Consider the following 89,441-nt stretch of genomic DNA (forward strand, 5'->3'; position numbering starts at 1 on the left):
TATTATCTAAAAAAATGAGACCTCTGTCTACGCATCCACTATTGAGCGTTTACGTAATATCAAAGCTAAGCTTAAGACTATTAACACCCTGCATTATATGCTCATAGTTAACTGAAAAAGAAGAATTTTTATAATCATCCTTTTCATCACTTAATATTGGATAAGTAAACAGTCTATTAGTTATGTTCATATACGTTTACCTCCATCGCATAATCATGTAAATCCGCAAGCGTTACCATCAATTTCACTTTTCCAGACGATGTCATACTTGTAGTTTCTATGAAATCTCCATTTAATTTTGCAGTTTCACATCCTAGCGTAGGCTTAACCGCTACGATACGGAGTCTATTTGACTTTCCATTTTCTCCTACAGTAACTAGTTCAATTCTTCCGCTTTTTACATTATGTGGTATTTCAAAACTGAGCAAATACATTCCTATATTCTTTTTTATAATCCTCACATTTTTTAGTGGACAACTACTCTCTCCACCTAATTTTCTTTGCGCAACTATATCTTTTCCGTCTGGATTTGGAATTCCTCTATGTGTATCTAGCTTTTTTCGTCTCCTTTTTCCTTTTAAAATACGCAGTCCCAATTCACCAGTTTTGCCCAGTGTTCCATTTGTATCTGAGGCTTGACTGCTACCTTCATTTCCTTCCTTTCCATAAAAAAATCCTTTTGACGGTGTTTTAACTGGACGTTCCAATATATCAATATTTCCTAGATGATCATTAAGATTTTCACGTTTATTATCTGGGTCTCCTATTTCGACTACTTCTTGCTCTCTCTGAAGAACACCACTTAACCCTTTTACATCCATTTCATCAGTACTGGCATGTTCAGCAAGCTTTGCCACGATATCTCTAATCCATTCTTTAATTTCCTCATAGTATTCTTTTGCCTGTTTTGGATTAGAATGTCTTCCCGGTTCCCAATTATCATGAGCAACCGTTTCCATAGCACGAAAATAGCTATTCAAATTCTTTCCTTTTAACTCAAGAATTCCTGTAAAAGGAATTAATCTAGATATATTTCCAAGCCGAAATAATTTCATTCCAGCTTTTCTAACAATCAAGATCTTCCTGTCCAATTTTTCATTTGGATCAACTAGCAATCTTAATTCCAATGTTCCCATGCCATGAAACTCTTTCGAATAGGTATGAACTCCCTCTGTTCGTGTCAATGCCAGATAATTACCATAGGTTCCTTTTGTCGCACCTAAACATTCTTTATGAACACGTTCCATAAAACTTGGTAATGTTTTTTTATTAATTTCATTTTCTTGCACCCTCACTCGAAGCTGTCCATTATAAAATGACATAAGAAAATTTTCCAATAAAGCTACAATAATTTCTTTTTCCCATTCCTTTATTGACTTAAACCCATAAATAAAAACATCCGTTCCTATTTCAGTCCTTCTATGTATCTCATCAAGTTCGGGTATTACCTCTACTGGATTATTGCCTTCTGCTTCTCCATAATAGCCAATACCGCTAGTTGTCAATATTTCATCTCGATATGATACTAATCTTGAAATACCCTGTGCCGCACGCTCATGTTTTTGATTATATGTTCTATAAAATACCAATCTATAGTGCGAATTACTAAATGGTGCACTTTTTCCAATGCCAAATGCACCAGCTTTATCATCACCTTTATTAGCACCACCATCAATTTTTATCAATGCATTCCATCCTTCAAAGCTGAATTTAAAAGGATCTGTTGGCTGCGGATAAGGATCTGCGAGACCTGTTGTATTATAATCACTAATTCTAAGCACATAATTTTTTTTCTTTTGTTATTTCACTAACTGCAGCTTTCAAAAATTCTTTTGCTTTTTCACTATTAGATTTTTTCCAAAAAGCTTCGCACTTTTTTAAAACATCTCGATATTCCTCAATCCCCGGAATTTGACTCGTAGGTATATAATATCTTTCAAACTCAACCATAACATTGGAATCATTATCATTCACTGCAGCATCTAAAGAATTTTGGCAATTTTCTCTTGCTAAGGAAGAAAGCTGTGTTCCATTAAAGTTTTCAATCCCCGCATCAGCAACCCCTTTTATTTGACCATCCTGATTACCAGGAAACTTCCATCTAACCATATTAGAGTTCACCCCTTTTGTAATTCATATAAAGATTTTTATTTCTTCTCAGCCTTTAAGATCCCACTGATCAAATGTATTTCAGTCAATCCTCTATTAACCCTTTTTGACTTGCTACCATACAGATCTGATCTCATTGATTTTATCAGCTTTGTAAACGCTTTTGTATATTGAGTTTCATAATCAACAATACTATTCCCCTTTAAATATTTGACCATTAAGTCTAAAAATTCATAGAGAGATAATAGCACTTCAGGACTTGCAATAATCGTCAAATTATTAAAAGCATGGTTATATCTTATAACTGCCTCATCAGAATCCGAATTATTCATGTTCTCGCTCAGCGCATGAACAAATTCCAAATAATATTGCTCTTTTAATTTTCTTTCTTCAAATTTCAACTTACTGCGCTTATTTAAGAAATCAGTAATGATAGCCGTGATAATCGCAGTAAATGTCGCTATAAGTGCAACGATTATTGTCGTATTCATATTCCCTCACTGCTCCCTCTCTGAACTTGGCACCACCAAATTGAAGTTCTCTACCAAATTGTTAACCTCTGCCTCATCAAATGTATATCCCAATCCACTCCAATCTCTCGGGGACTCTACCATCTCCCCATTTTCATTTTCTGTATAGATTGGATAATAATCTCGGTAATAGCGATCATATGAGCACAAACCATATGGCGAATTCCAAACAATCGCACACCATGCCCCACTACACGGAAGACCTACTGCATCTCCCAATGCTTGATCCACGATATCCTTTGCATTGCTATATGCTATATTGCAATAGAGATTGCCATCTGCATCATAGCATTGATAAATCGTTTTCCCTTCATCTGGCACGAGATAATACATTTCTTTTATTCCCTGTCCATAATCATATGACACATACAAATAATCAGATCTGCTAACAATTGCGTTTTTCTGATCTTGTTCCACTTCTTGCTGTTGCTGCTTCTGTACAATCAGCTGAGGTATCTGCTGCTGTCCCCATGTTCGATTAACTATATCAGACGGCAGCCAACAATAGCTTTTAATATATGCACCACCGATTACATACGCTTCTGTACTTTCTGCATTCCACCACTGCATGTAAGAATCTGCATCATACTCCAACAACTTATTTGTGATCTCTACAAATAAGTTACTGCTAGAAAGATATTGACACCCAGTTGTCTCACCATTCAATAGATCAACCTCATTGACATTATGAATACCAAGACGTTCATAGTTTCCCTTAATGTCCACATCATCTCCAATTGAAGAGCCACTCACACTATATCCATCCTGTTTCGCCAATGACATCCCATCATATTGAAAAAGCTCTGTTAAAATTGTAGTTCCATCTGCGACATACCCAACATAACTCCATATATCAAATCCAATCGTTCTCTGATTCTGATCATTTAAAAATGAATAGCATCGCACGATTCCCTCTTCAGGTAAAACTGCAGATCCATCTACAACAATCTCTGACTGCAATGAAACAATTCCATTCTCAGCTTCATACATTTGCAGTTTAAGGCCACTTTCTTCGCCTTCCTGACTGGCAATCAAAAGTTCCATTTGATTATCTTGATCAAAATCCTCTATCTGATAGCCCAAAACAGACTGTGGAAAATTGGATTGCGACTTTGTTATTCCTTGTTCATCATGGACAAGCCATATATCATATGGGCCTTCCTGTGGATATTGTAAACTCCAAGCAAACTCATACAATTGATTCATATTTTTTAAATAGTCAGATGTACTGCTCGTTTGCTCTGCCCATACCGAAGAACTACTTCCCAGTAAAAGTCCTACTGCCATAACCCATATTCTTTTCATAGGAACACCTTCCCTTTCACCGCTCTACGCACTAAAAAACAACTCCCTACTTCTAATATCAGTATATCATAACTACAAACAAAGTCAAATCATTTTACGACCTCGGCCCCTTATTTCTTCCTCCCCACCACATTTAACCATTTCTCTCCTCCTCTTCCTTCTCTGACATCTCCTGTCACAAAGCACTCTACCGTCTCTAACCTACTTCCCTTCATCTCTTCCTCTGCCTCTTCCAGTACCTTCTTCCATCCATCTTCCCTCAGATCTGTAAAATACCGGCCTCCTGCCTCTCTTTCTTCTTCTCCATACTTAAAAGAAGCATACAGCACACCACCATCTACTAGCGCAGTTATCAATCTCGCAATTACTTTCGGCAATAGTTCATGCGGCACATGTAAAAGCGATGCACATGCCCAAATCCCATCATACACTTCTTTTTCTTCTATCTTCTCAAACCGTCTGCACTGTACTTCCTGCCCCAAATACTTACTTGCCAGTCTGCATATCTTTTCAGATCCATCTATTGCGACAACTCGATAACCACTTTCCATAAAAGCCTTGCTGTCGCGTCCGCTACCGCAGCCTGCATCTAAAATCAGAGCTCCTGGCTTCAAATACCGCAGGAAACGTCCTCTCATTTCACTCATATCTGCATTTCGTGTTCCTTCACAAAATGCAGAGGCATTCTCATCGTAATAAGAAAGTGTCCTTTTCTCTTTCTCTCTGCTTTCTATTTCCAATTTCAACTTTCTCCCTTCTCATGCCTTGTCGCGATATCGCTTCCAGTAGTACTCTAACACGCGGTACTGCACAATATCTCTTATTTCATCTGCAAATCTTGTGCCGCCTTCCTGCAGCACAGCCTGCATCTCGTCCTTTAGCGCAATTAGATAACCTTCCTTATCTACAAAGAAGCCTTTTCCTGATTGCTTTAGGAAATTGACCGGATTTTTTGTGATATTCTGTAAATGATCCTTATCTGTCATATTTTCAAAATCAGCCTTAGTTTTACACTTATTTACATCCTTCCAGTTTGTGCCTGTCTGATAAAACTTCTTCCATGACCGCAACACGTCACTTTCCGTCACAGCCATTTTCAAACCATTCACACTACCACCATCTGCTTCGCAAAAAGCACTCAGCACTGGCATCTTGTAGGACTTCTGCATATTTGTCTGCTCTATTAACTCCAGAAAATCTCCAGCGTCTGTTCCAATCCATGCACACTTTTCTTTCTCTAAATCACCTAGCGCACTTCTAAACATAACATAATGGCGAAATGGATTTTCCTTTGCCTCTTTCAGACAATACTGATAGACAGCTTCATCCATATGTGTAAATAATTCTACTCTCGTTGGCACATGCTGCAGCAGCTCCTTCACACGATGATATTCGTGAACAACTGCATCATGACCTTTTTGCTTTCCTTCCTCCATCTTTCTAAACAAATCAATCAGCTTCAGATCAAAATCCACAATGCAATCCTGAGGATATGGAAGTGTCAATGCCACATCAGCTGTTGACGCATAAAAATTAGCTGTTTCTCCACTTAATAAATATGGCGCCAGATTTGCCTGTCTATAATTTCCTGCAAAATCAAGTACAGTCAGATACTCTTTTCCCGGCGCTTTTCTTAAGCCACGCCCTAATTGTTGTAAAAAGATGATTGGTGACTCTGTAGGACGCAAAAACATTACAAGATCGACTACCGGAATATCAACACCTTCGTTAAACATGTCTACACAAAACAGAGCTTGAATCTCTCCGCTTTCCAGCTTCTTGACAGCTTCTATTCTGTCAAGCCAATATGCTTTTTCATCACCCTCATTTTCTGTATTATCTTCCCGGCTATACACTGCCCCCGCAGCAACACCGCTTTCTGAGAAAAATCTTGCCATATGCGATGCATGCTGTCTTGAACAGCAAAAACCTAATGCATGTTTGGGATGATATTTACGAAAGTACCCCAAAATCAGCTGATCTCTTTTCGTATTTTCCAGATAAGCGGCTGTTAACTCACTTTCTTCATAATGGCCTCTTACAAAATGTAATGTACTATAATCAACTGTGTCATCCATGATTCCATAATAATGAAATGGAACTAGCACACCTCTGTTCACTGCTTCTTTAAGCGTTATTTCATAAGGTACTTCAAAATCATACAGCTCATACACGCTTCTGCCGTCCATCCGCTCTGGTGTTGCTGTCAATCCAAGCAAATATGCTGGGTGAAAGAAATCTAAAATCTTTTGATACTGATCTGCCGTGCTGTGGTGACATTCATCCATTACGATATATTCAAATGAATCCGATGAAAATTTTCTCTTTAATACTTCTTCTTTTCCAAGTGAAGCAACTGATGCAAACAATAAATCAGCATCCGCATTCTTTTTATCTCCTGTAAAAAAGCCATATGAATCATCTGGCCTTACATTATGAAATGCCTCTGCTGCCTGTCGTAAAATTTCCTCTCGATGCGCAACAAATAAAACACGCTTATATGGCAGTGAATCAAAAGCAGCAAGGTATGTTTTTCCAATACCTGTCGCTGCATGAACAATTCCTTTTTCAGCGCCTTCCTTTCTGCTTTTCTCCAATTCGTACAGTGCTTCTATCTGCACACCTCTAGGCTGATACTCCTGTTTTAATCCACTCTGTTTTTCTTCTTCACTCTGCTTTTCATATCTGGCAAGATCTTTAGCCACAGCAGGACGCACCCAGCTTTTTGCATATTTTTTTAGCACAGTGTCCGTAATCTCAACAGATTTATTATAAAACAGATCCTCGAAGCTTGCATAAAACTGATCAAATGCCTGTTTATCAACTACGCTGCTCAGACAATAGTTCCACTCTATGCCGCTTGTTAACGCACTTCTTGAAATATTTGATGAACCAATAAACACGCGGCTTTCTTTATCTGCGTGGAAGAAATATGCCTTTGGGTGAAAAGAACGATGGCTGTCTGCATAAAAGCGAAGATCTATCTGATCACCAAGCTCGCTTCTTAGCAAATATAAGGCTGAGGGCTGCGTGATTCCAAGATAATTTCCTGTCAGAATGCGGATTGGAACGCCTCTTTTTTGTGCCTGCTTTAATTGGGGAAGAAGCATTTTTACACCTGATTCCATCAAAAAAGATACTATCAAGTCTATTCGTTTTGCATGTGCCATGCTAATTTCCAGCTGCCAGAACAAATATTTTTCTTTTTTCTCGCCTGTGACTGCGGCAAGCGAAGCGATATCTTCCATTACTTCTAACTCTTTCACATCTGTATTCATCTTTTTATCTGCCTTTCCCCGAATTTTCGTCTTTTTTTACCAACAATTTTATCATGTTTATAGTGGATCTTCAAGTTTTTCCGCCTTGCTTTTTTCTCCCCCAAATGCTACACTATTCATTACTACCCCAAACTAATGAGAAAGGATTCTCCTATGACCCTTATTACCACCCTTGAGGGCTTTGTACTAAGCATTCCTGCTTTTTTCTCAAATGCCCTTCAAGCTTTTACTACTTTTATACAAAAAACGACTGGTATCTCGCCGGCCGATCTGCACCATATCTTACGCTGGACTGGTATATTCCTGCTTGCGTTTTTTCTTTTTTTGATTTTAAAGCGTCTTTATCATCTATGGCTTCCTGGTCATTTTGCCCGCCGTTATGGTATTAGCCGTCTGCCGAAGCATACTATTATTAAGCGTCGTTTTCGTCTGCCGCTTACGCGAAATTCTTATGTTCTTCGCTTTCCGTCCTGGCGCTATGCCAATCAAGATAAGACACGTGATCAGAGGCGTAAGGGCAATAAAATCAATTGGAAAAACAGCTGTCTTATGATTGACTCTTATAAGATTTTCATGAAAAACCCTATGCAGATGGTTCGTCTTGTGCGTCATTTGCGTGAGGAGGGCTATGAGATTTTGCCTTGTGCTATTGAGATTGAAAAGAAAAGGCTGCTGCGTAAGAGTGATGACACTTACAGAAGCGGCTCTTCCCACGAGCTTCACAAACGCTTTCAGGAGGATCCGTTTGCGTTTGAAGAATATTGTGCCGCTCTTTTTCGCGCAATGGGCAAACGAGCGCATACAACGCCTCGCACTAATGACGGCGGCTATGATGTTATCGTAAGCGATGATAATGGTCTAAACGGCATTGTTGAATGCAAGTGCTATGCGCCTGACTCTAAGGTTGGACGTCCGCTTCTTCAAAAGCTTGTCGGTGCCTGCATGGCTTATCCGATTCGCCTTGACTATCTTATTTTTGTAACGACTAGTGATTTTTCTGAGGAGGCACGGACATTTGCTCAGGATTTTCAAAAGCGTGAAAAGATAAGCTTTTCACTTATCAATGGTCAGACCTTATCTGATCTTTCTGAGAAATATTTATCTGAGTCTTCTTCTAGGAAAAAGATGAAGCGCCCTATTGATGACTGGAAGCAGTGGCAATTGACTACGGCTGACCTAAAAGAATATGTTCCGCCTGATCTTTATGATCGCTTGTAAAGAAACAGCCCGGCTTTTTGATTTAGCCGGACTGTTTTTTATTTGTTTGCTCCTGATTGCTGTCTTATTTTTGCATATTCTAGCAGCGGCATCTGTTCTTCTAGTGTACCTTCTACGATAAGATCAAGGTAACGATAATTTTTTACGCCGTCGTCTCGGCCGCATGTAATGATATAGCATTTATCGCTTCCTATACTAAAGTTGTCTACGTAGTTTCTTGTTGCTTCGTCTCTTGATACGGCAAATACGTTTGTTACACGGTATGTATAGCGTCCTGATTCTGCCGTTAGATAAAAGGCATCGCCAACTTCTACATCCTTTAGGCGGTTAAATGACAGATCTTGTGCCGTATGGTTATGACCATAGATGCACATATGAGTCTCGCCTAGTGTATAATCTGGTCGTGCTGCTGTTACCATCCAGATATCCAGGTCGTAGTTTATCTCTTCCCATGTTCCTGTGTAGACACCTCTTCTTATGCCTGCCGTCGGAACCTCAAGCACACACTGGATCGTGCCTTTTGCGTAGTCTGGCGTATAGACAATGCCGTCTCTCATATAATAATTGGCATCCTCATAGTCAAGGTCTGAAAAATCGTATGTTGGTGCTGATTCATCCTCTCCGGCACTTTCATTGCTCTCTTCTATATCATCCCAGCCTTTTGCATTTTCCTGCTGCTTACGTCTTGCCATGCGTTCTGCCTTTTCCTTTGCTTCTTCCTGAACCTTTTTTTCGTATGCTTCTGGATCTGTAAGCTTTAAAATCAGATCATCTATATACGTATCGGCAAGATCGCGTTCCTCTGCCTGGCGCTCGTAGGCATCACGATTTTTAAAGAACATCAGATACACACCTGATGCAATCAAACCAATTGATGCTGTAAATAAAAGTGCAAACAGAAATTTCATGCCTGCCGTCATTGTTTTCTTTCTTTTTTTCTTCACAAAGACTGCTCCTTTCCCTGATTTTCTTTTTTTCAGCTTATCATCTTTTTTTGTTCTACACAACCCTTTTTCCTGATTCTTATGCTGCCGTCAAAAATCGTAAGAAATTCGTCAGATTAAAAAAGAGACAGACATATTTCATGCCTGCCTCTTTTATATTACTATTCAGAACCCCATTCGCAAAATCGCATCTTCGATGCTTCTATTTTGCTCATGTGGTTACCTCGCCATATAAAATTGCTATTCTGTCTGAATGCAAGCATTCACAGAAAGCAATTTTGCATGGCTCTGAATAGTTACAAATAGTTGTTACTTATTAGAAAGATACTCGTGAATACCCTTTGCACCAGCTTTTCCAGCTTCCATTGCAAGGATTACGGTAGCTGCACCTGTTACGGCATCTCCACCTGCGAATACACCATTCTTGGAAGTCTGGCCGTTTGTTTCTTCTGCTACGATACACTTCCACTTATTTATCTCAAGTCCCTCAGTTGTAGAGGAGATCAGTGGGTTCGGTGAAGTACCAAGTGCCATGATAACGGTATCTACGTCAAGTGTGAACTCTGAATCCGGTATTACAACAGGGCGGCGTCTTCCAGATGCATCTGGCTCACCTAATTCCATACGAACACACTTCATGCCCTTTACCCAACCCTTCTCGTCCTCAAGGATCTCAGTCGGGTTTGTCAGAAGATGGAAAATGATTCCCTCTTCTTTTGCATGATGTACTTCCTCTACTCTTGCAGGAAGCTCTGCCTCACTACGGCGATATACGATATATGTGGTTGCACCAAGACGAAGTGCTGTTCTTGCTGCGTCCATTGCAACGTTTCCACCGCCGACAACTGCTACCTTTGTTCCTCTAAAGATCGGGGTATCATAGTCATCACGGAATGCCTTCATTAAGTTGTTTCTTGTTAAGAACTCATTTGCAGAGAATACACCAACTGCGTTCTCACCTGGAATACCCATAAACTTTGGAAGACCTGCTCCAGAACCGATAAATACAGCCTCAAAGCCTTCCTCTTCCATCAGCTGGTCAATGGTAACAGACTTTCCGATAACAACATTACACTCGATCTTAACGCCAAGCTTGCGGACATTATCGATCTCTTTCTGTACAACCTCATCCTTCGGAAGACGAAACTCCGGAATACCATATGTTAATACACCGCCTGGCTCGTGAAGTGCCTCGAAGATAGTAACTTCGTAGCCAAGCTTTGCTAAATCACCTGCGCATGTAAGACCTGCCGGGCCGGAACCGATGATGGCAACCTTCTTGCCGTTTGTGGTCTCTGGCTTCTTCGGAACATAGCCATGCTCTCTGGAGTAATCAGCAACGAAACGCTCCAGCTTTCCGATGGAAATAGGATCACCCTTGATACCACGAATACACTTGCCTTCGCACTGTGTCTCCTGCGGACATACACGTCCACAGATTGCCGGAAGTGCAGATGATTCTGCAATGATATCAGCAGCTTCTGTGATCTTTCCTTCCTTTACCGCTTTTACAAATGCCGGAATATTGATAGATACTGGACATCCCTGAATACACTTTGCATTCTTACAATTAATGCAGCGTGATGCCTCTTCCATTGCCTCTTCCATGTTATATCCAAGACAGACTTCGTCAAAATTAGTAGCTCTTACCTTTGGATCCTGCTCTCTGACTGGAACTCTGTTTAAAACGCTCATATTCAACCTCATTTCTGCGTATTTTGCGTATTTTTACTTTTCTATATCTTGTTTTATCAGCCTTCGCAGTGTCCGCAGCCGCCGTGATGGGTCTCGCCCTCAAGCTCCTTTAACATTGCTCTGCCTTCTGCTGTCTTATAGGTCTGCTGACGCATCATTGCCTCGTCCCAGTTTACCAGATGACCATCAAACTCTGGTCCATCTACGCAGGCAAACTTGATTTCTCCGCCTACAGATACACGACATCCGCCGCACATACCTGTTCCGTCTACCATGATCGGGTTTAAGCTGACGATTGTTGGAATACCAAGCTCCTTTGTCAGCTTGCATACGAATTTCATCATGATCATCGGTCCGATTGCAACACATACATCATACTGCTTACCCTGATCGTGCAGTTCCTGGATTACCTGAGTAACCATTCCCTTACGCTCATAGCTGCCGTCATCTGTTGTGATATAAACGTTTCCAACAGCTTTCATCTCTTCTTCAAGAAGGATTAAGGACTGTGTCTTTGCACCGACAATTACATCTGCCTGAATGCCATGCTCATGCAGCCACTTTACCTGTGGGTAAACAGGTGCTGCACCAACACCACCGGCAACGAATAAGAACTTCTTGTTCTTTAAAGCTTCTGGATCTTCCTTTGTGAACTCAGATGCCACACCAAGCGGTCCTACAAAATCTGTAAAGCTGTCTCCTGCGACAAGCTTTGACATTTTCTCGGTTGATGCACCTACGATCTGGAACACGATGGTGATAGTTCCATTTTCTCTGTCATAATCGCAGATTGTAAGCGGAATACGCTCACCTTCCTTGTCTACCTTTGCAATAATGAACTGTCCCGGAAGGCAGTTTGCTGCCACTCTCGGTGCCACAACATCCATCAGATAGATCTTATCTGCCAGCTTTTTTGCCTTTGTGATCTGATACATAATAACCTCCATTTGTTGATATATTCACTGCACTAAAGTGTATTCTACTATAATCAGAGCAAAACTTCAATACCATTACTTGGAAATCGTCAAAAAAATCACAAAGAGGGATGCATCAATACTCTCTTCCCAGATCTTTTATCCACGTGATTGACAGACCCATCCAGGACTGTACTTTTGGAAGCTCGCCGTCTTTGTCACATTTTGTTTCTTCGTTTGCGAGGGAGAGGCCATGCCAGCCGTGCGCATACATATGAAATTCTACTGGTACTTTTGCTTTTCTAAGGGCTGCTGTGTAGAGGAAGGAGTTTTCTACTGGTACTGCCTGGTCTTCGTTTGTGTGCCAGATGAAGGTTGGCGGATTTTGTGTGCCTGCCTGTTTTTCCAGTGAGGTGAGCTTAAGATATTTTTCCTGATCAAGTCCTCTGCACAGCTCGTTGAAGGAGCCTCTGTGGGCGAACTCGCCTGATGTGATGACTGGATAGCAAAGGATATTTCCATTTGGGCGAATGTCTTCTGCCAAAAGACCTAGTGGTTCGTAGACAAAGCTTTGATTCCAGAAGCATCCTAAGCTGGCTGCCAGGTGGCCTCCTGCTGAGAAGCCTGCGACTAAAATCTTTTCTGGATCTATATTCCACTCTGTGGCATGACTTCTTACTATGCTTACTGATTTTGCTAACTCTAACAGTGCACATGGGAATACTGCCGGTGCACAATTATAATATAAAACAAATGCCTGCATTCCGGCTGCTAAGTACTGCATTGCTATGGACTCTGACTCTCTTGATGAGGTATAACGATAACCGCCGCCTGGACAGATAACAACTGCCGGACGCGGTACTGGCATGTTCTGAGGCTGCTGCAAATAACATACAAGCTGTGCTGCTGATTCTGGCTTTTCTGCGCCTGCCTTTTCATATGGGATCTCTAAATTCAGCTTTATCAGTTCCATCTTATTTTGTCTCCTTATTCTCTTCGTCAATATCAATGCGTCGTCCTGCCGGAACTAGAAAACGACTCTCAAAAATACCTGCTGCATTTGCGCGCAGCTTATATGGCTCTTGTCTTTGCACATGAATTATAAACTCTGCATGTGGATCTAATGCTGTCAATGTCAGCTTTAATGCTGCATCCTCCTGTGAGGAATTGCAGTAATCAGCGTGAATTAGTCCATCTGACTGCTTTTTTACCGCGTAGTAACGTCCTTTTTCAAGGATATCTCCCGGTTCGCCCTGCATCATATTCAGGACAATTGATTTTTCCTTCATAAATCGATTCCATCTCTTTCCACTATATTTAACTATTAACCCCTGGAAATTTTGGTAATGCAAAAGAGGGATCACCTGACGGCAACCCCTCTTACTTACCATACACGTAAACATCATTGTCATCGACAACTATCAGTGACAATTAGTTGTACTTACGCTTTCTAGCCGCTTCAGACTTCTTCTTACGTCTTACGCTTGGCTTCTCATAATGCTCTCTCTTACGGATTTCCTGCTGGATACCTGCCTTAGCGCAGTTTCTCTTGAATCTGCGTAATGCACTGTCCAGGCTCTCGTTCTCTTTAACGATTACATTAGACATAGACTCTCACTCAACCTCCCTCCAGTTGTGTATTGTGCAAATACAACTGTTTGGGTATTTTTAGCACATGTTTTATTATAACAGATTTTTTTCTTTTGTCAATCAGATTTTTTCTTTTTTTATCAAACTTTTAATGCCATATCGCCTTCTCTGATCCAGCCTTTTTTGCGCATGAACTCGGATACGCCAAGTGTCAGAAGCGCCGGAAGGATGAAGTGCATAATGGCAATCTGAAGAAGTGCCATCCATGTTGACATGCCTGCCTCGGTCATTGCACCGAATGCTGCAATCTGTCCGACAAAACCGGCTGATCCCATGCCTGAACCAACTGGTGTACTTACCATATGAAGTACAGCAGATGCAACTGGTCCTAAAATGGCACTTGATACAATAGCCGGAATCCATATGATTGGACGGCGCACGATATTTGGAATCTGAAGCATAGAAGTTCCAACGCCCTGTGCAATCAGACCTCCTACCTTGTTCTCGCGGTAGCTGGCAACTGCAAATCCAACCATCTGACAGCAGCATCCGATAGTTGCGGCACCTGCTGCAAGTCCGGTAAGACCCATGGAAATTCCAATTGCAGCGGAGCTAATCGGAAGTGTTAAAATCATACCCATTAAGACAGAAACGATGATTCCACCAAATATTGGAGACTGCTCTACGTTTACATTAACAAGTCCGCCAAGCCACTTCATAAAGTCAGTGATGTACGGTCCTACAAATAAACCAATCGCAGCACCTGCGCAGATAGAAATAAGCGGTGTTACAAGAATATCAACCTTTGTCTTTCCTGCAACAAGATGACCAACCTCAATTGCTACGTAAGCAGCTACGAATGCGCCAAGCGGCTCGCCAGGTGCGCCAAGTGTGATTGCCTCTGGTGCAGCCGGGAATGCGCCGATCATACCAGCAACAGCAGCTGATACAGTTACAAGCGGTCCCTCTTTGAATTTACAGGCTACGCCAACACCGATGCCGGCACCTGTAAGTGTCTTTGCCACATTGCTGATAGCCTTTAAATAGCTGCCAACCGGTCCGCCAATCAGTGTTCCGATCTGTGCAATGATAGTTCCGATAATCAGAGTGGAAAATAAGCCCAGTGCCATTCCGCTCAGTCCGTCAATAAAAATGCGGTTTAATATTTTCTTTGTTTTTTCCATGCAAACAACCTTGCCTTTCCCCTCCCGTTTTCCACGGGTGTATTTTATCTGACTGACGAAACAGTGAAGTGTAAAGACATGTCTTGTCCACTGTCTTGTCAGTTGACTTGTCAAACAGGTGCAAGTGTATCACATTCTGACAAAGAAATCAAGTGTCTTTTTTAAATTGTTTCCTGTAAATAGCCTAGAAGCCGCAGTTTTTGCTCGATACGGTCAATAATTTCCTCACGGTCTGCTTCTACAGTATGATAATGCTTTCCGTTTGTGAGGATGCTTAACGGGCGTGCCGTGCTTTTTGAGATTTTGTCAAGAAAATCCTGAACGTCACATCTGTTTTCAAGAATCAAATCTACTGTTATCTGTCCGTAGATCTCATGCTCGACTACAACGTCCCTTAAGCGGCCGCCATTGTCTACAATGGCAAATAGTTCTTCTGCCATCTGCTCATCCGTATGGCATACAAAAAAGGTACGGCGAACTACTTTTTTCTCGTCTGCCCTGTCGTATAGATATCCCTTATTCGTCGAGAGAATATTTCGGTTTGATGCTCGAAGCAGTGCAATGTCCTGCACGATCACCTGACGGCTTACCTTCATCTGTTTGGCAAGCTCTGTTCCTGAAATCGGCTTTTTTGTCTGCGTCAAAAGCTGAATAATATATTCTCTTCTCTCTTCTCCTTCTGTCATAATCTCTCCTTTATAAAAGGGGACTGCCAAATAGCAGCCCCCTTATTTTTTTACAGCATTATTTGTTTAACTGATCCTTAAGAACCTCTGCTGCTTTTTTAAGTGCAGCCTGGATTCCGTCTGGATTCTTTCCGCCGGCCTGAGCCATATTTGGACGGCCGCCGCCGCCACCGCCTACAAGTGCAGCAATTCCCTTGATAAGATTTCCTGCATGTGCGCCGGCCTTTATAGCCTCGTCTGTTGCAGTTGCCATAAGGTTTACCTTGCCGTCTGCTGCAGATGCGATTACTACGACACCGTTTCCAAGCTTCTCCTTGAACTGATCGCCTAAGTTGCGAAGCTCATTCATTCCAGTATCCTTAAGTGCTACAGCCAGAAGCTTAACACCATTAATCTCTACTACCTGATCCATTACGTTGCCGACAGCATCCTTTGCCATCTGGTTCTTTAACTTCTCATTCTCAGACTGAAGTGCCTTGATCTCGCCCTGCATAGTCTCGATACGCTCTGTCAGCTTGTCCGGAGTAGTCTTTGCTGCTGCGCTTGCCTCTGCAAGATCAGCTGAAAGCTTCTCGTAGTAGTGAATAAGACCCTCAGATGTAAGTGCCTCGATACGGCGAACACCTGCTGCAATACCAGACTCAGAAATGATCTTGAAGCAATTTATTGCTGCGGTATTTGATACATGTGTACCACCGCAAAGCTCTAATGAGAAGTCTCCCATGCAAACGACACGTACTGTAGAACCATACTTCTCACCAAACAGTGCCATTGCACCCATCTTCTTTGCCTCATCGATTGTTGTTTCCTTTGTAACAACTGGAAGTGCTGCTGCGATCTGATCATTTACGATCTCCTCTACCTTTGCAAGCTCTTCCTTTGTCATTGCCTGGAAATGAGTGAAGTCAAAACGCAGACGATCCTTTGATACATAGGAACCTGCCTGCTCAACATGGCTTCCAAGTACCATACGCAGTGCCTTCTGAAGAACATGTGTTGCGCTGTGGTTCTTGCTTGTCAGCTGACGGTTCTTCTCATCTACCTTTAATGTAACAGTCTCGCCCTGTGTAAGCATACCCTTTGTCATGGTTCCTACATGGCCGATCTTGCCGCCCTGAAGATGAATTGTATCCTTTACAGTGAAGCTTCCACTCTCTGTCTCGATAACACCGATATCACCCTGCTGACCACCCATGGTGCCATAGAATGGTGTCTCCTCGGTAATGATTGTTCCGTTCTGACCATCTGTAAGTGCCTCTACGATCTCATCCTCTGTTGTTAAAACAAGGATCTTTGAATCGCTTACAAGCTTGTCATATCCAACGAACTTACTTGTAACAGACGGATCGATGGACTGGTATACAGTTACATCTGCTCCCATGTAGTTTGTTGTCTTACGAGCCTTTCTTGCAGCCTGTCTCTGTGCTTCCATGTTCTCCTTGAAGCCTTCTTCATCTACATCAAAGCCCTTCTCCTCAAGGATCTCCTTTGTAAGATCAAGCGGGAAGCCGTAGGTATCATACAGCTTGAATGCATCAGCACCATCAAGTGTAGTCTTTCCTTCTTCCTTCATTGCTGCCTCAAGATCCTCTAAGATTGTCAGACCCTGATCAATTGTCCTGTTGAATTTATTTTCTTCCTCAGAGATTACCTTTAAGATCATCTCTTTCTTTTCTTCTAACTCCGGATAACCATCTTTAGATGTTGCGATTACGACCTTAGCTAACTCGCTTAAGAACAGGCCATCAATTCCAAGGATTCTTCCATGACGTGCAGCACGGCGAAGCAGACGGCGAAGAACGTAGCCTCTGCCCTCGTTAGACGGCATGATACCATCGGAGATCATAAATGTTACGGAACGGATGTGATCGGTGATGATACGAATGGAAACATCCTTCTTTTCATCCTCATGATAAACAGCATGTGCAACCTCACCAACATGGTCGGTCAGTGCGCGAAGTGTATCTACATCAAAAATAGAATCTACGTCCTGAACAGCAACTGCCAGTCTCTCAAGACCCATACCTGTATCAATGTTTTTCTGAATCAGATCTGTGTAATGACCATGTCCATCGTTATTAAACTGTGAGAATACGTTGTTCCATACTTCCATGTAACGGTCACAGTCACAGCCTACAGTACAGCCCGGCTTACCGCAGCCATACTTCTCGCCTCTGTCGTAGTAGATCTCAGAACATGGACCGCAAGGACCTGAACCGTGCTCCCAGAAGTTGTCTTCCTTTCCAAAACGGAAGATTCTCTCAGCCGGAATGCCCTGCTGCTTATTCCAGAGCTCAAATGCCTCATCATCATCCTCATATACGGACGGATACAGACGGTCTGGATCAAGACCAACAACCTGAGTTAAAAACTCCCAGCTCCATGCAATAGCTTCCTTCTTGAAGTAATCGCCAAATGAGAAGTTTCCAAGCATCTCAAAGAAAGTACCGTGACGTGCAGTCTTTCCAATGTTTTCGATATCACCTGTTCTGATACACTTCTGACAGGTGGTCACTCTGCGTCTCGGCGGGATTTCCTGTCCGGTAAAATATGGCTTTAACGGTGCCATACCGGAGTTAATAATTAAAAGGCTGTTGTCGTTGTGCGGCACCAGTGAAAAACTCTTCATCTTCAGATGTCCTTTGCTCTCCATAAAATCAAGGAACATCCGGCGTAATTCATTTACTCCATACTTTTCCACAATCGTTTCCTCCAAACTAATCTGCACCTGCGGCCGTTTTTGCAGACCACAGGCAATTTTATCGCATTTATTATAGTATAAATAGAAAAATACTGCAAGGTGTTTTTATTCTAAGCTCCACACTCCTGTATCTAAGAAGCGCTTTGCTGTTTCGTCTGCCTTTGTGATGACATTCTCGTCGTAGCCAAGAACACCTAAAAGCTTGATTGCGTTTCTTGATACGGCACGTCCCTCGTACAGACGGTAATTGAAGATGACATCGTTATCCTTGACATCTTCTTTGAAATGATAATTGCTGTACAAATGCTCTAACATATGAGTAAGCTCAATATCATGTGTTGCTGCAAAGCACATAACACCGCTGTCGGCAAAGCTCTGTAAGATACGGCTTGATGCCGCGATACGCTCTACTGTATTAGTTCCTCGAAGAACCTCATCTACAAAGCAAAGAACTGGTGTCTTGTCCTGATTTACAGCATCAAGAATACGCTTTAAGGACTTGATCTCAACAATGAAGTAGCTCTCACTGCCCTGAATATTGTCCTTTAATGCCATTGATGAGTAAATTCTAAAGAAGCATGAACGATACTCCTTTGCAAGAGCCATACCACATGTCTGTGATAAAAGTGCGTTGATTGCAACAGTCTTTAAGAAGGTTGACTTACCAGATGCATTTGAACCTGTAAGAAGCACTGGATGATGCTCGTAAATACTATTTGCAACTGGCTCTGAAAGCAGAGGGTGATACATATCCTTTGCCTCAACAAAGCCCTCTTTTGACTCCTCTAATTCACTCTCGCAGTAAAATGGCATAAGCTCGCGGAATGAGGCAATGGAGATATAGGCATCGAGACGGCCAATCTCGTCCATTAAAATAAGCATCTCTTTTTTGTGCTTCTGAACCTTTGCCAACAGACGATTAAACATGATCAAGTCAATTCTAAAGAACATGTTTAAATAGTCCATCATCATAGAGCCCATATTTCCGCTGAACTTGTCAGTGGAACCAAGAAACTTTGCATTTCCCTTTACAGATGAAAGAGCATTTACAGCCTGCTTTAAGTTCTCTGTGTAATCTTTAAGCTCTGGCACATTCAGCTTTAACAGTCCCTGTGCACAGGACACTAAATGTACAATGGCACCAACAGACACATAATATGGTTCAATCTCTGTTTTCTTTTTGTAGTAGGTGTAGATATTGTAGATCAGCACACCTATTGCAACAAGAATACCGCTTGCTGGCTGTGCGATAATCGCAAATATTACTACAACATACAAAAACAGATGCATGTAGTTGTCAAGGTTGCTGTCAGGAAGAAGCTTTGTGATGTTGTTGACATAATCAATCAATGCAAACTTCTTTGAATGACCTACCTTGGAAAGCTCCATCTGGTAAGCTATTCTTGTCTTTTCGTTTCGCTGAAAGAAGCTTATGATGCGGTTTCTCTCCTCAAGCTCCTTCTTGCTTGTCAGCGGTGTACGCAGCAGCTTGTAAAGATAGTCGTCTCCGCTGCTGCTGCGGCACTGATTCATCATACAGAACACAGAGTCCATATCTAAGTCGTTCCATGTGATATCATCAATCGTAAACTCTTCCTTTTTTGTTGCCTGAAAATATTTGGCAATGTGCTCAAGCTCACCGTAATCATACTCTCTCTTTGGCAGATTTCCCCATGAGTTGATGATCGAGCTTAAAAAACGCTTGTTGCGGCGGCTGTTGCTGGTGACAACCTGATAGACCAGCACACCGACAACAATAACGGCAAGCCCGATATACAATAGTGTCGTTGTGTCCATAAAATTCCTTACCTTTCTGTCGGCTCATTATAAGGAGCCTTATCTTTAGTAATATACCTTTTTTTGCGCGTATCGTCAAGGTATCGTTAGATAATTATGCACACAATACCGCCATTGCTGTCGTTTATAATCTTTTTAAGCGCATCCTGAAGCTTTTGCTGGCAGCTGTCTGTCATTTGGTTTATTTTAGCGTTCATGCCGTCTTCGACGATCTGCTCAATTGATTTTCCGAAGATGTTTGTGTTCCAGATTCCATCCTGCTCTTTCTGTGCCGCAGATTCTATGTAATCGACTAGATCTTTTGCCTGCTGTTCACTTCCGACTATAGGTGCAATCTCTGTCTCTACCATGCTTTGTATCATATGAATTGACGGAGCCGTTGCCTTCATTCTGACGCCATATCTGCTTCCGTGACGCACGACTATTGGCTCTGAGATATTTATCTGTTTTCTCTCTGGCGTGACAACACCGTATCCCTTTTGGGCAACTGATTCCATTGCTGACTGTACCTTCTGATACTGAGAGCGAAGTCTGGCATATTCGGCAAGAGCATCAAAAAGCTGCTTTTGTGATGTAAGCAAAAAGCCTGCACATTCACTGGCCAGTGAAAAATAAAGTTCTTCCTTTAAGCTTATCTCATAGACGATCTTTCCCTGTGCAAGATTTGTCTCTTCTAACACAAAGCGGCTAATCTGCTGCGGAAGGTTTTCTTTTTCTGGTACCTTTGCATCGCGCATACAGCTGATCTGATTCATGACTTTCTGCGCAAATTCGATGACTGCTTTTTTGACAGGACTAGAAAGCTCAAGCACATCAAACCAACCCGGCGTTTCAAAATCGACCTGACACACTGGAAATTCAAACAAGATTTTTTTCATCAGCTGACTTATATCCTCAAGATCCATCGATGCGCAGTCCATTGGCACTACTGTAACCTTATACATTTCCTGCAACTTTTTTGTAAGCTGCTTTACAGCCAGTGTATAAGGTGTCTTTGTGTTTAAGACAACTACAAATGGTTTTTGATGCTTTTTAAGCTCTTCTATTGTTTTCTTCTCCGCTTCCTCATAGGCTGCTCTCTCGATTCCCGTCACACTGCCATCTGTCGTCACAACAATACCTACTGTGCTGTGTTCTTCAATTACCTTTCGCGTGCCAAGCTCTGCCGCCTGTGAAAATGGAATATCATAATCAAACCATGGTGTATGTACAAGACGCTCTTTTTCTTCTTCTGTGGCACCAAACGCGCCAGGAATCAGAAAGCCAACACAGTCAATGAGACGAATTTTCATCTCTGTCTTATCCTCTAAGAAGATTTTTGCCGCCTCTGTCGGAATAAATTTAGGCTCTGTTGTCATAATGTTCTTGCCTGATGCTGCCTGCGGAAGCTCATCTTTAGAGCGCGTTTTCGCCGGACCATCCTCCATATGTGGGATGACCATCTCATCCATAAAACGGCGGATAAAGGTGGACTTGCCGGTACGCACCGGGCCTACAACCCCTAAGTAGATCTCTCCGTTTGTTCGCTGTCTGATATCCTTATAAATGTGAAATTCCTTCATACACGCCTCCTGACAATCATCCCCGGACAGTCCGGGCTGTTACTGTCAGTCTATGCGCATATGAAGGAATTTATTCGTTAGGAATTTATTCGTTAGGATATTATTGTTACTTATTTTCCCACAGCAAATTTTCACTCTCAATTGTTCTGTCTCTAAGCATCAGATCCTTTAATGCTTCTGCTGCTGTTTTTCCATCGAACAAAACCTGATTAGTTTCCTGCACGAGTGGCATGGAAACATTATATTTTTTGCTGAGTGCAAGGGCTGCCTTCGCAGAGTACACACCTTCTACCACCATCTGAACTTCGTCCATGGCTTCCTGCATTGTCTTTCCCTGTCCGATCAGGATGCCGGCTCTTCTGTTTCTGCTATGCATGCTTGTGCATGTGACAATCAGATCTCCGATTCCTGAAAGTCCGGAAAATGTCTCCGGCTTTCCGCCCATTGCTACACCAAGTCTTGTGATCTCTGCGATTCCTCTTGTCATAAGAGCTGCCTTTGTGTTATCACCGCAGCCAAGACCATCGCTGACACCTGCTGCAAGGGCAATGACATTTTTAAGTGCACCGCCAAGCTCAATACCTAAGATATCAGGGCTTGTATATACACGAAAGACAGATGACATAAACAAGTTTTGGATGTGCTCAGCTGTCTGTCTGTCCTTTGCTCCAGCAACAACAGTTGTCGGAATGCCGCGACTTACTTCCTCTGCATGGCTTGGGCCAGAAAGAACTGCAACATTTGCCATCGGAAGTTCTTCTTCAATCTGCTGGGACATTGTCATTAATGTTTTTTCCTCAATGCCCTTTGCTACGCTTACAATCAGCTGTCCCTCCTTTACGAAAGGATTCATCTGTTTTGCTACTCCTCTGGTAAATACCGAAGGAACTGACAAAACAAGCATCTCCTTATCAGTACATGCCTCCTGTAAGTCTGCTGTAAATACAATGCTTCTCGGGATCTCAACTCCCGGAAGATTTTTGCATGTATAGCTTTCCCTTAGTGCCTCAATTTCCTTCGGCAGCGCAGACCACGCCGTTACTTCATGGCCATTCTGCGCCAGCACCATGCCAAGGGCAATGCCCCATGTTCCCGTTCCTATAATGCTGACTTTTGCCATAACACAAACCTTCCTTATATTTATTTCTTAGCACCTATTTTATTTTCAGTGCCGCTTAACAGACGCTTGATATTTGCTCTGTGGCGAATATATGCCTGAATTGTAATTAGAGCAAGCAATATAATAAACTCTGCCATATTTGCCGGCTCTACACTAAGCATACCGTTTACGCCGAAAATCACACCCATCACGAAGCAGATTGAAACAACTGTCAGTGAGCCTAATGATACGTAGCGTGTCGTTCCAACAATTACACTGAATGCTGCCAGACACACAGCGGCGATACGAAGATCAAATGCTAAAATAAAGCCTGATGTACTGGAGATTCCTTTTCCGCCCTTAAAATTTAAATAGCATGGATAATTGTGTCCCAAAATAACACCAAACGCCAGATACAGCATATAGATATCTTCCATATGCTGCTGTCCGCTTGAAACAGCCCATGCCTTTACGATCAAACATGGAATAAAACATTTGCACAAGTCGACAGCAAAGACGATAAGACCAGCCTTTTTGCCAAGTACTCGAAGTGAATTTGTCGCACCGGAGTTTCCACTTCCCGCCTTGCGGATATCAATTCCCTTCATTCTTCCATAAAGATAACCTGTCTGGATCATTCCCAGACAATATCCGATCACCAGCAATAATACGCGTATCATTACTTATCTTCCTTTCTCTCGCGGATAATAAAGCGAAGCGGTGTTCCTCTAAAGCCAAATGCATTGCGGATCTGGTTCTCGATATATCGTGTGTAAGAATAATGCATCAGTTTCTTATCATTTACAAAGACAACAAATGTCGGCGGCTTTACTGAAATCTGAGTCATGTAGAAGATCTTTAAGCGGCGTCCTTTATCTGACGGCGGCTGCTGCATAGCTACAGCCTCTGCTAAGATTTCATTTAACACACCAGTTGCAATACGCATAGACTGATTTTCGATGATCATATCAATCAGCTCAAAGAGCTTATCTAATCTCTGTCCTGTCTTTGCAGAGATGAAGACAAATTCTGCATATGGCATATATGCAAGTGTCTGCTTGATCTTTTCTGTCATCTTGTAGATTGTCTTATCATCCTTTTCAACAGCATCCCACTTGTTTACTGCAATGATTACACCCTTACCGCGCTCGTGTGCGATACCTGCAATCTTTGCATCCTGCTCTGCAACGCCCTCTGCCGCATCAATTACCATAACGACGACATCGGCACGCTCTACTGCTGTAACAGTGCGAATGATACTATAGCGCTCAAGATCCTCGTGAATCTTGCTCTTGCGGCGAAGACCTGCTGTATCAATAAGGATATACTCGCGGCCATTTCTCTTAAGAGGCGTATCAATGGCATCACGTGTTGTTCCTGCAATGTCAGATACAATCACACGCTTCTCGCCTACAAGACGGTTTACGATAGATGATTTTCCAACATTCGGGCGGCCTACGATAGCGATGCGCGGACGATCATCATCATCTGACTCACTGCCGTCCTTCTTAAAATGATCACTGACAGCCTCAAGAAGATCACCGACACCTTGATGGTTTGATGCAGATACAGGGATCGGATCACCGATTCCAAGGTTATAAAACTCATATACATCTGCTTCCATCTTCTTAAAGGAATCCACCTTATTAACACAAAGAACAACTGGCTTTTGGCTGCGGCGAAGCATATCTGCTACCTTGCCGTCTGCATCGGTAAGTCCCTGTCTTACATCAACAAGGAAAATAATTACATCTGCAGTATCAATTGCGATCTGTGCCTGATCTCTCATCTGTGACAAAATTACATCACTTGAATCCGGCTCAATACCACCTGTATCAATCAGGGTAAAATTATAATTCAGCCAACTGCAGTCCGCATAAATACGGTCTCTTGTTACACCTGGCGTATCTTTTACGATGGCGATGGAATCGCCTGCAATTACATTAAACAACGTAGACTTTCCGACATTCGGGCGGCCTACGATAGCAACTATCGGTTTACTCATATTCTTCTCGCTTTCTTACATAAATATAAATCTTCAAAAACATTCGTAATTACAGCTCATATGGAGAATGAAGCTGCCCTGTTTCTTCACTTTCTTCCATCAGCATTGCACGAATCAGTTCCTGCCCGTCTGATTTTACAATATTTATCGGAACTTGTAAAGCTTTTTCAACATCCTGCTTTGTTAGATCGTCCAAAAATACTTCTTCATTACTTCTAAACATATTCGCTGGAAGAAGAAGAGCCTCTCCTAATGGCTTGCCTGTAAGCTGCTTAATTAAATCCTGTCCAGTGATCAAACCAGACACAGTAACACCATGTCCGAAGAAATCATTCAAAATCTCATAGACTGTAATGTTCACATTTGGGAACTTCTCATGAACCTTTGCCGCAATATCCTTTAAAAATGGGTATGCCAGCTTTCCTGTCGCAAGAGACAGTGTATGGGCACGCTCATCACCGCTTAACGCTTCCAATGCATAATCTGTTTCTTCTATTAAAAGACGCAGCATACCAACACCATTTTCAAGCTGCACGTAGCCGTCATAAACTTCTTCCGGCGGCAGAGGACGATTTGCAAGCAGATAAAACTCATCACTTGCATGAACAAAATGTGTGCCAAAACGTTCATACATTTCATTTTGAAAACGGCCAATAATATCAAGGGCATTTTCTGCATCCTCTTTTGTAAGCGGCTCTAACGGATACAAGCCTTCACGATATTTACTTAAACCAACTGGAACTACTGACATACTCTGCATCTGCGGATATAATCCTGCAAGATCGCGAATTGAACGCTCTAGCTCGGCACCGTCATTTACTCCCTTGCACAAAACGATCTGACCGTTCATCTCAATATCTGCATCACGAAGACGATTCAGCGTTTCCATGATCTTTCCTGCAAAACGATTGTGAAGCATCTTTACGCGAAGCTCCGGATTTGTCGTCTGAACTGAAATATTGATAGGTGACAGATGATATTTTATAATACGTGAAAGATCATGCTCTTTCATGTTTGTCAATGTAATATAATTTCCCTGAAGAAATGAAAGTCTTGCATCATCATCTTTAAAATAAAGCGTATCGCGCATTCCCGGCGGCATCTGGTCAATAAAGCAGAAGATGCACTTATTTGTACAGGAACGATAATCTGACATAAGACCGCTCTCAAACTCAATGCCAAGGTCTTCGTAAAAGTCCTTATCGAACTCCCACTCCACCTCTGAGCCATCCTTTTTCTGGACAACCATATCTATTTCTTCATTTTGAATATAAAAACGATAATCAAGGACATCCTCGATATCCTGACCATTAATCTGCAGGATCTTATCACCTGGCTCTAGCTCTAGCTCCTCTGCAATTGAGCCCGGCGCCACCGATTTGATCTGATGGGCATGTTTCATAAAATTAACCTCCCGGCCCGCAGGCCTGTATCTATAAGCTGTCAAGTAAAAAACAGCAGATTTCTCCATATTTTACTATCATACCAAAATTCAAAAGATCCTACAAGAGTTTTTGAAAAAAAAGAGGAGCGTCAAAATGACCACCCCTCTTTTGTAATATTTTTATCAAATCTTCTGGAACTTAGCAGCATATACCGGGAAGGTATTTGTGCCCTTGATTTCCTTATCGGCAGAGATGGTTACATTCTTATCTGTGATAACATACTCAAGATCACAGCCTTCACCAACTACAGTATCCTGCATCAGTACGCAGTTTCTTACCTTTGCGCCCTTTGCAATCTTAACACCTCTAAAGAGTACACTATTCTCTACCTCACCCTCGATGATACAGCCATCGGCAGCCATCACGTTCTTTACCTTAGAACCGTTGATGTAGCGTGTCGGGTTATCATCACGAATCTTTGTGTAGATCGGATTTGGTGCAAACAGTGCATCAAGATTTTCATCCTCAAGAAGCTTCATGTTCTCATCGAAGTAGCTCTTCATATCGGTGATTCTTGCAAGGTAGCCGTCAAAACGATATGCCTTTACATTCAGCTTATCGAGTCTATGTGCAAGAATATCACGCTCAAAGTAAACATATCCGCGAACAAATGCAGTATGTACTAAATCAATCAGAAGCTCTCTCTTTAAGATATAAATATTCATAGAAAGCTTCTGTGGACCAGACTCTTCGGAGTTTACATAAATCTTCTTTACTCTATCTCCTTCAAGTGCAAGTGTATAGAAGAAATCTTCCTTCATGATATCTAAATTCTTAAGACTGTCTGCTAATTCCTCTTCCTTATATGCAACTGTTACATCAGCACCACTCTCAATATGAGCCTGCAGCATTGCACTGAAATCAAAATTAACTGCAATATTGGCATCTGACATTACAACATACTCTTCCTTCTGGTCACGCAGAAGTTCAAGAATGCTGGCAAGTGCCTGAACACGTCCGTTATACATCTTTACAGTCTTCTCTGCAAATGGAGGAATAATTGTCAAACCACCATTTTTACGGGTAAGATCCCACTCACGTCCCGAACCAAGATGATCCATCAAGGAATGATAATTATTGCGGACAATAATGGAAATATTATCAATTCCGCTGCTTACCATGCTTGAAAGGATAAAGTCGATCATACGATAACGTCCTGCAAAGGGAATGGAAGCCATAAGACGCTCTGTTACCAGCTCCGGAACCATATTATCATAACTGTTCGGGAAGATAATTCCCAGCGCATTTACATTTGATTTTACCATTGTTCTTCACCACCCTTTACATTCTCGCTGACCATTGCGTTTGGACCAATCTTTGCATTGTCTCCAATATAAACACCTGCACCGACTGTCGCAACGCCCTTGCCGCCCTCTGAGAGCGCCTCGCCTACAACTGCATTCTCGCCAATTACAACATTCTCAGCGATAATACAATGTCTTACCTGTGCACCTGCCTTGATTACAGTGCCACCCATGACAACTGCATCCTCAACAACTGCACCCGGCTCTACAGAAACACCTGCAAATAAAATGGAGTGCTTTACTTTACCATGGATACGGCATCCATCGGTAATCATGGAGTTTTCCACTTCTGCATCTGCACCAATGCGATGACCTGTCATACCGCTGTTTCGGCTATAAATCTTCCAGTTTTCATCGAACAGATTGATACCGCTGTGCTCAGGATCAAGAACCTCCATATTTGCTTCCCACAAGGAAGAAATAGTTCCAACATCCTTCCAATATCCATCAAAACGATATGCATACATATTACGTCCGTCACGAAGAAGGTTTGGAATAATGTTGTTTCCGAAGTCATTTTGAGAATTTGGATCTGCCTCATCCTCAATAAGATACTTCTTTAAGATATCCCAGTTGAAAATGTAAATACCCATGGAAGCCAGATTTGACTTTGGATTCTTTGGCTTCTCCTGGAACTCTGTAATACGAGAATCCTCGTCAGCCACCATCAGACCGAAACGAGATGCCTCATCCCACGGAACCTCCATAACTGCCACGCTGAACTCTGCACCCTTTTCCTTATGGAAACGAAGGAAATCACTGTAGTCCTGCTTGCAAATCTGATCACCTGAAAGGATAATTACGTACTGTGGATTATAACGCTCTATAAAGGAAATATTCTGATAAATCGCATTTGCAGTTCCCTTATACCAGTCAGAGCCGGACGCCTGCTGATACGGCGGAAGAACATGAACGCCGCCATGCAGACGGTCAAGATCCCAAGGCTGTCCGTTTCCAATATATTCGTTTAATACCAACGGCTGATACTGTGTTAGAATACCGACGGTATCAATACCTGAATTCACACAATTTGATAACGGGAAATCGATAATACGATATTTTCCACCGAAAGGTACTGCTGGTTTTGCAAGCTTCTGTGTCAGTGCATACAGACGTGATCCCTGTCCACCGGCAAGCAGCATTGCAATCATTTCTTTTGCCATGATTAAAATCCCCTCTTTCACTTAGCATACATCTAAATTATACCACGCTTTTCAAAAAAAGCGATGGTTTTTTGTTCAAAAATACTCATTTTATTTTGTTACTTTTCAACAAATTTGCATTTTGTCCTATACTTTATCATATTTGCTTTTTATTTTTGTGAAAATAAGGTAGAAATTGCGCAAAAAGAAGTTGAAATTCGGTTGACAAAAATAAAAAAGCACTCACGCAAATGTTTACATGAGTGCTTTTTTGCTTATTCTATTTTCTCTGACAAATCTGGCTGCTCTTGTATTTCTTCCGATGCTGCCAGTTGCGGTTCTTCTAGTATTTCTGCCACTTCTGGCTGTGGCTCCTCTAGTATTTCTGCCACTTCTGGCTCTTTTTGTTCCCACTCTTTAGTGTTTTCTTCCTCGTCCACCACTTCCGGTTCTAATATCTCTGTCTCTGACTTAGCATGCATGAAATATTCCTGAATATCAATCTGCTTTTCTGTCAGCAAATATAACTTATAGTAATAACGATTGTTATACAAGAAGTTGATTTCGCCGCCAATAAGCACAATATTCATGCAGACATACATCCATACTAAAAACACGATAATTAACGCAAGGCTTCCATACATAAAGGCAAGATTCTTACTGTTGCGTATATATGTGGCGTAGATCGCTGAAAAGCTGTACCATCCAATAGTTGCTGCGATTGCACCAGGCATCTGCTTTCTATAAGGCAGACGCTTTTGCGGGAAAATGTTGTAAACGGCAAGAAAGAAAAGAATCATGCCGCCAATCGCAATGCCATTTTGCAAAATGGTAATCAAAACAGTCCAGTTTTCAAGTTCCGGCCATACCGAAATTAAAAACACACGAAACTTGCTTCCATATACAAGAAATGCCATTACAAGAAGCATTATCACTAGAAATATGCCCGTATATACAAGACACAATGCCCTGTGTACAAACCAATTTCGCTGTTCCTCTCTTTTATAGACGCGGTTTAGTCCCTTAACTAAAAATGAGATTCCCGTTGATGATGACCACAATGCCATGATAATTGTGATCGACAACGCTGATACGCTAAGCGATTTCTCATACAAATCAGACACAATTCCTGTTACAAGCTCAAGCATTTCTTCTGGAAGAACAGAGGATACTATCTTTAGAAGCACCTCTGGCGACAGCATCATGCGTGACATAAGCCAAAGCAAAATCATCAGCATTGGAAACAATGACATAACCATAAACAATGTAATAGTTGCAGCATTTGTCATGACCTGATCGTCATCGTACAACTTTTTTGCAAATCCGATAGGATTTAAAATAGACTGAATGATACCTGTCTTTTTCTTTACTTTAGGTGTATGTTCTTCATTTTTCTTTTTCCGAAGATGAATCACTCCTCCACCTGCTTTATCACTACTTCACCGGCGTGCTTATAGATACTTCCGGCGGGAACGATTCCTCTGACTGAGGAAAGTGGATAGATATTGCTGTTTGGTCCGATAACAGTTCCCGGATTAAGAACGCTTCCACAGCCAACCTCTACATTGTCGCCGAGCATTGCACCGAATTTCTTTAATCCTGTCTCGATCGCTTCATTTTCTGATTTTACAACAACAAGCTTTTTATCAGACTTAACATTTGATGTAATGGAGCCTGCACCCATATGAGACTTATATCCCAAAATGGAATCACCTACATAATTGTAATGAGGAACCTGTACATTATTGAACAAAATTACATTCTTTAATTCTGTTGAATTGCCAACTACACAATGCTTTCCAACGAGTGCATTTCCACGGATAAAAGCACAATGACGAACTTCTGTATCCTCGTCAATAATACATGGTCCTGTGATAGATGCCGTTTTTGCAACTACAGCTGACTTTGCTACCCATACATTCTTCTCAATCTCATCAAACTTATCCTTCGGAAGTGTCGGGCCAAGTGTTAAGATAAAATCCTTAATCTTCGGAAGGATTTCCCACGGATAGCAGTCATCCTTAAAAAGCTCCTTTGCGATTGTCTCTTCTGTGTTATAAAGTGCAGATACTTTAATTGAATCCATCTTTTTACCATACCTTTCCGTAGTCTGCGATTTTTGCAGGCTGCCTATCATCATTAGTTTACTTTATATTTTGCTTTTGTGCAACCATGTTTTTTTAAGACTTGCGCGAAGTCTCATAAAAAGCCTCAAAGCCTGCAAAGTTTCCGCGGATTGCTCCCGGATTTGTTACCTGCTTAACTCCCTGTGTTCTTCTAGCAACAAAATTTTGCAGCTTATCCATATATTCCTGTGATGTGATCGTACCCTCTGAAACATAAGTCAGTCCCTTTTCCCAGCTAGCTGTCAGCTCAGGATTTAAAAGCTGCCTGATAGACACAGCTACTACTTCATATATGGCTTCTCCAAGCTTTTGCGGCTTTATGATCTGTGTCTTTGCATTTAGAGACAAATATCCATTTGATACAAGTTTTTTTAAAATCTCTGCACGCGTAGCACTTGTTCCAATGCCGCTTCCCTTAATCTGCGCGCGAAGCTCATCATCTTCAATAAGCTGGCCTGCATTTTCCATGGCCAGAATCAGTGAACCTGAGTTATAGCGCTTAGGCGGTGATGTCTCACCCTCCTTTACAGCATATGAGGTTTCTTCAAAGAGCATACCCTTTTTTAAGCCTGACAAAATACGGCTTAAAAATGATGTTTCATCAACAGCAAATTCTTCCTCGCCTTCTTTTTGTGCTATACTTTCCTGTGGCATGCCTGTTACCTTTAAATAGCCCGGATCCTCCAGCATACGATATGATGTGAAAAAGTGCTCCGTCTTTACCTGAAATTCAAGTGCGTATTTTTTATAGACAGCCGGCCCATAAAAAATGCTGAGAAAGCGGCGGCAGATTACCTCATATACGCCCTTTGCCACGCCTGACAAACGCTCATATGCACCAAGACCTTGTCCCGTTGGAATAATGGCATAGTGATCTGTGATCTGCTTATCGTTTGTGTAGCGTGTCTTTGCGATTGTTTTCCATGCATCCTGTGACAAGATTTCCTGTGCAAAACTGCCCACAGGTGCAAAATTACTTAAGCCGCGAATATTTTTTGAAATTTCTTTTGCCACTGCAGTAGAAAGCACACGCGCATCTGTTCTTGGATATGTGACCATCTTCTTCTCATATAATTCCTGAACGATTTTAAGTGTCTCATCAGGACTTATCTTAAATCGTCTTGAACATGTATTTTGAAGCTCGGCAAGATTAAATAAAAGCGGTGGCTGCTTCTGCTCTTTTTTCTTCTCAATTTTAATTAAAGTACAGTCAGGCTTTTTTTCTTCTGGATTAAGAGGTGCCTCCAGATAACTTATAAGCTCCTGTGCCGTCTCTCTCTTTAAAAAACCATTTTCCTTATAAAGCTTTGGCGACTGAAAATACTTTGAGCCTTCCACACTTCGCCACTCAGCCTCTATAGTTCCCTTATTTTCCTCCTGTGCCACAGGAAGCGATATAATCACACGGTAAAATGGTGTCTTTACGAAGCTTCGTATTTCACGTTCTCTTCGTACAACCATGCCTAGTACACATGTCATTACACGTCCTACTGAGATGACAGACCACTTTGTATTCATAAAGGAAGCAACAGCAGGACCAAATTTCAGCGTCAGTGCTCTGGAAAAATTGATGCCCATAAGATAATCTTCCTTAGCTCTTAAATAAGCAGAATCGCTCAGATGATCATAAAAGCTCCAATCCTTTGCCTCACGTATTCCTCTTAAAATTTCTTCTTCTGTCTGAGAATCAATCCACACTCTCAGCCTCTTTTTGTTCTTGACGCCGGCCATCTGGTCTACCAGACGATAAATATATTCACCTTCACGTCCAGAGTCGGTACAAATATAAATAGTATCTACATCTGCACGGTTTAATAATCCCTTTACAATGGCAAATTGTTTTTTGACAGAGCCAATCACCTCATATTTCCATTCCTCTGGGAAAAATGGAATTGTATTAAGGCTCCACTTTTTGAGTGCAGGATCATAGATCTCTGGATAAGACATCGTGATCAAATGACCAACACACCAAGTCACCACATACTGGTCAGACTCTAAATAGCCGTCCCTTCGTCCGCCATTTACCTTAAGCGCCTTTGCAAATTCTGCTGCAACGCTCGGCTTCTCAGCGATAAACAATTGTTTCCCCATGAAAAAACCTTTCTACATTTACTTTTTTCCTTAAAACGCAAACAAGAGGCAGTAGTTTTTGCTGCTGCCTCCTCCTTGCTGTTATACCAAATATTATAATGTTTGATGGAAACGATATTCTGTAACAGTTGTAAACTTTGTATTTGCCTTTAATACACAGCTCTTGAAATTCTCATGATGAATGGAATCCGGGAAAAACTGTGTCTCAAAGCATGCACCGCAGAATGGCTTATATGAGCTTTTATTTTTTCCGCATTCAATTGTTGTTCCATTTGCAGTATATACCTGCATACCTGGCATATCGGTGTAAACATCCATCACGATACCGCTCTTTGCACCTGTCATAGATGCAACCTTTGCAAACTTGCCATCTGTCTTTAAGACATAGTTATGGTCATAGCCGCCGCCATTTTTTATCTGCTCATCATCTGCATGAATATCCTGTCCGATGGTTTTTTCTGTTCTAAAGTCAAATGGTGTTCCTGTAACATCTCTATACTCACCTGTCGGGATCAGAGTTGCATCAGAAGGTGTAAACTGATCAGCATCAATCCATACCTTCTGTGACAAAACATCACCACTGTCATGACCATCCATGTTAAAATAGCTGTGATTTGTCAGATTTGCAAGTGTGTCCTTATCGCTCTCCATATCATATTTAAGAGAAAGACCATTCTCATCACTTAGCGTATAGGTAACTGTAACTGTAAAGTTACCCGGATAATTCTGATCACCATCTGGACTATGAAGTGTAAATGCAACTGAGTTTTCTCCAATCTTTGCATCCCACAGACGCTTATAGTAGCTTCCCGGGTTGCTGTGAAGATTGTTAGGACCATTATTAGCCTCAAGCTTATAAGTAACTCCATTTAAAGTGTACGTTGCATTTGCAATACGGTTTGCATGACGGCCTACGACAGCGCCAAGACTTCCGTTATTCTCCAGATAAAGCTTTGGATCACCAAATCCTAATACAACATCTACCAGATTTCCATTTTTATCTGGTACAAGAAGACTCTCAATAACAGCACCGATATCAAGCAAAACTGCCTTCATTCCGGATTTGTTTGTGAGTGTGTAGGAAGAAATCTCCTTCTGATCGGCTGTATAGCCATAAAACTTTTTTTCAACAGACATTTTTATCCCCTTTCTGTCACTATTTATATTTTACGCTTATGCGTTCTTTGGTGTGATATAGCCCTTTGCAGTTAAAAGCTCTGCACTCAAAACTGCACCGCCTGCTGCACCACGCAGTGTATTGTGGGAAAGACCAACAAACTTATAGTCAAATGCAGTATCTTCTCTCAGACGGCCTAATGAGATGCCCATTCCATGCTCATAATCACGATCTAAGTGTACCTGCGGACGGTTGTCCTCCTCCATGTAGCGGATGAACTGCTTTGGTGCGCTTGGAAGATTTAACTTCTGCGGCTCGCCGCTGAAATTGTTCCAACGATCAATGATCTCTTCCTTTGTTGGCTTCTTCTTAAAGTTTACAAATACTGCTGCTGTATGACCATCCTCAACTGGTACACGGATGCACTGTGTTGTGATCAGCGGTCCCTCTGCCTTCTTGATCACGCCATCCTCAATCTTGCCCCAGATACGAAGCGGCTCCTGCTCACTCTTCTCTTCCTCACCTGCAATGTAAGGAATTACGTTGTCGATCATCTCAGGCCAATCCTTGAAGGTCTTTCCTGCTCCAGAAATTGCCTGATATGTAGTTGCAACAACAAGTGTTGGCTCGAACTCGCGCAGTGCGTGAAGTGCTGGTGTATAACTCTGGATTGAGCAGTTTGGCTTTACTGCGATAAATCCTCTCTTGGTGCCAAGACGCTTTCTCTGATAAGGAATGATTTCTGCATGCTCTGGATTTAACTCCGGAACCATCATCGGAACATCTGGTGTCCAACGATGTGCGCTGTTATTAGATACAACCGGAACCTCTGCCTTTGCATAAGCTTCCTCAATTGCACGGATCTCATCCTTTGACATGTCAACTGCACTAAATACAAAATCTACCTGTGCAGCAACTTCTTCTACCTGATTAACATTTAACACAACAAGCTTCTTTGCTGCCTCAGGCATCGGTGTCTTCATCTTCCAGCGTCCGCCTACTGCCTCCTCATAGGTTTTTCCTGCAGATCTTGGACTTGCTGCTACTGCAACAAGCTCAAACCACGGATGGTTCTCCAAAAGTGTTACAAAACGCTGTCCTACCATTCCTGTCGCACCAAGTACGCCTACCTTTAATTTCTGCTCCATCTGTGCACCTCTCTCTGTTTTTGTTTTTCATAACTCTTTATATGTAAGGGCTATTTGCCTACATATCGTATATTACTGCTGTGTATCTGTCGGCTCAGATTCAGTTTGCTCATCATCTTTTTCTGATGACTCCTCACTGTCAACACGAGCACCGCAATTAGTACAAAATACATCCTCCTCATCAACTGCAGCACCACACTCAGGACAAACTTTCTGTGTCGGCTGAGGTTCTGACTCTGGCTGCGGTCTTTCTATTTTTGTTCCGCAGTTAGGACAAAACAGCACATCCTTTGAAATGGTTGCGCCGCAGCTTGGACAAGTATTCTCATTTTTGATATCCCTAATCTGCTGCTCACACTTAGCAATCTTTTCCATCGCATCAGCAATGATCTGAAACTGATTTGCCATGTCATTCTCCACATCATCCTTGTGAAGCTCATAGTATCTTTCTCCAATTGCCATGTATGTATTTTTCATCTGATTTTTTGCTTCATTTACCTGAGCATTCAAACGAGAAATGGCCTGCTGCTCTTCGAGCTTGCCCTTGATATCTTTCGTCATCTCCTGGGCTTTGTTTCCAAAATCCTTTGTTACCTTTGAAAATTGATCAAAAATAGACATCGTATCCTCCTTCAACACTTTAATTTAGTATCATAAAGTATAGCACTTGCTTTTTCTTTCGTCAATGACTCATTTTTCAAAATGGTATCATATCCTATATTGGGGGTCGTGTTCACGGGTTTTCTTATACAAAATGCACTTTTTCCGTGAAGATATATGCCCTTAAGCTTCATTAAAAGGAGGCAACTATGGAACCGATGCTTGATGTTAGCAATCTTTCCTTTGATTATCTTTCTGCATCATCTTGCTTACCTGTAATCGACAATATCTCGTTTCAGGCTTTTGAAGGCGATTTCATATCGATTGTCGGACCGTCCGGCTGCGGAAAATCAACGCTTCTTGATATTATCGCCGGTCTGATGCCGTCATCTGCCGGACAGGTTTTCTTTTTAGGCGAGCCTGTCATAAAACCGAGAAAGGAAATTGGATATATGCTGCAGAGAGATCAGCTTTTTGAGTGGAGAAGCATTCTTCGCAACACACTTCTTGGTCCTGAAATACAGCATTCCTCCCATAAAGATAAAAGAAAAGCACGAAAAACTGCTTCTGAAATGCTTACTCGCTATGATCTTGGCGGCTTTTTGGGTGCAAAGCCTTCTGAATTATCCGGCGGCATGCGCCAGAGAGCTGCTCTTATTCGCACACTGATCATGGAGCCCACGCTTTTACTTCTGGATGAGCCATTTTCAGCACTTGATTACCAGACAAGGCTCACTGTCTGCAATGACATTTGTGAGATTATCCGCACGAACAAGAAAACTGCCATTTTAGTCACACACGATCTGGCAGAGGCTGTCAGTACAGGAAACAGAGTGCTTGTTTTAGGGAAGCGACCTTCAACAATTAAAATGGAGCTCGTATTTGATCCTGATTTTACTGCACTCTCACCACTCGCCCGCAGGAACCATCCATTATTCAATCCATATTTTCAAAAGCTTTGGGAGGCATTTGCCCATGAAAAATGAAGAATTGATGCGTCTGCTTGCCAGACGACAAAAAAGAAACCGCAAGCTTTTAACTGCCGGACGGTTTCTGATTGGGATTTTGTTTTTTGCCATCTGGGAGCTTTGCGCTCGATTTGGCATTATAAATGATTTTATTTTCAGCAGTCCGTCACGCGTCATACGCACAATACAAAGCTTTGCAGCCAATAATACACTGTGGCTTCATGTTTCTGTTACACTAAAAGAAACAGCACTCAGCTTTTTTATGACTATGGTCATAAGCCTTTTTACCGCTCTTTTATTCTGGCGCTTTCGCTGGATCTACAAGCTGTTTGAGCCATATCTGATTCTGTTAAACAGCCTGCCAAAATCAGCACTTGCACCACTTTTAATTGTGTGGCTTGGCAATAAGCCGCGCACCATCATTGTTGTCGCAGTTTCTCTCGCCGTATTTGGCGCAATATTAACGCTTTACCACGCATTTGAATCTGTTGACCCAGAAAAGATAAAGCTAATACAAACGCTAAACGGCACAAAAATGCACATCATCACAAAGGTCTTGCTTCCCAGCACCGTGCTAGTCTTTATCAACAACATGAAGGTCAACATTGGCCTTTGTCTTGTCGGTGTGATAATAGGTGAATTTTTAGCAGCCCGCGCAGGTCTTGGCTACCTTATCATTTATGGCAGCCAGACCTTTAAAATGGACTATGTAGTTACATCTATAGTAATTTTATGTACGGCAGCTATTGTGCTGTATGCACTTCTTACATGGGCTGAATCTGCTTACAATCGCTATTATTTAAAGAATGCCTCAGCAAACTGATCCATTGCAAGCTGACTAGAACGAGCCATAAGCTCACGGCTGGAATGCATTGCCAGAATCGGTACGCCAAGATCTACTGTCATTGCCGGAATTGAAGTACTTAAGATACTTCCAAGTGTTCCGCCGCCAACAGCATCTCCATGATTAACAAACTTTGTATGAGCGATCTTCTCTGCACGGCAGATTCCCTCTACAATTGATACTGCATTAGTATCTGTTGCATATCTCTGGTTGTAGTTCATCTTGATAACAACACCACCCTCCATTGGAATCGGATTGGTCGGATCGTTCTTCTCTGGATGATTCGGATGCATAGCATGAGCTACATCCAGTGATGCTGTCAGGCTGTGAAGCATTACATCGATGAATGCTGTGCGGCTCTTGTCTGTATCTGGTGTATTCAGATAAATCTTCTCTAAAATGGAAGACAAGATTACTGAGCCTGCACCCTGCTTTGAGCTTGAACCACACTCTTCGTTATCAAACAATACAACAAGATTACAGATATCAGAAAGTGCCTCTGTATCCATGATTGCATTTAAGCATGACTGGCAGGAGGTCAAGTTATCAAGTCTTGGCGCTGATAAAAACTCATCATCAAAACCTGTAATTGATGGCTCCTCACCATTACATAAAAACAGCTCATAATCAAGAATGCTGTCTGCCTCAATGCCAAGCTCTGCAGCGATCTTTCCAAGAAGCCATCCCTGTGTATTTTCCTTTGCTCCGATTAAAGAGACAATCGGCTCAAGATCAGTCTGAACCTTTAACTCAACACCCTTATTTACTTCTCTGTTCATATGAATTGCCAGGTTCGGGATTACGGCAACTGGCTTTTTAGAATTGTACAGCATGGTCTTCGGATTAAACGGATCATCTGTTGCCACACATACACGTCCTGCAATTGTCAGCGGACGATCCAGCCATGTATTTAAGATTGGGCCACCATAGCGCTCTACATTTAAAGTGATGCAGTCAGATTTCTTTCTTTCCGGATTTGGCTTAATCATAAAGCACGGATTGTCGATGTGGGATGTGATAATACGAAATCCCTTAAAGCCAGACTGCGGCACACGAAATGCAGCAAGTGAACGATCATAAATTGATACATAATATGCCTTTCCAGGCTCAAGCGCTGCAGACTCTGCAAGTGAAATGCGCTCAAAACCTGCCTTTTCAAGCTGACTGATGGCCTCCTTCATTGTATGATACGGTGACTGGGAGTGGCGGATCAGCTCAACCAGACGATTTGTGGATTCCTGTAATTCCATAACTTTTCCTTTCTGACAGGGCTTATAAATAGCCCTGTTCTGCAATTGCAATTAATGTCGCTATGCTTCTCGTATCATACCATAAAACAAAGAAATTGTCACTTTAAAAAATTGGTTTTACTATCTTTCTACCATAACACGACACTTTTTGCGGTAAAATGCAATTCCATATTTTAAAATTTTCTGATAGCCATCATTGCGCAATGCCTGTGTATATTGTCTGGTATCAATCTGCTCTAATGCATCACGACAATTTTGATCAAGCGATTTTTCATCATCGCTCCATTTTAATTCCATTACAATACCAAATGCATCGTCATCATATCCTGCCTCAATAATAATATCACTAAATCCATTCCCGGATTCTCGATTGGAATAAACACTCCAATCATCTGCAAATCCTAAAATTCCAATCAATAGTCCATGATAGAAATTTTCCTTAACCGTTTTTACAAAATTATCACGAATGCTAATCGTTTTTGTCATATACTCCGTCAAAATCTTTTCAACCACTGGCGCATTCGCATTTTGCAATGCAGTATAAAAATTTCTGAACATCTCACGATTTTGAGAAACTTCTCCACGAAACAATTTCAATATACGCTCAATGATAATGTTGCGAATCTCGCGATTCGGAATTGCAAGCCGATAATAGCCATCTCCTTCCTTCCCATGCTGCGTCAGATAGCCCGTCATAAACATAGTACTCCATAAATTATCAATGCTTGTATATAGCTCCTTGTAGGTAATCATCTCATCAACCCGTTTGACAACCGTTTCTCCATTTACCAGTCGCTCAAGTTCACGCTTTGCAAGCATTCCTGGCTGATTCAAACTATCTACAAAATGATTGATAATCTCATTTCCACTTGTATTCATCCAATAGTTTTTTAATTCTGCGTTTGGATTTTTGCAATGATCTCTGCAATAATTTACAACATCCCACGCGCAATAAACATCGGCATTGCCAAACCGATACCCATCATACCATTCCTTCACTTCGTCAAACCGATCACTCAATCCATAGTATTGCAGCATTTCCATTACTTCTTTATTTGTAAAACCAAAGGTTTCATCAAATTCATCATCCGTGATCGAATAGACTTTAAAATTGTTCAACCCGGTAAAGATGCTTTCCTTTGCAATTCTCAGGCATCCTGTCAGTACCGCAAAAGCAAGGCTGTCATTTGTTTTCAACACATTTCCAAAGAGATTGCGAATCAAAAGAATCATTTCATCATAGTAGCCGTTTTCATATGCTTTTGCCAATGGTACATCATATTCATCAATCAATACTACTACCTTTTGATGATAATGTTTTTCAAGAAGCAATGTTAGACCTTTTAAGCTGACCGCTAACGTATCCGGCTCCATCTTTCTGTCAATCAGCTCAAAATATCTTTTTTTGTCAATTTGCGTAAGTTCATTGCTCTCAATTAAAAACTGAAAACGCTCTATCTCATCACAGATGCTCTGAACCAATAACTTATACGCACCTTCATATGAATTTGAGTCTACCCCTTTTAGACTGATTGAAATTACAGGATATTGTCCCATATACTGTCTGCACAATTCAATATTCTGAGCAATATATAAGCCTTCAAATAAAGTGGGATCTGTTTCTTTTTCAAAAAAGCTTTTAAGCATACTCATATTAAGCGATTTTCCAAAACGGCGCGGACGAGTAAACAAAATCACCTGACTGCCATCTTCAAGTACCTGTTCAATTAGTTCCGTCTTATCTACATAATAATAATTTCTTTTCCGAAGTTCACTAAAATTTTCAATTCCAATTGGAAGCTTTAATTTTTTCTCCATGAAAACCTCCTTAAGCAATTCCTCTACCGATTTCTTTCCTATTTTTTTGTCATTGTATCATATCTCACTTCTTTTTTCAATGTAAAACGAAGGTTCTACTGACTTTTCCAGCCCCACTAGTTTCAATATTTCCTGTATTTTTCATGCAAGCTCCTTTTAGAATTTTCCCGCTTTCATTTCAACAAATTTATATCATTTTGACTTCTATATCCATTTTAATTGAACATATATAGCTCAGCAAAGATTCTACTCCAATCAAAATGACATACATTATAAACATATATTCTCCCGATAAATGCGGATAACCTGAAACGGTATTTATGTTTTCAAGACTGCTCCAATTTATCGGAGAAACATAAAGCAAACCATATTGTTTAAAATTTGTAAAATATACAGCTACTGGATCCAACATAATAAAGAACACTGCTGCTGAAATTCCTATTGTTTTTTTGCCAATTTTTAAATTTAGCAGGTACATCAGCTTACCAATGAAAACTATACTTAACCATCCAGTAATAAAAGTGTACAGAAATGCTGCTAAAGGATAATAATTTTGTATTACTCGTACTGGCATTACTAGTCCCCACGTATAAACTGGAATTAAGCTTCTTTGATTTACAACAAAATCTCCTGCAATTTCTCCCCAAAGTCGATTTGTTGAAACTGTTGGAAGAACTGCTATCAGCGAAATAAGCGAAATAAACAACATATAGAGAAATGCTGCCAGCCACAAGTACATGTTTTCACCCAGATACCAGCCTTTTCGTTTGCACCTTAAAATCATATATGGTTTTTGATTATTCAAAAAAGGGGCATTACAAAATAGCATAACACAACCTAAGTAGATTAATACTTTTAATAATCCATTACTATTTTCTGCCTCCGCAAAAACAATTGGAAGAACAAACGGCGTAATTGTTTTTCCTGTTGCCTGCCCATACTCAGATAATCCATGAAGATATCGAAAAATCAATATTGTTTCTATTGCCGCAATCATCCATATTCTATAATTTTTACGCCACTGTATAAAATTGCTTTCGCAAACATACCAACCTTTCTTCAAATTACCCATTTTCATACCTTCCTTTTAGCTTTTTCCATAATACAATTCCCGAAATCGCATTTAACACAAGTAATAAGCTAACAGAATATAAATAATTCCAAAATGAACTATCCGTCATTCTGAGCATTTTTGCTGCACTCGTAAGATTCCAAACATCCAACTCTCTCGGCAAAAAATCAGTAATTGATAATAATCCATAATAAACCAAAAAGGAAATTGCATGTGCTGCAAAGCGATCTGGCATATAAAATACAATCCATAACCCAAAAGAAGTAAAAAAGGATGCAGATAATCCAAAAATTAATCCCATCGCTGCCAAATAAAGAATGGGGCCTAGTGTTTGATAAATATCGTAGTATTCAACTATATCTTGCTGTGGATTATTACCTACTAACGGCATTAGCGGTCTTACGAAAGCCACAAAAAGCCAAATTCCACCAATCGTTGCTGTTGTTACAAGAAACATATTCGCAGCAATCTTTGAGATCACATATCGCTCTATCCTTCCTACTCGAAGTTTTTGAAACAGGAAAAAACCACTGGAGATATCTTCATAAACACTTCCCGCACACAGTAATGATAATACAGCAATCATAACTGCTTTAAAACGATCAAAATACAGCACATATAAAACATGCTGAATACTACTAAATACGATGTTAGCATTTTCTCTAAATTCTATCGCCTGCGACAGATTTTCTGTCCACCCAAGTGCAAATAGTATTGCTACCATCATCATCACATATATTATTTTCCCATGCAGTATACCACGTTTTAGTTCCGCTTTTAATTCCTTCATATGTGTCTCCTATTAATACATGATTGATCCATCAACTGCATTAATCAAAAAATATCCATTTTCCTGATGTTTCACATCTTCTGTATCACTATATGTGTCATACTCATTCAAATCTTTGTATAGCCATACGGATTCAGAATTTTTTCTTTTTTGAAAACCAAAACGCCAATATGGTGAACATTGAATTCCTTCAGATGACAGTTCATCTACTGCATACACCAATGAAATATCCGTAATCTGTATACTCTTTCCATCAATATTTGTCGCATTTATTTCCTTATCCAAATAATCTGCTGCCTGTGTCCTGTCAATCAAATTTTTCTTTTGTTCGCTGCAAATACGATAACGTGGAGGAATTTTCATATATAATAATCCCTTCACTGGATGATAAACCATCCACGCAATATCTAAATTTCCATTGTTTTCTAATATTCTTCCATTTATTAGGGGATTTTTCATTATAACTAAATATGCCTCGTCCTCTTGTGTCCACGGCTTCCCACCTGTAAATACACCTGACCAAGTACCATCATATTCATCTTCTTTATTTTCATAACCAGGACCAGATACACTATCTTCTGCATTTTTATTAATTTTCTTAATACTCTGCAAATCCATTGCATATGTTCTAACGTATGTATAGGAATATCCTATTTTTTCTGCAATCTCTCTGCAATTTTTTTCTGCATCTTCAGGCTTCATTTCACTATCAATTTTATCCTGTGGAAATGATTCCCTCAACAAAATTTCCTGCCACCGAAGTGTATTGGTTGCCATCTCTGCGATTGCAGAATAGCTTCCTGACACGCCTTTTACTTCATATTCTAAGCCAAGCATATCATACTGGCGTACTCTTCTGTCCCCATCCGTCAAATAATACATGCCATATTGATTTTGACTTTGCTCAACTTCATCTAACGATTTTTCAAATATAGCATTACAAACATCAGACAATTCATATGGTTCTATTTCTAGTGCTAATATATTCACGTTGTTTTCCTGCTTATCCTGAGATTGATTGCTTTCTTTCATACTACTTTCACTCTCTTCAACACTGCTTTCGCTTGTTGTGTTGTTCGCAGATGGCGTTGTTTTTATTGCTTCGGGAGATTTGGCTTGCGTTGCCTCTTCTGTTTCTTCTAATAGCTGTTGTGCTACTGATATTCCATTTGGCATGAACTGCTGACGATCCTGACTTGTCATACGAACTGATTTACAGCCAGTCAAAATTATTCCTGTTAATATTACTGAATATATTTTATATTTTTTTCTCATACAAGTTCCTTTCTGCCGTGCTGAGATAAAAAACATATTTTATTCAGCACGGCAAATTTCACTTACCACTTTACATACTCATTTATTCTCTCTTGATCTCATGTCCGACCATTTTTCCCTTATCAAAGCGAAAGATTTCATCACAAAGCGTTCCTATATCTTCCTTACTGTGGCTTGCCAGAACAATCAGCTTTCCGTCTTCTTTTTGTTTCAAGAAAAGCTTCCACATTTCCTGTACGCCGTCATTATCCAGACCGCTTAAAGGTTCATCTAACAGCAAAATATCTGGATTTTCCATCAATGCCTGCGCCAGTCCCAGACGTTGGCGCATACCTAGCGAATATTTTCCTACCGCCTTTTTGCTTTCTGGATCTAGCCCCACAAGACGTATCGCGTCTTTTATCTGCTCATCTTTGATTTTTCCCTGAATCATAGCAAGAAGCTTCAGATTTGTGAAGCCAGAATATTCTGGCAGAAAACCCGGATTTTCGATGATAGCACCAATATTCTCCTGCATGTCATCATTTTCTCCGACTACTTTTCCATTTATCAAAATTGTTCCCTGCGTTGCCTTTACAAACCCAAGGATATGCTTCATAAGCATAGTCTTTCCGGAACCATTTCTGCCCACAAGTCCGTAGATTTTTCCAGACTCTAGCTTCATATTAATATTACTTAATACTTCTGCCTCTCCATAACGTTTTGTCAGATTTTTTATTTCAATTGTACTCATATGCTTATCTCACTCTAATGAAATCCGTGTGTAATTCTCACACGTTTTTTCTTCGCCTGCTTTGTTAGTATATGATACCTTCAGAACATATCCCTCTCTCTCATTATTATGATTCTGAATATATACTGGATATGCTTTCGTCTCATTTCCAAGACTCTCTGCATCGATATACTCGATATCATCCTCACCATTCGCTTCGGTCCACACTGCAATTCTTACATTGCTAATTCCTTCTTCGTTTGCAGAACCATGGAATTTCACCCAAAAATTATCTTCTGCGATTGATTCCACTGTAAACCAGGCAACATCACCATCACCTTCCGGCACATCACCCGTGATCCACTCAAATGAAAAGCTGACTTCCTGCTCCTCGCTTGATGGCGTCACGTTGCTTGCTGCCGAACTGCTGGCTGGCGCTTGGCTCTGAGCTGTTGACTCTGGTGATGTTGACTCTGGTGCCGCCGACTCAGTTACTGCCTGCTTTTGTGATTCTGGCGTTGATGCCTGCACAGTTGTATTAGGTGTCACACTTGACGGCTGTGTATTTGCAGATGACTCCGCTGTTTTACTCGTCTGTGCTGCTGTGGATGTCGTTTGATTCTTATTTACAGTGCCCTGCAATTCACATCCCGTCATCATCATCATTGTTCCTGCCATTGCGGTAATCGCCGCTTTCTTACATAATAATTTTCTCATTTATCTTGCTCCTTCCTAATTTGTCCTGTTTTAAATACGAATCAGCCTGCCTGCGGTGGCAGAGGAATTACAAAGCTGTCTGCTGTTGTACTTTCTGTCGGCGACTCTGACTCTTTTTCTGTCATCTTTGCTGTTCCCTGTTCAGATTCACTTTCTTTTTCAGACTCTGATTCAAACTCTGATTCAAAAGCTTGTGACTCTTTTGTAAGCACTCCTGCTTCCCCTGATGATACCCAAACTGGTTCTGCTGCCCATGTCTTTTCATCTGCTGACGACAGTTTTTGAGGAAGCTGTCTTTTAGATCTGTCAAACTGAATTGAGACCATACAACCTGATGTTGATACCAGTGCCGCTGTCATCCCTGCCGCTGCCAACAGCTTTTTCCATACTTTTTTCATGCGTGTTTTCCTTTCCGCTCTCCCCGTTAACTGCACTTTTTTAATGTCTTTGAAATTTCAAAAGCAGCCAATTCAATAATTATTGTTTGACTATTTTTTACTTTTTCTTATGTTATCCCTATTTTATCAGCATTAAGTCTAAAATGCAATTACATTTCCTTTACATTTCTGATACATTTCTATGTATGTTTTGTTACAAAAACTTTTTTATTTAAATTATTTTGTAACATTTAATGTAACATTTTGACTTTATGTCAGAGACAGCCAGACGCATTACTTGCTTAAATTCATAAATCCATTTCATGAGTTCTTTCTTTAATCACCATCATCAATATGGCACAAATACTCAAAATCACTGCATAAACATACATCGAAGTCAGCATGCCTTCTCCTGAATATTTCTTCAAATTTTCAATACTGCTCCAATTTACTGGCGAAAACAGCATCATCCAGCTTGTCTGTTCATTATAAAAATAAATAACGACTGGATCAGCCAGGACAAGACAACTCGCTGCCAATATTCCCGGCCAGTTTTTTCCTGTTACCACATTAAATGCGTACACAAGATACCCTAAGAGCATCACCGTAATACTGCTTACCATATATGAATAAAATGCAGCATTCCATACAGTTGTACTTGAAATGACATTTTTCGGATATACCTTAGAATACAAAACATGATTCATCAGTTTATTCGAGGAGATTTCCCAGATACTTCCCCAGCCATTCCACTCCAGACAAGGAAGCACCACGAGAAAACTACATGCCGCGATGAATGCCATATAAATAAAGGATGCGATTGCAATGTATAGACATTCTCCCTTCCACCATCTTCTTCGCCCTGCTCTGTGAATTAAAAACCATTTATTATCCTTTAAAAATGGGGCATCACAGAACAATAAAATTCCGCCAAAGAAAATCAGCACTTTTAGTAGTCCATTACTATTCATTGCATCTGCCAACAGCACCGGGAGCACAAGTGCTGTCGAAGTCTTTCCATTTGGCAATGCATAAAGCGGTACTCCGATCAAATAGCGAATAATTAAGACCATTATCACTGTACCCACTGACCAGATTCGGTAGTCCTTTTTCCAACTTAACAGATTGAGGGTCGCAATAATTGTCGCACTCTTAAATCCATCCTTCATGTTTCCTCCTCTTCATTGCCCAAAAACACAAGCACCATGGCACCATACAAAATAAAATCATTATTCCAATCGCGTAAAAGTAATTCACTGCAAAGCCGTTTACTTTTAACACCTGTACGCCTGAACTTAAGTACCACAAATTCACGGAAAATGGAAAGCTTCCTGTAAATGCATAAATCACATAGAATGCAACAAAAGAGGCGGCAATTCCTACGTACCGATTTGGAAATATAGATACAGCAAGAATTCCAAATGATGTCACTGAGACTGCAAACAATCCAAACAAAAGTCCTACTAATATACTATAGGCAAGTGGTCCTGCAAAATTCATTGCACATGCGAAGTAACCAAAGTACTGCGTCATACCATCTCCACCTACAAGCGGCATAATCGGCAATAGTACAATTGAAAATAGTACAAAGCTTATACAGACTGCTGACACAACCCCTATTGCATTGGAAATCAGCTTTGACAGCAGATACTCTCCTGGCCTGCATCGAAACAGAATCAATCTGTCATACGAACTGTTTCGATCATCACATAATCCAAATGTATATACCGCTGAAAGCAGAACAATTACTGCTGCCTTAAAGCGATCAAATATCAGCAGTTCCATCAGTTTCTCTAAACTTCCCATCATACGCATTTTATATTGTAATTCTATCATTACCGATTCCCATACATTTGCAATCAGTAATACTACTATTAGAGCAATAATCACAGGAAATCGCTTTGCACCGATGCAGCGATGCAAATCCATTTTCAGCAGTTTTAAGAGATGACTTTTCTTTTTCACTTTAAAAATTCCGATCCAAATATGGAATCTGTGCTGCCATTGACTGCATTCACCAGCATTTCTCCTTGCTTTTGGGAACTGCCTATAATAGTATCATTTGCCCAGAAGAAATCTTCTGCTTCCCCCTTGCATGTGAATTTATATCGAAAACATGGTACTAACACTGATGTTTTTTCATCTAGCGCCGTCTGATCAACTATATATACAATATCAATATCCTGTACATCTGCCTCCTCTGCCTCTACCTGATATCGCTCAGTAACTTTATCGAAATACTCCATTGCCTCATCTTCTGGTAAAATCTGTACCGGTTCTTTTTTTATTAATTCAAATTCTGGGCGAGCTTCCAAATAAATTAGGCCATATTCTGGATGCCAGATCATAACAGTAACATTATCTATAATCTGTGTGCTTAGCGGAAAACCTTCCACCTCGTCCAATCCTCGAAAAAGCATCAGCCATGCACCATCTTCTTCGCTCCATTCCCTATCATTTACCTCTTCATAGCCTACTTCTGTATAGCCTGGTGCAACAACGTCCATATCCAACGCTTTAACACTTTCGATTCCCATAAAATATGTAGAAATCTCACTGTAGGAAAAATCAAGATCTTCCATCAGCTTCTTGCCATAGTCAATCGCCTTTTTCTTATCTTTCTCATCTCCTTCTTCTGGGAATTTTGATTCCAAATAAATATCCTGATATTGCCAATTCCAGTTACTATAACCAAACATTGGATATGCTCGATAATAACCTGTCTTATAATACTCCACATGTTCAAGCTCATCTTCAAGCGTACCTTCTTCATTATACCAGTACCTTTCATACTCTTTATCTCTTTGATAATCTTCCCCCAAAACTACAGAAGCTATTTTCTCGATATCGTATGGTTTTCGTTTTACTTCTAAGGTATAGTAAGCCTCATCATCTTCTGTAGTTGTCTCGATTTCTTTTGCATATGTCATACTGGTCATTGCCATGCACAATACCGTCGCCGCAATGCTTATTACTCTTTTTTTCATAATCTTTCTCTCGCTCCTTGTCTTTTTATTTTGCTATTTCGTCACTTCTATACATGTAAGACAAATTCTATAAGCGAATTTCTTACAAAAGGAAAATTTTATTCTTAAATATTTAACAAAGCCCATCACCAAAAAGTTTAGTATTCTTTTGGGCAATGGTTTGTACTTGTACTTATAGCAAACTCTTCTTTAATTGCAATAATATGTTTCTTCTTTTTGTCTTAGAGCATCACTATATAGTTTAGGCTCAGCATCTTCAAATATTCTGTTTGCAGAATTAATCATATCTTATAATAAAGCCATTTGGATTCCAATCTCCTCTAACCTCATATCCAGATACTGTACTTCCAGAATTAGCTCTCAATCTCACCCATCCCTCATGTTCTTTTGCATAATAATGCAGTAAAGAACTAGTCGTAGCTATATTATTTATTATTTTATTCTCAGTAATTTGAACACCATCTGCTGCAATTATTAAAAAGTTAGTTGGAATTGGTGTGTTCAACACTCTGCAACTTGCAGCTTCTTTTCCGAATTTTTTATTAGCTTTCGCAGAATTATATCCGGTATTAATATTTTGAATAAAAAATACATAGTTATCACCTTCAAGAACTGCCTTTTTGCTAGCAACACCATTTGCCCATACACTGGATGCAATTCCCAGCATCAATAACACAACCATCAATACTTTTGCAATTATATTTTTCTTCATTCGCATGTCTCCTTAAAAATTTATTTAACCGTTACATACACGGCTTCCACTGCCTCATTGTTCTTTTTATCTACTACATATACATGAGTAATATAATTCCCTACTTCATTATTATGAGCAGATGTTGGAATATACGCAGTTGCCGTGTTTCCGCTTATATTTGCCACATGCCATACAATATCATCCTGTCCATTTTTTTCAGTCCAAGTTGGCATTTTGACTTCTTTTACCCCTAACTGTGCAGAAAATGTAACTTTAACTGTATATCCTGCAGTTGTCACATTAGATGTTTCTATTTTTTTAATAACTGGTGCTTCTGCCACTGCTGGAACTCTCACTGTTATTCCTTCTAATGCATATGCCCCATTTACATCATACACATAAACATGTGTGTAATAAACGCCAGATTCATTATTATGACTAGATACCGGAACATAAAATGTTGCTGTATTTCCACTAATACTTGCAATATGCCAAACTATATCATCCTGATCATTTTTCGCTGTCCATGTTGGCATCTGAACTTCTTTTACTCCTGCTGGTGCAGAAAATGTTACTGTTACACGGTATCCTTTTGCTGTAAGATCCTCTGTCTTAATATTAAGAATCTTAGGAGCTTCCGAAATTGCTGGTACTGTTACAGTCACACCCTTTAGAGTTTCTCTTCCTAAAACGTCATACACATATACATGCGTGTTGTATGTTCCAGACTCATTATTATGACTGGATACTGGCACATAAAATGTTGCTGTATTTCCACTGATACTTGCTTCATGCCAAATTAAATCATCCTGACCATTTTTCTCAGTCCATGTCGGCATTTTCACACTCTTAACTCCCGCTGGTGCAGAAAACGTTGCTGTCACACGATATCCTTTTGAAGTTAATTCTGTTACCTTTACATCACCTAGTGTTGGTGCTGCCGCTGTACTACCACCTTGCACCGGTCTTAAAACATACTTAACATTCATACCAGACAATCCCGATACAGAATTATTCACACAAACACCAAATGTTGGACTGGCTGCCTCTACACGAAAAATTGAGTTATATGGTCCAGAATATGTATTATTGCCAAGATTCATATCTTGTCCAAGATAATTTGAATTTATGTACAACTTATCTCTTCCAGTCATTGAACTTGTTCCGCCAAGTCCTGCTATTCCATATCTCTGCTGAAGCTGATTCACAACATAATTTTTTGTCTGTTGTACAATTAAATTGCTTTGAGAATTTGGATTGTAATTTCCATTTTGACGTGCAAAACTTCCAAGAGATACTGCAACATGACCTTTCGATGCTCCTGGTGCAATATAAACCATAATCGTTCCTGGTACACTAAATAAATCTGGATTACTCAATTCTGTTACATTTGTTGCAATCAGTTTATATCGAATCATTCCACCAGAACCGCTTAATACATACTCTCCATTTACAGGTACAGAACTTAATGCACTATTCCAACCAGCGGTTGTACCAGGCACATTGGTAATTCCCAATTCACTGAAACATCTTTTAACCAATGAGCTGCAATCAAAATAATCCGCTGAATCTCTATTTGCCTGACTATAGCCTTTTCCAACCTTACTTAAAAGCTTTGAAATGTACGCTGACACAGAAATCTCATTATTATTTATAACCATAATCCCATTATCAGGATACTGTTCTAATGCCGCATACTGCTCACACGCCAGCGAATCGCCCTCTGGTGCACCATTGGCATCATTATAAATCTGAGCATATTCATACATTTTCTGTAACAGATCATTGTCTACTTCCGAAGCTGATGTTGTATCAAGCTCTGATGTTGATTCTTCTACAGTGTTATCAAGTTCTGATGCAATCTCCGACTCTACTTCAGAACTCTCAATTGTACTCTCCTGCATCTGCACTTCTTCATCTTCTGATACTGATTCCTGTACCTCATTCACATTACTCTGCTGCTCTGTTTCTTGAAAATTTTCTTCCTGCACAGAAGTTTCAGGCGTACAATTTTCAATCTGTTCTGTCGAGCTAGTAATCTCTTCTGCCATGGCAACCTGTGAAAAAGTAATTGCCATACCTAATACTAACGCTGCTTTCTTTCTCATTTCTGTATCCTTTTCTAAATTTATTTTACATAAATTTTATCCAGTCTTCCGCGCGCTAATTCTGAATAAAAATTATATACGTGGTATTCATGTTTTATATATACCATTTCTTTTATTACTTGTCAATAGTATATTTAAGAATCCTAAGTATTGACTTTTTATATATTATAGTTCATACTACTTAAAAAGTTCATTATATCATTACTGACCTGGCATAGTTGTTTTCTATTGCCTTTTAGCGGTCTATTATGTTCAAATGAATTTTGAATACTTGTTAAAAAGGAGATGCTTATGATCAAACAATATTTCATTTGCAAGAGGGAGGTACATTTTGAAAAATAATGCCATTAATACGTATTTAAAGGAGCTTTCAAACCAGCTGTGCTGCAGTGGAAAAGAGAAAAAAGAAATACTGTCATCTTTAAAAAATCGACTATCAGAATTTGAATCAGAGCATCCGACTGCTCTTAAATATGAGGATATCGTCGAGCAATTTGGATCACCCAAGGAAGTGGCTAACAGCTTTTTAGGCGAATATAGTTCAACACAGCTACATAATTTGATAAAACGCAGAAAAATAAAGCACTTTTGCATTATTACTGCGTGCATATTAATCTTTGCAGCTTTGCTTATCTATTCGATCCGCAGGATTTATTGGTTTTATTTGTTTCAGGATGGGTATGCCATTGAAACTATGTATGATGGTACAGATATACCTGGTCCCGAAGAAATTGGTATTACCAATTATCGAACATATTAACAAAGGAGATTCACTACAATGAAAAAGCTATTTGCCTGTTTATTCTTAGTTGTCTGTTTTTTATTTCCAAACTGTAATGTAACTACTGCTGCTCCCAATTATAATATCCAATATTTAGAAAATGGAGATTATATAATCACAGAAATTTATACTTCAAATACTACCTTGCGCACTCCCGCTTCAAAATCAAAAAAAATTTCTTATTACTTAAAAAATCACGTTTTTATTTTTTCATTGTCAATATATGCATCTTTTGATTATACTTATGGAGTTCGCGCTTCCGCAACTTCCGCAAATGCTATCGTTAATATTGCCGATTCTTCTGCCGTCTTTAAATCAAAAAACAGCTATGTCTCTGGTAATACAGCTTATGGTACTGCGACTGTCCTTTATCAAGGTTCCAACAAAACACTTAACATCAACATGTCATGTGATATTTACGGCAATATTTCATGATTACTACCACTATATAAATCTTAACTCTTGACTTTTATTATCTTTTCATTCATAATAAATGCTTAGTATGATGTTGGGGTTAAAAGGTGCTTTGCACTCCCGCAATCTTCAAAAAAGTTGTCGAAGGGAGGGACACATGGCAATAGAAATGTTTAAACGAGGGTCTGTTGAGATGCTTGCCCTCCTTATTTTAAATGAAGATGATGCTCACGGCTACCGTATTGTTCAGGAAATTAAGGACAGAAGCGATGGCCGCCTGATCATCAAGGAAGGCTCTCTTTACCCAATTTTGTATAAGTTATCTGACGAGGGCTATATTATTTCTCAGGAAGATATTTCTGAGACTAAGCTTGGGCGTAAGCGTATTCGCGTTATTTATTCTATCACACCTAAAGGACGAGAACATCTGATTCAGCTTAAGGAAGAATACGATATCGTACATGACAGCATTCGCTGCATTTTTGAAAGGAGCAAAAGTCTTTAATTATGAATACCGCTATCGAACAATATATTCGTGAGCTGTCTGATTTACTTTGCTGCGATAAAACAACAAAACAACAATTTCTTTCTAAATTTCAACAGACACTAGAGGATTTTGAGGCTGAGCAGGAAAATTCACCGATTTCTTACTCGGATTTAGTTTCCGAATTCGATACTCCCAGGGCAACAGCTGATGCATTTCTTTCTCAGCTTGATATTTCTCATGTGCAGCCTGCAATGCGAACAACCAATAAAAAGAAATTATTTTGGGCTTCACTATGTATCATAGCCATATTATTCTTAGTTGGTTTGTCCCTTTATCGTGTATATTTAAATAAGCTGGCTGACGAAGGATATTTTGAACCGCCCGTGTACCACCTCACTCCAGCAGAAGCTCGAACTTTTGATCCTGACGAATATTTCCCTGGTAATTAATGTTTACTGTTATAGTTCACGGATAAACCAATATTTACAGCCAAGCCCGAAGGTGAATGGATTTCACGAGCCGGACACTTGAAGCAGGTCTTTCAAAGCAATGTATAATAATAAAGAACATAAAAGGAACCTGCGGAGTTTGGTCCGGCGACGAAACCATTACACCGAAGGGCTTTCGTAACATGATGTGTGAACTTTCATTTTTCCCTTGACAAAACCCTCTGCCTCTGGTATCATAATATAGTACGGTTCAAAGCGCTTCCGTGGCTCAGTTGGTAGAGCGATTGATTCGTAATCAATAGATCACGGGTTCGAGTCCCGTCGGGAGCTTTCCAGTACAAAAGAGTGTCCGTCACCGGATGCTCTTTTTTTATTTATTTGTAACTATTCAGAGCCATGCAAAATTGCTTTCTATGAATGCTGGCATTCAGACAGAATAGTTACGTTTATTTTTCAAACGCAAATGAGTTAAATTCTTGGAGGTACATGATGCTTGCTTTTACACTCTCTTCTTTAAAGGATGCCACATCCCATTTGTTTACACAACCGTCTTTTGATGACTTTGATGTGCTGTCTGTTACTATTGTCAGCTATATCACTTTTTCTATGGACGGTCATTTAAATGCCGCTTTTTTTGAGGATGCTGATACGCAGCCTGACAAGCTTTGTTCCTGGCAGCGTCTTCGCCCTGTCTGTTTTTCGATAATTAAGGGTAAGCAGCCTCCTGTTTCCTTTCAGATCACATTCTTTCTTGATAAAGACAAGGCTTCCAACTTGTTTAATGATCCGATGCTTGCCAATAATCAGGACATTGATGGCTTTACGCTTCATCTTTCCTATAGAAATCACACTCTTTCATTATCGACTGGCACTGTATTTTCTCGTTTTTCCCTTGACCGTGACAGTGAACGACTTTGGGATCACTACGTTGCTGCTTGGATCAAGCAAAAGCAGCTTGATTTTGAGGAGGCTTAATCGTACAGTCAGCACTCAATTCTAGTGAGTGCTAAAATTTTTATAAAATTATGCCTTTTCTAGCAGAATTGTCATCTTTTCGTGTTGACAAATCATGTTCATAGCTGTAAAATACGAATTGCAGCAAGAAAATAGCAATCAGGCAGCGACAGTGCTAATAATGTTCGATGTCATGATTCTAAATTGGCTATGAAAGTCGCGTCGTCAAATTTTTACGCTTGCTGTGAAAACGACAGACGCAGAAACGAGGATGTTATGAATAAAGAAGGCAGTTTATCAATTAACAGTGAAAACATATTTCCTATCATTAAGAAGTGGCTGTATTCTGACCACGATATATTCTTCCGTGAGCTTGTCAGCAATGGCTGCGATGCGGTTACAAAGTTAAAGAAGCTTGACATGATCGGTGAGTACACCATTCCGGAAGGCAAGGAGCTTTGCGTAAAGGTTACTGCTGATGCAGAGACTAAGACCATCACCTTTACTGATAATGGTATCGGTATGGATGCAAATGAAATTGATCAGTATATCAATCAGATCGCTTTCTCTGGTGCACGTGATTTCCTTGACAAGTATAAGGATAAGACAAATGATGATCAGATTATTGGTCACTTTGGTCTTGGCTTTTACTCAGCATTTATGGTTGCTGACCGTGTAACGATTGATTCTCTTTCTTATAAGGAAGGAGCTAAGGCTGTTCATTGGGAGTCTGATGAGGGTACTTCTTTCGAGATGACTGACAGCGCTAAAACTGAGATCGGTACTACTATCACTCTTTACTTAAATGAGGACAGCTACGAGTTCTGCAATGAATATCGTGCAAAGGAAATCCTTGACAAGTACTGTTCTTTCATGCCTATCCCGATTTATTTTGAGGCAATCAAGACTGCTGAGGAGCAGGCAAGAATCGATGAGGCCGAAAAGAAGGCTAAAGAAGAGGAAGAAAAGAGAAAGGCTGAGGAAGCTGCAAAGAAGGCTGCTGACGGTGAAGCTGTTGAGGCTGAAACTGAAGCTGAGCCGGCTGAAAAAGCACCTGAAGCTCCTAAGCCGATCAATGAGACTACTCCGCTTTGGGCAAAGCATCCAAATGAGTGTACCGATGAGGAGTATAAGGAGTTTTATCACAGAGTATTCCATGATTACAAGGAGCCGCTGTTCTGGATCCATCTGAACATGGATTATCCGTTTAACTTAAAGGGTATTTTGTACTTCCCGAAGATCAACACTGAGTATGATTCCATCGAGGGTACAATTAAGCTGTACAACAATCAGGTATTTGTTGCCGATAATATTAAGGAAGTAATCCCTGAGTTCTTGATGCTGTTAAAGGGTGTTATTGACTGTCCTGATCTTCCGCTTAATGTTTCACGTTCCGCTCTGCAGAATGATGGTTTTGTTAAGAAGATTTCCGATTATATCACAAAGAAGGTTGCTGACCGTCTGACTGGTATGTGCAAGACAAAGCGTGAGGATTATGAGAAGTTCTGGGATGACATCAATCCATTTATCAAGTTTGGTGTTTTAAAGGATGAGAAATTCGCTGAGAAGATGAATGATTATATCATCTTTAAGGATTTGAATGGCAAGTATCTGACTCTTCCGGATATCTTAAAGGAGAATGAGGAGAAGCATAAGAATCAGGTCTTCTATGTAACTGATGAAAAGGAGCAAAGCCAGTATATTGAGATGTTTAAAAAGGAAGGCATCAATGCCGTTCTCTTAAAGCATAACATTGACGCTCCATTTATCACGAGATTAGAGCAGAAGAATCCTGATGTTAAGTTTGTCCGCATTGACTCTGATCTGACTGATTCCTTTAAGGAGGAAACTTCTGATGAGGAGAAGGAAACCTTGAAGAAGGACAGCGAGTCTTTGACTGCACTCTTCCACAAGGCATTAAATAATGATAAGCTGACTGTTAAGGCTGAAAAGTTAAAGGATGCTTCTATGGCTTGTGTTATGACTCTTTCTGAGGAAGGAAGAAGAATGCAGGAGATGATGAAGATGTATGGCATGTCTGGTATGGACTTTGGTACACCAGATGAAACACTTGTCTTAAATCTTACACATCCGCTTGTTCAGTATGTTCTGGCTCACGCTGAGGATGAGTCTGTTACAAAGTACTGCGAGCAGCTGTATGATCTTGCCGCTCTTGCTCACGGCACACTCTCTCCGGATCGTATGTCTAAGTTTATCACACGTTCCAATGAGATTATGATGGAAATTGCAAAATAAAATAAAAAAATAAGACAGCCCAAAAGGCTGTCTTATTTTTTTATTTTTGATTACGCAAGGAAATCACGGATTCTCTTGCTTCTTACTGGGTTACGAAGCTTTCTTAAAGCCTTTGCCTCGATCTGACGGATACGCTCTCTTGTTACGTTGAACTCCTTGCCGACTTCCTCAAGTGTTCTCGGATGGCCGTCCCGTAAGCCAAAACGAAGCTCGATTACCTGACGCTCTCTCTCCTTAAGATCTCCGAGCAAGGCATCGATATGATCGCGCAGCATAACGGATTCTACATTTCCTTCCGGTGTGACTGTATTGACATCGGCAACGAAATCACCAAGGTTGGAATCATCTTCCTCACCGATTGGTGTTTCAAGGGATGCTGGCTCTCTTGCGATCTGCATGATCTCCATAACCTTATCCTCTGACATATCAAGTGCCTTAGCCAGCTCAGCAACGCTTGGCTCATAGCCTAACTCCAGCGTCAGCTTACGCTGCATCTTTGACATCTTGTTAATTGTCTCAACCATATGAACAGGAACACGGATGGTTCTTGCCTGATCAGCAAGTGCTCTTGTGACAGACTGGCGAATCCACCATGTCGCATAGGTACTAAGCTTATATCCCTTGGTATAGTCAAACTTCTCTACACCCTTGATAAGTCCTAGATTTCCTTCCTGAACAAGATCCAGAAAGCTCATGCCACGTCCGGTGTAACGCTTTGCAATGCTGACTACAAGACGAAGGTTTGCCTCGATCAGACGCTCTTTTGCGGACTCATCGCCCTGAGCTTTTTTCTTTGCAAGCTCCATCTCCTCATCCGCTGTAAGAAGTGGTACTGTACCGATCTCCTTTAAATACATACGGACAGGATCCTCTGTTCCTACACCCTCAAGCAGATCAATTGCGTCAAGATCAACATCTTCCTCATCATCGGAAAAATCTATATCTTTATCAAAATCATCTGCTGCCATATCTTCTGTTGCAGCACGCAGAACATCTATCTTCTTGCGCTCCAGATATGTGTATACAAATTCCAGTTCTTCTGGTGTCAGGGTTTCACCGGCAAAAAAATCATTTACATCATTGAAATCCAGCGTCTTATTCTTGCTAAGGCCAATTTCAACTAACTTTGTCAAACGTTCCTTTAATACTTCTTTTTCCATGTGCATTGTCCTTTCTGTAAACAATTCTCACACTGTTTCTATGTATGCCCAGGTACGCCTTTCTTTTATTCACGCCATTGGCTTCCTGTTGAAGCATCAAACAGCCACTTGCGCAATACCTTAGCAACTTTATATTATACAGGAAGTCCCCTCATTTGTAAAGAGTTTTTTGAATTTTATTTACTTTTCTTGTGGAATCGTTTCGGCTGGCACTGCAATCTTCATTGCCTTCGGCATTGCCTGAATATGAACCTTCTTATGGCTTCCGCCATATTCTCCGTCAAGCACCCAATCAATATCACTGTCGCTTTCAACTGTCAGATCTGAAATCTCATAATTTGCTATAAACTTTGAGTTTGGATTCTTTGTTACTAGATCTGCCAGCATAACAGAAAAATCTACTGCATTATCTGGCCTGTAAACGATCATAAGATTTAGCTTGCCATCGTCAAGCTCTACATTTTGTCCGCTTATGTTCTTCATGCCGCCTACGCTGAAGGAATTGTAGACCATTGCATAAATGCACTCTCCTGCAATTTCCTCGTCGCCAAATGAAAAGCGCACCTGATATGGTTTTAGATTTCCGACCTGACGTATTCCTTCTAATATATAAGCGTTATGGCCTAACGCATTTTTCGTTTTCTGCGGTGTGTTCCAGGAAACCTCTGTAAATGCACCAAATGCTGCTACGTAGACGAAGTAGCTGTTTTCCTGAAATTTACCTACATCGACAGCACGGAACTTTTCCTGTGCAATCACATTTGCACAGCGCTTCATCTGTGACGGAAGGCCGAGGCTGTACGCATAGTCGTTAGTGGAGCCTGCCGGAATGTAGCCAATCTTTGGACGTCTTTTTTCGTCAATAGTCATCACACCATCAAGCACCTCGCTTAATGTGCCGTCTCCGCCGCTGCAGACTACAAGATCATAGGAAGCACCCAATTCCTTTGCAAGTCTTGTCGCATCTGCCCGCTCTTGTGTCGAGTATACAACAGTCTCGTATCCAGCCTTATTGAATGTATCAATAATATCTGCCAGATGATTTCGAATCAGTCCTTTTCCAGAATGTAAGTTGTAAATAAATAGTAGTCTTTTCATAGAATACCTGCCTTTCCTGCATCATCTGGAGTACAAAAATGCCAGTTCTTTTTTGGCATCTTTGTCTGCCGGATACTGCTCTAAATAACTCATCAGTTTTTCAATTGCCGTATCGTAGTTCCCCATTTTTTCATAGCAGATGCTTTCATTCCATAAAAAATCTGCCATCTGGCTCTCATCTGCCAGCTGCATCCCTTTTTGAATCATAATCAGCGCATCCTGATATTCTCCCTGACGAACAAGGCACGATGAAAGCTGATTGTAAAGCCCGGCATCCTGTGGATCGTGCTTGATCTGTTCCTGATAAAGATTTATTGCCTCCTCACTTTTTCCCTGAAGTTCATAGCAATAGCCAAGATAATACCCTGCCTGTGCATATCCTTTGTTGTAGGATTCCTCAAATGCAGAAAATGCCTCATCTGTCTGCTCTAGCTCTAAATAAATACGCCCGCGGTAGCACCAGTCCTTTGCCTCGTAGGGAGTGACCTCTAATGCTGCATTAAGCACGACCTTGCGTGCCTCTTCTGCTTCTGCCTTTTTTAGTGCATCTGCCATCGTCAGATACCCTTCGTAGTTGCGGTTATCTATATCAAGGCACTCCTGATAACAGTGAAGTGCCTGATCTACATCATCCATTAAAAGATATACATTTCCTGTCAGCTGATATATGTCACGCAAACGATAGCCTGCCTCAATGAGCTCATTGTAATCCTCAAGTGATCCCTCATAGTCGCCAAGCTTCATTTTGGCTTCTGCGCGATATCCAACCACATCAAGGCGACAGGAGCTGTCGAGTGACCCGGCAGCTTCTATCGCCTGCTGAAAGCTTTCTATTGCTTTTTCATATTCTTCTAAACCATTGTAGGCAAGCCCCATTCCTCTATAGCTATAGAAAGAACTGCCGCCTAGCTGAAGAGCTTGTGTGAAGCTTTCGATTGCTTCCTCATAATACCCTTGAGCGCAGTAGGCCTGACCCAAATTACAATAGTAGGCATCCTCTGACGGCTCCTGCGTTATTGCCTGCTTAAATAAATACACGGCATTTTGATAGTCCCCGTTTTGATATGCCTCTAGTCCCTTTTTGTTGCTGTTTGAACCTGCGGGGGCACAGGCGCTGATAGCAGCTGCCATCAGTGTCAATGCCCCCGCAAGTATTATATTTTTTTTTCGCATAAATTATATTCTTTCAGTTTTATCGTTGTAAAAACAAAATTTTGGTTTTATTTTCATACACTATTTTATCCCTTTATTGGATTGATTTCAACCCTATATTGAAAAAATATAACACTAATTATAATGTTCCGATAAAACGAAGGAATCCTTCTCTTCCGCTTTCTGTGCGCTTATAGACACCTGCATCTTCTAGAACCTGTGCGAATACTTTTCCTACCTCGTCCTGCAAAATTGCATCGATGTTGGATTCGTCTATCTTGTCGTATGAAGCCATAAATTCTTCTGCCCAATCAGCGTGCTTTGCCAGAACTTCATCTTCGCGAAGATTTTTTCCTGCAAGAATAGCCTCTTTGAGTGCTGACAGCTCGCCTTTTAGACGTGACGGCAGTACAGCAAGTCCCATAACTTCGATAAGACCGATATTTTCTCTCTTGATATGATGCAGCTTTTCGTGCGGATGATAAACGCCAAGCGGATGCTCTGGTGTTGTGATGTTGTTTCTAAGCACAAGATCAAGCTCGAAGATGCCGTCTTTCTTTCTTGCAATTGGCGTGATTGTGTTATGTGGCTCTCCATCTGTCTCAGCAAAGATAAAGCTTTCCTCGTCGGTGTAGCCTCTCCATGCCTTTAAGATATGATCAGCCAGATCAATCAGACGCTCTCTGTCGTTATGGCGAATACGGATAACTGACATAGGCCACTTAACAATACCTGCCTCTACATCCTCGTAGCCTGGGATTGTTACTGGTGTCTCAATTGGAGCCTTCGCCATTGCAAACTCGTAGTGACCGCCCTGGAAATGATCATGTGTCAGAATAGAACCGCCTACAATTGGAAGATCAGCATTTGATCCAAGGAAGTAATGCGGGAACTGGCCGACAAAATCAAACAGCTTTACAAATGTACTGCGGTCAATCTTCATCGGTGAATGCTCTCCGCAAAATACGATACAATGCTCATTATAGTACACATATGGAGAATACTGGAAGCCCCACTGAGACTGATTAATTGTAATCGGGATGATTCTGTGGTTCTGTCTTGCCGGATGGTTAACACGTCCTGCATAGCCTTCGTTCTGGATGCAAAGCAGACATTTTGGATAGCCGCTCTGCTTCTGTGTACGTGCTGCTGCAATCGCCTTTGGATCCTTCTCTGGCTTTGACAGATTGATTGTAATATCAAGATCGCCATATTCAGTGGCGGTCATCCACTTCATATCCTTGCATACACGATAGCGGCGTATATAATTTGAATCCTGACTAAGCTTGTAGAAATATTCGGTTGCCTTCTCTGGGCTTTCCTTATATTCCTTCCAAAATGCCTCTCTTACCTGTGACGGTCTTGGCATAAGCGCATTCATCAGCTTTGTGTCAAACAAATCACGGTACACTACGCTGTCCTGTGTCAGTCCACGACTGCATGCATCTGCAAGCAGCACATCTAAAATTTCCTCTAACGGTGCTGCTGTCGTTTCTGCCGGTTCCTCATAATCATCAAGCTGCATAATTTCAAGCAGCTGATTTGTTGTATAAATGCGCTCACACTCAGGTGTCAGTCCTGTATCAATTCCATACTGAACGAGTGCTGCGATTGCCTCATATACTGTCATCACTCTACCATGCCTTTCTAAAAAGTCTTTTTTCTAAGTTAAGTAATACTTACGAATTGCTCCGTTGCTTTTCACCCCTGGTATTACATCTTATGTGCGCCGTCACCTACGGTTACTACGTAGAAGTCTGCTGCATAGCCGATCTTATCCTTATATACATTTCCTACGTTCTCGATGAAGGCATCAATCTTGTCATCCTCTACGATACTTACTGTACAGCCGCCAAAGCCTGCTCCTGTCATTCTGGAACCAATTACACCTGGCTGCTCCCATGCAGTCTCAGCTAAGGTATCAAGCTCAATTCCTGTTACCTCGTAGTCATCACGCAGTGATACATGAGATTCGTTCATAAGCTTTCCAAACAGTGCGATATCGTTATTCTTAAGTGCCTCTACTGCACGAATAGTTCTCTGATTCTCATATACAGCATGCTTTGCTCTCTTTCTGTTTACCGGATCAGTGATTGTATCTGCAATGGCATCAAACTCTTCCTCTGTAAGCTCACCAAGGCTGTTGATTGGCTTTACTGCCTGAAGCTGTGCAAGTGCTGTCTCACACTGACTTCTTCTTTCATTATACTTGGAATCTGCAAGTCCTCTCTTCTTGTTGCTGCATGCAATTACAATCTTTGCACCTGTAAGCTCAAGCGGTGCATATGTGTAGGAAAGATCTGCTGTGTCAAGGAAGATTGCATGACCTGCTTTTCCCATTGCGATAGCAAACTGATCCATGATACCACAGTTTACACCGTTGAATTTGTTCTCTGAGAACTGGCAGATCTTGCTGACTTCAACCATATCAACATCAAATCCAAACTGATCATTTAAAATAACAGCTGTTGCAACTTCGATAGATGCTGAGGAGGAAAGACCGGAACCATTCGGAATATTTCCATAATATAAAATATCAAGACCACTATCAATGGTATAACCCTTCTGTGTATATGCCCACATAACACCCTTCGGGTAATTGCACCAGTTATCTGCCGGAACATTTGTAAACTCGTTTGCCGGTCCCTCTACTGCCAGCATTCCAAATCTGGTAAAGTTCAGGGAGTAAAAACGCATCTTGCCACAGTCGTTCTTTCTTGCCAGAGCGTATGTACCAATGCTGAGTGCGCATGGGAATACATGACCGCCGTTATAATCGGTATGCTCTCCAATCAGATTAACACGTCCTGGCGCAAAATAAAACTCAGGCTCTCTTCCTTCTCCAAAAATCTTTGCAAATTCTTCTCTCATTTTAGTCTGCATAATTGTAATCTCCTTATCTGCTTATATCCGCTTCACTATCAGGTATTTCCCTGATGCTGAATTAAGCATATCACGAAATATGTCTGCTGTAAATAAAATAACTTTGCAATTATTATAAATATATTGAGATTTGCCTTTTGTTTTCAAAAAAAGAACCCCGCCGAAACGGGATTCTCTTTTTTCGTCTTTTATCACAAACTAATTTGTAAATCAGTCTACTTTTTTTACATCAAATGATGATGCAACACACTCTCTTGCCTCTTCAAGTGTCTTAAAGCTGCCATCCTTTAACATTTGAACCATAAGATTGCCAAGTGCTGTGCCTTCTACTGGTCCTGCATAAACCTCTTTTCCTGTAAAGGTTTTGATTTTCTGATTTAAGAACATATCCTGGCAACCGCCGCCTACAACATGGATTCTTGAAAACTTGCGTCCAGACATTTCTTCAAGCTCTGCAACAGTATCCTTATAGCTTTGAGCAAGTGAATTGTAGATAACTACCATAACCTCACCCATAGACTGAGGAATCTTCTGGCCTGTTCTCTCACAGTAATAGCGTACTGCATCTGTCATGCTCTTTGGTGCAAGGAAGCTGCTGTCATTGCAATTTACGATTGACGGGAAGCCATCTGCCTCTTTTGCCATTGCAATCAGCTCTGGGAACGTGTAGGTCTTATTGTCCGTATTCATTTCCTTGCGGACATTCTGCAGCATCCACAGACCCATGATATTCTTTAAATAACGGAAACGATAATCATAACCACCTTCGTTTGTAAAGTTATACTTCATGCTCTTTAAGCTGCACTCTGCATACTTTCTCTCAATTCCCATAAGTGACCATGTACCTGAGCTTAAATAGATAAAGTCATCATCGTTTGCCGGAACTGCCAAAACAGCGGAGCCTGTATCGTGTGTTGCCGGAAGAATTACTTCTGTCTGGCATCCGCACTTTTTTGCAATCTCTGGCTTTAACATACCAACGCTTGTCTTTGGCATATGAAGCTTTCCAAAGATCTTAGACGGAATGCCGATTCTGTCAAGCAGCTCGTAGTCCCAATCCTTTGTAACGGCATTTACAAGCTGTCCTGTCGTTGCATTGGTGTACTCGTTCATCATCACTCCGGTAAGCAGATAGTTAAAATACTCTGGAACCATCAGATAATGCTCTGCATTCTTAATATACTCTGGATGCTCATTCTTGATTGCAAGAAGCTGATAGATAGAATTATACAGCTGCTTCTGGATTCCTGTGCGCTCATACAGCTCCTCTGGGGAGATCATTGTCTCTAAGAGTTTGTCCATATCATCTGTACGGCTGTCACGGTATGCAATTGTATCTCCAAGAATCTGATTATTCTTATCAAGAAGAACAAAGTCAACACCCCATGTATCAATACCCATAGATGATGGTGCCTTGCCTGCCTTTGCACAGGCTGCAATTCCGTTTACAATTTCCTCAAACAGTCTGTCTAACTCCCAACACAGATGACCATCTCTTGTTACATTTCCATTTGTAAAACGATACATTTCCTCAAGAACGATCTTTTCATCCTCAAGATGTGCTAAAATATGTCTTCCACTTGATGCACCGATATCAACTGCTAAATAATATTTCATTATTCACATCTCCTTTTTATATTTATTCAAAGCTTGCTGCAATGTTGCTTTGTGCCTTCGGACGGCGTCCTCTGCGCGCTGGCTTTTTTGGTTCCGTTGCTTCCTCAGCTGGCTTCTCCTGCACTGGCTTTTCCTTTGCTGGCTTCTCCTTTGCCGTTTTTTCCTTTACTGGCTTTTCCTCAGCTGGCGCTGCCTCTTTTTTAGCTCTTGTACTTCTTGTAATTGGCTTTCTGGCTGGCTTTGCCGGCTTTTCTTCTGCTGGCTTTTCTTCTAGCTTTTCTTCTGCTGCTAAAGCTTCTTTTTCTGTTTTCTTCTTTGAAGTTTTAGCTGTTCTTGTCTTCTTTGGCTTTACTTCATTTTCTGATGCTTCTTCCTGCTTTGGTGCTTTTTTCGTTTTTGCAGGTGCCTTTTTCTTTACCGGCTTTGTCTTAGTTTCTTCTTCTACATGATGAATGGTCATTCCGCTTTCCACTACAGTAATAGTTGAAGCTGACACTGCCGCAGCAATCTTCTTTTGAAGATCTTCCTCGCTGCTATCCTTATACTGCGCATCTGCCTTTTCAAGCTCCTTTCTGACAGAATCTGGAAGCTGTGCAGGTGGCATTACAGAAATTGGCTTATGCTGCTGAACTGGATAAATTATTGTATCAGATGCAAAATTTTCTGGTTCTTTGTTTTCTTTTTGCTGTTCTGGTTCATGTACTGGTTCTTCTGCAGATTCTTTCTCTGCAGATTTTTCCTGTACTGGCTCTTCTGCAGACTTTTCCTGTACCAGTTCTGTCTCCTGTACTAATTCTTTTGCAGGCTCTTCCTGTACTGACTCTGTTTCCTGTACTGGTTCTTCTTCTGTAGGTTCTTCCTGTACTTCTTCCTCTACAGGTGCTTCTTCTATTTCTTGTTCAGCCACTTCATCTGTTTCTTCTGGCTCTTCTTCCTGCATCATTTCTTCTGCTTCACTGCTTTCTTTGTCATTAACAGCCTCTGCTTCATTTACAGCTTCTTTTACAACTTCTTTTGTTTCTGGTGCAGAGTCTTCTTCTGACTTTTCTAAGTCACTGTCACCCTGAGCCTCAAGCTCTTCGCTCATTGCTGCGAGTTCTTCTTCCATTGCACGTGCACGCTCTTTTGCAGTTGCATTTTTAAAGCGGTTCTGTCTTGCATTGCCATCTGCGATTGTCGCAAAGCAGTATACATATCCGTCAAAGCGGAATGTTCTCTTCCAAAAATCTACTACGTGCTTAAATCCGTTGTCTTTACTGATAATATAGAAATAGGAATCTTTTGCCTCATGAATCAGATAGCCCAGATACGTGGATAGCTGAAAATCAAGTGCATTTTTTCCACCGCACAGAATTTTGTACTTTGATACCTGTGCCTTTGAATTAAAAATCATATCCATTGCTTCAAAAGTAATGGTGTCTGCATTGTGACTATAAAAGATCACAACGCGGTCTTCTTCGCTAAGCTGCGCAATTCCTTTAATACCTTCTGATTTGACATTTTCATAGTCAATAAGATATGTTGCCATAAAAGGTTTCTCCTTTAGCATTTATAGAGTCCGTGGTTAACCACTTCTTTCATCATATCATACAAAGAAGTCGCTTTGCAATAACATTTTTCCTATATATAGCGCAATTTTTACTTTTTTCTAAAAAGGGAAAATAATCTTCTATAAAAATAGTAAATATAATTTCATTTTCTTCTAAAAAAAGAGAACACATTTCTGTGCTCTCTTTTCTCTTATTTCTGTGGTTTATAGTATAATGTTCTCATTGCATTTAAGATGGCTATAACTGCAACACCTACATCAGCAAATACGGCTGCCCACATATTTGCAAATCCTGCTGCTACAAGTGCAAGAATAATAACTTTGACTGCAATTGCAAATACAATGTTCTGGTTGCAGATCTGAACTGTTCTTCTTCCTATCTGAATTACATCGGCAAGCTTTGACGGCTGATCTTCCATGATTACAATATCTGCCGCCTCGACTGCTGCATCAGATCCAAGTCCGCCCATGGCTATTCCAACGTCAGCTCTTGCAAGAACTGGTGCATCGTTGATGCCGTCTCCTACGAAGCAAACCATTCTGCCTTTTGTCTTTTTATTGCAGTAATCATTGACATAGCTTACCTTATCTGCCGGAAGCAGATCGGTGTGCACTTCATCAAGATCAAGCAGCTTTGCTGTATACTCACCTATGGCTTTTCTGTCTCCTGTCAGCATAACTGTTTTCTTTACGCCGACATGATGCAGGCGGCTGATTGCCTCTTTTGCATCCTCTTTTACTTCATCGGAAATTAAAAGATAGCCGCTGTATACGCCGTCTACTGCTGTATATACAACAGTTGCCGCTTCCTCTGGTATCGGAACTGTCAAGCCAAGCTCTGCCATAAGGCTCTGATTTCCAGCATGGATTACATGACCACCGGCAGTTACCTTTAAGCCTTTTCCTGCAATCTCCTGTGCATCCTCTACCTTTGCCAGCTCTTTGCCATTTTTTTCCTTCCATGCAGATAATACAGACAATGCGATTGGATGACTGGAATACTGCTCTGCTGTAGCTGTGTTTAAAAGAAGTGATGACTCGCTGCTTCCCTCTACCGGGGCAAGCTTTGTCACACGAAATGTTCCCTTTGTCAGCGTACCTGTCTTATCAAATACCATAGTTTCTGCTTTTGATACAGCCTCTAGGTAATTGCTTCCCTTTACTAACACACCATTCTTACTTGCACAGCCAATGCCTCCAAAGAAGCTAAGCGGTACTGAGATAACAAGTGCACATGGACAGGAACAAACTAAGAATGACAATGCACGATAAATCCACTCTGCAAACGGATGACCTGGCAGGAAAATCGGAACGATCAAACCAATAAATGCTGCCAGACCGACAACAATCGGCGTATAATATCGTGCAAACTTGGTGATAAAGTTTTCTACCTTTGCTTTCTGGCTGCTTGCATTTTCAACAAGATCAAGGATTCTTGCTACAGTTGACTCGCCGTATTCCTTTGTGGTGCGAATCTTTAAGATATTCGTCAGATTGATACAGCCGCTGATGATCTCATCGCCAACAGATACCTTTCTTGGAACGGCTTCTCCTGTAAGAGCCTTTGTATCCTCCATGCTGCTTCCCTCTAACACAATACCATCAAGAGGAATGCGCTCACCTGGCTTTACAATGATCGTCTCGCCTACTGCAACTTCGTCTGGAAATACCTCTTCCTCAACGCCATCACGAAGAACAACTGCACTGTCAGGTCTGATATCCATTAATGATGCAACTGATTTTCTGGACTGATTTACAGCGTATGACTGGAACAACTCTCCTACCTGATAAAACAGCATAACGGCTATTCCTTCTGTATACTCCTGCAGCGCAAATGCACCAATTGTTGCAATTGCCATCAGAAAGTTTTCATCAAACACCTGACCCTTTGTGATATTCTTTCCTGCCTTCACTAGCACATCATAGCCAACAATCAAATAGCCAGGAATGAAAAATATAAGCTTATAAAGCTCTGGAATCGGAAGAATGACTCCGACAATCAACAGCACAAAGGCTGCCACAATCTTGTAAAACTGCTTTTTTTGCTTTTTTGTCATCTTCTTTAACATAACTAAACCACTTCTTTCACTTTTTGTGTGCTTACAGAACTACTCTGCAGTCTGGCTCTACCTTTGCAATGCACTTTACTGCTGCCTTCAGTACTTCATCAAACTGGCTGTCCTCAGCATCTAAAATCATCTTCTGTGTCATGAAGTTTACAGAAACTCTCTTTACACCAGGAAGCTTCTTGATTGCCTCCTCCATCTTTGCAGCGCAGTTTGCGCAGTCTAAATCCTCTAACTCAAATGTCTTTCTCATAATGTTTGCCATCCTTTCTTTTTTGTTTTGGCGTATTGTTTCGCTCTCTTTCAATTAAACAATTGTTTAATCGTTGATTTAACTATACCTTTTTTTGCGCCATATGTCAAGGGCTATTATTGAAATTTTTTCGCAATTATATCGCAAGAGCCCTTCGGTGTAATGGTTTCGTCGCCGGACCAAACTCCGCAGGCTCCTATTATGTTCTTTCTTATTATACATTATTTTGAAAGGCCTGCTCCAAGTGTCCGGCTCGTGAAATCCATTCACCTTCGGGCTTTGGCATATTGTAAACATATATCAAGTGAAACCATTACACCTTAGGGCTAATTTAAGCAAAGTAAACTCTAACACGTTTATTTGTATATTTTCATAATCTGATAAAAAGGGGTAAAAGAGGAGCTATGCGGATGGAGAAAAGGGCTGCTATTTACTGCCGTCTTTCCCGCGAGGATGACAATCTGGCTTGTGATGAGGTAAGCGAAAGCATTCAAAATCAGCAGAAGCTGCTTTGCGAATATGCGAAGAAAAATGGATTCTCTGTCTATTGTATGTATGTGGATGAAAATTATTCTGGACTTGATAATACACGTCCTGCTTTTTGCCGCATGATTGAGGATGCACGCTGTGGACGTTTTGACACGATTCTTTGCAAAAACCAGTCACGTTTTACTAGGGATATGGAGACGGCTCAGTATTATTTAAATGAATTGTTTCCTCTTTGGCATGTCCGTCTGATTGGAATTTGTGATGGTGTTGATACAAATGACATGAAAAATTTGCGGCTTCGCCAGATAAATGGGCTGATTAATGAATGGTACAGTGAGGATCTTTCCGATAATATTCGCCAGATTCTTCGCGATAAGATGATGCGTGGCCAGTTTATTGGCTCATTTGCTTGTTATGGATATACAAAGGACCCTGCCCATTTGCACAGCTTAATTCCTGATCCGCCTGCTGCCGCCGTTGTACGGGAAATTTATCAGCTTTATCTTGATGGATTTAGTCTTTCTAAAATCGCTTCTTTGCTCACTAAAAAGCAGGTTATGCCGCCATGCTTTTATAAGATCCAACATGGCATTTTATTTCAGACGCCTTTTTCTAAAAATAAAATCACAGATGAAGCTGACAGCAAAATTCCAAAATGGTCTGCCTCAAGTGTGCGCCATATTCTAACTAATCCCGTCTATACTGGTACTCTTATTCAGGGAACTACAAAAAAGGAAAGTGCTAAGAGCAAAAAACGCATTAAGCTGTCAAGCACTGAATGGATCATTTATCCTAATGCTCATCCTGCTTTGATCAGTGAAGATATATTCTGCGAGGTTTCCTCATTATTACAGAAACGGCGAAAGAAAAATAAAAAAGTGTAACTCCTTGAGACTATGACGCATAAGATACACTGTAAATGATTTTGGAGGTATCTCCTATGAGTGATTTGGCAGCAACAAACTGCGGCGGATGCACACAGACAACTACTTCTGGCGGATGCAATTGCATGTGGATCATCCTTATCCTGTTATTCTGTGGTGGATGGAATAACAATGACGGCTGCGGATGCGGCGGCGGCAATGGCTTCTTTAACAATGGAAACGGCTGTGGCTGTGATGCCCTGATCTGGATCCTGTTACTTAGCTGCTGTGGATGCGGCTTCTGATTATCATACCACTGACATGAAAAAAGCCCCGGGCTCTGCCCGGGGCTTTCTAATGATACCAGATTGCTACGTGCTTTGCACTCCCGCAATCTTCAAAAACATTCGTAATCCGCTCATTTTTTCTTCAAAAAATGGCTACTTACTCATGTTTTTGGCGAGTCAAGAGATCAAAAATCCTCTTGCAAGCGAGCTTGCATCGGATTTCTGACCTTTTGACCCTGGTATCATATTATCCAATTACATCGCGCATGGTATATACACCTGGCTCTTTTCCCTGCAGAAACTTTGCTGCCTGGACAGCGCCCTTTGCAAATACACCTCTGGAGAATGCCTGATGGTTCAGTTCGATTACCTCGTCCTCTCCTGCGTAAATTACATCATGTACGCCTACGATGGTTCCACCTCTGACTGCTGAGAATCCGATCTCCTTTGGATCTCTCTTCTCGCGTCTTTCACTGCGGTCAAATACAAAATGATATTCACCATTTAATGATTTGTTTGCTGCGTTTCCGAGCATGATTGCTGTACCACTTGGTGCATCAAGCTTGCGTCTGTGATGGCGCTCTACGATCTCGATATCAAATCCAGCGTCTGCAAGTACAGGCGTAATAAGCTCTACGATCTTTGCAAGTGTATTGATTCCAAGAGACATGTTGTAGGACTGTACAATCGGAATTGTTTTTCCTGCCTCCTGCACATGAGCAAGCTGCTCATCGGAAAGTCCTGTTGTTGCAAGAACTAGTGCAAGTCCTTTTTGTGCACACTGATCTAATACCATATCTGTAATTTTTGAAACGGTAAAATCAATCAGTGCATCAGCCTCTACATCACACGCCTTGATAGATTCAAATACAGGAAATGGTGTATCGACTGCCTGCGTGATATCAATTCCAGCCACAACCTGTGCCTGCTCATCCTGTGCAATGATATTAGCTAACATCTTGCCCATTGCACCATTGCATCCGTTTAAAATAATACGTACCATCGTTTGTTCCTCCGTCTTAAGGTCAGTTTCATATCAGTTTTAAATCAGCTTCATTGCCGCTAATTCTTTACGAAGCAGTTCCTTATGCTGCGGCTCCATCTCGCACAGAGGAGAACGTACTGCACCTGCATTCCATCCCATCATATTCAGTGCTTCCTTTACCGGAATAGGATTTACTTCACAGAAAAGTGCCTTATTTAAGTTCATAACAGACAGCTGAAGCTGACGGCTTAACTTTACATCACCGTTTAGGTAGCTCATAACCATATCATGTGTCAGCTTAGGCATTACATTTGATAAAACGGAGATAACACCCACACCGCCAAGTGACAGAAGCGGAACAACCTGATCATCATTTCCAGAGTAGATATCGATGCAGCCGTCTGCAAGTGCGGCAAGCTCTGCTACCTGAGAGATATTTCCGCTTGCTTCTTTGACTGCTACAATATTCTTTACATTCTTTGCCAGTGTAACAGCAGTCTGCGGCAAAATGTTAACACCTGTACGTGACGGCACGTTGTACAGAATGATTGGCAGATCTACGCTGTTTGCAATTGCAGTATAATGCTGAATCAGACCCTTCTGTGTTGCCTTGTTATAATATGGTGTTACAAGAAGCAGCGCATCTGCACCATTATTCTGTGCATGTGTGGACAAACGAATTGCCTCTGCTGTGGAGTTTGATCCTGTACCTGCAATAACAGGAACTCTGCCTGCTGTATGTTCAACAGCAAACTTGATACATTCATCATGCTCTTCATGAGTCAATGTGGAAGATTCACCTGTTGTTCCGCAGATGATGATCGCATCTGTTCCTCCGGCAATCTGGAAATCAATCATTTTTCCCAGTTCTTCAAAATTAACCTTGTCATCCTGTGTAAATGGAGTGACAATTGCAACTCCTGCTCCCTTAAATATTGGCATAATAATACCATCCTTTCTTGATTCAGGTAATACTCTATTCAAATGCAGCCACCAGAGTGTCTTGGGATTTCTCCAAAGAAAAAGCCGGTCACATGCGGCCGGCTCATAAGGTTTTCTTTTTCTATTTCCCTTAGTAGCTCCCCATCTGTGAACAGATGACAGTCATATACCTATTCGATATATGCCCAAGAACAGCCTTTGCACAGCCATTCTTTCGGCGCCAATGCCTTTTAGCTAACTTCCCTTGCTCTTGCCTGCATCCATCAGCCTACTCATCAGTAGCGCAACCTCTACCTTTTGTATGAATTTTCTTTAGTGTACATCAATTTTACAGTGCTGTCAACCCTTCTGTTCGACATATTCTAATTTACTTACGGAAACTTCATATGCAATTCGTTTCTCACTCTCAGTCTCGCTTATCTTTTTCATATACTCTCTGCTCTGAACACGGCCCCACACGCGAAGTCTGGTGCCAACCTCAAAAGTGGACACATAGCGGGCGTTTCGTCCCCATGCAATACAGGGAATATAATCACTCTTGCTGTAAGGGCGGTTGACTGCTACCAGAAGATCTGCGATCTCACGTCCAAGCGGTGTCTTTCTATACACCGGCGGTTTACAGATGTACCCGTCAAGCATGATCTGATTTGTCTTCGTATAATCTGTAAATGCCTCCATGAAATGATATTCTCTGACAAACACAGAGAGCACAAGACGATTTCTCGTCCCCTCATGACGATTATAAGAACGAAACTGTCCGATTGCTTCCATTGTGCGTCCTCTGTAATCCTGATTGATATCGATAAGACGCTCTGAAATCATCACAGGGATCGTATCAGACTGATCGCTTAAGCGATTTACTGACAGCTCCATTATGTAAAAGCTCTCCCCAAAGACCTCATGGCTAAACTCAAACCCTGACACGACAACTCCAATGACACTGACTCTGTTATTTTCTGCGTTTCTTTCTGGCATTTTTGATTCCTCCTGCTTTTTATTCGCAGCTGCTGGTACCATAGCGGCTGCTGCATGTACTAGTTATTCTGCTAACTGGTTGTATATAACTTTTTTTGCAGCTAGTTATTTATATGTCTCAACACACGTACATTATAACGAAGTTATTTTCAAAACGCACGGAAAATGCTTCGCAGGATTCGCGGTCTGACCACTATTATTCGACAAAAAGCAGGCTTTTTTTCATCTTTTCTTTCCCAATTTTTCGGGTATTTTTCCTTTTTTCGACATATCTTTTGTTGTTACGATGAAAATAGATATGCCTAATGAAAGACATTTGTGATGAAGAACGCGAAAAGACGGGCTGATCGACTCAGTCCGCCTTTTTTCGCTTTTGTTTTTTTATTCATAACTATTCAGAACCCTATTCGCAAAATCGCATCTTCGATGCTTCCATTTTGCTCATATGGTTACCTCGCCATATAAAATTGCTATTCTGTCTGAATGCAAGCATTCACAGAAAGCAATTTTGCATGGCTCTGAATAGTTACAATTATTCTTTGTGATTAATGTAGTTAATCAAGCCGCCCTCACTGATGATTTTCTGCATGAATGGCGGGAATGCCTGTCCCTGAAAGGTTTCTCCTGTCGTCTGGTCTGTAATGACACCAGTATTAAAATCAATATCTACCTGATCTCCTGCCTTAATCTTTTTGCTTGCCTCTGGACATTCAATGATCGGAAGACCAATATTGATTGCGTTGCGATAGAAAATTCTTGCGAAGGTCTCTGCTATTACACAGCTTACACCTGCTGCCTTGATTGCAATCGGTGCATGCTCTCTTGAGGAGCCGCATCCAAAGTTTTTATCCGCAACGATGATGTCACCCTTCTTTACATTTGAAACGAAATCCTTATCGATATCCTCCATGCAGTGCTTTGCCAGCTCTGCTGGATCTGATGAATTTAAGTAACGTGCCGGAATGATTACATCCGTATCCACGTTGTCGCCATATTTAAATACACATCCATTTGCTTTCATATCTTCTTTACCATACCTTTCTGAATCGCCTGACCAGCTGTTTTTATGTCACAGTCTGCGAGACTTCTTTATAAAACGTCCTTTGGTCCGGAGATTTTTCCGGTTACAGCACTTGCTGCTGCAACATATGGACTTGCCAGATATACTTCACTTGTTACATCGCCCATACGTCCTACAAAGTTACGGTTTGTGGTAGAAACGCATCTTTCATGCGCAGCCAAAATACCCATGTATCCGCCAAGACATGGTCCACAGGTCGGTGTGCTGACAACAGCTCCTGCCTGAATGAAGGTTTGAACAAGTCCTTCCTCGATTGCCTGAAGATAGATTGCCTGTGTTGCCGGAATTACGATGCAGCGAAGGCCTTTCTTTACCTTTCTGCCCTTTAAAATCTCTGCTGCTGCACGCAGATCTTCGATACGTCCATTTGTACATGAACCGATTACAACCTGATCAATTGCGATGTCGCCTACCTCATCGATAGTATGAGTGTTCTCTGGCAGATGTGGGAAGGATACTGTTGGCTTTAAGCTGCTAAGATCAATAGTATATGTTGCCGTATACTCAGCATCCTCGTCTGCCTCGTAAACCTTATATTCCTTTGTGGAATGCTCCTTCATATAGGCGATGGTCTTCTCGTCTACAGGGAAGATACCATTCTTTCCGCCTGCCTCAATTGCCATATTTGCAATACAAAGACGATCATCCATTGAAAGATAAGAAATACCATCTCCTGTAAATTCCATAGACTGATACAGTGCTCCGTCAACACCGATCATTCCAATAATATGTAAGATAACATCCTTTCCAGTTACATACTCAGCCGGCTTTCCAGTAAGCACAAATTTGATTGCGGACGGTACCTTAAACCATGCCTTTCCTGTTGCCATACCTGCTGCCATATCTGTACTTCCCACACCAGTGGAGAATGCGCCAAGCGCACCATATGTACATGTATGTGAATCAGCACCAATTACAACGTCTCCTGCAACTACAAGTCCTTTTTCCGGAAGAAGTGCATGTTCAATTCCCATCTCTCCTACATCAAAGAAATTTGTGATTTCGTTGCAGCCTGCAAATTCTCTTACACACTTACAATGCTCGGCAGACTTGATATCCTTATTCGGAACAAAATGATCGAGTACTAGTGCAATCTTGTCCTTATCAAATACTCCCTTTTTATCAAAGCGCTCCATCTCGTGGATCGCTACCGGAGAGGTAATGTCATTGCCTAAAACAAGGCTCAGATCTGCCTCAATCAGCTGTCCGGCCTTTACCTCTGACAGCCCTGCTGCTGCAGCCAGAATTTTTTGCGTCATCGTCATACCCATAATCGAGTCCTCCTGCTTGTAAATACCTGCTTTTGCTGTGCCAAACTGCACACAAAATTTCAAAATCAGGCAGCTGCATGCGCAACTGCCTAATTTCCTGCATTATTTTTATTTTACTGGATAATAAAAAGTTCGTCAATGATTTTTCTTTTTCTTTTATATGTGTATATTTATTCGGGTTACTGTTCACGGATAAGCCAATATTGCGGCAAAGCCCGAAGGTGAATGTATTTCACGAGCCGGACACTTGGAGCAGGTCTTTCAAAGTAATGTATGATAAGAAAGAACATAAAAGGAACCTGCGGAGTTTGGTCCGGCGACGAAAACATTACACCGAAGGGCTTTCGTAGCATGACGTGTGAACTGTAACTAATCACATCTCATACCCAGAAATAGCATCTAAGACCGCGTCTAAACTTTCTTTGCTGACTGTGTTGACCTGATCTGAGTCGTCCATGGAGACGTAGTAATATGCATCGTCTTCTGTTGTGGCTCCTATTGTCAGCTTTAAGGTGGTTTCTTCTTCGCCTGACTGGTATGTTATTGTAAGAACTGCTGCATCGTCTGTTAAGCCATAGGATTCTTTTTCTTCTTCGTCTGCGTAATAATCTGCGCAGTCGTTGAAGGTAAGACCTACCATGTTGACTAACAAATCATGAATATCGTCACTTTCGTCAACGCGCTGTGTCTTATTATCCTGTGTGAATACCCAGTGTGTTACATCAACCATTTCTACGGTTGATTCCTCTTCTGTTGTTAATCCTTCTTCTGTAGAATCTGATACAGCTTTCGTTGTCTCTTCTTCTGATACTTCACTTCCCGTTTCTGCTTCCTCGGATGCGTTTTCGGTCGTCTCTTCCTCGGTTGCCGGTTCTTGTGTAACTTCCTTTTCCATATCAATTGTAGTGCCGTCTTTTACCAGCTGTACATCTGTGATGGATGTGCTGGTGATGGTTGGGAAGCTTTCCTTTTCCTGCAGCGCTGAAATATCGTTGCTGATATCTGAGACATAGCTTGATGCTATTGTATAAATATCATCTGAGCCTTCTACTTTTGCATAATAGTCTGAATTATAGCTATTAAGGTTTCCAATCTGGATCGTTACCTCTGTGTCATCAGATCCCTTTGCTGTGATCGTGCAGCTTGGATTGTCCAGACCATACACTGACAAGTCATCCTGTACTTCCTCTAGCTTACGCTCTGCAGTAAATGATTTTAAATCACTTGAAATGGAAGTCAAATAACTTTGTGTGACAGGAAAGTGCTCGTCGCTGTCATAGCTCCAAGTCTCGTTCTCAGTGTCATAGCTGAATGCGAATGTTCCGTAGCTGTTTGTGTAGCTGATTGAAACAGGCTCTTCCATCTGGCTTAAATAAAAGGTGTTTGCCTCTTTTTCTGCCTTTGACTGCTCGGCTTTTTTTTCTTCATTATGCTGATTGATCAATACTATTGTGCCGTATGCGCCGCCAAGGACGGCAAGCGCACCGACTAAACCAAGTAGTTTTTTTGTATTCTTTGTCATATACTCACACCATTATGCCTTTCTTCTGCGGATCCATACAACCAATCCCGCAACAATTGAAAAGACTGGGATGATGATTATAAACAATGCATTCCAAATGCTGCTTCCTGTTACAGTATTGTAAGTAACTGAAAGGCTCTTTGCCGGAATTGATACGTTCTGAACATCATCGAAGTAAGATGATACGATGTTAATGAACTCATTTAAGTTTTCAATTCCAGTGAAGTTCCCAATCAAACTGGAATCAATCATGGTGGATGCTGAGATAACAGTCAGCTTAGAATCTGCTGATGGTGTCTCAAGCCAGCCATCTGTGTTTCCAACTGAAATGTCAGTCAGAACATCCTCAAGAGTGCTTTCCTCGGTAGATTCTGCCTCAGATGCTGCTTCAGACGTAACTTCCTCTGATGCATTTTCAGCTACACTTTCAGTTGAAGCTTCCTCTGAAACGCTCTCAGCGGATGTCTTTTCAGTTTCTTTTGTATCACTGCCAGATTCTAACTCGCTCTCGCTTTCTGTATCTGCTGGTACTGTCTTCTGTGATGATGCTGCCAGAATAAACTGTGTTGCCTCATTGCTGTTTCCTTCACGAAATGCATTGTTACTTGTAGTTAAAAGTGTTGTCAGTGTTACATCTTCTGGTGTATTTTCTGATGCTGTCATACCTGCTACTGCACCGACTAAGATGCTGCTTGTTGTTTCTACATTTGTGTCATTGCTTGTGATCATTGGGAAGAAATAGAACGCACTCTGTGCTCTCTGGTAATAGCGATCACGATCTCCAATATAGGAGTTTACCATAGTCATACCATAATCTTCCATCAGCTCATCGAAGTTTGTAAGCTCCTTATCGGTGACACCACGAAGCAAAAGAACATTTCCGCCCTGATACAGATAGTTATGAAGCTCTGTATATTCATCAGTTCCAAGATCACTTGTAGGATTGTTGATAATCAAAAGATCACAATCATCCGGCACAGATGCTGTCTCAAGAAGATTTAAATCTGATGTTGTCATGCTGTTTTTAGTAAGCAGCTCGCCAAGCTCTTGACTTATTGCTGACTCACCATGGCCTCTTAACATGTAAATCTTTTTATCGTTATCGGAGGTAACAGCTGCAACAGCACTTGTCAGCTGACCCTCTGCATCAAATTCTGATTCGCTGCTGTAGCCATAATAATTTTGCTGACTTACAATTATATCGCTAAAGGAAATTACCTGATTCTTTCCAGTTTCCTCGCATGATACAACAACAGAGTTTGCTGAAATTCCATACTTTGTAAGAATTTCAGGGTGAAGAACAGGGTCTATATAGCTAACCTTTAACTTAGATGAGAGATCGCCATAGATAGAGATAAACTTTTCAATACGAGAGTCTATATTTCCCGTCTCTGCCACTACCTCAACAGTAACATCCTTGTCTAAGTCCTTTAATAATTCTTTGGAAGTATCTGAAACACTGAAAATTCCAGTTTCGCTTAAATCCCAATTTAATAACTTTGATGGAAGCTGTCCTATAATCAAATTTACCACTACAATAATTGCCAGCACAATTGCCGTCACTGCAAGGCTGAAGCTTCCGTTTTTCAGCTGCACTACAGATGAAATATTTTTACCTGACGGCTTTTTTTCTTTCTTTTTTTTGATATCCATTCCTGCCTGCTTTCCTCTCATTCTGCCGCTTTTTCGGCTTTTTTCTTACACCAATCTAGCGCTTATCTTAGCTCCATCTTCTCTTCTGGATTACCTGTGTGGTAAGGAAGATGCATGCCGCACAAATCGAGATCAGCTCCACAACACCCTTTACATCAAACACATAATCAGAAACAAAGCTTGTCATTACCTTTGCAAATGCTATGTTTTCGATCATTCCTGGAACAAGTCCCTCAAAAAGAGCTGGCTTTACAACGTAAAGAATAATTAAAACTGCTGCTCCACCGATCAAAAGACCAAACGTAGCTGCATTGCTCTTTGTCATTACATAGACAATGACGCAAAGAAGAACTAAAAGAATCAGACAGCCTATTAAAGAGGCAATTGCTGTATTTGGCACATATTGGGAAAGACCATTTGACAAATTGATCAAAAGCAGTGTAATGATCGTTCCAACTGCCGCGATGATGACACTCTCTGTCATTGCTGAGATCAGCATTCCAATGGCAACATAAGCGCAGCCGATCAGAAAATATACAAGAATAGTTGAATAGTCAACAAGAAAATATGCTGTTCCAGTGCTCTTAATGATCAATGGACACAGGCAAAAGATCACACATGGAATCGCAACAACTGCTGCCATTGAAAAGAACTTTCCTAAAACAATCTGTGTCACAGATACCGGTGATGTCAAAAGAAGCTGATCTGTCTTTGAATGACGCTCCTCTGAAAAGCTTCTCATTGTCAAAAGCGGAACAGTCAGTACAAATACGATGGCAGAGGCACTTAATGTGTAGGCAAAGTAAGGATAGCCATAGCTCATGTTATACACCATAAAGTAAATACCTGTCACGAGCACAAGTGCGGCCACAAATACAGGTCCAATCATGGATGTGAAATAAGATTTAAATTCTCTGTTAAATATTGCTTTCATTGTCATCCTCCTTATTGGCCTGCTTTGTCTGCTCTGCTTCCTTTACGGCCTCCTCTGCCGATTTTTTAATCTCATCCATCTCTTCTTCATGAGCCTTATTGTCGGCAGTCAGCTCCATAAAGACATCCTCAAGTGTTGCCTTTGAATATTTCATCTCATAAATAGGCCAATTTTTTTCTGCGCAGATACCAAATACAGCCTCGCGCACATCAGCGCCATCTGTACGTATCTCAAATGAGGTCAAATTCAGATGCTTATCATCCTCATTCTGCTTTGTGGCTTCCAAAACTGCTACAACATGATGAAGCTGTGCAAAGCTGTTCTTTGCCTGCTCCTTTGGCGCCCTTATGCTGATTTCAAGCATAGCATCACTATCCATGTAGTGCATCAGATTTTCTGTTGTATCACTTGCAACTAGTCTTCCGTGAGAGATAATTAAAATCTCATCGCATACGGCACTAATCTCGGAAAGGATATGTGAGCTTAAAATAACGGTATGCTCTTTTGCAAGCTCCTTAATAAGTGAACGAATCTCAATAATCTGAATTGGGTCAAGACCTACAGTCGGCTCATCAAGGATTATGATTTCCGGCATGCCAAGCACAGCCTGTGCAAAACCGACTCTCTGACGGTAGCCCTTTGAAAGATTTTTGATAAGTCTTTTTGCTACATCGACAAGTCCAGTCATCTTCATAGCATTCAAAATGCTCTCCTGACGCTTTTTCGCCGGAATATTTTTTAACTGTGCCGCAAATTCAAGATATTCCCATACTGTCATATCTGTATACAGCGGCGGAAGCTCCGGCAGATAGCCTATACAGCGCTTCGCCTCTGCTGGTTCCTTCACGATATCGTGACCATTAATTAAAATCGTTCCCTCTGTAGGGCCGATATATCCGGTCATCATATTCATGGTCGTTGATTTTCCAGCTCCGTTTGGACCAAGAAAGCCATAAATCTTTCCTGGCTCCAGACGAAAGCTTAAATGATCGACAGCCACATGGTTTCCATATTTTTTTACCAGACCTGTTACTTCAATCAAAGTCTTGTCCTCCTGCATCTCATTTTTGCAAACAGCCTTATTGCTGTTTTGCTATCGTTTGTAATGTTAGGCGTCAAATGTGACGACTCTTTGATAAATTTGTGTCCATTGTTTGTCCTCTTGTGAAGAATTATTGAAATTAGGTATTGACTTATTTCTAATTGAGTATTATATTAGACTTTAATATGGTAAAGCACCATAGTGAATCACTGCATCTCACCGGTCTTTGACCGCCCGATAATATCTAATGCAGTGATAAGGAGGTTTCTTTATGGGAAGAGTTTATAATTTTTCTGCTGGTCCAGCTGTGCTGCCAGAGGAGGTACTGCAGGAGGCTGCAGATGAAATGCTTGACTATCAGGGAAGTGGCATGTCTGTCATGGAGATGAGCCATCGTTCTAAGGTTTACGATGCGATCATTAAAGAGGCTGAGGCTGATCTTCGTGAACTGATGAATATTCCGGACAATTATAAGGTTTTATTTTTACAGGGTGGTGCATCCCAGCAGTTTGCTATGATCCCAATGAACCTGATGAAAAATAAGAAAGCTGATTATATTGTAACCGGTCAGTGGGCAAAGAAGGCTGCTAAAGAAGCTGAGCTCTACGGCGAGGTTAACGTTGTCGCTTCTAGTGCTGACAAAACATTTTCTTATATTCCAGACTGTTCTGATCTTCCAATCGATGACGATGCCGACTATGTTTATATCTGTGAAAACAACACTATCTATGGCACCAAATTCCACACACTTCCAAATACAAAGGGAAAAACACTTGTAGCTGATATCTCTTCCTGCTTCTTATCTGAGCCGGTTGATGTTACTAAATATGGTATGCTTTACGGCGGTGTTCAGAAAAATGTCGGTCCTGCCGGTGTTGTAATTGCAATCATCCGTGAAGACCTTATTACTGATGATGTTCTTCCAGGAACACCTACCATGCTTCGCTACAAGATCCATGCAGATGCTGATTCTCTTTACAATACACCTCCATGCTATGGTATTTATATCTGCGGCAAGGTCTTCAAGTGGCTTAAGAAAATGGGCGGTCTTGAGGAAATGCAAAGAAGAAATGTAGAAAAGGCAAAGATCCTCTATGACTATCTTGATTCTAGTAAGCTGTTTCACGGTACAGTTGAGCCGTCCTCTCGTTCTTTAATGAATGTTCCATTTGTAACTGGCGACAAGGAGCTTGATGCCAAATTTGTAAAGGAAGCTGAGGCTGCCGGTTTTGTTAACTTAAAGGGTCATCGCACTGTAGGCGGTATGCGTGCAAGTATCTATAATGCAATGCCAAAGGAAGGTGTAGAGGCACTTGTTGCATTTATGAAAAAGTTTGAGGAGGAGAATTTGAAATGAAAAGTGTTTATTGCTTAAATCCAATTTCTAATGCCGGAATGAGCCGTTTTGATGATACATACTGCATCGCTGATTCGATTGAAAATGCTGATGCTGTGCTTCTTCGCAGTGCTTCTATGCATGAAATGACACTTCCTGATTCTCTTCTTGCAATTGGACGTGCCGGTGCCGGTGTAAATAATATTCCGCTTGATTCCTGCGCAAAAAAAGGTATTGTTGTTTTTAATACACCAGGTGCAAATGCAAATGGTGTAAAGGAACTCGTTATTGCAGGACTCATGCTTGCTTCACGTGATATTGCAGGCGGCTGTCACTGGGTACGTGAAAATAAGGATGACCCAAATATTGCAAAGACAGCTGAGAAGGCAAAGAAGGCTTTTGCTGGAAATGAAATTAAGGGAAAGAAGCTTGGCGTAATCGGACTTGGTGCAATCGGTGTTCTTGTTGCAAATGCTGCAAGTGAGCTTGGAATGGAGGTTTTTGGCTGCGATCCTTATTTAAGCATCCAGAATGCAGTTCGTCTCTCTCACCACATTACAATCGTAAAGGATAATGATGAAATCTATAATCAGTGTGATTACATCACCATCCATGTTCCTGCACTTGACTCTACAAAGGGTATGTTGAATAAGCGTGCTTTTGATCAAATGAAGGATGGTGTCAAGATCTTAAATTTTGCAAGAGATATTCTTGTAAATGATGCTGACATGGCTGATGCTCTTGCAAGCGGCAAGGTTTCTCGCTATGTTACAGACTTCCCGAATCCAGCTGTTGTAAATATGCCTGGTGCTCTTGTACTTCCTCATCTTGGTGCTTCAACTGAAGAATCTGAGGAAAACTGTGCTGTTATGGCTGTCAACCAGATTATGGATTATCTTGAAAATGGAAATATTGAAAACTCTGTCAACTACCCATCCTGCAGCCTTGGCTATCGCAAAAAGGCAGCACGTATCTGTGTATGCCACTACAACAGACCAAATGTTATCAGTCAGCTGACTTCTCTTTTTGGTGAGGCTGGTGTTAACATCAGTGATATGGTTTCAAAAAGCCGCGGCGAATATGCATATGCAATGTTTGATGTAGAAGCGCCTGTAAATGATGAATTTGAGAAAAAGTTAGAGGCAATGGAAAATATTATTCGTATACGAATCTTATAATGCAAAAAGCAGCGTTCAATCAGGTCGCTGCTTTTTTATTTACAAAATTTCATCAATTTCAGCCTGTGTCATAGGCTTAATATGTGCCAGTGTATTTCTTGCATTTCTAAGCCTTGCAATCATTTTCCCATCTTCGAAAGCGACAACTAATCTCCCTAATGATACCAGATGAGACAAGACACCAATTTCCACATCCTCGGCATCAAAAAACATTTCGCCGTATGCACCAGTAATTGGAAGAAGTGCTTCAATTTCTTTTCTGTATCGCTCCACGATAATGCTTCGCTGCTTTTCTATAATAGGAAATACTACCTTGATCTGCGCTTCCCACATCCGTTCCGCAATCTGCTTTTCGCTTATGTCAGGCCAAAAGGCCGTTCCATCGCTTCTAAATGTTTCTTTTTTTATTGACGCAATTGTCTTTACAGGGTCCTCTAAAAATGTACGCCCTCTCTTGATACATGCGCAGGCAAGCTCTGCATCATCTGGCACAACAGATGAAACAGCCTCTGCCAGATACTGACGAAAGCCCTCTGTCTGCTTTTGCGTGGATGCCGCAAGCATCGCAAAAAGATATGTGTCATAATGTGCTATCTCTTTTTCATAAACAAGTCTTTTGATGCTTCCGCGTTCACGAATTGATACATCTTCTCTTGTTTCAATCAAAAATATACAGCCTTTTTTCCCTTTGCCAAGAGCCTTGCTGTAGCCTTCCAGAAAAGTGTACCACTTCTTCGCCTGCGCTGCATCTGCCTGCGTTACCCAGAGGATATAATGGTTCATTATTAACTCTTCGCTTTTTGCAAGAAACTGCGCATATCCTATTCCTGGCCTATACTGCGCCCTTTTCTCCTGACGGCAATATTGATAAAACAGATATTCCCCCGGATCTTTGCCGCTATCCATAATAATTTTCAGGGAACGGTCTGAGTTTTGCCTTTCAATTTTCGATATGACCAGATCGCTCATTGTCTCATACCACGGGACAAACTGCGGAAGCTGTAAAAACAGATGGCTGCCTGACTGAACGGCTTCCACAATCTGATCAATGAAATGTGATGTATTTGTTATATTTTCCCACCATAGTCTATCCATTGTTTCACCCCGTTATTGATTCTCCATGTATTCAAGCAAACGGCTGTCAATTTCATCTGATGTTCCCATCATCTGGAAGAAGCTGTATCGTGAGAACAGATACTTTTCGTTTACTGTATGACGCAAAATATTAAGCTCAAGAAGCTCCTGCATCAGTCCATTAATGACTTGTGTTTTCTGAACGGCAACCTGATTGATGCCTACGCCAATTGCCGCCTCTTTGATATCCTCTGCCGAAAAGCCCTCACTGTCAGCTGCTGAGTTTGCATTTTGGTGATACAGATACGCCATCAAAAGTGCAATGATATAGTACATGTTATCTTCATCAAGCTTAAGCGTGATCTCAAACTTTTCACGGATCTGATTCATAAAGGATGGATCTGAAAGCACCTTTTTAATATGCTTTTGTGTAACCTCATAGGCTGGTGTATTCCCTTCATCATATCCGGCATAATCATCCTTTTTCATTGCTTCAATTAAATTCGCACAATAAAGCTGAATCAATCCTGGAAAATAATTGGTGCTTGCTAAAATAAGTGATATAAGCGCCTGACGCTCCTTTGGAAAACGAAATCCCAGACAATAAAGCGGCTCCTCGAGAAGCTGTCTTGCATCCTTTGTGTGAAACGGTCTGATCGTAATCGAGCTCAAATGCGTAATCACACTATTATTAGACAATGCTGCATCGCGCTTAAAACGCACAATATTATGAAGACCTGCAATAACAAACTTAAAGCGGTCCATTCCAATATTTTGAATTTCTTTTAGAGCATCAAACGGTTTGAAATTTACTTCTGTACAGCTCTCGATAAATGTGTCTGCCTCATCTAACAAAAGTAACAGATAAGGAATACGTTCATCTTTATCGTCAAGCAGCCTTTTTTTGATTGCCCTTGCTAGTACATCCCAATCTGTCGTATCAATTTCTTCTTTTAGAACACCTGCATCATACAGCTCACAGCAAATCTTTTTAGCTGCTCGTTCATAATCCATGCCCTTGATTTCAATGTAAACTGCACGGTTATTATTTTCATCAAAATCAATATCCATTTTTGCCTTTTTTAAAAGTGCCGACTTTCCAAGCTGACGTCCGCCATAAACAATATTGACACCGGAAGGTGATTCGATTTTTTCAAGCTCTTCCTGTCTTCCGATAAATATCTCCGGAGGCATTACCTTTGAAGAATCCCACACATACGGCTGACAATATGAAAATGGCATCATAACAGACATCAATATCTGATTGATAAACTGCACACTGTAATTGTTTACTAAGAACATTAATAATACGCGGTCAATGACTGCAAAGACCTTATCACTAAAGCTCGCCTTTATTTTTTTTGCAAATAATCTTCTGTCTGGAAGTGACAGCGCATAATCAAGAAGAACTAGTGTATTTTTGCTGTTTCCGATATTTTTTAATTCTTCAATCAGACGGTCTGCATCATACTTTCCAAACAGGCAGGCAACGCGAAAGCCCTCTGTCTGTGCCTTCGATCCAAATGCCGCAATCGGATGCTTATAATTTGCTTTTCTTCCTACTACAGCAGGAATCGTAACCATATAGTTTTCAATTCTTCCAAGCTTTGCCTGCTCCTTTACCTGTGCGTCTAAAAAGCCAAGCGCCTCAAGAAGAGCTGTCAGCTTATACTGTCCCAAAGCCTGTCCGTTATTCATCCAGTTGTCAATAAGGCGCTTTGCCCACTTTTCGTCCTTGTTATGAATCCGCACAACTGCCAGATCACTAAGACTCTTGCTGCTGTTAGCAACTGCCTTATAATTATAGTCATACTCTTCAATAAACTTTGCCAGATAATCAGTGCCTCGAATTTCCCGCTCCTCATCTGTCTCTTCACTATTAATTTTTGACAAAAGATCCTCTGCCACTGTATAGTTTTGACATTCGATCATGCTTTTTATTGCGGCAATGCGCTTTTTACGGCACTCATCTAACGTGTCGTTATTCTCGATTCCTTCCACCTCGCGAAGAAGTGCCTCTCCGCGCACCTTTGCGTCCTCGTGAAGTTTTTTCTCGTACTCCTCCAGGATTCGTTTGAAGAAGCCATAATTTTTCGTCTCATCAGCATAAGCAAACCACTCATTTGCGATCTTCTGAATTTTTTCTTTCTTATTTTCCTTTGTCTCTTCAATCTGTCCATAGCTTTGCGCCAACTCCAGATTTTCAATAAAGTTATTAAGACGGATTTGAGCATCCTTTCCAGCCTGCTCCTTAGATGCCTGAATATTGTATTCTTCTGTTGCATTTCTATTTTTTTGCATATAATCTAAAATCTGTTCTGCTGCTCCGTAGTCGTCTCCATATTCCTTGAAAATATGCTCAAGCTTTTCCTCAAAACTTAACAGCTCAAGCTTAGAATGACGCAAAATACGAGCCGGAAGTGACAATTTCTCAAAATCAGCAAAATTTCCCCGCTTATCTGGGAAATATTCCTCGTCTAAAAGTACCTCGCTTCCTCTTAAAAAATCTATGTAAAAATATTTGTGAGACTCTTCCTTGTATCTGCCATCCAATCTTGCCAGAAGCTCTTTTATTGTCTGCGCTAGCACAGCTTTTCCTGCCTGCACATAAATATCTTCTGCTGTTTCCTTCTTTTGAACGATTTTTTCAGCAGCTTTTAATTCTGCCCTAAGATCACTTTTTATCTCACGGTAGCGCTTTTCACCTGCATCATTTTCAGAACGGCTGCGTCCAGATGCCAAATCAATCCACTCACATGTAATCCCAATGACCTTTTCCATAGCATTTGTCAGGTTATTTCTAAGGTCGCTCATAAGATTGCTAGTCTTAAATTTGGTTCCGCCATTCGTCTTTGATTTATCCCAACAGTCATTAATATAGTTTCCTAACTTTTCACGGTTAAGATTTGAATATTCGGCTGTACAGCCATCACTAATAAAATTAATAAGCAAATTTACACGAAACAGACTCGCATACTCGTATTCGCCATTCATGATTGCCTGAAGATATGATGCCATCTCACCATCCTCAGCAAAAACTAATTTCCATGTATCAACAAAGCGCTTTACGTTTTTATGGTTTTTAGGCTGACCTAACACGTATGTTTCATAATATCCCTTTGCACGCACTGCCAGATTTTCCAGTCGGTGTTCAATTTTCATCTGATCCCTTAGGCGATAATCGGCGTAGCAATCAATTCCCTTATGGAATTTTCCCTTAAACTGCACCATGCGATATGCTGCGCTCATCAGCTCAGGATAAGCCTGTGTCATAGGAATACTCTTCATGTTCTCATATAATGCCTTCATTTCATAATCATATTCAATATGGTTCATAAAGAAATTGCGAAGGCAGGTAGACAGCATAAGATAATTTGTCAATATATCCTCATTCTGCGGATACATTGCAAAGATTTTATGAGAATCATAGGAGCATCTCATTTTAGGATCATTGACTGCGTAAGCTAACTGCTCATACAGCATTTTATATTGTTCATTTGTATCCTTTACAGCATCGAGATAAGCTGTAGCACAGTAAATTTTTTCTTCCACAATCATCATGCAGGCATTTTGTTTTTCATCTTTTGAAGAGTCTGCTGACTGATCTGGTAATTGATCTTCAAATTGACTTTCTGACTGACATTCTAACTGATCTTCTGACTGGCTTTCTAGCTTACTTTTCAGCTCACCTTCTAACTGATCATCTGATTTATTCTCTGCTTTGTTTTCTACTTTACTCTCTGCCTTACTTTCTGCTTTGTTTTCTACTTTACTCTCTAATTTTACTGATTGATTTTCCTTCTTTTCTAACAGCTTCTTTGGAGAAAACGGATCATTTGACACATACTCAAAATATTCGTTTTTTAGCAAATCGTAGCATATTACACACTTTGGATCAAATGTCATTTCTTTTACTACATAATCGGCATTGCAAACTGCATAATCCCTGTTTAGTCCGGCAACAATAACGTAATCAGTGCCATAATTTACGCTCTCTCGAATATTTTCAAGAAGAATATCTTCATCCTTACTTCCCTTTAAGCTCCAGAAAATACCAATCATAATTATGGAAGATGTATCCTTTAATACAGCCACAAAACACTCATCAAAAACTGCTTCCTTCATTGAGGTATTTGGCTGAATAATCTCATAAAATGTATTCAGCAAACGCAAATAAGCAAGCCTTGCAAATGCTGCATTGACAGATTCCTCATCCACATCAAGATTCATTTCATTTTTTGCCTGATTATCATAAACAATACCTTTTATTTTTAAATAATTGCGTGCTTCTCTTGACTGCATTGCTTTCCATGCCTTTGCTGAAAGGGAATAAAAAGAATCCAATCCAGGAATTTTATAAATTCTGATATATCCTTTTTCAAATAAGTAGCGAAATGACATTTCAAGTGTGATCATGGATTTCTTCGTTGCGAGTGCCAGAAACTGAATGGAAAGCACACCAAACGTATCAAGACATGTTAAAACCAATCCATTTTCCGTTGCAAACTTTGCACGAATTTCGTTTAAAAAGCTCTTTGTTCCAACTTTTTTCTCTTCTTTTCCTTTTTCAATCTCAAGTGTATAGCAAGCCACATCCTCATCACGAATAAATGGAAGCTGCTTTGCTGCTGCAATCTCTGATAGAAGCTGCGCATCTTCAACTGCTTCGTTATCTTTCGCAGGCTTATCGTTACTTTCTTCCACTACAATGTCAGTCTGATCGCTTTCATTTGATGCTTCTTTAATCGTTCTTGCCACAAATGCCTTTCCAAGCAGCTGATTATCAAATACAGACGACAGTTCCAGAATATATGCTATAACTTTGGCGCTGTCTGTCTCATCAAGTGCCTGCATGAATGTACTGTAAGCATCTAATTTTTTCTCTATCTTTTCATCTGACGGTGCTTTTTCATATGCATCCAATAATTCCTTAAGATCATTCTTATATGACGAAATATGCTCGTTTGTATCTGGATCTAGCGACTGCAGGGACTTAAAACGCTTATACGCAAGCCTTCTCTCCTCTTTCTCAATCAGCTGCAGCTGTTCTGTTAAAACATGCTTTGCCTCTGACATAGAAGATTCCATAAGATTTTTTATCCCTGTCTCGCCACAAATATCTGTATAATTTTTTGTCTCTTCCCGCAATTCTTTTAATTTATTCTCAAGTTTTGACGCGATTTCATCTGAAAGTAATTTTTGCTGTTTAATTGACTTTGCTGCTTCGTCCATATCCTGCTGTACTTCTGTCATACAGCATAACAAACGCTCTGCACATGCCAGCAGATTTTTGATTTGATTTTTCTGTTCTTTTTGAGTCATTCGCACATCCTGCTACTCAAAATATGTGTAAATATACTCATATTGAGAATTGTAGTTCTCACGAACACTACTTACTGCTTCATCGTGTATGCTTTTGACGAACCGAAGTTTTGTCTACTCACAAGTTCTTGTACACTCCACAGTCGTTAATTCCCCAGATAGCCCT

At 40.9% G+C, this 89,441-nt stretch carries 76 protein-coding genes, 1 tRNA gene and 1 riboswitch; of the genes, 14 read left to right on the forward strand and 63 right to left on the reverse strand.

Going from position 1 to position 89,441, the window contains the following annotated elements; genetic code table 11:
• Positions 1-49: 49 nt before the first annotated feature.
• The 7 genes from WJP93_RS10480 to WJP93_RS10510 form a co-directional block, all read right to left on the reverse strand.
• Complete coding sequence (locus WJP93_RS10480) at positions 50-190, reverse strand: hypothetical protein (RefSeq protein WP_337548201.1); 141 nt, start codon at positions 188-190, stop codon at positions 50-52.
• A complete protein-coding gene (locus WJP93_RS10485; RefSeq protein WP_337548202.1) occupies positions 177-1,781 on the reverse strand; it encodes a hypothetical protein in 1,605 nt (534 codons plus the stop codon). The genes WJP93_RS10480 and WJP93_RS10485 overlap by 14 nt, the downstream gene beginning before the upstream one ends.
• Complete coding sequence (locus tag WJP93_RS10490) at positions 1,774-2,109, reverse strand: hypothetical protein (protein WP_337548204.1); 336 nt, start codon at positions 2,107-2,109, stop codon at positions 1,774-1,776. Before WJP93_RS10490 ends, WJP93_RS10485 begins: the two co-directional genes overlap by 8 nt.
• A gap of 38 nt (positions 2,110-2,147) precedes the next feature.
• Positions 2,148-2,600 (reverse strand): hypothetical protein, encoded by a 453-nt coding sequence (locus tag WJP93_RS10495; protein WP_337548206.1) that lies wholly within the window; start codon positions 2,598-2,600, stop codon positions 2,148-2,150.
• 6 nt (positions 2,601-2,606) lie between these two features.
• Positions 2,607-3,944, reverse strand: coding sequence for a hypothetical protein (locus tag WJP93_RS10500; RefSeq protein ID WP_337548207.1), 1,338 nt, complete (start codon positions 3,942-3,944; stop codon positions 2,607-2,609).
• Between the two features lie 110 nt (positions 3,945-4,054).
• On the reverse strand, positions 4,055-4,690 hold the full coding sequence (locus tag WJP93_RS10505; RefSeq protein WP_337548209.1) for a class I SAM-dependent methyltransferase: 636 nt from the start codon (positions 4,688-4,690) through the stop codon (positions 4,055-4,057).
• Positions 4,691-4,702: 12 nt separating this feature from the next.
• Positions 4,703-7,222: a DEAD/DEAH box helicase family protein gene (locus WJP93_RS10510; protein WP_337548211.1), complete on the reverse strand. Its 2,520-nt coding sequence runs from the start codon at positions 7,220-7,222 to the stop codon at positions 4,703-4,705.
• A 153-nt stretch (positions 7,223-7,375) separates the two neighbouring features.
• Between WJP93_RS10510 and WJP93_RS10515 the strand changes: the two genes are divergently transcribed.
• The gene (locus WJP93_RS10515; RefSeq protein WP_337548213.1) at positions 7,376-8,440 is read left to right on the forward strand and encodes a restriction endonuclease; all 1,065 of its coding nucleotides are present in this window, start codon (positions 7,376-7,378) and stop codon (positions 8,438-8,440) included.
• 38 nt (positions 8,441-8,478) lie between these two features.
• Here the strand turns inward: WJP93_RS10515 and WJP93_RS10520 are convergent, their stop codons facing one another.
• The 23 genes from WJP93_RS10520 to WJP93_RS10630 all read right to left on the reverse strand — a co-directional run bounded on the left by WJP93_RS10520 (position 8,479) and on the right by WJP93_RS10630 (position 35,611).
• Positions 8,479-9,384 (reverse strand): sortase, encoded by a 906-nt coding sequence (locus WJP93_RS10520; protein WP_337548215.1) that lies wholly within the window; start codon positions 9,382-9,384, stop codon positions 8,479-8,481.
• Positions 9,385-9,693: 309 nt separating this feature from the next.
• On the reverse strand, positions 9,694-11,079 hold the full coding sequence (gene gltA / locus WJP93_RS10525; RefSeq protein WP_082868731.1) for an NADPH-dependent glutamate synthase: 1,386 nt from the start codon (positions 11,077-11,079) through the stop codon (positions 9,694-9,696).
• 56 nt (positions 11,080-11,135) lie between these two features.
• The gene (locus WJP93_RS10530; RefSeq protein WP_308731092.1) at positions 11,136-12,014 is read right to left on the reverse strand and encodes a sulfide/dihydroorotate dehydrogenase-like FAD/NAD-binding protein; all 879 of its coding nucleotides are present in this window, start codon (positions 12,012-12,014) and stop codon (positions 11,136-11,138) included.
• 115 nt (positions 12,015-12,129) lie between these two features.
• Positions 12,130-12,966, reverse strand: a complete 837-nt coding sequence (locus WJP93_RS10535) for an alpha/beta hydrolase (RefSeq protein WP_308731091.1) — start codon at positions 12,964-12,966, stop codon at positions 12,130-12,132.
• 1 nt (position 12,967) lies between these two features.
• Complete coding sequence (locus tag WJP93_RS10540) at positions 12,968-13,282, reverse strand: hypothetical protein (protein WP_308731090.1); 315 nt, start codon at positions 13,280-13,282, stop codon at positions 12,968-12,970.
• Positions 13,283-13,424: 142 nt separating this feature from the next.
• The gene (gene rpsU, locus WJP93_RS10545) at positions 13,425-13,601 is read right to left on the reverse strand and encodes a 30S ribosomal protein S21 (protein WP_005603101.1); all 177 of its coding nucleotides are present in this window, start codon (positions 13,599-13,601) and stop codon (positions 13,425-13,427) included.
• Positions 13,602-13,723: 122 nt separating this feature from the next.
• Positions 13,724-14,767 carry a PTS sugar transporter subunit IIC gene (locus WJP93_RS10550; protein WP_066564075.1) on the reverse strand — a complete coding sequence of 348 codons (1,044 nt, stop codon included), beginning with the start codon at positions 14,765-14,767 and terminating at the stop codon, positions 13,724-13,726.
• A 161-nt stretch (positions 14,768-14,928) separates the two neighbouring features.
• Complete coding sequence (locus WJP93_RS10555; RefSeq protein ID WP_262536204.1) at positions 14,929-15,453, reverse strand: transcription repressor NadR; 525 nt, start codon at positions 15,451-15,453, stop codon at positions 14,929-14,931.
• A 58-nt stretch (positions 15,454-15,511) separates the two neighbouring features.
• Positions 15,512-18,121 (reverse strand): alanine--tRNA ligase, encoded by a 2,610-nt coding sequence (gene alaS, locus WJP93_RS10560; RefSeq protein WP_337548289.1) that lies wholly within the window; start codon positions 18,119-18,121, stop codon positions 15,512-15,514.
• Between the two features lie 138 nt (positions 18,122-18,259).
• Entirely contained in the window at positions 18,260-19,951 is a 1,692-nt protein-coding gene (locus WJP93_RS10565; protein WP_227101952.1) for a hypothetical protein, read from the reverse strand.
• A gap of 86 nt (positions 19,952-20,037) precedes the next feature.
• Complete coding sequence (spoIVA, locus tag WJP93_RS10570) at positions 20,038-21,513, reverse strand: stage IV sporulation protein A (protein WP_337548233.1); 1,476 nt, start codon at positions 21,511-21,513, stop codon at positions 20,038-20,040.
• A gap of 106 nt (positions 21,514-21,619) precedes the next feature.
• Positions 21,620-22,633 carry an NAD(P)H-dependent glycerol-3-phosphate dehydrogenase gene (locus tag WJP93_RS10575; protein ID WP_337548235.1) on the reverse strand — a complete coding sequence of 338 codons (1,014 nt, stop codon included), beginning with the start codon at positions 22,631-22,633 and terminating at the stop codon, positions 21,620-21,622.
• 20 nt (positions 22,634-22,653) lie between these two features.
• Complete coding sequence (gene plsY / locus WJP93_RS10580) at positions 22,654-23,292, reverse strand: glycerol-3-phosphate 1-O-acyltransferase PlsY (RefSeq protein ID WP_066564059.1); 639 nt, start codon at positions 23,290-23,292, stop codon at positions 22,654-22,656.
• Entirely contained in the window at positions 23,292-24,617 is a 1,326-nt protein-coding gene (gene der / locus WJP93_RS10585) for a ribosome biogenesis GTPase Der (RefSeq protein ID WP_066564057.1), read from the reverse strand. Before der ends, plsY begins: the two co-directional genes overlap by 1 nt.
• 49 nt (positions 24,618-24,666) lie before the next feature.
• On the reverse strand, positions 24,667-26,019 hold the full coding sequence (locus WJP93_RS10590; RefSeq protein ID WP_337548237.1) for a DUF512 domain-containing protein: 1,353 nt from the start codon (positions 26,017-26,019) through the stop codon (positions 24,667-24,669).
• A gap of 165 nt (positions 26,020-26,184) precedes the next feature.
• Positions 26,185-27,327 (reverse strand): glucose-1-phosphate adenylyltransferase subunit GlgD, encoded by a 1,143-nt coding sequence (glgD, locus tag WJP93_RS10595; RefSeq protein WP_337548239.1) that lies wholly within the window; start codon positions 27,325-27,327, stop codon positions 26,185-26,187.
• Positions 27,321-28,529: a glucose-1-phosphate adenylyltransferase gene (locus tag WJP93_RS10600; RefSeq protein WP_337548241.1), complete on the reverse strand. Its 1,209-nt coding sequence runs from the start codon at positions 28,527-28,529 to the stop codon at positions 27,321-27,323. Before WJP93_RS10600 ends, glgD begins: the two co-directional genes overlap by 7 nt.
• A 254-nt stretch (positions 28,530-28,783) precedes the next feature.
• The gene (locus WJP93_RS10605) at positions 28,784-29,923 is read right to left on the reverse strand and encodes a YihY/virulence factor BrkB family protein (RefSeq protein ID WP_337548242.1); all 1,140 of its coding nucleotides are present in this window, start codon (positions 29,921-29,923) and stop codon (positions 28,784-28,786) included.
• Positions 29,920-30,594, reverse strand: coding sequence for a UDP-N-acetylglucosamine pyrophosphorylase (locus WJP93_RS10610; protein WP_118612453.1), 675 nt, complete (start codon positions 30,592-30,594; stop codon positions 29,920-29,922). Before WJP93_RS10610 ends, WJP93_RS10605 begins: the two co-directional genes overlap by 4 nt.
• Before the next feature lie 94 nt (positions 30,595-30,688).
• Positions 30,689-32,725, reverse strand: a complete 2,037-nt coding sequence (locus WJP93_RS10615; protein ID WP_227101958.1) for a DNA topoisomerase — start codon at positions 32,723-32,725, stop codon at positions 30,689-30,691.
• 93 nt (positions 32,726-32,818) lie between these two features.
• Positions 32,819-33,862 (reverse strand): aldose epimerase family protein, encoded by a 1,044-nt coding sequence (locus WJP93_RS10620; protein ID WP_227101959.1) that lies wholly within the window; start codon positions 33,860-33,862, stop codon positions 32,819-32,821.
• Positions 33,863-33,898: 36 nt separating this feature from the next.
• Positions 33,899-34,990: an aspartate-semialdehyde dehydrogenase gene (asd, locus tag WJP93_RS10625; RefSeq protein WP_066564039.1), complete on the reverse strand. Its 1,092-nt coding sequence runs from the start codon at positions 34,988-34,990 to the stop codon at positions 33,899-33,901.
• 72 nt (positions 34,991-35,062) lie between these two features.
• Positions 35,063-35,611, reverse strand: coding sequence for a zinc ribbon domain-containing protein (locus WJP93_RS10630; RefSeq protein ID WP_227101961.1), 549 nt, complete (start codon positions 35,609-35,611; stop codon positions 35,063-35,065).
• Positions 35,612-35,799: 188 nt separating this feature from the next.
• Between WJP93_RS10630 and WJP93_RS10635 the strand changes: the two genes are divergently transcribed.
• Both WJP93_RS10635 and WJP93_RS10640 read left to right on the forward strand, forming a co-directional pair.
• On the forward strand, positions 35,800-36,576 hold the full coding sequence (locus tag WJP93_RS10635; RefSeq protein ID WP_227101962.1) for an ABC transporter ATP-binding protein: 777 nt from the start codon (positions 35,800-35,802) through the stop codon (positions 36,574-36,576).
• Positions 36,566-37,381 carry an ABC transporter permease gene (locus tag WJP93_RS10640; RefSeq protein ID WP_066564034.1) on the forward strand — a complete coding sequence of 272 codons (816 nt, stop codon included), beginning with the start codon at positions 36,566-36,568 and terminating at the stop codon, positions 37,379-37,381. The genes WJP93_RS10635 and WJP93_RS10640 overlap by 11 nt, the downstream gene beginning before the upstream one ends.
• Here WJP93_RS10640 and WJP93_RS10645 read toward each other — a convergent pair.
• The 13 genes from WJP93_RS10645 to WJP93_RS10705 all read right to left on the reverse strand — a co-directional run bounded on the left by WJP93_RS10645 (position 37,354) and on the right by WJP93_RS10705 (position 51,202).
• A complete protein-coding gene (locus WJP93_RS10645; protein WP_066564032.1) occupies positions 37,354-38,652 on the reverse strand; it encodes a M18 family aminopeptidase in 1,299 nt (432 codons plus the stop codon). The two genes, WJP93_RS10640 and WJP93_RS10645, sit on opposite strands and share 28 nt — an antisense overlap.
• Before the next feature lie 120 nt (positions 38,653-38,772).
• Positions 38,773-40,470: an AAA family ATPase gene (locus WJP93_RS10650; RefSeq protein WP_337548245.1), complete on the reverse strand. Its 1,698-nt coding sequence runs from the start codon at positions 40,468-40,470 to the stop codon at positions 38,773-38,775.
• A 187-nt stretch (positions 40,471-40,657) separates the two neighbouring features.
• Complete coding sequence (locus WJP93_RS10655) at positions 40,658-41,542, reverse strand: hypothetical protein (RefSeq protein ID WP_227101964.1); 885 nt, start codon at positions 41,540-41,542, stop codon at positions 40,658-40,660.
• Entirely contained in the window at positions 41,535-42,332 is a 798-nt protein-coding gene (locus WJP93_RS10660; RefSeq protein WP_337548247.1) for a hypothetical protein, read from the reverse strand. The genes WJP93_RS10655 and WJP93_RS10660 overlap by 8 nt, the downstream gene beginning before the upstream one ends.
• A 12-nt stretch (positions 42,333-42,344) precedes the next feature.
• The gene (locus WJP93_RS10665; RefSeq protein WP_337548249.1) at positions 42,345-43,607 is read right to left on the reverse strand and encodes a hypothetical protein; all 1,263 of its coding nucleotides are present in this window, start codon (positions 43,605-43,607) and stop codon (positions 42,345-42,347) included.
• An 82-nt stretch (positions 43,608-43,689) separates the two neighbouring features.
• Entirely contained in the window at positions 43,690-44,340 is a 651-nt protein-coding gene (locus WJP93_RS10670; RefSeq protein ID WP_227101967.1) for an ATP-binding cassette domain-containing protein, read from the reverse strand.
• A 9-nt stretch (positions 44,341-44,349) separates the two neighbouring features.
• Positions 44,350-45,036 carry a GBS Bsp-like repeat-containing protein gene (locus WJP93_RS10675; protein ID WP_337548252.1) on the reverse strand — a complete coding sequence of 229 codons (687 nt, stop codon included), beginning with the start codon at positions 45,034-45,036 and terminating at the stop codon, positions 44,350-44,352.
• Positions 45,037-45,077: 41 nt separating this feature from the next.
• A complete protein-coding gene (locus tag WJP93_RS10680) occupies positions 45,078-45,434 on the reverse strand; it encodes a hypothetical protein (protein ID WP_337548254.1) in 357 nt (118 codons plus the stop codon).
• A gap of 287 nt (positions 45,435-45,721) precedes the next feature.
• Positions 45,722-46,582 carry a hypothetical protein gene (locus WJP93_RS10685; protein ID WP_337548255.1) on the reverse strand — a complete coding sequence of 287 codons (861 nt, stop codon included), beginning with the start codon at positions 46,580-46,582 and terminating at the stop codon, positions 45,722-45,724.
• Complete coding sequence (locus tag WJP93_RS10690) at positions 46,566-47,249, reverse strand: hypothetical protein (protein ID WP_337548256.1); 684 nt, start codon at positions 47,247-47,249, stop codon at positions 46,566-46,568. Before WJP93_RS10690 ends, WJP93_RS10685 begins: the two co-directional genes overlap by 17 nt.
• Before the next feature lie 125 nt (positions 47,250-47,374).
• Complete coding sequence (locus tag WJP93_RS10695; protein WP_337548257.1) at positions 47,375-48,400, reverse strand: hypothetical protein; 1,026 nt, start codon at positions 48,398-48,400, stop codon at positions 47,375-47,377.
• 277 nt (positions 48,401-48,677) lie between these two features.
• Positions 48,678-49,112: a hypothetical protein gene (locus WJP93_RS10700; RefSeq protein WP_337548258.1), complete on the reverse strand. Its 435-nt coding sequence runs from the start codon at positions 49,110-49,112 to the stop codon at positions 48,678-48,680.
• 20 nt (positions 49,113-49,132) lie between these two features.
• A complete protein-coding gene (locus tag WJP93_RS10705) occupies positions 49,133-51,202 on the reverse strand; it encodes a GBS Bsp-like repeat-containing protein (protein ID WP_337548260.1) in 2,070 nt (689 codons plus the stop codon).
• Positions 51,203-51,533: 331 nt separating this feature from the next.
• Between WJP93_RS10705 and WJP93_RS10710 the strand changes: the two genes are divergently transcribed.
• From WJP93_RS10710 to htpG, 7 genes are all read left to right on the forward strand, one after another.
• On the forward strand, positions 51,534-51,962 hold the full coding sequence (locus tag WJP93_RS10710) for a hypothetical protein (protein ID WP_337548262.1): 429 nt from the start codon (positions 51,534-51,536) through the stop codon (positions 51,960-51,962).
• 18 nt (positions 51,963-51,980) lie between these two features.
• Entirely contained in the window at positions 51,981-52,418 is a 438-nt protein-coding gene (locus tag WJP93_RS10715) for a hypothetical protein (protein WP_337548264.1), read from the forward strand.
• A 136-nt stretch (positions 52,419-52,554) separates the two neighbouring features.
• A complete protein-coding gene (locus WJP93_RS10720; RefSeq protein ID WP_066563999.1) occupies positions 52,555-52,902 on the forward strand; it encodes a PadR family transcriptional regulator in 348 nt (115 codons plus the stop codon).
• Positions 52,903-52,904: 2 nt separating this feature from the next.
• Complete coding sequence (locus tag WJP93_RS10725; protein WP_337548267.1) at positions 52,905-53,333, forward strand: hypothetical protein; 429 nt, start codon at positions 52,905-52,907, stop codon at positions 53,331-53,333.
• A gap of 257 nt (positions 53,334-53,590) precedes the next feature.
• Positions 53,591-53,663: transfer RNA gene (locus tag WJP93_RS10730), tRNA-Thr, on the forward strand.
• Between the two features lie 204 nt (positions 53,664-53,867).
• A complete protein-coding gene (locus tag WJP93_RS10735) occupies positions 53,868-54,308 on the forward strand; it encodes a DUF5721 family protein (protein ID WP_337548269.1) in 441 nt (146 codons plus the stop codon).
• A gap of 255 nt (positions 54,309-54,563) precedes the next feature.
• On the forward strand, positions 54,564-56,543 hold the full coding sequence (gene htpG / locus WJP93_RS10740; RefSeq protein ID WP_262536181.1) for a molecular chaperone HtpG: 1,980 nt from the start codon (positions 54,564-54,566) through the stop codon (positions 56,541-56,543).
• 50 nt (positions 56,544-56,593) lie between these two features.
• On the opposite strand, the gene rpoD is transcribed toward htpG, so the two are convergent.
• The 9 genes from rpoD to WJP93_RS10785 all read right to left on the reverse strand — a co-directional run bounded on the left by rpoD (position 56,594) and on the right by WJP93_RS10785 (position 68,321).
• On the reverse strand, positions 56,594-57,703 hold the full coding sequence (gene rpoD, locus WJP93_RS10745; RefSeq protein WP_262536180.1) for an RNA polymerase sigma factor RpoD: 1,110 nt from the start codon (positions 57,701-57,703) through the stop codon (positions 56,594-56,596).
• Between the two features lie 180 nt (positions 57,704-57,883).
• A complete protein-coding gene (locus tag WJP93_RS10750) occupies positions 57,884-58,801 on the reverse strand; it encodes a diacylglycerol kinase family protein (protein WP_337548271.1) in 918 nt (305 codons plus the stop codon).
• A 21-nt stretch (positions 58,802-58,822) separates the two neighbouring features.
• Positions 58,823-59,974, reverse strand: coding sequence for a tetratricopeptide repeat protein (locus WJP93_RS10755; protein WP_337548272.1), 1,152 nt, complete (start codon positions 59,972-59,974; stop codon positions 58,823-58,825).
• Between the two features lie 118 nt (positions 59,975-60,092).
• The gene (galT, locus tag WJP93_RS10760; protein WP_262536224.1) at positions 60,093-61,583 is read right to left on the reverse strand and encodes a UDP-glucose--hexose-1-phosphate uridylyltransferase; all 1,491 of its coding nucleotides are present in this window, start codon (positions 61,581-61,583) and stop codon (positions 60,093-60,095) included.
• 83 nt (positions 61,584-61,666) lie between these two features.
• Complete coding sequence (locus WJP93_RS10765) at positions 61,667-62,836, reverse strand: galactokinase (RefSeq protein WP_118612481.1); 1,170 nt, start codon at positions 62,834-62,836, stop codon at positions 61,667-61,669.
• 210 nt (positions 62,837-63,046) lie between these two features.
• Complete coding sequence (rhaB, locus tag WJP93_RS10770) at positions 63,047-64,456, reverse strand: rhamnulokinase (protein WP_337548290.1); 1,410 nt, start codon at positions 64,454-64,456, stop codon at positions 63,047-63,049.
• A 19-nt stretch (positions 64,457-64,475) separates the two neighbouring features.
• Positions 64,476-65,981 carry a PIN domain-containing protein gene (locus WJP93_RS10775; RefSeq protein WP_337548275.1) on the reverse strand — a complete coding sequence of 502 codons (1,506 nt, stop codon included), beginning with the start codon at positions 65,979-65,981 and terminating at the stop codon, positions 64,476-64,478.
• Between the two features lie 212 nt (positions 65,982-66,193).
• The gene (locus WJP93_RS10780) at positions 66,194-68,059 is read right to left on the reverse strand and encodes a heavy metal translocating P-type ATPase (protein WP_337548292.1); all 1,866 of its coding nucleotides are present in this window, start codon (positions 68,057-68,059) and stop codon (positions 66,194-66,196) included.
• 43 nt (positions 68,060-68,102) lie between these two features.
• Positions 68,103-68,321, reverse strand: a complete 219-nt coding sequence (locus WJP93_RS10785; RefSeq protein WP_118612483.1) for a cation transporter — start codon at positions 68,319-68,321, stop codon at positions 68,103-68,105.
• A 410-nt stretch (positions 68,322-68,731) separates the two neighbouring features.
• On the opposite strand from WJP93_RS10785, the gene WJP93_RS10790 reads away from it, so the two are divergent.
• Together WJP93_RS10790 and WJP93_RS10795 are read left to right on the forward strand one after the other, a co-directional pair.
• Complete coding sequence (locus WJP93_RS10790) at positions 68,732-69,694, forward strand: recombinase family protein (RefSeq protein WP_337548276.1); 963 nt, start codon at positions 68,732-68,734, stop codon at positions 69,692-69,694.
• Positions 69,695-69,750: 56 nt separating this feature from the next.
• Positions 69,751-69,978, forward strand: a complete 228-nt coding sequence (locus tag WJP93_RS10795) for a chorion class high-cysteine HCB protein 13 (RefSeq protein ID WP_118612485.1) — start codon at positions 69,751-69,753, stop codon at positions 69,976-69,978.
• 229 nt (positions 69,979-70,207) lie between these two features.
• On the opposite strand, the gene dapB is transcribed toward WJP93_RS10795, so the two are convergent.
• The 9 genes from dapB to WJP93_RS10840 form a co-directional block, all read right to left on the reverse strand.
• Positions 70,208-70,963: a 4-hydroxy-tetrahydrodipicolinate reductase gene (gene dapB / locus WJP93_RS10800; RefSeq protein WP_337548277.1), complete on the reverse strand. Its 756-nt coding sequence runs from the start codon at positions 70,961-70,963 to the stop codon at positions 70,208-70,210.
• Between the two features lie 39 nt (positions 70,964-71,002).
• Complete coding sequence (dapA, locus tag WJP93_RS10805) at positions 71,003-71,887, reverse strand: 4-hydroxy-tetrahydrodipicolinate synthase (RefSeq protein ID WP_337548279.1); 885 nt, start codon at positions 71,885-71,887, stop codon at positions 71,003-71,005.
• 126 nt (positions 71,888-72,013) lie between these two features.
• A riboswitch (Lysine riboswitch) is annotated at positions 72,014-72,188 on the reverse strand.
• 38 nt (positions 72,189-72,226) lie between these two features.
• A complete protein-coding gene (locus WJP93_RS10810) occupies positions 72,227-72,862 on the reverse strand; it encodes a single-stranded DNA-binding protein (protein ID WP_066563939.1) in 636 nt (211 codons plus the stop codon).
• A gap of 532 nt (positions 72,863-73,394) precedes the next feature.
• The gene (leuD, locus tag WJP93_RS10815; protein ID WP_066563937.1) at positions 73,395-73,883 is read right to left on the reverse strand and encodes a 3-isopropylmalate dehydratase small subunit; all 489 of its coding nucleotides are present in this window, start codon (positions 73,881-73,883) and stop codon (positions 73,395-73,397) included.
• Positions 73,884-73,951: 68 nt separating this feature from the next.
• Positions 73,952-75,214, reverse strand: a complete 1,263-nt coding sequence (gene leuC / locus WJP93_RS10820) for a 3-isopropylmalate dehydratase large subunit (protein ID WP_066563936.1) — start codon at positions 75,212-75,214, stop codon at positions 73,952-73,954.
• 373 nt (positions 75,215-75,587) lie between these two features.
• The gene (locus WJP93_RS10825; protein WP_262536171.1) at positions 75,588-76,736 is read right to left on the reverse strand and encodes a DUF4340 domain-containing protein; all 1,149 of its coding nucleotides are present in this window, start codon (positions 76,734-76,736) and stop codon (positions 75,588-75,590) included.
• A 12-nt stretch (positions 76,737-76,748) separates the two neighbouring features.
• A complete protein-coding gene (locus WJP93_RS10830) occupies positions 76,749-78,389 on the reverse strand; it encodes a Gldg family protein (RefSeq protein ID WP_227100705.1) in 1,641 nt (546 codons plus the stop codon).
• Positions 78,390-78,456: 67 nt separating this feature from the next.
• On the reverse strand, positions 78,457-79,323 hold the full coding sequence (locus tag WJP93_RS10835; protein WP_227100704.1) for an ABC transporter permease subunit: 867 nt from the start codon (positions 79,321-79,323) through the stop codon (positions 78,457-78,459).
• The gene (locus WJP93_RS10840; RefSeq protein ID WP_262536166.1) at positions 79,307-80,365 is read right to left on the reverse strand and encodes an ABC transporter ATP-binding protein; all 1,059 of its coding nucleotides are present in this window, start codon (positions 80,363-80,365) and stop codon (positions 79,307-79,309) included. Before WJP93_RS10840 ends, WJP93_RS10835 begins: the two co-directional genes overlap by 17 nt.
• A 271-nt stretch (positions 80,366-80,636) precedes the next feature.
• Between WJP93_RS10840 and serC the strand changes: the two genes are divergently transcribed.
• Positions 80,637-81,722, forward strand: coding sequence for a 3-phosphoserine/phosphohydroxythreonine transaminase (gene serC, locus WJP93_RS10845; RefSeq protein ID WP_308731055.1), 1,086 nt, complete (start codon positions 80,637-80,639; stop codon positions 81,720-81,722).
• The gene (locus WJP93_RS10850) at positions 81,719-82,879 is read left to right on the forward strand and encodes a phosphoglycerate dehydrogenase (RefSeq protein ID WP_262536163.1); all 1,161 of its coding nucleotides are present in this window, start codon (positions 81,719-81,721) and stop codon (positions 82,877-82,879) included. Before serC ends, WJP93_RS10850 begins: the two co-directional genes overlap by 4 nt.
• Positions 82,880-82,918: 39 nt before the next feature.
• Here WJP93_RS10850 and WJP93_RS10855 read toward each other — a convergent pair whose 3' ends face one another.
• Complete coding sequence (locus WJP93_RS10855) at positions 82,919-83,974, reverse strand: hypothetical protein (protein WP_337548285.1); 1,056 nt, start codon at positions 83,972-83,974, stop codon at positions 82,919-82,921.
• Between the two features lie 12 nt (positions 83,975-83,986).
• Complete coding sequence (locus tag WJP93_RS10860) at positions 83,987-89,275, reverse strand: hypothetical protein (RefSeq protein ID WP_337548287.1); 5,289 nt, start codon at positions 89,273-89,275, stop codon at positions 83,987-83,989.
• Positions 89,276-89,441: the final 166 nt, after the last annotated feature.

Origin of the sequence: Anthropogastromicrobium sp. (assembly GCF_037349415.1) — a bacterium.
Classification (GTDB): Bacteria; Bacillota; Clostridia; order Lachnospirales; family Lachnospiraceae; genus Anthropogastromicrobium; species Anthropogastromicrobium aceti.

Coding starts and splice junctions, on each gene's coding strand:
- WJP93_RS10480 (WP_337548201.1), bottom strand. CDS start 190: ATGAACATAACTAATAGACTGTTTACTTATCCAATATTAAGTGATGAA.
- WJP93_RS10490 (WP_337548204.1), bottom strand. CDS start 2,109: ATGGTTAGATGGAAGTTTCCTGGTAATCAGGATGGTCAAATAAAAGGG.
- WJP93_RS10495 (WP_337548206.1), bottom strand. CDS start 2,600: ATGAATACGACAATAATCGTTGCACTTATAGCGACATTTACTGCGATT.
- WJP93_RS10500 (WP_337548207.1), bottom strand. CDS start 3,944: ATGAAAAGAATATGGGTTATGGCAGTAGGACTTTTACTGGGAAGTAGT.
- WJP93_RS10510 (WP_337548211.1), bottom strand. CDS start 7,222: ATGAATACAGATGTGAAAGAGTTAGAAGTAATGGAAGATATCGCTTCG.
- WJP93_RS10515 (WP_337548213.1), top strand. CDS start 7,376: ATGACCCTTATTACCACCCTTGAGGGCTTTGTACTAAGCATTCCTGCT.
- gltA (WP_082868731.1), bottom strand. CDS start 11,079: ATGAGCGTTTTAAACAGAGTTCCAGTCAGAGAGCAGGATCCAAAGGTA.
- WJP93_RS10530 (WP_308731092.1), bottom strand. CDS start 12,014: ATGTATCAGATCACAAAGGCAAAAAAGCTGGCAGATAAGATCTATCTG.
- WJP93_RS10535 (WP_308731091.1), bottom strand. CDS start 12,966: ATGGAACTGATAAAGCTGAATTTAGAGATCCCATATGAAAAGGCAGGC.
- WJP93_RS10540 (WP_308731090.1), bottom strand. CDS start 13,282: ATGAAGGAAAAATCAATTGTCCTGAATATGATGCAGGGCGAACCGGGA.
- rpsU (WP_005603101.1), bottom strand. CDS start 13,601: ATGTCTAATGTAATCGTTAAAGAGAACGAGAGCCTGGACAGTGCATTA.
- WJP93_RS10550 (WP_066564075.1), bottom strand. CDS start 14,767: ATGGAAAAAACAAAGAAAATATTAAACCGCATTTTTATTGACGGACTG.
- WJP93_RS10555 (WP_262536204.1), bottom strand. CDS start 15,453: ATGACAGAAGGAGAAGAGAGAAGAGAATATATTATTCAGCTTTTGACG.
- alaS (WP_337548289.1), bottom strand. CDS start 18,121: ATGTTCCTTGATTTTATGGAGAGCAAAGGACATCTGAAGATGAAGAGT.
- WJP93_RS10565 (WP_227101952.1), bottom strand. CDS start 19,951: ATGGACACAACGACACTATTGTATATCGGGCTTGCCGTTATTGTTGTC.
- spoIVA (WP_337548233.1), bottom strand. CDS start 21,513: ATGAAGGAATTTCACATTTATAAGGATATCAGACAGCGAACAAACGGA.
- WJP93_RS10575 (WP_337548235.1), bottom strand. CDS start 22,633: ATGGCAAAAGTCAGCATTATAGGAACGGGAACATGGGGCATTGCCCTT.
- plsY (WP_066564059.1), bottom strand. CDS start 23,292: ATGATACGCGTATTATTGCTGGTGATCGGATATTGTCTGGGAATGATC.
- der (WP_066564057.1), bottom strand. CDS start 24,617: ATGAGTAAACCGATAGTTGCTATCGTAGGCCGCCCGAATGTCGGAAAG.
- WJP93_RS10590 (WP_337548237.1), bottom strand. CDS start 26,019: ATGAAACATGCCCATCAGATCAAATCGGTGGCGCCGGGCTCAATTGCA.
- glgD (WP_337548239.1), bottom strand. CDS start 27,327: ATGGTAAAATCAAATGTAAATGCGCTGGGAATTATCTTCCCGAACAGT.
- WJP93_RS10600 (WP_337548241.1), bottom strand. CDS start 28,529: ATGGCAAAAGAAATGATTGCAATGCTGCTTGCCGGTGGACAGGGATCA.
- WJP93_RS10610 (WP_118612453.1), bottom strand. CDS start 30,594: ATGGATTCAATTAAAGTATCTGCACTTTATAACACAGAAGAGACAATC.
- WJP93_RS10615 (WP_227101958.1), bottom strand. CDS start 32,725: ATGGGGAAACAATTGTTTATCGCTGAGAAGCCGAGCGTTGCAGCAGAA.
- WJP93_RS10620 (WP_227101959.1), bottom strand. CDS start 33,862: ATGTCTGTTGAAAAAAAGTTTTATGGCTATACAGCCGATCAGAAGGAG.
- asd (WP_066564039.1), bottom strand. CDS start 34,990: ATGGAGCAGAAATTAAAGGTAGGCGTACTTGGTGCGACAGGAATGGTA.
- WJP93_RS10630 (WP_227101961.1), bottom strand. CDS start 35,611: ATGTCTATTTTTGATCAATTTTCAAAGGTAACAAAGGATTTTGGAAAC.
- WJP93_RS10635 (WP_227101962.1), top strand. CDS start 35,800: ATGGAACCGATGCTTGATGTTAGCAATCTTTCCTTTGATTATCTTTCT.
- WJP93_RS10640 (WP_066564034.1), top strand. CDS start 36,566: ATGAAAAATGAAGAATTGATGCGTCTGCTTGCCAGACGACAAAAAAGA.
- WJP93_RS10645 (WP_066564032.1), bottom strand. CDS start 38,652: ATGGAATTACAGGAATCCACAAATCGTCTGGTTGAGCTGATCCGCCAC.
- WJP93_RS10650 (WP_337548245.1), bottom strand. CDS start 40,470: ATGGAGAAAAAATTAAAGCTTCCAATTGGAATTGAAAATTTTAGTGAA.
- WJP93_RS10655 (WP_227101964.1), bottom strand. CDS start 41,542: ATGGGTAATTTGAAGAAAGGTTGGTATGTTTGCGAAAGCAATTTTATA.
- WJP93_RS10660 (WP_337548247.1), bottom strand. CDS start 42,332: ATGAAGGAATTAAAAGCGGAACTAAAACGTGGTATACTGCATGGGAAA.
- WJP93_RS10665 (WP_337548249.1), bottom strand. CDS start 43,607: ATGAGAAAAAAATATAAAATATATTCAGTAATATTAACAGGAATAATT.
- WJP93_RS10670 (WP_227101967.1), bottom strand. CDS start 44,340: ATGAGTACAATTGAAATAAAAAATCTGACAAAACGTTATGGAGAGGCA.
- WJP93_RS10675 (WP_337548252.1), bottom strand. CDS start 45,036: ATGAGAAAATTATTATGTAAGAAAGCGGCGATTACCGCAATGGCAGGA.
- WJP93_RS10680 (WP_337548254.1), bottom strand. CDS start 45,434: ATGAAAAAAGTATGGAAAAAGCTGTTGGCAGCGGCAGGGATGACAGCG.
- WJP93_RS10685 (WP_337548255.1), bottom strand. CDS start 46,582: ATGAAGGATGGATTTAAGAGTGCGACAATTATTGCGACCCTCAATCTG.
- WJP93_RS10690 (WP_337548256.1), bottom strand. CDS start 47,249: ATGATAGAATTACAATATAAAATGCGTATGATGGGAAGTTTAGAGAAA.
- WJP93_RS10695 (WP_337548257.1), bottom strand. CDS start 48,400: ATGAAAAAAAGAGTAATAAGCATTGCGGCGACGGTATTGTGCATGGCA.
- WJP93_RS10700 (WP_337548258.1), bottom strand. CDS start 49,112: ATGAAGAAAAATATAATTGCAAAAGTATTGATGGTTGTGTTATTGATG.
- WJP93_RS10705 (WP_337548260.1), bottom strand. CDS start 51,202: ATGAGAAAGAAAGCAGCGTTAGTATTAGGTATGGCAATTACTTTTTCA.
- WJP93_RS10715 (WP_337548264.1), top strand. CDS start 51,981: ATGAAAAAGCTATTTGCCTGTTTATTCTTAGTTGTCTGTTTTTTATTT.
- WJP93_RS10720 (WP_066563999.1), top strand. CDS start 52,555: ATGGCAATAGAAATGTTTAAACGAGGGTCTGTTGAGATGCTTGCCCTC.
- WJP93_RS10725 (WP_337548267.1), top strand. CDS start 52,905: ATGAATACCGCTATCGAACAATATATTCGTGAGCTGTCTGATTTACTT.
- htpG (WP_262536181.1), top strand. CDS start 54,564: ATGAATAAAGAAGGCAGTTTATCAATTAACAGTGAAAACATATTTCCT.
- rpoD (WP_262536180.1), bottom strand. CDS start 57,703: ATGGAAAAAGAAGTATTAAAGGAACGTTTGACAAAGTTAGTTGAAATT.
- WJP93_RS10750 (WP_337548271.1), bottom strand. CDS start 58,801: ATGAAAAGACTACTATTTATTTACAACTTACATTCTGGAAAAGGACTG.
- WJP93_RS10755 (WP_337548272.1), bottom strand. CDS start 59,974: ATGCGAAAAAAAAATATAATACTTGCGGGGGCATTGACACTGATGGCA.
- galT (WP_262536224.1), bottom strand. CDS start 61,583: ATGACAGTATATGAGGCAATCGCAGCACTCGTTCAGTATGGAATTGAT.
- WJP93_RS10765 (WP_118612481.1), bottom strand. CDS start 62,836: ATGCAGACTAAAATGAGAGAAGAATTTGCAAAGATTTTTGGAGAAGGA.
- WJP93_RS10775 (WP_337548275.1), bottom strand. CDS start 65,981: ATGGCAACATATCTTATTGACTATGAAAATGTCAAATCAGAAGGTATT.
- WJP93_RS10780 (WP_337548292.1), bottom strand. CDS start 68,059: ATGACAAAAAAGCAAAAAAAGCAGTTTTACAAGATTGTGGCAGCCTTT.
- WJP93_RS10785 (WP_118612483.1), bottom strand. CDS start 68,321: ATGAGAAAGACATTTGAGTTAGAGGATTTAGACTGCGCAAACTGCGCT.
- WJP93_RS10790 (WP_337548276.1), top strand. CDS start 68,732: ATGGAGAAAAGGGCTGCTATTTACTGCCGTCTTTCCCGCGAGGATGAC.
- WJP93_RS10795 (WP_118612485.1), top strand. CDS start 69,751: ATGAGTGATTTGGCAGCAACAAACTGCGGCGGATGCACACAGACAACT.
- dapB (WP_337548277.1), bottom strand. CDS start 70,963: ATGGTACGTATTATTTTAAACGGATGCAATGGTGCAATGGGCAAGATG.
- dapA (WP_337548279.1), bottom strand. CDS start 71,887: ATGCCAATATTTAAGGGAGCAGGAGTTGCAATTGTCACTCCATTTACA.
- WJP93_RS10810 (WP_066563939.1), bottom strand. CDS start 72,862: ATGCCAGAAAGAAACGCAGAAAATAACAGAGTCAGTGTCATTGGAGTT.
- leuD (WP_066563937.1), bottom strand. CDS start 73,883: ATGAAAGCAAATGGATGTGTATTTAAATATGGCGACAACGTGGATACG.
- leuC (WP_066563936.1), bottom strand. CDS start 75,214: ATGGGTATGACGATGACGCAAAAAATTCTGGCTGCAGCAGCAGGGCTG.
- WJP93_RS10825 (WP_262536171.1), bottom strand. CDS start 76,736: ATGACAAAGAATACAAAAAAACTACTTGGTTTAGTCGGTGCGCTTGCC.
- WJP93_RS10830 (WP_227100705.1), bottom strand. CDS start 78,389: ATGGATATCAAAAAAAAGAAAGAAAAAAAGCCGTCAGGTAAAAATATT.
- WJP93_RS10835 (WP_227100704.1), bottom strand. CDS start 79,323: ATGAAAGCAATATTTAACAGAGAATTTAAATCTTATTTCACATCCATG.
- serC (WP_308731055.1), top strand. CDS start 80,637: ATGGGAAGAGTTTATAATTTTTCTGCTGGTCCAGCTGTGCTGCCAGAG.
- WJP93_RS10850 (WP_262536163.1), top strand. CDS start 81,719: ATGAAAAGTGTTTATTGCTTAAATCCAATTTCTAATGCCGGAATGAGC.
- WJP93_RS10855 (WP_337548285.1), bottom strand. CDS start 83,974: ATGGATAGACTATGGTGGGAAAATATAACAAATACATCACATTTCATT.
- WJP93_RS10860 (WP_337548287.1), bottom strand. CDS start 89,275: ATGACTCAAAAAGAACAGAAAAATCAAATCAAAAATCTGCTGGCATGT.